Origin of the sequence: Kitasatospora sp. NPDC088861 (genome assembly GCF_044750105.1) — a bacterium.
Classification (GTDB): Bacteria; Actinomycetota; Actinomycetes; order Streptomycetales; family Streptomycetaceae; genus Kitasatospora.
The window spans coordinates 1-115,343 of the sequence record NZ_JBIVJF010000003.1 but is presented as its reverse complement, the minus strand read 5'-3'; the positions used below and the strand labels follow the sequence as shown (position 1 = coordinate 115,343).

Here is a 115,343-nt window from a genome sequence, read left to right as displayed (position 1 = left end):
AGCCAGTCCATGCAGCAGACCATGGGACAGGTCGTCAACTCGCTGCTCACCGTGATCGGCGTGCTGGCGATGATGTTCTGGATCTCCCCGCTGCTGGCGACGATCGCCCTGATCTCGGTGCCGCTGTCGGTGGCCGTCGCCGCCAAGGTCGGCAAGCGGGCGCAGCCCCAGTTCGTCCAGCAGTGGAAGTCCACCGGCCAACTCAACGCGCACATCGAGGAGATGTACACCGGCCACACCCTGGTCAAGGTGTTCGGCCGCCAGCGCGAGTCCGCCGAGACCTTCCGCGAGCACAACGAGGCGCTGTACACCTCCAGCTTCCGGGCGCAGTTCATCTCCGGGATCATCCAGCCCGCGATGATGCTGATCGGCAACCTGCAGTACGTGCTGGTCGCGGTCGTCGGCGGCCTGCGGGTGGCCAGCGGCGCGCTGTCCATCGGCGACGTGCAGGCGTTCATCCAGTACTCGCGGCAGTTCAGCCAGCCGCTCACCCAGGTCGCCAGCATGGCCAACCTGGTGCAGTCCGGGGTCGCCTCCGCCGAGCGCGTCTTCGAGCTGCTGGACGCCCCCGAGCAGACCCCCGAACCGGCCGTGTCCGAGCGGCCCGACACCATCCACGGCCGGGTCGCCTTCCAGGACGTGTCCTTCCGCTACGACCCCGAGAAGCCGCTCATCGAGGACCTCTCGCTCAAGGTCGAACCCGGCCAGACCGTCGCCATCGTCGGCCCCACCGGCGCCGGCAAGACCACCCTGGTCAACCTCCTGATGCGGTTCTACGAGGTCAGCTCCGGGCGGATCACCCTCGACGGGGTCGACGTCTCCGCGATGTCCCGCGAGGAACTGCGCTCCGGCATCGGCATGGTGCTCCAGGACACCTGGCTGTTCGGCGGCACCATCGCCGACAACATCGCCTACGGCGCCCAGGGAGCCACCCGCGAGCAGGTCGTCGAGGCCGCCAAGGCCGCCCACGTCGACCGCTTCGTGCGCACCCTGCCGGACGGCTACGACACCGTCATCGACGACGACGGCGCCGGGGTCAGCGCGGGCGAGAAGCAGCTGATCACCATCGCCCGGGCGTTCCTCGCCCAGCCGTCGATCCTCGTCCTGGACGAGGCGACCAGCTCCGTCGACACCCGCACCGAGGTGCTGATCCAGCGGGCCATGGCCCGGCTGCGCACCGGCCGCACCAGCTTCGTGATCGCGCACCGGCTCTCCACCATCCGGGACGCCGACGTGATCCTGGTGATGGAGAACGGCTCAATCGTCGAACAGGGCTCGCACGACGAGCTGATCGCCGCGCACGGCGCCTACGCGCGGCTGTACCAGGCGCAGTTCGCGGAGGCCGTGGCCGAGGTGGACTGACCGTCGCACACCGCCGGTGCCGAGCCGGGGCGGGCCCGAACCGCCCCGGCTCCTCGTCCGTGGTGCGCTGCGGTGGCCCGCTCCGGCGGAGAGAACGAGGGTGGGGAGAACGAGGAGGGGCCCGGGCGGTTGTCCGCCCGGGCCCCTCTCACGCGCCTGTGGTTACTTCTTTTCCTTCGGCGCCTCGGCGTCGGTGGACAGCGCGGCGATGAAGGCCTCCTGCGGGACCTCCACGCGGCCGACCATCTTCATCCGCTTCTTGCCCTCCTTCTGCTTCTCCAGCAGCTTGCGCTTGCGCGAGATGTCACCGCCGTAGCACTTGGCGAGGACGTCCTTGCGGATCGCGCGGACCGTCTCACGGGCGATCACCCGGGAGCCGATGGCCGCCTGGATCGGCACCTCGAACTGCTGGCGCGGGATCAGCTTCTGCAGCTTGCCCGCCATCATCACGCCGTAGCCGTAGGCCTTGTCCTTGTGCACGATCGCGGAGAAGGCGTCCACCGCGTCGCCGTGCAGCAGGATGTCGACCTTCACCAGCTGGGCGGACTGCTCGCCGATGGGCTCGTAGTCGAGCGAGGCGTAGCCGCGGGTCTTGGACTTCAGCTGGTCGAAGAAGTCGAAGACGATCTCGGCGAGCGGCAGGGTGTAGCGCAGCTCGACCCGGTCCTCGGACAGGTAGTCCATGCCCTGGAGGTTGCCGCGGCGGGACTGGCAGAGCTCCATGATCGCGCCGACGAACTCGTTGGGCGCCAGGATGGTGCCGCGCACGACCGGCTCGTACACCTCGGCGATCTTGCCGGTCGGGAACTCGCTCGGGTTGGTGACGATGTGCTCGGTACCGTCCTCCATGATCACCCGGTAGACCACGTTCGGGGCGGTGGAGATCAGGTCGAGGTTGAACTCGCGCTCCAGGCGCTCCCGGATGATCTCCAGGTGCAGCAGGCCGAGGAAGCCGCAGCGGTAGCCGAAGCCGAGCGCGACCGAGGTCTCCGGCTCGTACACCAGCGCGGCGTCGTTCAGCCGCAGCTTGTCCAGGGCGTCGCGCAGCAGCGGGTAGTCCGAGCCGTCCAGCGGGTACAGGCCGGAGAACACCATCGGGCGCGGGTCCTTGTAGCCGCCCAGCGCCTCGGTCGCACCCTTGTGCATCGAGGTGATGGTGTCACCGACCTTGGACTGCCGGACGTCCTTCACGCCGGTGATGATGTAACCCACCTCGCCGACGCCCAGGCCGTCGGCGACCTTCGGCTCGGGCGAGATGACGCCGATCTCCAGCAGCTCGTGGGTGGCGCCGGTGGACATCATCGCGATCCGCTCGCGCTTGGTGAGCTGTCCGTCCACGACACGCACGTAGGTGACCACGCCGCGGTAGGAGTCGTACACCGAGTCGAAGATCATCGCGCGGGCCGGGGCGTCCTTGACGCCGACCGGGGCCGGGACGGTGTTGACGATGTGGTCCAGCAGGTCCTCGACGCCGAGGCCGGTCTTGGCGCTGACCTGCAGCACGTCCGAGGGGTCGCAGCCGATGATGTGCGCGATCTCCGCCGCGTACTTCTCCGGCTGGGCGGCCGGCAGGTCGATCTTGTTCAGCACCGGGACGATCGTGAGGTCGTTCTCCAGCGCCAGGTACAGGTTGGCGAGGGTCTGCGCCTCGATGCCCTGGGCCGCGTCGACCACCAGGATGGTGCCCTCGCAGGCCGCGAGGGAGCGGGACACCTCGTACGTGAAGTCCACGTGGCCGGGGGTGTCGATCATGTTGAGGATGTGCGTCGTCCCGGCATTCGGACCGGTCCTCGGCGCCCACGGGAGGCGGACCGCCTGCGACTTGATGGTGATGCCGCGCTCGCGCTCGATGTCCATGCGGTCGAGGTACTGGGCGCGCATCTGCCGCGGGTCGACGACGCCCGTGATCTGCAGCATCCGGTCTGCGAGCGTCGACTTGCCGTGGTCGATGTGGGCGATGATGCAGAAGTTGCGGATCAGCGCCGGGTCGGTACGGCTGGGCTCTGGCACATTGCTGGGGGTCGCGGGCACCTTGGTCCGATTCTCCGTTGGTCCGGGGCCGGGGGTGTCCTGGTCATCGCTGACCGGTTTTCCCGGGGACCGGACAGTCTCGTCCGATCGAAATAGTTCCTCCCATCCTCCCACGACCACGGCGCGGGCCGCCGTTCGGTCCGCCCAGACCTTCTCCGGGCCCGCGCCAGACGGCAGGATGGCACCCCGTGATCCTCGAAAGCGCCCTGCTCGACGTCCTGCCCGGCCAGGAGGACGAGTTCCTCGCCGCCTTCGCCGAGGCCCGGCCCCTGATCGCCGTCCAGCAGGGCTTCCGCTCCCTGCAACTGCGCCGCTGCCTCGACGAAGGACGCGGCTCGCGATTCCTCCTCCAGGTGGAATGGGAGACGCTCGCGGACCACACCGAGGGCTTCCGCGGCTCAGCCGAGTACCGGCGGTGGCGGGAGCTCCTGCACCGCTTCTACCGGCCGTTCCCGGAGGTCGAGCACTACGGGGAGCCGGTGCTCAGTGCGTAGACGGCCCACTACCGCGCAGGCGACCCGGCCACGGGGCCGGGCTCCCGGTTTGGGGCGGGTGGCGGGCCCCTGGTAGCGTGGGCTGCTGCACCTGGCCCCGGCATGCCCTCTCAGCTGCCCGGCGGCCGCGCGGTGCAGCCCGTTCAATCCTTTTAGACAAGACTGAGGCTCCTTCGTGGCGAACATCAAGTCCCAGATCAAGCGCAACAAGACCAACGAGAAGGCGCGCCTGCGCAACAAGGCCGTCAAGTCCTCGCTGAAGACCGCCCTGCGCAAGGCCCGCGAGGCCGCTGCCGCCGGCGAGACCGAGAAGGCCACCGTGCTGGCCCGCGCCGCCTCCAAGGCGCTGGACAAGGCCGTGAGCAAGGGCGTCATCCACGCCAACCAGGCCGCCAACAAGAAGTCGGCCATCACCAAGCGCGTCAACGCGGCCGCCCAGGCCTGACGCCCCGGGGGTCTCGGCCCCCACCGCCTCGGGACGGACCCGGCCCTCTACCCGGACCCCTGAGGCGCGAGAGACTCGCACCGCACGCGGCCTGCGTTCGCCACGCGGGTGCGGTGTACGAAGCAGTACGACAGGCGCCGTAGTCGGCCTCTCCCCAGAGGCCCGCTACGGCGCCTGTCGCGTTCCGTGGCCCGGTCGCTGTCGTCTGCCGGTCACGCGCGAGCAGGGCTCCGGACGGCGCTGCGGGCCGATGCCTGGGAAGCCGTCCGCTCGATGGGCGCGCAGACGGGTCGGCGGGTGAGCAGGTGGTGGCAGGCGGGTCGGCGGGTGGCCGGGCAGGCGGGGGCCGGGTCCGGTCCGGTGGCCGCGCCGTCAGTACGCCGGGCGGGACCCGGCCCGGGCCGCCCGGGCGACGGCCACCACCGCGCGCTCCAGCGCGAAGGCCGGATCGTCCGAACCGCCCTTGACGGCGGCGTCGGCCTGGGCGATCGCGGTCAGCGCGGTGGCCACCCCGTCGCCCGTCCAGCCGCGCATCTGCTGGCGCACCCGATCGACCTTCCACGGCGGCATGCCCAACTCGCGGGCCAGGTCCGCCGGACGCATGTTCCGCCCGGTGGTTGCCAACCGCCCGATGCTGCGCACGCCGGAGGCCAGCGCGTAGGTGATACCGGTCGGCGGCTGGCCCACCGCCAGGGCCCAGCGCAGCCGCTCCAGCGCCTCCGCGGCCCGGCCGGTGACCGCCAGATCGGCCACCTCGAAGCCCGTCGCCTCGGCCCGGCCGCTGTAGTAGCGGGCCACCACCGTCTCGTCGATCGCACCCTCGACGTCCGAGGTCAACTGGCTGCACGCGGCCGCCAGCTCGCGCAGGTCGCTGCCGAGCGAGTCCAGCAGGGACTGGCAGGCCTCCGGCGTCGCCGAGCGGCCCAGCGTACGGAACTCACCCCGGACGAAGGCCAGCCGCTCGCTCGCCTTGGTCAGCTTCGCGCACGCCACCTCGCGACCGCCCGCCTTGCGCCCGGCGTCCAGCAGGCCCTTGCCCTTCGCCCCGCCCGCGTGCGCCAACACCATGATCACTTCTTCGGCCGGCGTCTCGATGTACGCCTTGACCTCCTTCACCGAGTCGGCGGAGAGGTCCTGCGCGGCCCGCACCACGATCACCTTGCGCTCGGCGAACAGCGACGGCGTGGTCAGCTCGGCCAGGCTGCCCGGCTGCAGGCCGCCGGGCGGCAGATCCCGCACGTCGGTGTCCGGGTCCGCCGCCTTCGCCGCCGCCACCACCTGGGCGACCGCGCGGTCCAGCAGCAGCTCCTCCTGGCCGACCGCGAGGGTCAGCGGGGCGAGCAGGTCGTCGGGTGCACTCTTCCTGGCCATCGCCTACCAGCATCCCACGGGGCGCGGACACTCCCGCCCGGGGCGACCCCGGCCCCTGGCCCCGCCCGGTCCCGCCTCTCCGGCCCGACCTACCCGACCCGACCCGCCTGACCCGACCTGCCCAACCGTGCCGATCACCCGACCTGGAGAATGGTCCGGTGACCGAGAACCACACCACCGACCTGCCGGACGTCAACGACCCGCACGCCCGGCAACTGCTCGTCCTGCCCGACCGCGACGCCGCCGAGGACGCCGCCGAGGAGCTCAGCGCCGCCCACCCCGACCTCGGCGAGCTCGACCTCGTCCGGGACGCCCTGGCCGGCGAGGACGACGCCGAGGACGCCCAGTGGCTGGTCGTCGTCGAGCCCCCGGAGGACGGCTGGACCCCGGCCCTGCTGCACGCCCTGGACGCCATCGCCGTCGAGCACGAGGGCTGGCGCGAGGAAGGCTGACACCGACGGCCGGACCCCGGCCCGGCCCGGAACCTTCGAGGGGAACGGACCCGGACGCGGCGCTGCGCCCGTTCCGGGCCGAGGAGCACGAGGCCACCTCCACCCCGCGCCGCCGGGTCCGACCACCTCGGCGTCAACCCTCGACGAGCCACACCCCCGTCGAGTGATTCACCGTCAATTCCGTGCCTCCTCACACCAAGTGCGTGTCATTCTGCGCACGTTGCTTCGGCCACGAATCCTTGAGCGTCCGAGCCGGCTGCCCGCAGGGGCTCAGCGGCTCGGTCCACGCCACCGAAGGAGTGCAGATGTCCGTATCCCGCGCCCTGTCCCGGACCCGGTCCCGCGTTCTGGCCGTGCTGAGCGCCGCCGCAGTCGCGAGCGGGCTGGCGGTCGCCGTTCCGGCGACGCCCGCCTCCGCCGACGGGTTCGTGGTCAGCGAGGCCCAGTTCAACCAGATGTTCCCGAACCGGAACTCCTTCTACACGTACGACGGCCTGGTCAATGCGCTGAGCGCCTACCCCGGGTTCGCCACCACCGGGGACGACGCGACGCGCAGGCGGGAGGCGGCCGCCTTCCTCGCCAACGTCAGCCACGAGACCGGCGGCCTGCGGTACGTCGTCGAGCAGAACACCGCCAACTACAGCCACTACTGCGACGCCTCGCAGCCCTACGGCTGTCCGGCCGGCCAGAGCGCCTACTACGGGCGCGGCCCGCTCCAGATCAGCTGGAACTTCAACTACAAGGCGGCGGGCGACGCCCTGAACATCGACCTGCTGGACAACCCCTACCAGGTGGAGCAGGACCCCGCCGTCTCCTGGAAGACCGGCCTCTGGTTCTGGGACACCCAGAACGGCGCCGGGACGATGACCCCGCACGACGCCATCGTCAACGGCAGGGGCTTCGGCGAGACCATCCGCAGCATCAACGGCGCCCTGGAATGCAACGGCCAGAACCCGGACGAGCGCAACGACCGCATCAACCTCTTCCAGAACTTCGTCGGCATCCTCGGCACCGACGTCGGCGGCGGCAACATCTCCTGCTGACCCGGCCTGCCCTGCCAACAGCTCACGCTCGACGGTCGAGCGCGACGCACCACCGTAGGTGCCCGTACTTCGGCGCGCTCCGGGCAGGGCCCGGAGCGCGCCGCGATCGTTCTCCGGGCCCCGCCCCGCCCCCCTCCCTCCTCCCCACCCCCACCCCTTTCCCTTCCCCCACCTGATGGCTGGGAGGAGAGGAGGGCGGGGTCAGCCGGGCGGGGCTCGCGGGGTGTGCGAGCCCTGCCCGGTACGGGAGTCGGGCGCTCCGTCCGCAGCGCGCGAGCGGGGCTTGCGCGCCTCGTGCGCCGTCTGCGGGTGCACGGACACCCCGAGGACGGCCGGCGAGCCGCCCGTCACCGCGATGTCGCCCACCCGATCGGTGCGCAGCACGCTCGCGCCCAGCGCGCGCAGCCGGTCCACCGTCCGCACGGACGGATGCCCGTACGCGTTTCCCTCGCCGCACGAGATCAATGCCAGCCGGGGACGCAACGCACCGGTCAAGGCCCAGTCCTGATGCGCGGATCCGTGGTGCGCCACCTTCAGGACGTCCACCCGCCCCAACCGGCCCAGCAGCGCCGACTGGGCGGGCGGTTCGAGGTCCCCGAGCAACGCCATCCGCAGTCCGCCCGCCACCGACACCACCAGCGCGACGCTCGCATTGTTCGCCCCCGGTGCCTCGGCAGCCGCCCCGGCGTCGGGCCAGACCACCTCCCAGGACAGCCCCGGCCCCACCGAGCGCCGTTCACCGCGCCCCGCGCGCAGCAGCGGGACTCCGGCACCAGCCGCCCAGCCCGCCACCCGGGCCGCCTCACCCGGTGGATCGTCCAGGGTCGTGCCCTCGATCGCTCCGACCCGGCGGCCCCGGAACACCCCCGGCACACCCTCGACGTGATCGGCGTGGAAGTGCGTCACCACCAACAACGGCACTTCCGTGACACCCAGATCCCGTAGGCACCTGTCGGCGGCGTTCGGATCCGGCCCCGCATCGACCACCACCGCACTGTCCTGTGCACCGGCCGCGAGCACCAGCATGTCCCCTTGGCCCACGTCGCACATCACCATCCGCCACCCCGGCGGCGGCCAGCCGGTCGCGATCCGGGTGAGCTGCGGTGGCCGCAGCAGCACGGCCAGCAGGACCACGAGCAGGACCCCCGCCACCAGCGCCCGCACCCACCGCCGCCGGGCGCGGACGGGCTTGCCGGACGGCGCCCGCCGTGGCAGCAGGAGCGGCATCACCCAGCAGACCGCCAGGGTGGCCAGCGCGACCGTCGCCGTCCCGAACCACCCGCCCGGCCAGGAAAGTTGGCTGCCCGGAAGTTCGGCACCGCGCCGCGCCACCAGGGCGAGCCAGCCGACCGGCACGCCGGCCGGCTCCGCGAGCAGCCGGGCCAGGTCCGGGAGGAGCGGCTGCAGCACGAGCACCCCGAAGCCGAGCAGGGTCGCCGGGGCCACCGCCAGTTCGGCCAGCAGGTTGCACGGGATCGCGACCAGGCTGATGTGCCCGGACAGCACCACCGTCACCGGCGCGCACAGGGCCTGGGCGGCGGCCGTCGCCGCCAGGGCACCCGCCAGGTGGTGCGGCCAGCGCCGGGACCGCAGCGCCTCGGCCCAGTGCGGCCCGAGGACGAGCAGCCCGGCCGTGGCGAGCACCGAGAGCAGGAATCCGAAGGAACGCGCCAGGAACGGGTCGAGCAGGACGAGCACCAGGACCGCCCCGGCGAGCGCGGGCACCGCCTGCCGGGGCCGGCCGGTGGCCAGCGCGAGCATGCCGATCAGCCCCGTCCCGGCCGCGCGCAGCACGCTGGGCTCCGGCCGGCAGACGGCGACGAAGGCCAGCGTCAGCGCCGTCCCGAGCAGCGCGCTGGTGCGCAGCGAGAGCCCCAGCAACGCGGCCAGCCCGCGCCGTTCCGGGGTGCCGGCCTGCCCCGGGGCGCCCAGCAGCGCGCCGAGGACGATCGCCAGGTTGGCCCCGCTCACCGCCACCAGGTGCACCAGGTCGGTGGCCCGGAAGGCGTCCTCAAGGTCATCGGGCAGTCGCGAGGTGTCGCCCACGACCAGGCCCGGGAGCAGTCCGCGCGCGTCCGGCGGGAGCCCGTCGCTGGCCGTGCGCAGACCGGCACGCAGCCGCCCGGCGATCCGCTGCGGCAGGCTCGGCGGCGCGAGGTGCCGGGGCGGGCCGTGGACGACCAGCAGCGCCGCGCGCGAGGTGTCGTAGCCGTCTCCCGCGGGCCGCACCTCGGCCTCCACCGCCAGCCGCTCCGACGGGAGCAGCCCCTGCCAGGGCCCGGATTCCGCGCCCCGGACCATGACGGTCACCGGGGTCCGCGTCCGGGTGCTCCGCCCGTCCGGCAGGAGCGTGACCCGGTCGGCCACCGCGTCGACGGTGAGGAGGGTCTGCCCGCCGGTGGTCCCGCCCCGGGCCGTGTGGGCCTTCGGGTCCCCGGCGACGGTCAGCTCCGCCTCCACCACCCGAGCGGGCTCGCCCGGGGACCGCGGCGGGGCGTGCTCGGCCGCTCGGACGAGCTCCGGCAGCGGCCCCCGGTGCAGATCGGCGGTGTGCAGAGGGGTGGCCACCGCCGCGGCGGCTCCGGTGAGCAGGACGGCGGCCAAGGTCACCGCCGCTGCGCGTCGGCGCAGGAGCGCGGGCCTGACGAGCAGCAGGACGGCCGCCGGCGCGGCGGCACCCGCCAGGCCGAAGGCGAGGACGTCGTACCCCGGCTCCAGGCCGAGGAGCGCGGCCGTCACCGCCCAGGCCGAGACGGCGGGAAGCAGCAGCCGGAAGTCGGCACCGGTGGAGCGGTTCGGCAGGTTCGGTTCGGTGGCGGCGGGCACGGCGGTACCTCCCTTCGGCGGGTGGCGGCGACGGACGAACGGACGACGACGGACGGACGGGAGAACAGGCGGGCAAGGGGACGGACGGGGAGGTCAGAGGGTCAGCAGCGGACGGAGTTCCGCGAACGTGCGCGCCCCGATGCCGCTGACCTGCCGGAGCTGGTCGAGCGTGCGGAACGAGCCGTGCGATGTGCGGTAGGCGAGGATGCGCTGGGCGAGGGTCGGGCCGACGCCGGGGAGGGCGTCGAGCTGTTCGAGGCCGGCGCGGTTGAGGCTGACGGGCGGTCTGGGCGTGCCGACCGCCGGCGGTCCGTTGCCGGCTCCGGCGCCCGGGGCGGAGGCCTGAGCCGGCTCGCCGACCAGGATCTGTTCACCGTCCGTCAGTACCCGGGCCAGGTTGAGGCTCCGGGTGTCCGTCTCCGGCAGCGGACCGCCCGCCGCCCGCAGGGCGTCGGCCACCCGCGAGCCGCCGGGCAGGGTGTGCAGGCCTGCGAGGTGCACCCGCCCGCCGATGTCGACCACGACGACCGCCCCGGGCCCGGCGCCGACGGGATCGGCCGCCGGGCCCGGGCCCGAGGCCGTAGCCGGCACGGACGCGGATGTCGCCCCCGGTGAATCCGGTGAGACCGGTGAGACCGGGGCGGAGGCCAACGTCGGCACGGCCACCGCCTGCGGTCTGGCCAGCCAGAAGTGCTGCACGGCGTAGCCGACCGCGAACAGCAGCAGGACGGCCAACCCAGCCACCGCCCGCCGGTCGAGTGCCATCGCCGAGCCGAATCGAAGACCCGACCCGGCCCCCGGCTCCGGCGGATCCACGTCACCGCCCGCCCTGACCGAATCCAACGGCACAGGTGGCACAGGCGGCGCAGGCCCCGCCGGCGGAGGCCGTTCCCCCGCCCCGGACGGAACCGCGCCCGAAGGCTGCCCGGTCGACGCGAGCGCGCCCACCGCGGCACCGAAGCCCACCGGCCCGCCAGCCCCGACCCCTGCCCCACCGCCCACGGCGCTGCTGCCGCCGGTCGGCAGCAGCGCCGCCATCCGCAGCCGGACGGTCTCGTTGATCTCGTGGCGCTTCGCCGCGCCCAGGCCCATGGTCGTCATGCCGAGGACGGTAGGAGTCCTCGGCAGAGTGCGCAGAAATTACCGAACCCCTGTGGATAACTCGGGGGTTGTGGACAAAACAGATCACTCACACGAGTGATCGGTGCCGCGAAAAGTTGACCAGAGCCCGCGACGCGGCGCGACCGGCCCGCTCAGCGCGGCGCGACGACCACCGCGAGCAGCCCCGGCCCGACGTGCGCGCCGATCACCGCCCCCACCTCGCCCACGTACAGCTCCCGCAGCCCCGGCACCCGGGCCCGCAGCCGCTCCGCGAGCGGCTCCGCCCGTTCCTCGGCCGCCAGGTGGTGCACGGTGATGTCGACCTCCCCGCCCCCCGACCGCTCGACCGCGATCTCCTCCAAGCGCGCGATCGCCCGCGACGCGGTGCGCACCTTCTCCAGCGGTTCGATCCGCCCCCCGTCCAGGTGCAGCAGCGGCTTGACCGCCAGCGCCGACCCGAGCAGCGCCCGCGCCGCCCCGATCCGGCCGCCCCTGCGCAGGTGCTCCAGGGTGTCGACGTAGAAGAACCCGCTGGTCACGGCCGCCCGCCGGGTGGCGGCCTCGGCCGCCTCCGCCAGGTCCCGCCCGTCCGCGATCGCCTCGGCCGCCGCCAGCACCGCGTATCCGAGGGCCATGCCGACCAGCCGGCTGTCCACCACCCGCACGGGTACCGGCACCTCGGAGGCCGCCAGCCGGGCGGCCTCCACCGTGCCGGACAGCTCGCCGGAGATGTGCACCGAGACGATGCCCTTCGCCCCGGCCTCGGCGGCGGCCCGATAGGCGGCGGCGAAGGCCTCGGGGTTCGGTCGGGAGGTCGTCACCCGCTGCTTGTCGCGCAGCGCCTCGGCGACGTCCTTGGGGGAGATCTCAACGCCTTCGCACAGGACCGCGTCACCGACCGCGACGCTCAGCGGGACCACCGTGATCCCGTACCGGTCGAGGGTCTCCTGCGGCAGGTAGGCCGTGGAGTCGGTGACAAGTGCGAGGTCAGAGGGCATGAGGCGGAGATTACTCCCCGTTCGTCCGGGAGGACAGCGCCCGGGTGCGAACCCCGAATGGCCCCGAGGGCGCCGCCGGGACAAGCACGCGGCACCCGCCGAAACACGGCCGCAGCACCCGACGCGGGGTGCTCAGCCCGCCGTGGGCCCCGCCGACGGCTTCCGCAGCCGCTGGGCCAGTTTGGCCAGCGGGTCGGCGAGCCCGAGCAGTTCCTCCGCGCTCGGGCGCCCCTTCCCGTCCGTCAGCCCGGCCCGCGCAGCACCGCCGGAGGCCGCCCCTGAACGCGTACCCGCAGACGCGGACACGGAGCCAGAGGGGCCAGCGGAACCAGTGGCAGCAGCGGAACCAGCGCCAGCAGCGGAGCCAGCGGCGGCAGCAGAGCCTGCGGAACCAGCGCCGGCAGCGGAGCCACCGGAGGAGGACGCGGACGACGACTCCCCCGAGGTGTCCCAGTGCCGCAGCGCCCCCGCCTCGCTCTCGCACTCCTGACTGAGCCGGCTCAGCTCGTCGTCCGCGAACCGGTGCATCCGGTCCTGCGCGGCCCAGCGCATGGTCTCCGCAGAGTGGGTGATCCGTTCGGCGCGCTCGCGCAGCTCCGGCAGCTTGGCCGCGATCCGCGCGGTGTCCGGCTCCCGCTCCAGCATCCGCAGTTCGCCGTCGAGTTCGGCGGCGTGCGTGTCGAGCCTGCCGAGCAGGGCGAGGGACTCGCCGAGCTGGCCGTCCTGGGGGAGGCCGCTCTCCAACACCTGCCGGGTGCCGTCGAGCGAGGTACGCAGGCCGAGCCGGACGGCGGCGATCTGGCCGGGCGGTCCGACCTTGGTGAAGGTCTTCGCCTTGAGGGTCGCGTTCTCCACCGCGCGCCGGGCGTTGGCCTCGTGCCGCCCGATCTTCGTGGCTACGGCCTTCGCCGCCTTGACCGTGCCGACCACGGCCAGGACGAACGCCGCGATCCCGAAGAGCAGGACCAGGCCGATCATCACGCCGAACGCGTCCATCGCGAGCCACCTTCCGCCACCGTTTCGGCCCCCACCGGACCCAACGCGGGCCGTACTGCCGAGGGTTCCACGGTAGCCGCCGGATCGGGCCCGGAGCGGACGGAACGGGCCCGGGCGGCGGAGATCAGGGACAGATCGGGGATCTCCCCGAGGGTTCGCGGGTCCTCCCGGGGCTCTGGGCACGAGCAAGGGCGGGCGTCCCGAAGGACACCCGCCCCAGCAGCCTCAGCCGACCGACTACCAGTCGACCGACCTGAGCCTCGGCCTCTCAGCCTCAGCCTCAGCCTCAGCCTCAGCCTCAGCCTCAGCCTCAGCCTCAGCCGGTAACGATGTTCACCAGCTTCGGCGCCCGCGCGATCACCTTGCGCACCGGCGCCTCGCCGATCGCCGCGACGACGGCCGGGTCGGCCAGCGCCAGCGCCTCCAGCTCGGCGTCCGAGATCGTCGGCGCGACCTCCAGCCGGGCCTTCACCTTGCCCTTGAGCTGCACCACGCAGGTCACCGTCTCGTCCACCACGTACGCCGGGTCGGCGACCGGGTAGTCGGCGTGCGCCAGCGACTCGCCGTGGCCCAGCCGGCGCCACAGCTCCTCGGCGATGTGCGGGGCCAGCGGTGCGACGACCAGGACCAGCTGCTCGGCCACGGCGCGCGGCGTGGAGCCGCGCTTGACCAGGTAGTTGTTCAGCTCGATCGCCTTGGCGACGGCCGTGTTGAACCGCAGCCCGGCCATGTCGCCGCGGATGCCGTCGATCGCCTTGTGCAGGGCACGCAGCGTCGCCTCGTCCGGCTCCTCCTCGGTGACGACCAGGTCACCGGTGGCCTCCGAGACGACGTTGCGCCACAGCCGCTGCAGGAAGCGGTACGAGCCGACGACGGCGCGGGTGTCCCAGGGGCGGGAGACGTCCAGCGGGCCCATGGACATCTCGTACAGGCGCAGCGTGTCGGCGCCGTACTCGTCGGCGATGTCGTCGGGCGCGACGGCGTTCTTCAGGGACTTGCCCATCTTGCCGGCCTCGCGCTTGACGGCCTCGCCCTGCCAGAAGTACTGGCCGTCGCGCTCCTCGACCTCGGCGGCGGGCACCGGGAAGCCGCGCTCGTCGCGGTAGACGTCGGCGGTGATCATGCCCTGGTTGAACAGCTTGTGGAACGGCTCGACGGACGAGACGTGGCCCAGGTCGTGCAGCACCTTGTGCCAGAAGCGCGCGTACAGCAGGTGCAGCACGGCGTGCTCGGCACCGCCGACGTACAGGTCGGCGCCGCCGGCCGGCTTGGTGGCCGTGGGGCCCAGCCAGTACTTCTCGTTGGCCGGGTCGACGACCGCCGAGGAGTTCGACGGGTCGACGTAGCGCAGCTCGTACCAGCACGAACCCGCCCAGTTGGGCATGGTGTTGGTCTCGCGCCGGTACGTGCGAACGCCGTCGCCCAGGTCCAGTTCGACGTTGACCCAGGCCTCGTTGCGCGACAGCGGGGTCTTCGGCGAGGAGGTGGCGTCGTACGGGTCGTAGGTGTGCGGCGAGTAGTCCTCGACCTCGGGGACCTCGACCGGCAGCATCGACTCGGGCAGGGCGTGCATGACGCCGTCCTCGTCGTAGACGATCGGGAAGGGCTCGCCCCAGTACCGCTGGCGGCTGAACAGCCAGTCCCGCAGGCGGTAGTTGACGGTGCCCTCGCCGATGCCGCGCTCGGCCAGCCAGGCGGTGACGGCGGCCTTGGCGTCGACGACGCTCAGCCCGTCCAGCGTCAGCCCGTCCCGGGAGGAGTTGACGATGACGGAGTCGTAGGTGTCGAAGGCGTCGTCCCAGGCGGCCGGGTCCTCGCCGCGCCCGTCGGTGGGCTGGACGACGCAGCGCATCGGCAGCGCGAAGGCGCGGGCGAAGGCGAAGTCGCGGTGGTCGTGGGCGGGGACGGCCATGATGGCGCCGGTGCCGTAGCCCATCAGCACGTAGTCGGCGATGAACACCGGGACGGACGCGCCGCTGACCGGGTTCACGGCGTAGGCGCCGGTGAAGACGCCGGTCTTGACCTTGGCCTCGACCTGCCGCTCGACGTCCGACTTGGCGGCGGCGGTGGCCCGGTAGGCGGCGACGGCCTCGGCGGGGGTGGCGGCGCCGCCGGTCCACTCGGCGGGCACGTCCACGGGCCAGGCGGCCGGGACGATCGAGTCGACCAGGCCGTGCTCGGGGGCCAGCACCATGTAGGTGGCGCCGAACAGGGTGTCGGGCCGGGTGGTGAAGACGGTGATCTTCTCATCGGAGCCGACGGCGAAGTCGACCCGGGCGCCCTCGGAGCGACCGATCCAGTTGCGCTGCTGCAGCTTGATGGCCTCGGGCCAGTCCAGCAGGTCCAGGTCGGAGATCAGGCGGTCGGAGTACGCGGTGATGCGCATCATCCACTGGCGCAGGTTGGACTTGAACACCGGGAAGTTGCCGCGCTCGGAGCGGCCGTCCGCGGTGACCTCCTCGTTGGCCAGGACGGTGCCCAGGCCGGGGCACCAGTTGACCGGCACCTCCTTGGAGTACGCCAGCCGGTACTCGCCCAGCAGTTCGTCGCGCTCGGCGGCGGACAGGTCGGCCCACGGGCGCCCGTCCGGGGTCGGCTTCGCGCCGGACTCGAACCGGGCGATCAGCTCGGCGATCGGCCGGGCCCCGCCGGCCTGCTCGTCGTACCAGGAGTTGAAGATCTGCAGGAAGATCCACTGGGTCCAGCGGTAGTACTCCGGGTCGATCGTGGAGATCGAGCGGCGCGGGTCGTGGCCCAGGCCCAGCCGGCGCAGCTGCTGGCGCATGTTGGCGATGTTGGCCTCGGTGGAGACCCGCGGGTGGGTGCCGGTCTGCACCGCGTACTGCTCGGCGGGCAGGCCGAACGCGTCGTAGCCCAGCGTGTGCAGCACATTGTGGCCGGTCATCCGCTGGTAGCGGGCGTAGACGTCGGTGGCGATGTAGCCCAGCGGGTGGCCGACGTGCAGGCCCGCGCCCGAGGGGTACGGGAACATGTCCATGATGAAGCTGTGCGGCTTCGCGGCGACGTCACCGGCCTCCGGGTCGGCCAGCGCACCGGCGGGGTTGGGGGCGTTGAAGGTGCCCTCCTTCTCCCAGAGGTCCTGCCAGCGGGACTCGATCTCCGCCGCCAGCGCGGCGCTGTACCGGAACGGCTCGGTCGCGGTCTCGGCCGTGCCGGACGCAGGGGTCGTCTCGCTCATGGTCCTTCAAGCTCCATCGATGTCAGTTGGCGAACCGCGCACACGGCCGGCCCGTGAACGGGGGCGGAAAACAAAAAATCCCCTCGCAGGAGGGGACGCCACGCCGACTCCGGCACCGCCCGAGGGCGTAACCGGTCCTGGTCAGCGCGGCCGGCTAAGGAGCAGGCGCACGGTTCGCATGGGCTCAGGGTACCGCAAGCAGATCAGCGCGCTCCCGGGTATCCGCCGGGGCCCGACGGCCCCGGGCCCGCCCCCGCACGGGCCTCACCGCCCCGCCGACGCCGCCGCCCGCGTCGCCGCGTCGAAGTCGCGCAGCGCCCGCGCCAGCCGCTCGGACTGCATGCCCGCCGCGAGCGCCCGGGCGAGCGACGCGGTGCGGGCGGCCTCCCGCTGGTCGCCGAGGCGCCGGTGGGTCTCGGCGAGGCGGACCATCAGCAGCGCCTTGGACCGCCCGCGGCCGGCCCCCAGCCCGGCGACGGCCTCGGCGAGCAGCGCCTTGGCCATCCGGTGCTGGCCAAGTGCCAGCCGCCCCTCCCCCACCATCCCGGCGAGTTCGGCGCGGGCCGCCTCCGTGCCGGGCACGCCGTCGAGTTCGGCGAAGGCCCGGGCGGCGGCGGCCTCGGCCTGCTCGGCCTCGCCCCGGCGGCCGTGCGCGCGGGCGATCCGGCCGAGTTGCCGGGCCCGGCCGGCGGGGCTCAGTACGGAGCCGTGCCGGGCCAGGGCCGTGTTGAGCGCGGCGACGGCGTCCAGGCCGCGTCCGCCGGCGCCCTGGGTGGCGAGCACCACCAGGCCGCCGAGCACGGCGACGCCGAGCCGGGCGTCGCCGCTGACGTGGGCGGCCCGCAGGGCGGCGACGAAGGCGCGCTGGGCGGCCGCGTCGTGGCCGAGGTCGTACGCGGCCCAGCCGGCCAGCCGGGCGAGCCGGCTGGCCGTGCCGTACAGCTCGCGGCCGACCCGTTCGTCGTAGGCGCCGAGTTCCAGCAGCTTGGCCAGCATGGCGAGTTCGGCCCTGGTGGGGCCGAGGACGAGTCCGCCGCCGCAGGAGCGTTCGAGCCGCTGCTTGCTGCGGTAGGACAGGCCGAGGTCGCCGACGAGGCCGGGGTCGATGCGCAGCGCCCCTTCGCCGCCCCCGACGGGCGGGGGCGGGGAGGCTAGCCGTTCGGCGGCCTGGTCGAGGTCGGCGCCGCGGAAGAGGTCGGTGAGGCGGACGGGCCCGGCGTCGGTGGCGGCCTCGCGCAGCGCGGTCTGGGCGGTGTCGGCGGTCCACGGGTCGGTGAGCAGCCGGGGCGAGAGGATCTTGGCGCCGCGGTGGCCGCCCATCCGGCCCCAGAGCTGTTCGTAGGTGACGGCGATGCCGAGGGTGCGGCTGAGCACTTCGCAGACGGTCTGGTCGTGCGGGCTGCGAGGCACCATGCCGCGGTCGCGCCACTTGTAGGGGGCGGTGGAGCTGATGGCCAGGCCTGGCGGCAGGGCGAGGCTCACCTCGCGGGCGAGCCGTTCCGGACTCCAGCCGAGCTGGTGCAGTATCCGGGCCAGTTCCTCGTTCCGCCTTCTCTCCAGATCGGCCATGGAACGACGGTAGCGGTCTTTCCCGCCGTTCCGCCGGTGGCATGCGCAGAACGCCGAAGGGCCGCCTCCCATTTCGGGAGGCGGCCCTCGACTGCTGTGGAGCTACGGGGAATTGAACCCCGGACCTCTTGCATGCCATGCAAGCGCTCTACCAACTGAGCTACAGCCCCTTGACCTGCGATGTCACCGGGGGCTTTCGACCGTTTCCGTCCGGTTTCCCTCGGCGACATCGACTACTTTACACGGTCCCGGGGGTGCTCCACGAATCCGCTCCCGGGGGCCCGCGTTCCCACTCCCTCGGACCCGCGCTCGCCCTCCCCGGAGCCCGCGCTCCCCCACCCCGGGCCCCGCACTGCCGCCCGCGCCCCGCCCCGGAGGCGGCCCGGCAACGCGAGAGGCCGCCACCCGGTGGGTGACGGCCCCTCAACTGCTGTGGAGCTACGGGGAATTGAACCCCGGACCTCTTGCATGCCATGCAAGCGCTCTACCAACTGAGCTACAGCCCCGCGACACGGGCGCTCCTGATCGAACAGGAGCGCTGGTGCGGAGTGGAGCTATGGGGAATTGAACCCCAGACCTCTTGCATGCCATGCAAGCGCTCTACCAACTGAGCTATAGCCCCGCAGTCGTCGGATCTCCCGCTTCCCTTCCGGGCCGCGTTCCTTCCCTGCGAACGAGGAAAACTCTAGCTGGTCAGGCCCGGAACTGCGAAATCCGCCCCCGCGGAGCCCCTGCAAGCCCCCTGCGAAGCCCCTGCACGCCCCTGGCGAGCCCCCGGCAAGCCCCTGCGAGCCCGCAACCCAGCCCCGCCCCACCCCACCCCGCGACGCGCCCGTCGCTCAGGTGTCGTCGCCGATGACCGGCTGCGGGAGCGTGCCCGCGTTGTGCTCCAGCAGGCGCCAGCCGCGCGCGCCCTGCCCGAGCACCGACCAGCAGCAGTTGGACAGCCCGCCGAAGCACTCCCACTGGACCGGATCCAGGTCCAGCAGCCGCCCGAGCATGGTGCGGATGGTGCCGCCGTGGCTGACCACCACCAGCGTCCCGTCCTCCGGCAGCTTGTCGACGGCCTCCAGCACGACCGGCACCGAGCGGTCGGCGACCTCGGTGGCCAGTTCGCCGCCGCCGCGCCGCACCGGCTCGCCGGCCGCCCAGGCCGCGTACTCCTCCGGGAAGCGGTCGCGGATCTCGGCGTTGGTCAGGCCCTGCCAGGAGCCCGCGTAGGTCTCCCGCAGGCCCTCGTGGTGCTGCACGTCGAGGCCGGTGACCTTGGCCAGTTCCTCGGCCGTGCGCTTGGCCCGGGTGAGGTCGGAGGAGATCAGCAGGTCGGGGCGCAGGCCGGAGAGCAGCCGGGCCGCCCGCTGGGCCTGGAGGACGCCCTGACCGGTCAGTTCGATGTCCGTGGTGCCCTGGAAGCGGGACTCCAGGTTCCACGAGGTCTGGCCGTGGCGCCAGAAGACGACGCGCGGCCCCCGCCCGTCCCGGCTCAGTGCAGGTCCTCGGGCTTGCCGAAGTCGTCGGCCGGGGCGACGACGTTGCCGGCCTCGTCGGTGTGGGCGTCGGGCCGGTTGCGCGTGGCCAGGGCGTCCTCGGGCAGCGGCAGCTCGGGGCAGTCCTTCCAGAGGCGGTCCAGCGAGTAGAAGGAGCGCTCCTCGGAGTGCTGGACGTGCACGACGATGTCCAGGTAGTCGAGCAGGATCCAGCGGCCGTCGCGCTCGCCCTCGCGGCGCACCGGCTTGATGTCCAGCTGCTCGCGCAGCTGGTCCTCGATCTCCTCGGCGATCGACCGGACCTGGCGGTCGTTGTTGGCGGAGGCGATCAGGAAGGCGTCGGTGATCGACAGCACCTCGCTGACGTCGAAGGCGATGATGTTGTGCGCGAGCTTGTCGGCCGCCGCCTGCGCGGCGACGGTGATGAGCTGCTGGCTGTGGTCGGTGACGGTCACGGTGTTCTTCCGGCTCGGCGGCTTGGGGGCGACCCCCGGCTCCTGGCCGGGGGTCGCCTTCCAGGATCTCACGCCGCCCGGGCGGCCCCGGAACGCTTTTCCGGGGCCGCCCGGGCCGGAGGCCGCGGCCTACTGGCTCTTCGGCGGCTGGTAGTCCTTGCCGAGCACGACCACCAGGTCCGCGTTCTGGGCGTCGCCGACCTTCTTCACCGCCGTGTCCGGCAGTCCGAGGCTGATCGCCAGCGACTTCGCCGCGGCCTGCCGGGCGTCGTCGGTGTAGCGGATCTCACTGGCGGCCTGCACGGCGGTCTTGGAGCCGCCGGGCAGGAAGGTCAGGCCGGAGTTCACGATCTGGACCTGTGCGGCGGCCGCCGCCTGGTCGTTGCCGGTGGCGTCCTGGAGCGAGACCCGGGCGGGGGCGTCGGCGGAGGCCGCGGACTTCACGGTGCCGCCGAGCACGTCCTTGACCTGCTTGCCGGCGGTGGCGTCGTCCAGGCCGCCGTCCGGTTTGACGGTCAGCGCGGTGGTGCCGAGGTGGCCGTCCTTCGCCTGCTGGGCGAGCTGGGCGAGCACCCCGGCGAGGGCGTCCTCGGGCAGCGAGGGGTCGAGCACCGCGTTCATCCGGTGCACGTCGTCCTTGGCGTCCTTGAACTCGGTGGGCATGGCGCGCACCACCGCGTCCATCACCTGTCCGAACCGGGCCAGTTGGGCGTCCCGGTTCTCGCCGGACGCCTGGAGGGTGGCGTAGGCGACCGCGGCCTTCCCGTTCAGCAGGGTGTTCTTGCCGGCCGCGGACAGCAGCTTGCCGTCCGGCTTTCCGCCCTCGTGGGTCTCCGCGTTGGTGTCCACCCGGACGCCGCCGAGCTGGGAGACCAGCATCTCCAGGTAGGGGGTGTCCAGCCGCCAGGTGCCCGCGACCGGGGCGCCGAGCACGGTGGACAGGCCGTCGCGGGTCGCGGAGGCGCCGATGCTGTCCATGGCCTGGCCGACGGTGGTGACCGGCGGGTCGCCGGGGCCGGGCAGCCGCAGGGTGTCGGGCAGCAGGAGCACGGTGCCCTTCTTCCCGGTGGAGTCGTTGACCAGCAGCGCGCTGGAGACCTTGCCCTGGAGGTCGCGCAGGTGGACCACGTTGACCTGGCGCGGACCGGCCGCGTTCGCCGCGGTCTGCTTGTCGCCGGTGAACCAGAGGTAGCCGCCGGTGCCGGCCGCCGCGAGCGCCACCACCACGCCGAGGCCGATCAGCCGGTTGCGCAGCCGGCGGCGGCGCTCGGCGCGCACCTCGCTGCGGGACTCGGCGAACTTCAGCCAGTCGATGACGTCCTCGGACTCCTCCCCCTCCTCGTCGACGAAGGTGAACTCGTCCGTGGGGTAGTCGTCCTTGGCGGCCTTGCCGCCGGACTTCCCGGCCCGGGCCCCGCCGACCAGTTCGGACGGCGGCTCGGGCTTGGCGCCCGCCGCCTCGGCGGCGGGCCGGGGCACGCGCGGGCGCGGCGGCGCGGGGGCGACGGGCGCGGGCGCGACGACGGCCTCGGGCTCGACCGCCGCCTGTGCACCCGCCGCAGGCGCGGCCGGGTAGGCCTGCTGCTGGTAGCCGCCCCCGGCCTCCGGCCCGGACGACCCCCATCCGCCGTACGCCGGGTCCTGGTAGCCGTAGCCCCCCTGCTGCTGGTACGCCTGCACGGGCTGCCCGTACTGGTCGTACTGCTGGTCGTACTGCTGCGGGGGCTGCTGGTGCGCCTGGTAGGGCTGCTGCTCCTGGTAGCCGCCGTACGGGTCCGCCGCGTACACCGGCTGCCCGTACTGGTCGTACTGCTGCTGGTCGTACTGCTGCTGCGGAGGTTGTTCAGGCTGCTGCTGGTAACCCTGGTACTGCTGGTACTGCCCGGTCGACCAGTCCTCCGGCTGCTGCTGGTGCCGCTGGCCTCCGCCGCTTCGCTCGGTCACGCCCGCTCCTGGTCAGGTCCGGTGCGGCGCGTAGAGCGCCCGCTTGTCGATGTAGCGGACCACGCCGTCCGGGACGAGGTACCAGACCGGTTCGCCCTTGGCGACCCGGTTGCGGCAGTCCGTGGAGGAGATGGCCAGCGCGGGGACCTCGACCAGGGAGACCCCGCCCACCGGGAGCCCGGCGTCCGACAGGGTGTGTCCCGGGCGGGTGCACCCGATGAAGTGCGCGAGCGAGAAGAGCTCGTCGGAGTCGCGCCAGGAGAGGATCTGGGCGAGCGCGTCGGCGCCGGTGATGAAGAAGAGGTCGGCGTCCGGGTGCTGGGAGCGCAGGTCGCGCAGGGTGTCGACGGTGTACGTCGGCCCCTCGCGGTCGATGTCGATCCGGCTGACCGAGAACTGCGGGTTCTCGGCGGTGGCGATGACCGTCATCAGGTAGCGGTCCTCGGCCGGGGTGACGTGGCGATCGCTCTTCTGCCACGGCTGCCCGGTCGGCACGAAGATCACCTCGTCCAGGTGGAACGCGCTCGCCACCTCGCTGGCGGCGACCAGGTGGCCGTGGTGGATCGGGTCGAAGGTGCCGCCCATCACCCCGAGGCGCTTCTTCACCGGTTCCGGTCCGCCGGGATTCCCGGCCTGCTCTCCCATGCCGCCACACCTTACGCGACGCCCGTTACGGTGCGGGAACGCCCGGGTGGGGGTTGTCCGAAGACGCGTGAGGGAGCGGCCGGCCGGTACGCCGGACGCTCCCCGAGCGGCCCCGGGAGGCGGCTCAGCGGTCCCGGTTGAAGCGGGTGGTCACGAAGAGCAGGAGCGCCAGGATGAACAGTGCGGCGCCACCCGTCAGGTACGGGTTCAGGCTCTCGTGGTTGCCCCCCTCGCTCTCGGCGAGCAGGTTCAGGACGGGGAGTGCGGCGGCAGTGTTCATGGTCGGCGGGACCTTCTCGGCTCGGGTGAACGGACCAGGGGTTCTTCCGGGCCGGTGAAGGCCCACCTGTCATCGTACGGGGGCTTACCCGACAACCGCTCGGCGGCCCACCGCCGCTGACCGGGCGTGAGCCTGAACCGGGGCGGCGGTGCTCAGTTGCCGCGGAAGGCCCGCGCCATGATCCAGACCAGCAGGCCGACGCCGACGAACGACGCCACCACGATGATCCGCAGGAACAGGCCCGGGCCGGCCTCGTTGGAGATGGGCGCGGCCAGGCTGACAAGCGCGTCGGTGGACATCTGCGGGGCTCCTCGAACTGCTCGGTACCGGGGCCGGGGCCGGTCTCGGTTCTCCAGGGCATTCAGGGTAGACCGGCCTCACACCGGCGGCGCCCACCGGCCCCTGCGGCGTGGCCCGGCCCGCGCGTACGCTGGCCGCGGGGACGAGTACGCAACCGCGGACGTTGCAAGGACAGTCGTTGCAGGCGTAGACCAGCGGGGGCCGGCCGCCGGGCCGGGGCCGCCGTCGACCAGGAGGTACTCAGACCATGACCGACCCGACCGCGAAGACCCCGAGCCGGCGCCGTCAGCGCTTCCCCGACATCTCCACCCGCGCCTGGGAGCACCCCGCGGACCGTTCCGCCCTGGTCGCCCTGCGCAAGCTCACCGGCTTCGACGACGTCCTGAGGAAGCTCGCCGGGCTGGTGTCCGAGCGCTCGATCCGGCTGATGTTCCTGGCCACCGCCGTGAAGACCTCCGAGCGCCAGTTCCCCGAGCTGTACGACATGGTGCGCGACGCCGCCTACGTGCTCGACCTGGAGCAGGTCCCGGACCTGTACGTCACCCAGGACCCGACGGTCAACGCGTACTGCATCGGCATCGACACCCCGATCATCGTGATCACCAGCGGCCTGATCGAGCTGCTCGACGAGGAGGAGCTGCGCTCGGTCATCGGCCACGAGGTCGGCCACGCGATGTCCGGCCACGCGGTCTACCGGACGATGCTGATGATCCTCACCAACATCGCCACCCGGGTCGCCTGGGTGCCGCTCGGCAACCTGGCGATCATGGCGATCGTCACCGCGCTCAAGGAGTGGTTCCGCAAGGCGGAGCTGTCCAGCGACCGGGCCGGCCTGCTCGCCGGGCAGGACGTCCAGGCGTCCATGCGCGCCCTGATGAAACTGGCCGGCGGGCACAACCTGGCCGAACTGAACGTCGACGCCTTCCTGGAGCAGGCCGAGGAGTACGACAAGGCCGGCGACCTGCGCGACGGCGTGCTCAAGCTGCTCCAACTGCTGCCGCAGAGCCACCCGTTCGCGGTGGTACGGGTCGCCCAGCTGAAGAAGTGGGCGGAGAGCGACGAGTACCGCTCGATCCTGGCCGGCGCCTACCCGCGTCGCACGGACGACCCGGACACCTCGGTCGGCGAGCAGTGGAAGGCCGCCGCCGACCACTACACGACCTCGGTGAAGGAGAGCAAGGACCCGCTGATGGGCCTGATCCGCGACGTGGCCGGCGGCGCCGCGACCGTCGGCGGCAAGCTCCGCGACACCTTCGCCGACACGTTCACCGGCGGCTCCCGCGGCGGCTCCGCCACCCGCGAGGACGGCCGCACCGACCGGGGCGAGCGCACCGACGGCTGACCCGCCGCACCCGCGCCGACGGCCGGTGCGCCCCGCCCGGGGTCACCGGCCGTCGGCCTGCCGGGGCCTACCCCGGCTGCCAGTGGTACACCGCCACCCCCGCCCCGTCCGCCACCCGCCGGTACCCGCCGCCGTCGACCAGGCCGGCCAGGAACCGCCGCTGCTCCGCCACCGGCACCGGGAAGGCGTCCGGCTCCTCCAGCACCGCCACCCACTCCGCCACCGGCCGCCCCCAGCCGCCCGGCCCGCCCACCCCGCCCGGCGGCGTCAGGTACGGGAACAGCGACACCGCGCAGCGCCCGGTCAGCTGCGGCGCCAGGCGGTTGGCGGCGGCCACCCGGGCGCCGTCCGGGACGACCGCCAGCACCCGGCGCACCTGCGCCGCCCGCCCGTCGCCCCGCCGGGCCTCCCCCGACAGCACGCCCGCCACCGGGCCGGTCGCGGTCAGCGCCACCGTGACGGCGAGCATCCCCGCCGCCACCGGCAGCCCCCGGCCCAGCCGGCCCAGCCGGGGCAGCCGGGGCAACAGCAGGCCCACCCCGTGCAGCCCCGCCGTGCACAGCAGCGGCACCAGCACCGCGTCGTAGTGCTGCCCGGTGCGCCAGAACGCCGGATTGACCACCCAGAACCGGGCCGCCAGCAGCACGCCCGCCAGCAGCACCAGCGGCGAGCGCAGCGCCAGCAGCAGCGTCGGCGCCAGCAGCAGCAGGACGGTCAGCGCCTTGACCTCCGGGAACAGCAGCCGGACCACCGGGTTCCCGCCGTCGAACTCCCCCATGTGCGCGTACGTGTACTCGCCGCCCGGGTTCACCGCCGGGATCACCACCAGGGTGACCAGCAGCCCGGCCGCCACCGCCACCAGCACGGTGACCGCCCCCAGCCGGCGCCGCCCGCGCCACCACACGTAGCCGCCGACCGCCGCGACCAGCAGCGCCTGGTCCTCCTTGACCAGCAGCAGCGGCAGCGCCCACGCCACCGCCGGGCCGTACCGCTCCCGGGCCAGCGCCACCACCGCGGCCGCCGCGAGCGGCACCGCGAAGGCCACCTCGTGGAAGTCGAACGCCACCGCACTCTGCAACCCCGCCGACAGCCCGTACGCGACCCCGGCGACCGCCCCGCCCGCCGGCCCCAGCACCCGCACCGCGTACGCCGTCACCGGCACCGCGGACAGCGCCACCAGCACCGCCTGCGCCACCAGCAGCGTGCCGGGGCCCGGCCAGAGCCGGTAGAACGGCGCCAGCACCGCCAGCACCGGGCTGAAGTGGTCGCCCAGGAGGTTGAAGCCCGTACCCTTCAGCGCGACCACCGGTGCTTCGAGCCGGGAGTAGGCGCGCACCGCCTCCTCGAAGATGCCCAAGTCGAAACCCGAACTCTCCAACCGGGCGTGCCGGGTGAGCGAGACCGCCGCGTACAGCGGGGCGAACAGGGCGGCCACCGACCACGGCAGCACACGTCGGAAATCCATGGTCCGGACGCTAGGAATTCCGCACTGAAGGGAAACTGAGGAAAGCTGAGGAAAACTTCAGTTCGGATATCCCGGGCAAGCCGGTCATGGCCGTTGCGGGAAAACTGAATTCCACCAAGGATGGGCGTCATGCGGCTACTGATCGTCGAGGACGAGGAGCGGCTCGCGCAGTCCCTGAGACAGGGACTGGCGGCCGAGGGATACGCGGTCGACCTGGCGGCCGACGGCGTCCAGGGGCTCGAACTCGCCCTCGTCGAGCCATATTCGGTGATCGTGCTCGATCTGATGCTGCCCGGCCTCAACGGCTTCAAGGTCTGCCGCGAACTGCGCGGCGCCGGGAATTCCGTACCGATTCTGATGCTCACCGCGAAGAACGGCGAGTACGACGAGGCCGAGGCGCTGGACTGCGGCGCCGACGACTTCCTCAGCAAACCGTTCTCCTACGTCGTGCTCACCGCCCGGCTGCGCGCCCTGCTGCGCCGCGGCGCCGTCGCCCGCCCACCGGTGCTCGCGGTCGGCGCGCTGCGGATCGACCCGGCGGCCCGCCGCTGCACCGCCGCCGACCGACAGGTCCGGCTCACCACCAAGGAGTTCGCCGTGCTGGAGTGCCTGGCCCACCGACCCGGCGAGGTGATCCCCAAGGGCGGCATCCTGGACACCGTCTGGGACGCCGCCTTCCGGGGCGACGTGAACATCGTCGAGGTCTACATCGCCGCCCTGCGGCGGAAACTGGACGTGCCCGGCATCGGCTGCCGGATCGAGACGGTGCGCGGCGCCGGATACCGGCTGGTGCCCGATGCGCGCTGACCGCCTCCACCCGCTGCTGCGCCCCTGGCACCGCTCCTCGCTCCGCATCCGCGCCGCCCTCGGCGCGGCCCTCGCCTCGGTGCTGGCCTTCTCGGTGGCCAGCCTCTGGGTCGGCGGCGCGGTCCACGACCAGTGGACGGCCGTCACCGAGAAGCAGGCCGAGCGCAGCATCCAACTCGTCACCCACGACATACCCGGCGGTTCACAGACCTGGGTCGAATCCCTGCAGGAGTCCTTCGTCCTGGTCCTGGCGGACGGACGGCTGGCGTTCCCGGTCCGCCCCTGGGACGCCGGCCGCGTCTGGAACGACACCCGCACGAACGCCTCCTGGGTCCAGGCCAGCACCCTGCTGGAGGAGTACGCCGGTCTGCCGGTCGAACCCTTCGCCAAGATGCCGTCCTACCCCCAGAACGCCACACCGGGCCGCACCGACCGGATCCGGATCCACCTGCCCGTCCACACCCGGCTGTGGCACCCGCCGCGGAGCGGCCCCGACCTCACCGACCGGGACGTCACCCTGCTCAAGCGGATCACCGACCAGGCGTCCTCGGAGGCGCTGGAGAAGTACACCGGCATCGCGGGCCTGCCGGCCCAGCGCGTCACCGTCTACCTGCTGGTCAACCCCACCGCCGCCGACCAGGCCGAGGACCGGACCACCGGCATCCTGCTGCGCTACGTACTGCCCGCCGCGACCCTGTTCACCGCCCTGATCGCCTGGCTGGTCACCGGCCTGGCGCTGCGCCCGGTGGAGTCGATCCGCCGGGGCATGGCCCGGATCGGCGCCGGCGCCTTCCACGAGCGCGTCCCGGTGCCGCCCTCGCGGGACGCCATCGCGCGGCTGGCCGAGACCACCAACACCACGCTCGGCCGCCTGGAACACGCGATCGACGAGCAGCGCCGGCTGGTCTCGGACGCCTCGCACGAGCTGCGCAGCCCACTGGCCGCACTGCGCAACTCGCTGGAGGTGCCGCTGGCCCACCCGGCGGGCGTGGAGTGGCCGCAGGTGGTGCGCGACGCGCTCACCGACACCGAGCGGCTGCAACTGCTCACCGACGACCTGCTGCTGCTCGCCGCCGTCGAGGAGCCCACCGGGCCGCTCGGCGGCGAGCCGGTGGACCTCGCCGACCTGGTCGGCGAGCAGCTCGGCGAACGCACCCACCTGCCCTCCGGCGGGCCCGCCTTCCTGGCCGTCTCCCTGGAGCCCGCACCCGTCCCGGGCAGCGAACTGCGGCTGGGCCGGCTGGTGCGCAACCTGCTCGACAACGCCGCCCGGCACGCCCGCACCGCCGTAGCCGTCTCGGTGACCGTCGAGGACGGGCACGCCGTGCTGACCGTCACGGACGACGGCCCGGGCATCCCGCCGGAGGACCGGGAGCGGGTCTTCGACCGGTTCGTCCGGCTGGACGACGCCCGATCCCGCGACGCCGGCGGCGCCGGCCTGGGCCTCGCCCTGGTCCGCTCGATCGCCCGCGGCGTCCACGGCACCGCCGCCTTCACCGACCCGCCGTCGCCCGGCCCGGGCGCCCGCGCGGTGGTCCGCCTCCCGCTCGCCGCCGGCGCCCCGGACAGGACCTGACTAAGGCGCGAGCACCCCGCACACCTGCCAGGCCGGCTGCGCGTGGTTGCCCGGGTCGATCGGCGCCGGCGGCGGGACCCGGGTGCCCTGCGGGGTGGCCAGCACCGGCTGGAGGAAGCCGGCCATCGAGGTGGTGCAGGGCTCCGGCCCGGCCTGGACCACCGAGTCCACCAGCCGCAGCTGGGCCGAGGCCAGGTCGACCCGGTCGAACTGGAAGGTCAGCTGCCGCCGGACGGTCTCCAGGGTCACCGGCGCACCGGCCGCGGCTCCGGCCGGCTTCAGCGCGTAGACGAAGGTGTGGTCGGTGGTGATCTGCAGCGTGCCGCCGTCGGCCTCGTCGATCCGCATCGCGCCGGTCACCTTCACGGTGTCGGCGGCCAGCGCGACCTGCGCCGGGTCGAAGCGCACCAGCCAGCCGGTCAGCGCGTGGTGCCGGTCGTCGACCGGCTGGGTCACGCTGGTGTCGAACTGGGCCTGCTCCCCGGGGGTGACGAAGGCCCGCACGTCGGCGGTCGCGCCCTGGACGAGGGTGGCCGGGGCCAGCGAGGAGGCCACCAGGTAGCGCTGGACGGTGTCGAGCGCCTTGGTCACCTCGACCCGGCTGAAGTGCTCGGTGGCGGCCCCGGTCGGGGTGCCCAGTCCGATCGCCCCGTCGCTGTACCCGACCGGCAGCGCGGCGAACGGGTTGGCCGGGTCGGCGACCGGCCGGACCACCGAGGCCGGGGTCAACGCGACCAGGCTGACGGTCAGTTGGCTGCCCTCGGGCCGGGCCGAGATCCGGTTCGGCGAGCTGACCCCGAAGTACACCGCGGCCCCGAAGGCCAGCAGCACGAGCAGCAGCAGCGCGAGCGCCTGCCGCGGCACGCTGCCCAGCGGGCCGAACCGCACCCGCGGGCGGGTGGCCCGGCCGAAGGACCCGGCCAGCCGCTCCCGGGCGGACAGCTCCTGGATCCGGGCAGCCCGGACGAAGGATTCGTCGAAGACGACGGACCGGTACTCGTCCTCATTGCCGGAACCACCGTCGGGCGCACCCTCAGGAGGCTCTCGCGGGTCACCCATGACACCAGGGTAAGGCGCGCCGTCGCCCCTCCACGAGGGTGCGACCGCAGATTCCCGGGAACGCCCCGCAACCGCCCGCCCCGGCGCGCACCACCCCTGCGCCACGCCCTACGACGTCACCCCGCAGGTGCCGTGACCACGAGCGACGGCTCGGCGGGCGCGGGCCTCGGGTCGGTCCCGGGGCTGCTGCTGCCGGACTCCGGGCGCCGGGGCGCGCCGGAGGAGCCGCCCACGCCCTGGTAGATCGCCGCGACCGCGACGGCCACCAGGCTCACGCCCATGATCACGGCGAGCACCCAGGCCACCGGCCGGTGCCAACGCTGCTGGGCCACGTACCGCCCGCGCCCGCGCGCCGGGTCGTAGCCGCGTCGGCGGCGGCCCGGGCGGCCGGGCGCCCGGCCGGGGCCCGACCAGGGATCGGAGTACAGGTGGTCGTCGTCGAGTCCGCTCGGGTGCGGGCGCAGCTCCAGCGGCAGCCCGTCCCCGGCGGTGACGTCATAGCCCCAGACCGGGCCCGCGGTGTCCGGCTCGAACCGGGCCTCGGCGGCGGCGAGCTGCCGCTCCTTGGCCGTCGGCTCGTGCACGGCGGCGGACCGGACGAAGGCCTCATCGAAGACCACGGTGGCGAACTCGTCGTCCGCACCACCGTGGTCGGCGCCGTCGGGGTACGGCGAGCCCCCCACATCGTCAGCCACGGCTTCAGCGTATTACCGGGCGGCCGATTTGTCTGTGGCTCATCGCAGTTGGTCCGTCACACGTGTGACGCGGGCCGCCGCGGACCGCCCCGGGGCCCGGCCGGCCCGCCGCGCGGGCCGCGCTCAGCGCACGTCCGCGTCCCCGCCCACGGTCTGCGTCGCCTCGCCGCGCACGTGCCCGTCACCAGTGACGATGTACTTGGTGCTGGTCAGCTCGGGCAGGCCCATCGGGCCGCGGGCGTGCAGCTTCTGGGTGGAGATGCCGATCTCCGCGCCGAAGCCGAACTCGGCGCCGTCGGTGAAGCGGGTGGAGGCGTTGACGGCCACCGTGGTCGAGTCGACCAGCCGGGTGAAGCGCCGGGCGGCGGCCTGCGAGGTGGTGACGATCGCCTCGGTGTGGCCGGAGGACCAGCGGCGGATGTGCTCGACGGCGGCGTCCAGCGAGGGCACCACGGCCGCGGCCAGGTCGTAGGACAGGTACTCGGCGCCCCAGTCCTCGTCGGTGGCGGGCACCACGGTGGCGGCGCCGCCCTCGGCGGCCTTGCGCACCGCGTCGTCGCCGTGCACGGTCACCCCGGCCTCGGCGAGGGCGGCCAGCGCGAGCGGCAGGAAGGCGTCCGCGACGTCCTGGTGGACGAGCAGCGTCTCGGCCGCGTTGCAGACGCTGACCCGCTGCGCCTTGGAGTTCAGCAGGATGCCGACGGCCATCGCCAGGTCGGTCTGCGCGTCCACGTAGACGTGGCAGTTGCCGGTGCCGGTCTCGATCACGGGCACGGTCGAGCCCTCGACCACCGTGCGGATCAGCGAGGCCCCGCCGCGCGGGATCAGCACGTCGACCAGGCCGCGGGCCCTCATCAGCTCCTGGACGGAGTCCCGGCTCTCGCCCGGGACGAGCTGGACGGCGTCGGCGGGCAGCCCGGCCGCGGCGACCGCGTCCCGCAGGACGGCGACCAGCGCGGTGTTGGAGCGGTAGGCGGAGGCCGAGCCGCGCAGCAGCACGGCGTTGCCGGACTTGAGGCAGAGCGCGGCGGCGTCCACCGTGACGTTCGGCCGGGCCTCGTAGATGATGCCGACCACGCCGAGCGGCACCCGCACCTGGCGCACGTCCAGGCCGTTGGGCAGGGTGTAGCCGCGCAGCACCTCTCCGACCGGGTCGGGCAGGCCGACGACGTCGCGCACGTCGGAGGCGATCGCGGCGATCCGCTCGTGGTCGAGGCTCAGCCGGTCGATCACCGACTCGGCGGTGCCGGCCGCGCGGGCGCGGGCCACGTCCTCGGCGTTGGCGGCGGTGATCTCGGCGCTGCGGGCCACCAGGGCGTCCGCGATCGCCAGCAGCGCGGCGTCCTTCGCCCTGCGCGGCAGCGGGGCGAGCGCGGCGGCGGCCTCCCGGGCTCGGCGCGCTACGGCGAGGACGGGGCTGTCGGCGGTGGCGAGGTCGCTGCTCATGCGCCAAGGGTAGCGACTGCGCAGGGCCCGCCGAGCGGCCATTTCGCCCGGTGAGACGGCCTGGCGGGACGGTTCTCCCCTGTGGCTCACCCGTCTCCGGGCCTCATTCCGGGGACCGCGCCCGGGGGCGTCCCCCTCATTCCGGGGACCGTGCCCGGGGGCGTCCCCCTCAGTACGGGTGCACCCCGCCCAGGTGCGGCGGCGGATCGCCGAAGCCCTCCGCCACCCGCTTGTGGTACGTCGCCCGGTCGACCACCTCCAGGCCGACGATCTCCCACGGCGGCAGGTTCGCGGTGACCTTGTGCTCGCCCCACAGCCGCAGCGCTATCGCCGCCGCGTCGTGCAGGTCCCGGGCCTGCTCCCAGTACCGGATCTCGGCGTGGTCGGCGGCGTAGCGGGCGGTGAGGAAGAACGAGTGGTCGTGCGCCAGCCGCTCCAGCGAGGCCCGCAGCGAGGACAGCGGGGTGACCTGCCCGGACACGCTCAGCACCACGTGCCAGAGCCGGGCCTGCTCGGGCACGGTGGGCGGCTCCCCCGGGTCCGCGTGCTGCGACCGCGGCCTGCGCATCCCGCCGGGCCCCTGCGGCGGCGGACCGGCCGGCTCGGCGGGTCCGTCCCCGCGTCCGCCGTCGATGCTGGTCAGCCGCCGGCCCGCCGTCCCTGCGGTCAGCGTTGCCTCGCTTCTGCGTTCCACCGGCGGCCTCCTGTTCGGCGATGTCGTGTCGTCCCCCGCACCGGACCCGCCGGCCCGCGGCCGACCGGTACGGCTGCACCGCTCCTCGCCCGCGGCCGGGCCGCTCCCCGTGCGGAGCGGCCCGCCCACCGCGCTCTGCCGATCGGCCGGTACCGGCACACCGGCCGGTCAGCCGCGCAGAACGACCAGGTCGTCGCGGTGGACGACCTCACGCTCGTACGCGGCGCCGAACTCCTGGGCCAGGTCACGGGTGGACCGGCCGAGCAGGCGGGGCAACTCCCTCGCATCAAAGTTGACCAGTCCGCGAGCCACGATGTGGCCGTTTTCGGCAAGAAGGTCCACCGGATCACCCGCCGTGAACTCCCCGTCCACCTTGGTGACCCCGGCGGGCAGCAGCGAGGCGCCGCCGGAGACGACGGCCGTGACGGCGCCCGCGTCGAGGTGCAGGGCGCCGCGCGGGCTGCTCGCGTGGGCCAGCCAGAGCATCCGGTCGGAGGTGCGGCTGCCGGTGCGCAGGAACAGGGTGCCGGTGCGCCGTCCGGCCAGCGCGTCGGCGGCCTGGCTGGCGGCGGTGAGCACCACCGGGATGCCCGCGCCGGTGGCGATCCGGGCCGCCTCGACCTTGGTGACCATGCCGCCGGTGCCGACGCCGGCCTTGCCCGCGCTGCCGATCTCGACGCCGTCGAGGTCGTGCGGGCCGCTCACCTCGTCGATCCGGCTGGTGCCGGGCCGGGCCGGGTCGCCGTCGTAGAGGCCGTCCACGTCGGAGAGCAGCACGAGCAGGTCGGCCCGGACCAGGTGGGCGACCAGCGCGGCCAACCGGTCGTTGTCCCCGAACTTGATTTCGGCGGTGGCGACGGTGTCGTTCTCGTTGACGATCGGCATCGCGCCCATCGCCAGCAGCTGGTCGAGGGTGCGGTAGGCGTTGCGGTAGTGGGCGCGCCGGCTGGCGTCCTCGGCGGTGAGCAGCACCTGGCCGACCCGGATGCCGTACCGGGCGAAGGAGGCGGTGTAGCGGGCGACCAGCAGGCCCTGGCCGACGCTGGCGGCGGCCTGCTGACGGGCCAGGTCCTTGGGCCGCTTGTCCAGGCCGAGCGGGGCCAGGCCGGCGGCGATGGCGCCGGAGGAGACGAGGACGACCTCGGGCGCGTCCGGGCGGCTGCGCACCTTGGCGAGCGCGTCGACCAGGGCGTCGACCCGGTCGGCGTCCAGGCCGCCGGCCGCCGTGGTGAGGGAGGAGGAGCCGACCTTGACGACGATCCGCCGGGCGGTCAGCACCTCCTCGCGCAGTGAGTCCTCGCTCATCTCGCTGTACGCCCTTCCGGTGTGGTGCGGGTGCGGCGGGCCGGGCCCGGCCGTCACCCCCGAAATCTACGCGATCCGCGCAGGTCGCCCGCAGGGTGTTTCACCGTCCGGACCCGCCCCGGCCACGGCGCCGCCACGGCCGGATCGCCGGTCCGGACGGCCGGCGGGCCGGGGCCGGTACGGTCCCTGACCGCGGGCCCGACGAAAGTGACGCCCCGTCGGTTCCGAACGGGGGCCGGACACGCGAACGGCCCCCACCGCCCCGGAGGGTGGTGGGGGCCGTTCGCCCAGGCCGGCTCGGGACGCGTCCCGCCGGCCGGGTCACTCCTCGTCGTCGCCCTCGTCGATGGCGGCCGGGCGGGTGCTGGAGAGCGCCTCGAAGGCGAGGAACTCGGCCTCGGCCGCGTCCCGGCCCTTCTGCTTCTCGCGGCGGCGGTCGACCGCCGGGCGCGGGCTCTCCAGGCGGTGGTCCTCACCGCGGCGGCCGAGCATCTCGGCGCCGGCGGCCATGGTCGGCTCCCAGTCGAAGACGACGGCGTTCTCGTCCGGGCCGATGATGACGGTGTCGCCCTCGTGCGCCCCGACCTTCCACAGCTTGTCCTCGACGCCGAGGCGGGCCAGCCGGTCGGCGAGGTAGCCGACGGCCTCGTCGTTGGAGAAGTCGGTCTGGCGGACCCAGCGCTCCGGCTTGGTGCCGCGGATGCGGTAGGCGCCGTCCTCCTCCGTGATGGTGAAGCCCTCGTCGTCAACGGCCTTGGGCCGCAGCACGATCCGGGTCGACTCCTCGACCGGCTTGGCGGCGCGCGCCTCGGCGACGATCTGCGCCAGCGCGAAGTTCAGCTCGCGAAGGCCCTTGCGGGAGGCGGCGGAGACCTCGAACACCCGGTAGCCGCGCTCCTCCAGGGACTCCCGGGTGAGGTCGGCGATGTCCTGGCCGTCCGGCACGTCCACCTTGTTGAGCGCGACCAGGCGCGGGCGCTCCTCCAGACCGCCGTACTCGGCCAGCTCGGCCTCGATGGTCTCCAGGTCGGTCAGCGGGTCGCGGCCGGGCTCCAGGGTGGCGCAGTCCAGCACGTGCACCAGCACCGAGCAGCGCTCGACGTGCCGCAGGAACTCCAGGCCCAGGCCGCGGCCCTGGCTGGCGCCGGGGATCAGGCCGGGCACGTCGGCGATGGTGTAGACGGTGTCGCCGGCGGTGACCACGCCGAGGTTGGGGATCAGGGTGGTGAACGGGTAGTCCGCGATCTTCGGCTTGGCCGCCGAGAGCACCGAGATCAGCGAGGACTTGCCGGCGCTCGGGTAGCCGACCAGGGCCACGTCGGCGACGGACTTGAGCTCCATCACGATGTCGCGGGCCTCGCCGGGCTCGCCGAGCAGCGCGAAGCCGGGCGCCTTGCGGCGGGCCGAGGACAGCGCGGCGTTGCCGAGGCCGCCACGGCCGCCCTGGGCGGCGACGAAGCTGGTGCCGTGCCCGACCAGGTCGGCCAGCACCTCGCCGTTGCGGTCCAGCACCACGGTGCCGTCCGGCACCAGCAGGACGAGGTCGCCGCCGTCCGCGCCGGTGCGGTGGCCGCCCGCGCCGGGCTTGCCGTTGGTGGCCTTGCGCTTGGGCGAGTGGTGGTACTCCAGCAGGGTGGTGATCTGCGCGTCGACGGTGAGGATGACGCTGCCGCCCTCGCCGCCGTTGCCGCCGTCGGGGCCGCCGAGCGGCTTGAACTTCTCCCGGTGCACGGAGGCGCAGCCGTGGCCCCCGTTACCCGCGGCGACGTGAAGTTCGACGCGGTCCACGAAGGTGGTCATGGTGTGCCTCCAGTGTGCGAAAGTCTGCTGCTACCTGCGTAAAGCATGAAGGGTGGACCGGAACATTCCGGCCCACCCTTCACTGTGAGTCTGGTGTGACTCAGGCCTCGGAGGCCACGATGTTGACGACCTTGCGGCCGCGGCGGGTGCCGAACTGCACGGCACCGGCGGTCAGCGCGAACAGGGTGTCGTCGCCACCGCGACCGACGCCCGCACCCGGGTGGAAGTGGGTGCCGCGCTGGCGCACGAGGATCTCGCCGGCGGAGACGACCTGGCCGCCGAAGCGCTTCACGCCGAGGCGCTGGGCGTTCGAGTCACGGCCGTTGCGGGTAGAGCTTGCGCCCTTCTTGTGTGCCATATCTCGCTATCCCCTTACTTGCTGACCGAGTCGATGCTGGTGATGCGCACCGCGGTGTGCTTCTGACGGTGACCCTGGCGACGGCGGTAGCCGGTCTTGTTCTTGTAGCGCAGGATGACGATCTTGTCGCCCTTGGTCTGGTCGACGACCTCGGCGTGGGCCTTCACACCGGCCAGGACCCACGGGTCGGACGTGACGGCTTCGCCGTCGACGATCAGGATGGTCGAGAGCTCGACCGAGTCACCCGGCTTGGCCTCGATACGGTCGATCTCCAGCACGTCGCCGACGGCGACCTTGTGCTGGCGGCCGCCTGCGCGAACGATCGCGTACATGCGGTACCTGCTTTCCTTACTCGGTCGGAACTCCCGACGCCAGCCACCTGGGTACGGACACAGGGGCCTCTCCCCGCCCGCTGCCGCGCGAACGCGGCGCTTCGGGAAGGTGATGTGCTCGGGAGCGTGTGGCGTAGACACGCCGAGGGTCAAGAATACGGACCGGCCGCCCGGGGGGCAAACCGGCCCGTACGGCCCGGGGCGGGAAGGGTCCCGCCCCGGGCGCGTGGGCACTACTCGGCCGCCGTATCACCTTCGGCGGCCGCCGCCTTCTTGGCCGCCGCGCTCGTCCGCTTGGTCGCGGTCTTGCGGGCGGTGGTCTTCTTGGCCGCCGTGGTCGTCTTCTTGGCGGCGGTCTTCTTCGCGGCGGTCTTGCGGGCGGCCCGCTTCTTGGGCGCCGGAGCCTCCTCCGCGGGCGGCTCCTCGGCCTCGGCCTCGGTGGCCGGGGCCTCCGCCGCCGGAGCCTCGACGACGGCCTCCGCGGTCTCGACGGCCGGGGCCTCCGCCGCGGGCGCCTCGACGACGGCCTCCACGGCCTCGACGGCCTCGGGCGTCGCCACGGCCGGGGCGACCGGGTTGGCGGCCTCCAGGGCCGCCTCCAGCGCCGCGTCGGCCCGCGCCTGGAGCACCACGATCTCGGCCTCGCCCGGCGCCCCGGCCGGAGCCGTCGCCTTGCGGACCGCGCGGCGGCGGGTGCGGCCGGCCGGAGCCGCCGGGGCGGCGGGGATCTCGACCAGGTCCGGCTGGGCGGCCGGGGCCTCCTCGACGGCCTCCGCCTCGACGCCCGGGACCTCCAGGGCCAGCTGGCCCTCGATCTCCTCGCGCACCGGCTCGCCCTCGACGACCACCTCGGCCACCGCGGCCTCGACGGCCTGCGGCTCCTCGACGGCCGCCCCGCCCTTGCCCCGGCGACGGCGCTTGCTGCTGCCCGCGGCCGCCTCGGCCGACACGGCCGGGGTGTGGACGTGGGCGCTCGGCTGCTCCATGTGAACGATCACGCCGCGGCCGTTGCAGTGCACGCACGGCTCGGAGAAGGACTCCAACAGGCCCTGGCCGACCCGCTTGCGGGTCATCTGGACCAGGCCCAGCGAGGTGACCTCGGCCACCTGGTGCTTGGTCCGGTCCCGGCCCAGGCACTCCAGCAGTCGGCGCAGCACCAGGTCCCGGTTGGACTCCAGCACCATGTCGATGAAGTCGATCACGATGATGCCGCCGAGGTCGCGCAGCCGCAGCTGGCGCACGATCTCCTCGGCCGCCTCGATGTTGTTGCGGGTGACCGTCTCCTCCAGGTTGCCGCCCTGACCGACGAACTTCCCGGTGTTGACGTCGATGACGACCATCGCCTCGGTGCGGTCGATCACCAGCGAACCGCCGCTGGGCAGCCAGACCTTGCGGTCCAGCGCCTTCATCAGCTGCTCGTCGATCCGGTAGGTGGCGAACACGTCCACCTCGGAGGTCCACCGCTGGAGCCGCTCGGCGAGGTCCGGGGCCACGTTGGAGACGTAGTCGTGGATGGTGCTCCACGCCTCGTCGCCGGAGACGATGACCTTGGTGAAGTCCTCGTTGAAGATGTCGCGGACGACCCGGACGGTCATGTCCGGCTCGCCGTACAGCAGCGCGGGGGCGTTGCCGGTCGCGGCCTTCTTCTGGATGTCCTCCCACTGCTGCTGCAGCCGCTGGACGTCGCGGGTCAGCTCGTCCTCGGAGGCGCCCTCGGCGGCGGTGCGCACGATGACGCCCGCGTCGTCCGGGACGATCTTCTTGAGGATCTGCTTCAGCCGGGCGCGCTCGTTCTCGGGGAGCTTGCGCGAGATGCCGGTCATCGAGCCCTCGGGCACGTAGACCAGGTAACGGCCGGGCAGCGAGATCTGGCTGGTCAGGCGGGCGCCCTTGTGGCCGATCGGGTCCTTGGAGACCTGCACCAGCACGGACTGGCCGGACTTCAGCACCGACTCGATCCGGCGCGGGCCACCGTGGCCCAGCGCACCGAAGTTGACCTCGCCGGCGTACAGCACGGCGTTGCGGCCCTTGCCGATGTCGACGAAGGCGGCCTCCATCGACGGCAGCACGTTCTGGACCTTGCCCAGGTAGACGTTGCCGACGTACGAGGTGGCCTGCTCCTTGTTGACGTAGTGCTCGACCAGCACGCCGTCCTCGAGGACGCCGATCTGGGTCCGCTGGCCGTTCTGGCGCACCACCATGACGCGCTCGACCGACTCGCGGCGGGCCAGGAACTCGGCCTCGGTGATGATCGGCACCCGGCGGCGGCCCAGCTCGCGGCCCTCGCGGCGGCGCTGCTTCTTCGCCTCCAGACGGGTCGAGCCCTTGATGGACTGCACCTCGTCCGGGTCGAAGGACGGCTCGGTGGAACGGCGGCGCGGCTCGCGCACCTTCACCACCGTGCGGACCCCGTCCTCGGTGGTCTCGGCGGTCTCGACGGCACCGGCCTCACCGCTGCGGCGGCGACGACGGCGACGACGGCGGGACGAGGACAGGCCGGCGGCCAGGTCGTCGTCGTCCTCGACGTCCTCCTCGACGTCCGCGGCCGGCTCCTCGACGACGGACTGCCCGGTCTCGACGGCCTCGGCCTCGAACTCCTCGGCCTCGCCACGGCGACGACGGCGGCCGCCCCGACGGCGACGGCGCGACGGACGGTCGTCCTCCCACTCGCCCTCGGTCTCCGGACCGGCGACGGGGGCCTCGACGACGGGCGCCTCGACCGGCACCTCGACGACCCGCTCGACCGGCTTCGCCTTCTCGGCGGCCTTCGCCCGCTCGATGACCTTGGCCTTCTCAGCCTTCTCGGCCTTCTCGGCGGCCTTCCTCTCGGCGGCCTTCGAACGGCTCGGCGGCTGCACCCGCACCGAAGTGCGCACCCGGCGGCGGCGGCCGACGCCGCTGTACTCGAACTCGTCCTCCTCGCGCTGCGCGGCGACCGGAGCCTCCACCGGCGCCGGAGCGGCGGCGGGCTGCTGCGGCGCCTGCGGCTGCGCGGCGGGGGCCGGGCCGGCGGCGGGCTCCTGGAACACCGGAGCCTGGAAGATCGCGGTGGACGGGCGGACCGCACGGCGGCGCACCCGGTGGGTCGGCTCGGCGACCGGCGCGGGCTGGACGGCCACGGGCTCCTCGACCGGCTCCTCCTCGACGGGCTCCTCCGCGACGGCGGGCTCCTCGACGGAGGTCTCGACGACCGGCGCGGCCTCGACCACGCGGCGGCGACGGGCCCGGCGGGCCGGAGCGGCGGGGGCCTCCTCGACAGCCTCCTCGGCGGCGGGGGCCTCGGCCACCGGGGCGGCGGCAGCGGGCTCCTCGGCCGGGGTCTCGGCGGCGGCCGGCGCCCCGGCGGGCGCCTCGGCGCGCTTGCGGGTGCGGCGGGCCCGGACCGGCTTCTCGGCCACCGGCTCGGCGGCCGGCTCAGCGGCGTTCTCGACCGGCTTCGCGGTCGCCTTCGCGCTCGCCTTCGCGGTCGTCTTCTCGGCGGCGGCCGGCTCGGTGGCCACGACCGGGGTCGTCTCCGGCGTCCCGGCCGGAGCCTCGGCGCGCTTGCGGGTCCGGCGGGCCCGGACCGGCTTCTCGGCCACCGGCTCGGCGGCCGGTGCGGCCTGCGCCTCGGCGACGGGCGCCTCGGCCGGAATGACCGTCTCGGCCGTCTCGGCGGCCGCACCCTGCGGGGTGCCCGCCGGGCGGGACACCGCACGGCGACGGCGGCGCGGCGGCGCCGCGGAGGTGCCCTCGCCGCCGGTCGCGGCGGTCTCGTTCTGTTCCGTCGCCGCGTTCTGCTGCGGATCGGTGTTATCGAGCATGCGGGTGGATCTCCCGTCAGGCCCCCGGGCTCCACATCCGGGCACGGCACGGCACCCGTGGCCGGCCGGCATCGTGACGATGCTCGGGCCGGACCCTTTCACGGTGCCGCCGCGCGGACGCGAGGCCGCACAGGGGCTCGTAGTCTCGCTCGGCGCCCCGCCGCTCGGCGGGGTGTCGAAAGTCTTCTGGTCTGACCAGTCTTCTGAGGTTTTCCCAAGCTGCGCCGTTCCCCAACCCCGGGTGGCTCCCGGACGGGGTTCCCGGGCCCACCGACCTTCCTGGTCGGCGGGCCTCAGGTGGCCGGCCTGTGCTGCGACGACGCTCGCTCCCCTGGGGAGCCGCGGGAACCTGGAGGACCGTCGGGCCCAGTGAGGCACTGGGCCCGGCCTCCGCCCGTCAGGCGGACGCGGCCCCGCGAACCCCGGCGGCTGTCAGCCGGCCGGAGCCGCGGCGCGGTCGAGCGCCAGCGGGTCGGTCACCGTGCCGGACTCCTCGTCGAGCGGCCCCTGCGCCAGCCTGGTCACCTCTGCGGGGACCGGCGGCGCCAGGTCGGCCGTCACACGGAGACCGGACAATACGTCGTCGGGTCGTACGGCGGGTGTGGCGTGTCGTACTACCAGGCGCAGTATCGCACAGGCACGGCCGGTCCGAACATTGCGGTCCGCTTCGGCCGCCGTGTCCGCACCGTCGACGACCTGCGGCGCGGCGATCTCGAGCACCGCCACCGGACCGCGCGCGTCGAAGACCCGCACGCCGTTCTTGGTCACGCGTTCGACCTCGACCCGCTCCGCGGCGAGGAACACCGCGACCGCGCGGGCGGCCTCCTGCGACTCGACGCCGTCCAGCCGGAGCAGCCACTCGGAGGCCTCCAGGCGCTCCACGAAGTTCGGCGTCCGGACCTCGACCGCGTCGATCACGTCCAGTCCGGTCGGCAGCGACTCGTCCAGCTGTGCCCGCAGTTCCTCCGGGTCACGGAGGGCGGCCAGGCCGATCTCCAGGTACTCCGCCTCGCTCGCCACCCCGGTCGGGGCCGCGTTGGCGTAGGACACCTTCGGGTGCGGGGTGAAGCCGGCCGAATAGGCCATCGGCACGGCGGACCGGCGCAGGGCGCGCTCGAAAGCGCGCTGGAAGTCGCGGTGGCTGGTGAAGCGGAGCCGGCCGCGCTTGGTGTAGCGGAGACGGATCCGCTGCACCGTCGGCGCGGGCGGAGGACCGTCGGGCGTACGGCGTGCCAGGGTCGCTCAGTCCTTAGTCAGTTGTCCCCGTCCGGCGCGACGGCTGCCGCCGCTGTCCGGACTCTGTCACCTCAAAGGGTACGCGCCCCGCCACCCCCCTCGTCCCTCCCCTGGTCAGCCGCACCCCGACGCCCCCGGCCGGGACGCTCCGACCGAGGGGGCGGCGCCCGCAACCCCCCGGCCACCCACGGCGAGCACGTCCCCGCAGGTGGCGGGCCGTTCTGAGGCCCTCGTCCGGCGGCGGGAAAATTCCCGGAACATCCCTGATGCCGTTCCTCCGTGTTGGGACGCCCGCCCGCTAGGCAGGATTCGAGCCGTCCGAGTGCGACTCACCCGGACCCACCGACCGCACACCGGGGGTGTGCGGCATGAGGAAGGGAACCTCCATGCGCAAGATCCTCGCCGGCCTCGCAGTGACCGGCCTCCTGTTCGCGGGCGGCGTCGCCACGGCGGGCAGCGCGTCCGCGGCGCAGGCCGGCAGCTACTGCGGGACCACCTACACGACCTGGGAGCCGCTGCTGCGCGGCGGCGAGCACAACGACGCCGTCAAGGCCCTGCAGTGCGAGCTCAACTCCTCCCTGAACACCACCCCCCTGAACGTCGACGGCGCGTTCGGACAGGACACCCTGAGCAGGGTGCTGCGGTTCCAGGCCTGTACCGGCCTCTCCCAGGACGGTCAGGTCGGCGCGCAGACCTGGGCCAAGCTGGACTCCATCAGCACCTCGACCAACTGGGCCTGCTGATCCCGCATCCGGGCCCCGCCCGACGACCGGAGGACGCGGCGGCGACACCCGCCGGCCGGCGCCTCACGCACCGGCCGTCGTCCGCTCGGCGAACGCATGGAGCCCTCCCCGATTCCCGGGGAGGGCTCCATCCGTCACTTCGAGCACGTCACGCGGCCCGGACCCACTCGATCCGCGCCACCCGCGCCATCAACTAGCCCTGCGGGTCAGCCCCGTTGACCACGGCCAGCGGCAGCAGCTTCTTCCCGGTGGGACCGATCTGGATCTTGAGGTCCATCTGCGGGCACACGCCGCAATCGAAGCACGGGGTCCAACGGCAGTCGTCGACCTCGACCTCCTCCAGGGCGTCCTGCCAGTCCTCCCAGAGCCAGTCCTTGTCGAGGCCGCTGTCCAGGTGGTCCCAGGGCAGCACCTCCTCGTAGGTGCGCTCGCGGGTGGTGTACCAGTCGACGTCGACGCCGGTGCCGGCCAGGCCCTTCTCGGCGGAGGCCATCCAGCGGTCGTAGGAGAAGTGCTCGCGCCAGCCGTCGAAGCGGCCGCCGTCCTCGTAGACGGCGCGGATGACGGCGCCGATGCGGCGGTCACCGCGGGACAGCAGGCCCTCGACGATGCCGGGCTTGCCGTCGTGGTAGCGGTAGCCGATGTTCTTGCCGTACTTGCGGTCGCCGCGGATCGAGTCGCGCAGCTTGGCCAGCCGGGCATCGGTGGCCTCGGCGGACAGCTGCGGGGCCCACTGGAACGGGGTGTGCGGCTTGGGCACGAACCCGCCGATGGAGACGGTGCAGCGGATGTCGTTCTGGCCGGTGACCTCGCGGCCCTTCTGGATGACGTTCTTCGCCATCGCGCCGATCTGGAGCACGTCCTCGTCGGTCTCGGTGGGCAGGCCGCACATGAAGTACAGCTTCACCTGGCGCCAGCCGTTGCCGTAGGCGGTGGCGACGGTGCGGATCAGGTCCTCCTCCGACACCATCTTGTTGATCACCTTGCGCATGCGCTCGCTGCCGCCCTCGGGGGCGAAGGTGAGGCCCGAGCGGCGGCCGTTGCGGGACAGCTCGTTGGCGAGGTCGATGTTGAAGGCGTCGACGCGGGTGGACGGCAGCGACAGGCCGATCTTGTCGTCGCTGTAGCGGTCGGCCAGGCCCTTGGCGATGTCCCCGATCTCGGTGTGGTCGGCGCTGGACAGCGACAGCAGGCCCACTTCCTCGAAACCGGTCGCCTTCAGCCCGCGCTCCACCATCTCGCCGATGCCGGTGATGCTTCGCTCCCGCACGGGGCGCGTGATCATGCCGGCCTGGCAGAAGCGGCAGCCGCGGGTGCAGCCGCGGAAGATCTCCACGGACATCCGCTCGTGCACGGTCTCCGCGAGCGGGACGAGCGGCTGCTTCGGGTAGGGCCACTCGTCGAGGTCCATCACGGTGTGCTTGGACACCCGCCACGGCACGCCCGGGGCGTTCGGCACGACGCGCCCGATCCGGCCGTCGGCCAGGTACTCCACGTCGTAGAACTTCGGCACGTACACCCCGCCGGTACGGGCGAGGCGCAGCAGCAGCTCGTCGCGTCCACCCGGGCGGCCCTCGGCCTTCCAGCCGCGGACGAGCTCGGTGATGTCGAGCACGGCCTGCTCGCCGTCGCCGACCACCGCGCAGTCGATGAAGTCCGCGATCGGCTCGGGGTTGAACGCGGCGTGGCCGCCGGCCAGGACGATCGGGTCCTCGTCGGTGCGGTCCTTGGCCTCCAGCGGGATGCCGGCCAGGTCGAGCGCGGTCAGCATGTTGGTGTAGCCGAGCTCGGTGGAGAACGACAGGCCGAACACGTCGAAGGCCTTCACCGGGCGGTGCGCGTCCACGGTGAACTGCGGGACGTCGTGCTCGCGCATCAGCGCTTCGAGGTCCGGCCAGACGCTGTAGGTGCGCTCGGCGAGCACGCCCTCGCGCTCGTTGAGCACCTCGTAGAGGATCATGACGCCCTGGTTGGGCAGGCCGACCTCGTAGGCGTCGGGGTACATCAGCGCCCAGCGGACGTCGCAGGCGTCCCAGTCCTTGACGGTCGAGTTGAGCTCGCCGCCGACGTACTGGATCGGCTTCTGGACGTGCGGGAGGAGGGCCTCCAGGCGTGGGAAGACCGATTCGACAGTCATGTACTAGGAACCCTTACGACGTGATTCGGTGCCGCGCGCATCGGCAGGCGACGGCGGGGAGGGGTGACCCTCAAGGGTAGCCCAATCCGGGGAAAGGCCCGCTGGCTCACCCCCGGGCTCACCGACGCCCGGCCCGGGCACCCGCCCGCGCTCCGGCGCGGCCGCCCCTCCCCGGCCCGCCCCGGCACACGCAGTGCGCGCCCGCCGCCCGGCGCCGTCCGCCGTTGACATGCCCGGACCACCCATGCGGTACTGACAGGGCCCCGCCAGAGACCTCTGCACCCCTTCCGGACAAGGGAGTTGGGCCGTACGCTCAACCCTCGCCGACTCCCCCGGCGACCCGTCCCCGGCGCGCAGGGCCCCGCCCCCCGGCCCCGCAGGTCGCGTCCGTCGGCGCCCCCGCGCGCCCCGGCGGCCCGACAAGCCAGGCGGCCGCGCGGCCACGCGGCCACGCCCTAGGAGAGCCATGACCGACACCGACCGGCGGGTTCGCCCGCCCCGGCCCCTCGGCAGCCGGGCCGCCCGCTACCCCGCGCCGGCCCAGGCCGAGGCCGCGGCCCGGCGGCTCGCGCTGCGCCACCCGGAGCGGTGCCGGCTGCGCGAGGTGGGCCGCTCGCGGGCCGGGCGCCCGCTGCTGCTGCTGTCCGTCGACCGGGGCCCGCGCGCGGTGCTGGTCGTCGGCGGCCCGCACCCCAACGAGCCGATCGGCACAGCCGGCGCCCTGCGGCTGGCCGAGGTGCTGCTGGCGCGCCCCACCCGGCCCGGCCTGTCCTGGCACCTGCTGCTCTGCCTGGACCCGGACGGCGCCGCGCTCAACGCGGGCTGGCTGGACGGGCCGCTCACCGTGCGCCGGCACTACGAGCACTTCTTCCGCCCCTCGTTCGAGGAGCAGCCCGAACTGCTGCCGGCCGCCGACGCGGGCCGGCCCCCGATGCCGGAGAGCCTGGCGCTGACCGGCCTGATCGACGAGCTGCGCCCGTTCCTGCAGTGCTCGATGCACGGGGTGGACTTCGGCGGCGCCTTCATCCAGCTGACCGCTCCGGTGCCCGGGCTGCCCGAGCTCTTCGCCGCCTCGGTGCGCAGGGCCGGCATCCCGCTGGACGTCGACCCCTTCGACGCGGTCGGCTGGGCCAGCCCCTTCCCCGGCACCTATCTGATGCCCTCGGCGGACGGCGCGGGCCGGTCACGGGCGCTGCCGGACGAGCCGGAGCTGTCCACCTGGTCGTACGCCGGCCGTCACGGCGGGGTGACGGCCGTGCTGGAGGTGCCGATGTGGGCCGTGGACGCGGTCGGCGACGGCCGTCCGCACCCGGCGGCGGACCGGGCGGTCGGCGCCGCGGCCCGGACGCTGCGCGAGCGCGCCGAGGAGCTCTCCGGGCTGCTGGCCCACGTGCCCGCGCACACCCGGGCGGCGCACGGCGCGCTGATGCGCGCGGCCGGGTTCACCCTGGAGTTCTGCCCGTCGGTGGCGGAGGAGTGGCTGGCCCGCTGGTGCGCCGAGCCGCTCACGGTGTCCCGGGTGACCACCGCCGAGATCGTAGCGGCCCGGATCCCGCTGCGGGTGGCGTCGACGGTGCTGCGGCTGCTGGCGGACACCGGCGGTCCGACCGTGGAGGCGGCCCGGGGCCGGGCCCGCGACATCGTCACCGAGGGCCTGGGCCTGCTTCACCACCGCTTCGGCGCCCGCTGGGTGCCGGTCCAGGAGCAGCTGGCCCACCAGGTCCGCGCGGCACTCACCGCCGCCGACCGCCTGCTCTGACCGGGGCCGAGGTCCGCCACAACCGGGCAGCAACCACCCACCCACAGAGCCCAGTTGAAAACCACCGAGGGCCGACCCGAGAGATTCCCGGGCCGACCCTCGACGGACGGACGCGCAGACGGACGCGCGGACGGACAGTCGGCTCAGGCCGCTATCGGCCGCTGGCTGCGGACCGCCTGGAGCAGCCCGATCGCGATCCAGACCGCGAACATCGACGACCCCCCGTAGGAGACGAACGGCAGCGGGATGCCCGCCACCGGCATGATGCCCAGGCACATCCCGATGTTCTCGAAGGCCTGGAAGGAGAACCAGGCGATGATCCCCGCGGCCACGATCGTCCCGTACAGGTCGGTCGCCTGCCGGGCGATCCGGCAGGCCCGCCACAGCACCACGCCGACCAGCAGGATGATCGCCAGCGCCCCGACGAAGCCCAGCTCCTCACCGGCCACCGTGAACACGAAGTCGGTCTGCTGCTCCGGCACGAACTGCCCGGTGGTCTGCGTCCCGTGGAACAGCCCCTTGCCGGTCAGCCCGCCCGAGCCGATCGCGATCCGGGCCTGCGCGGTGTTGTAGCCGACGCCGGAGGGGTCCAGCTGCGGGTTGGCGAAGGCCGCGAAGCGGTCGATCTGGTACTTGCTCAGCACCCCGAGCTTCCAGATCGCCACGCACCCGCCGGTGCCCGCCACCAGCAGCCCGAGCACCCAGCGGTTGGCCGCCCCCGAGCCGAGCAGGATGCCCAGCACGATCGCGGCCATCACCATCACCGAGCCGGCGTCCGGCATCAGCAGCACGACGCACATCGGCAGGAAGGCCCAGACCAGGCCGCGGAACACCGCCCGGTGCGAGGGGTACTCCCGCTCCCCCGCGTCCACCTGGTCGGACAGCACGACCGCCATCGCCAGCACGATCGCCAGCTTCGCGAACTCGGCGGGCTGGATGGAGAAGCCGCCGCCCAGCTGGATCCAGGAGTGCGCGCCGTTGATGGTCGAGCCCAGCGGGCTGAGCGTGGCGAGCAGCATCAGGATCACGCCGATGTACAGGAACGGCACGAGGGTGCGGAAGCGCCGGCTCCCTATCCCTATCACCACCGAGCACAGCACCAGCCCGACGACCAGGTTGGTCAGGTGCCGGTACAGGAAGTACTGCGGGTCGCCGTGGGTGAGCGAGTCCCGGCCGCGGGTGGCCGACCAGACCAGCAGGGAGCTGCCGAGCGACAGGGCCAGCGCGGCGAGCAGCAGTATCCAGTCCAGCCGCCACAGCGGCGAGTCCTTGGCCAGGGCCTTGGAGACCCCGCTGCGCTGCGGGCTCAGCCGCAGCTGCCGGTAGGAGCCGTAGGAGGTCATGCCCGCCCCCTTCCCGGGCCGCGGTTCGGTTCGAGTGCGGCCTCGGCCGCGGTGCCCGGGGCGGGCCGGTCGTTCGGCTGCGCCGGGTCCAGGAAGGCCGAGGCCGGGGCGGGCTCGCCCGGCACCTGTTCCAGGAAGGCCGGCGCCGGTCCGGGCACACCCTGCGCCTGGTCCGGCGCCGCCAGGAGGCCCGGGCCCGCGACGGCCTGCGCCGGGTCGACGGTGTTGGCGGTGTCGCCGGTGTAGGCCGCCGGCTTGACGATCGCGGTGCCGTCCGGGTTGAACTTCGGCAGTTCGGCCTGCGGCGCGGGCAGCAGCGCCTTGCCGTTGTCGATGTTGCCCTTGTCGTCGACGCCGTACAGCGCCTGGTAGATCCGACGGACGGCGTCGCCGGAGCCGCCGGAGCCGGTGCCGCCCTGGCTTATCGTCATGACGACCGCGTAGTCCTTGCTGTACGTGGTCAGCCAGGAGGTGGTCTGCTTGCCCTCGACCTCGGCGGTGCCGGTCTTGGCGTGCAGCTCGATCTTGTTCTGCGGCCAGCCGGCGCCGGAGAACTTCCAGGCGGCGGTACCGCCGGTGATGACGCCCGCGGTGGCCTGGTCGATGTAGCTCAGCAGCTTCTGGGAGCCGGGGAACTTGCCGTCCTCGTGCGGGGCGATCTCGCGGACGAGGTCCCCGCTCGGGCTTATCACCGCCTTGGCGACGGTCGGCCGGTAGAAGGTGCCGCCGTTGGCCAGCGCCGAGTAGATCCGGGCCATCTGGACCGGGGTGACGAGCGTGTCGCCCTGGCCGATCGCGAAGTTGACGGCGTCACCGGCGCGCATCTGGTAGCCGTCGACGCAGTTCTCCTTGGCGATCTGGTCGGAGAAGCTGGTGCCGCCCTTCTGCGCCTGCGCGCACCAGGCGTCCTTGTTGTTGTCGTAGAAGGACTGCTTCCACTGCCGGTCCGGCACCCGGCCGGTGACCTCGCTGGGCAGGTCGATGCCGGTCTTGGCGCCGAGGCCGAACTGGTGGGCGGTCTTGAAGAACCAGTCGCCCGGCTCCTTCTTCGGCTTGATGCCGCCGTCCTTCATCCACTGGTCGTACGCCAGGCCGTAGAAGACGGTGTCGCAGGAGACCTCCAGCGCCTTCTCCAGGGAGATGGAGCCGAAGTTCTCGCTCTCGAAGTTCTTGAACTCGCGGCCGCCGATGGTCATGCTCTTCGGGCACGCGTACGTCCCGTCCAGCGAGTAGCCGGCCTCCACGGCGGCGGTGGTGGAGACGACCTTGAAGGTCGAGCCGGGGGCGGACTGACCCTGTATGGCCCGGTTCAGCAGCGGGAAGTTGGAGTCCTTGCTGGTCAGCGACTGGTAGTCCTTGCCGGTGATGCCGCCCACCCAGAGGTTGGGGTCGTAGGTCGGCGCGCTGGCCATCGCGACGATCCGACCGGTGTGGACGTCCATCACCACGGCGGCGCCGGAGTCGGCCTCGTAGTTGCGGTTGGTGACCTTGTCGAAGGTCTTCCGGGCGTCGGCCATGGCCTGCGCCAGGTTGTCCTCGACCACCTTCTGCACCCGGGCGTCGATGCTGGTGACCAGGTTGTTGCCGGTCTGCGGGGCGGCGGTGCCGGCGGTGCCGATCACCCGGCCGAGGTTGTCCACCTCCAGTTGGGTGATGCCGGCGGTGCCGCGCAGGTCGCGGTCGTACACCGACTCCAGGCCGGCCCGGCCGATCTGGTCGGCCGGCAGGTAGCGGTCCAGGCCGGACTTGGAGGCGGTCTTGCCGACCTCCTCGTCGGTGACCGGCGAGAGGTAGCCGAGCACCTGGGCCATGTTGGCGCCCTCGGCGCCGGTGTAGCGGCGCACGGCGGTGGGCTGCGCGGTGACCCCGGGGAAGTCCTCGCGGCGTTCCATTATCTGCATCGCCTGCTGGGTGGTCGCCTCCTTGGTGACCGGGATCGGCTGGTAGGGCGAGCCGTTCCAGCAGGGCTGCGGGGTCTTGGCGTCGCAGAGCCGGGTCTTCTCCTGCACGTCCTTGGCGGGCATCCCCAGCACCTCGGCCAGCCGGCCGAGCACCGCCTTGCCGCCGTCCTTCTGCTGCAACAGCGAGGTGCGGCTGACCGAGACCACCAGCCGGGCCTCGTTGCCGGCCAGGATCCGCCCGGAGGCGTCCAGGATCTCGCCGCGGACGGCCGGTTCGACCACCTCACGGATGTGGTTGCCGGTCGCCTTGGCGGTGTAGACGCTGGCGTTGCGGATCTGCAGGTACCACAGCCGCCCGCCGAGAGTGGCGAGCAGCGACAGGACCAGGATCTGCAGCACCACCAGACGGATCGTCACCCGCCGGGTACGGCCGGTCTCGGGGATGTTGCTCACGTCTCGTGCGCTCCAGGATGCGGGAAGTCGGGAGGTCGGGGGCCGGGCCGGTTACGGGCGCCGGGCGAAGCCGGGCATGCGCCGCTTCTTGTAGGACGGGCCGGCCGAGGCCTCGCGCGTGGTGCGGTAGCGGGCCAGCGTGCCCAGACCGGAGCCGCCCTCGTCGTCATCGGTGGCCGCGGTCACCGGGTCGCGCCCGAAGCGGCGGCCGACCAGCATCACCAGCGGCACCACGAACGGCGCCAGCAGCACGTCGTACAGCAGGGCGCTGACCACCAGGCCGCCGAGGCCGACGTGCCGGGCCGCGGTGTCGCCGACCAGGGCGCCGACCATCGCGTACAGCAGGGTGGAGGCGACCGCCGCGGCGGCCACCACCATCAGCGCGCTGGACACCGACCGCTGGCGGCCGTGGTCCGGGCGCAGCAGCCCGGCGGCGTAGCCCATCAGGCACAGCACCAGCGCGTAGCGGCCGATCGCGTGGTCGGAGGGCGGCGCGAGGTCGGCGAGCAGGCCGGCCGAGAAGCCGACCACGCAGCCGCCGGACGGCCCGTAGACCAGGGCCAGGCCGACCACGACGAGCAGCAGTATGTCCGGGGTGGCCCCCGGGAGCTGGAGCCGGCCGAAGACGCTGACCTGGAGGATCAGGCCGAGCAGGATCAGGCCGGCGGAGACGGGGATGCGGGCGAGGCGCATGGCTCAGTTCCCCCCAGTGGGCTTGGCGGGCGGGGCGGCGGGCGCGGCCGGGGCGGCCTGTCCCTGGGCGGGGGCCGGCGGCAGGACGGCGTCGCGCGGGTCGGCGCGCGGCGGCACGACCACCACGCCGACCAGGTCCAGCCGGGTGAACTGGACGAAGGGCTCGACCAGGATGGTCTTGGTCAGCTGGCCCGGGGTGGCCTCGACCTCGACGACCTTGCCGACCGGCACGCCGGGCACGAACGGGCGGCCGCTCTGCGAGCCGAAGGTGACCAGCCGGTCGCCGGCCTTGACCTGGGCCTTGCCGTTGAGCAGCGAGACCTTCATCGGGCTGGTGCCGCCGCCGGAGGCGAAGCCGATCTCGCCGCTGGCCTCCAGCCGGGTGCCGGCCGAGAAGCCGGGGTCGGAGGCGAGCAGCACGGTGGCGGTGGTCGGGGCGACGGTGGTGATCCGGCCGACCAGGCCCTGACCGTTGATCACCGTCATGTCGCGGGTGAGGCCGTCGTCGCTGCCGGCGTCGATGGTGATGGTCCAGGAGAAGCCCTGGGCCGGGCCGATCGCGATGACCTGGGCGGCCTTGACGGTGTAGCCGCCGGCGCCGGCGGTGCGCAGCAGGTCGTCGAGCTGCTTGGTGCGCCCGGTGGCCATGTCGGAGGAGGCGAGCTTCTGCCGCAGTTCGGTGTTCTCGCGGGCGAGCTGGTCGGTGCGGCCGTTGTTGGACGCGGCGTCGCGGAAGGCCCGGACGGTGTCGGCGACCGGGTCGACGACGGTGGCGGCGCCGCGCTCGACCGGACCGAGGACGCTGGCGGCGGCGTGTCGGGCACCGCCGAGGGGGGAGCTCTCACCGCCCTTGATGTCCACGGTGACGAGTGCGAAGGCGACGGCCACCAGCAGGATGAGCAGCAGCCGGCTCTCTCGTGTGTCCCTCACGGTGCTGGTACTGCCCCTTCGTACCTGGTCGGCCGCCCGGGCTGTGGGGCCCGGGCGGCAGCCCGTTCAGTTGAGTGTCGGATGTCTCGGTGGTGCTAACGGCGCGGGGAGGCGTCCAGTACCTGCTGGAGCGCCTCGAACTCCTCGACGCACTTGCCGGAGCCGAGCGCGACCGAGTCGAGCGGGTTCTCGGCGATGTGGATCGGCATGCCGGTCTCGCGGCGCAGCCGCTCGTCGAGGCCGCGCAGCAGGGCGCCGCCGCCGGTGAGCACGATGCCGCGGTCCATCACGTCGCCGGCCAGCTCGGGCGGGCACTGGTCGAGGGTGGTCTTCACGGCGTCGATGATCGAGTTGACCGGCTCGTCGATGGCCTCGCGGACCTCGGCGGCGGAGATGACCACGGTCTTGGGCAGGCCGCTGACCAGGTCGCGGCCGCGGATCTCGGCGTGCTCGTCCTTCTCGCCCTCCAGGCCGAAGGCGCTGCCGATGCTCATCTTGATCTGCTCGGCGCTGCGCTCGCCGAGGAGCAGCGAGTACTCCTTCTTGATGTGCTGGACGATCGCGTTGTCCAGCTCGTCGCCGGCGACCCGGATGGACTGGGCGGTGACGATGCCGCCGAGGGAGATGACCGCGACCTCGGTGGTGCCGCCGCCGATGTCGACGACCATGTTGCCGGTGGCCTCGTGGACGGGCAGCCCGGCGCCGATGGCGGCGGCCATCGGCTCCTCGATGATGTGCACCTGGCGGGCGCCGGCCTGCGAGGAGGCCTCGATCACGGCGCGGCGCTCGACCCCGGTGATGCCGGAGGGCACGCAGACCACGACCCGGGGACGGGCGAGGTAGCGGCGGCGGTGGATCTTGAGGATGAAGTAGCGGAGCATCCGCTCGGTGATCTCGAAGTCGGCGATCACGCCGTCCTTGAGCGGGCGGATGGCGACGATGTTGCCCGGCGTCCGGCCGATCATCTTCTTCGCCTCGGCACCGACCGCCAGGATGCCGCCGGTGTTGGTGTTCACCGCGACGACGGACGGCTCGTTGAGGACGATCCCCTTGCCCCTGACGTACACCAGCGTGTTGGCAGTTCCAAGGTCGATCGCCAAGTCGCGGCCGATGAACGACAGGTTGCTCGCCATGGGGTGTGGTTGCCTTCCCGGGCTCGGAGTTCATGGGGGTGGGACGAGAGCGCGCCCACGCTCGGGCGGAGCCAGCTGAGCTGCCTTACCGGGCCCTTGAGTCGCGTCCATCGTAGTCACGCGGCGCGGTACGGACGTCGATGCGGGGCATACCGTCCATTGTCCGGAGCGTGTTCGCTTCTCCGGGCATTGGGACGCCGTGTCGGCGCCACTGGTTGCTTATTTCACGATAAAAGTGCCCCGGCCGGGCCAATGGTCCCGACCGGGGCAGTGCCAAGGTCCCTCGGGCGTGTCGCCCGGCTGGACTCAGGCGTGCGCCGGGAAGAAGATCTTGATCTCGCGCTCGGCCGACTCCGGGGAGTCCGAGGCGTGGATCAGGTTCTCGCGGGTGATCGTCGCGTAGTCGCCGCGGATGGTGCCGGCCCCGGCCTCCAGCGGGTTGGTCGCACCGGCCAGCATCCGGATGCCGCGGACGACCTCCTCGCCCTCGACGATCAGCGCGATCGACGGGCCGGAGGTCATGAACTCCAGCAGCGGCTCGTAGAACGGGCGGCCGACGTGCTCCGCGTAGTGCTGCTCCAGCGTCGCCCGGTCGAAGGTGCGCAGCTCGACGGCGGTGAGCCGCCAGCCGGCCTTGCGCTCGATGCGGCTGATGATCTCGCCGGCCAGGCCACGCTGGACGGCGTCGGGCTTGAGCAGGACGAGAGTGCGCTGGGACACGGTGCGTCTCCTGGGGATTCGGTACGGCAAGGCAGTCGGGCCGACGGGCGGGAGCCGACACGGCAGAGATTACCTTGCGTGTGCGGCGTGTCGGCCCGCCGGTCCGGGCCCTAGACCGGTACGGCGGCCGCCTCGGCGGCGGCCCGGGCGGCCTTGAACTCGTCCACCTTGCGGCCGTAGTGCACCGAGCACCACCACAGGCCGGCGAAGACCACACCGAGGCCGAACATGGTCGGCAGGATGAAGCCGCTGGCGATCAGTCCGATCTGCAGCGCCCAGCCGACGGCCACCGCACCAGGGCGGTTGATCATGCCGCAGAGCGCGATGCAGAGCGCCATGACGATCCCGGTGACGATCCAGATCGTGGCCGTGGAGACGCTGGACAGCTGCATCGCGACCAGCGCGGCGAACATGGCCAGGAGCGCCTCGCCGATCAGGGTCGAGGAGCAGAGGGTCCTCATGTCACTTCCTCCCGAGCAGCAGGCGGGCCTCGCCCACCGTGATGACCGAACCGGTGACCAGCACCCCGGCGCCGCCGAGGTCGCCCTCCTCCTCGGCGAGGGTGACGGCGGCCGCGATGGCGTCGTCGAGCCGGGGCTCGACCTGGACGCGGTCCTCGCCGAAGATGTCGACGGCCAGCGCCGCCAACTCGTCGACGTCCATCGCGCGGTGGGTGGAGTTCTGGGTGATGACGACCTCGGCGAGGATCGGCTCGAAGGCCTCCAGCACGCCGGCCACGTCCTTGTCCCCGGAGGTGCCGATCACGCCGACGAGCCGGGTGAAGCCGAAGGACTCGCCCAGGGCGGCGACGGTGGCGCGGGCGCCGTGCGGGTTGTGCGCGGCGTCCAGGACGATCGTGGGGCTGCGGCGGACGACCTCCAGGCGGCCGGGCGAGGAGACGCCGGAGAAGGCCTGGCGGACCTTGTCCACGTCGAGCTGCCCGCCTCGGGCGCCGCCGACGCCGAAGAAGGCCTCGACCGCGGCCAGCGCCAGCACCGCGTTGTGCGCCTGGTGCTCGCCGTGCAGCGGGATGAAGACGTCCTCGTACTCCTCGCCGCCGAGCCCGCGCAGCGTCACCAGCTGGCCGCCGACGCCGAGCTCACGGCGGATCACGCCGAACTCCATGCCCTCGCGGGCCACCGTGGCGTCGACCTCGACGGCGCGACGCAGGATGTTCTGGGCGGCGTCCAGCTGCTGCTGGGCGACGACGGCGACGGCTCCGGACTTGACGATCCCGGACTTCTCGACCGCGATCTCGCCGGTGGTCTCGCCGAGCTTGTCGGTGTGGTCCAGCCCGATCGGGGTGATCACGGCGACGGCGGCGTCGATGACGTTGGTGGCGTCCCAGGAACCGCCCATGCCGACCTCGACCACGGCGACGTCCACCGGGGCATCGGCGAAGGCGGCGTAGGCCATGCCGGTCAGCACCTCGAAGAAGGACATCGGCACCGGCTGCGCCGCGTCGACCATCTGCACGTAGGGCTCGACGTCGCGGTAGACCTCGACGAAGCGCTCGGGGGTGATCGGGGCGCCGTCCAGGGTGATCCGCTCGGTGACGCTCTCCACGTGCGGGCTGGTGTAGCGGCCCGTGCGCAGTTCGAAGGTGTTGAGCAGCTGCTCGATCATCCGGGCGGTGGAGGTCTTGCCGTTGGTCCCGGTGATGTGGATGGAGGGGAAGGACCGCTGGGGCTGGCCCAGGATGTCCATCAGCGCCTCGATCCGGTCGAGCGAGGGCTCCAGCTTGTTCTCCGGCCAGCGCTTGGAGAGCTCCACCTCGACATCGCGCAGGGTGTCGTCGGTGTCGCCGTCGGCGGGACGGAGGGTGTACGGGTTCGGGTCGGCCTTGTCACTCACGACCACAGTCTACGGAGGGTTGGCGGGCCGTCCTCACGGGGTGAGAACGACCACTTTGGTCGGGGTTTCCAATTTGCCCCCTTTACTATCTCTTTGGCGAGTTTGAACCGCAATGAAGCATCGATTCGCACCCCCTGGAGCCGCACCGCCTTTGATCATGAGGAGTACCACGCCATGCCCGACGCCCTGCACGACTGGATCGTGCTCCGCCAGGACGCCGTCGTCTGGTTCGCCGGACTGGTCTCACTGGCGCTCGTCGGCTACATGGCCTTCGTCTTCGGACGCTTCCTCCTGTACTGGGCCGGCTCCCGGCACGCCTTCCGGCACAACCGGCCCGCCGAGCCCGGCGACCCGGCCGCCTTCCAGTGGCACCTGGTGATCCCCTGCCGCGACGAGGAGGCCGTGGTCACCCAGACCCTGGCCGGCCTACGCGAGAACGCACCCGAGGCCCACCTGTGGGTGATCGACGACGACAGCGAGGACGCCACCCGCGACCTCGTCCTCGCCGCCGCGGCCCACGACGACCGCGTCCACCTCGTCCAGCGCCGCCGCCCGCACGCCCGGATCGGCAAGGGCGCCGCCCTCAACGCCGCCTACCGCGAGATCACCGCCTGGCTGCCCGAGGGCACCGACCGCTCCCGCGTGGTGATCGGCGTCGTCGACGCCGACGGACGGCTCGACCCCGGCACCCTCCCCCAGGTCTGCAACGACAAGGCACTCGGCCGCCCCGACACCGGCGCCGTCCAGATCGGCGTGCGGATGCGCAACGCCGACGACGAACTCCCGCTGCCCGGCCGAGGCCGCGCCGCCAACGCGTTCGCCCGCGCCCTGGTCCGGATGCAGGACGTCGAGTTCCAGGCCAACAACGCCGGCATGCAGCTGCTGCGCCGCCGCACCGGCAGCGTCGGCCTCGGCGGGAACGGCCAGTTCGTCCGCCTCACCGCCCTCGACTCGCTCACCGCCGAGGAGGGCCGGGCCGGCCGCCCCTGGCCCGAGCGCGCCCTGCTGGAGGACTACGAGTCCGGCCTCGACCTGCGCCTGGCCGGCTGGCGCCTCACCCACGTCACCGAGACCCAGGTCTCCCAGGAGGGCCTGATCTCGCTGCGCCGCTTCCTCACCCAGCGCACCCGCTGGGCCCAGGGCAACATGCAGTGCCTGCGCTACACCGGCCGGGTGCTGCGCTCCCCCTTCTACACCTGGTCCGGCAAGGCCGAGGTGCTGTACACCTTCCTCCAGCCCGTCGTCTGCGTCCTGCTGGTCCTGCTGTTCCCGCTCTCGCTCGGGATCACCGCGGCCGGGCTGGTGCTCTTCCCCGCCGAAACCGCCGACTTCCACGTCAGGTTCGGCCCGTGGATGCTGCTCGCCTTCGCGGTCGCCACCCTGCCGATGATGCTCTGGGGCTTCGCCTACCGCCGGCTCGTCCACCCCGACCGCGGCCGGCTCACCGGGCTGCTCTGGGGCGTCCTGATCTGGCTCTACGCCTACCACCTCTTCGTGGTCGCCACCCGGGCCGCCGCCCGGATGCTGCTCGGCCGCAACGGCTGGGCCAAGACCCGGCGCAACGCCGAGAAGGTCGCCCTCGGCGCCCCCACCGCCCTCGAGTCCTGAGCCTCGGTCCCGAGCCCCGCGCCCGAGCCCCGCGCCCGAGCCCCGCGCCCGAGCCCTGAGCAGCCCCACCCCCTCGGAGCCTCCCCATGAGCATGTGCCTTCCCCCCGCCAGCGTCGCCGTCGTCCTCGGCACCCGCCCCGAACTGGTCAAGCTCGCCCCGCTGATCCACGAACTCGGCGACGCCACCCGCCTGGTGCACACCGGCCAGCACTGGGACGAGGCGATGTCCGGCCGCTTCCTGCGCGACCTCGACCTGCCCCGCCCCGAACTGCTCACCGGCGTCGGCGGGCGCCCCCGGGCCGGCCAGATCGCCCAGTCCCTCGGCCAGTTGGACGCCGCCTTCGCCGAGGACCGCCCCGCCGCCGTGGTCGTCCAGGGCGACACCAACGCCACCCTCGCCGGGGCGCTGGCCGCCAACGCCCGGGAGATCCCGCTGGTGCACGTCGAGGCCGGGCTGCGCAGCTTCGACCGGGCGATGCCCGAGGAGCACAACCGGGTGATGGTCGACCACGTCTCCGACCTGCTCTGCGCCGCCACCGGGGACAACGTCGCCAACCTGCGGGCCGAGGCCCTCGCCGAGGAGCGGATCGCGCTCACCGGCAACACCGTCGTCGAGGTGGTCCGCCGCCAGCTGCCGGCCGCGGCCGACCGCGCCGCGCTGCTCGCCGCGCACGGGCTGCGCCCGGACGGCTACGTGCTGGCCACCGTGCACCGCCCGGAGAACACCGACACCGCCGAGGCACTGGGCGCCGTGCTGGCCGAACTGGACCGGATCGCCCGGGCGGGCACCCCGGTGCTGTTCCCGATGCATCCGCGTACCCGGGCCGCCGTCGAGCGCTTCGCGCTGGACGCCCTGCTGGAGCACCTGGCCGTCACCGGGCCGGTCGGGTACGCCGACTTCCTGGGCCTGGCGAGCCACGCCGCGCTACTGGTCTCCGACTCCGGCGGCGTGCAGGAGGAGTGCACCGTGCTCGGCCGCCCGCTGCTGGTGGTGCGCCGCTCCACCGAGCGTCCGGAGGCGGTGGCGGCGGGCTTCGCCGCGCTGGTGGGCCCCGACGAGGACCTGGGCGCGCTGGCCCGGACCTGGCTGGCCGACACCCCCGAGCGGCTCGCCCGGCTCGCGGCCACCCCGAGCCCGTACGGCGACGGCCTGGCCTCGGCGCGGATCGCCGCGCTCACCGCCGCGGTCGCCGAGCCGGCCGAGCCCGGAGCAGCCGACTCCAGGGCACGGCCGTCGGCCGCCTAGCGCCCTCTTGACAGCCGGATTGGTCTACTCCACCTTGTGAGTCAAGTCTCCTCCCCCGACAGGGACTTGAGTTGTCGGTAGCTCCCGCACGCGCACCATCGACACCCCGGACGGCGCTCCACCCCCACCACCCAGGCGCGCCGCCGGGCCTCCCCCACAGGAGATGGAGTCATGCCACCTGCCCGACACCGGCGCCCACGCGCCGTCCACGCCCTGCTCGCCGGGGCCTGCGCCATCGCCCTCGGCCTGAGCGGGCTCGCCCTCGCCACCGGCACCGGCGCCCAGGCCGCCGACCCCGACCTGATCACCAACGGCGGCTTCGAGACCGGCACCCTGTCCGGCTGGTCCTGCGGCAACGGCGCCGTCCAGAGCGCGACCGTGCACTCCGGCCGCTACGCCCTGCAGTCCACCCCGGGCTCGGGCGACACCGGCGAGTGCACCCAGACCGTCGCCGTGCAGCCCTCCTCGACGTACACGCTGAGCTCCTGGGTCCAGGGCTCGTACGTCTACCTGGGCGCCCGCGGCACCGGCGGCACCGACCCCGGCACCTGGACGAACTCCACCGGCTGGGCCCAGCTGAGCACCGGCTTCACCACCGGCCCGCGCACCACCAGCGTCACCGTCTACCTGCACGGCTGGTACGGGCAGCCCGCCTTCCTCGCCGACGACGTCTCGCTGATCGGCCCGGGCGGACCGCAGCCCTCCCAGAGCCCGACCGCCACCACGTCCCCGAGCCCCACCGGCACCGGCAGCCCCTCCCCCACGGACACCGGCACCGCAAGCCCGACCGCCACCTCGACCGGCAAGCCTCCCGGCCTGCCCAAGCACATCCTGACCGGCTACTGGCAGAACTTCGACAACGGCGCCACCGTCCAGCGGATCAGCGACGTCCCGGCCGCCTACGACATCATCGCGGTCTCCTTCGCCGACGCCACCACCACACCGGGCGGGCTGGGCTTCACCCTGGACCCCGCCCTCTCCTCCCGCCTCGGCGGCTACACCGACGCCCAGTTCAAGGCCGACATCGCGGCCAAGCGGGCGGCCGGCAAGAAGGTGGTGCTCTCGGTCGGCGGGCAGAACGGCACGGTGTCGGTGAGCGACCCGACCTCGGCGGCCAACTTCGCGAGCACCGCGTGGGCGCTGATGCAGGGCTACGGCTTCGACGGGGTCGACATCGACCTGGAGAACGGCGTCAACGCCGCCTACCTGGGCCAGGCGCTGCACTCGCTGGCGGCGAAGAGCGGCAGCGGGTTCGTCCTCACCATGGCGCCGCAGACCATCGACATGCAGTCGACCGGCATGGAGTACTTCAAGCTGGCGCTGAACGTGAAGGACATCCTCACCATCGTCAACATGCAGTACTACAACTCCGGTGCGATGAACGGCTGCGACGGCAACGTCTACTCGCAGGGCACCGAGGACTTCCTCACCGGGCTGGCCTGCATCCAGCTCAAGGGCGGGCTGCGGCCCGACCAGGTGGGGCTCGGCGTGCCGGCCTCCACCAGCGCGGCGGGCGGCGGGTACGTCAGCCCGAGCGTGGTCGACAACGCGCTGGACTGCCTGGCCGCCGGCACCAACTGCGGCAGCTACAAGCCCGACACCACCTGGCCGGGCATCGGCGGGGCGATGACCTGGTCGACCAACTGGGACGCCAAGGCGGGCAACCCGGTCGCGGGCACCATCGGCGCGCACCTGCACGCCATGCCGTGACGCCCCCTGCCCGGACCGGGGTTCAGACCCCGGCCCGGGCCTCCGGGACGTGTGCCGCGGGCCCGCCGTGCCGGCGGCGCAACTCGGCCGTGATCTCGGCCAGTTCGCCCTCGGGCAGCAGCGGCAGCATCATCGCGACGCCCTGGAGCAGACCGCCGAGCAGGAAGGTGGTGTCGGCGGTCGAGGCGACCAGGCCGCGCACCTCGGCCACCTCACCGGCGGCCACCGCCTCGATCAGCCGGGCGGCGTCCGCGCTCTCCTCGTCCACCGCGACCGCGCCGTTGTCGGCCGGGGCGCGCCGGGCCATCGCCCGCAGTACCCGGTCGCCGACCTCGGGCGCGTACGCCTTGCGGACGGCCTCGGCGGCGATCCAGGCGAGCAGGGTGGTCACCTCGCGCTCGGCGCGCTCGGCGAGGAGCAGGTCCAGCTCGTGGTCGAAGGCGAGCTGGTTGCCGTGGCGGAACGCCAGCAGCAGGGTCGCCGCCCTGGCCTTGGCCTCCTCCACCGCCTCGGCAGGAAGTTCTTCGGCCAATTCCTCGGTCACCACCACGCCATGCCCTCCCGTCCGTCGGCTCAGCAGGAACGCTCAGCAGAAACACCCGTCAGAAACTCCGTGCACACCGTACACATCCGACCTGCAAACTTCCGCGAACCCGCGCGGGCAAGACCGGAATGAATTCGGAAGGAATAGGACCTCACCCGGTCCAGGATGAATATTCGCCGGAAGGGAGCAATGTTGCTGGGCTATTAGGCGTAGCAAAAAGAACACCGCCGCCGTGCCCGGCCGAGCCGCCCGGAAACGCCGGAGGGGCCGCACCCCGCGCGTCGCGGAGTGCGGCCCCTCACGGACCGGTACGGGCTCAGCCCTGCGGCAGCGCCGCGAGCTGGGCGGTGATCCGGGCGATGTCGGCCTCGGCGGCCTCCTGACGGCCCCGGATCTTGGCGACCACCTCGTCCGGCGCCTTCGCGAGGAACGCCTCGTTGCCGAGCTTGGCCGTGGTCTGCGCCTTCTCCTTCTCGGCGGCCGCGAGGTCCTTGGCGAGGCGCTTGCGCTCCGCCGCGACGTCGATGGTGCCGGAGAGGTCGAGCGCGACGGTGGCGCCGGCGACCGGGAGCGAGGCGGTGGCCGCGAAGCCCTCCTCGGGGACGGTCAGCCGCAGCAGCGAGCGGATCGCGTCCTCGTGGACGGCCAGCACGGTGCCGTCCAGCTCCAGCTTCGCCGGGACGCGCTGCGCGGGCTGCAGGCCCTGGTCCGAACGGAACCGGCGGACCTCGGTGACGACCTGCTGCAGCGTGGCGATCTCGGCCTCGGCGGCGGTGTCACGGAACCCGCCGTCCGTCGGCCAGTCGGCGACCACCAGCGACTCGGCGCCGGTCAGCGCCGTCCACAGGGCCTCGGTGACGAACGGGACCACCGGGTGCAGCAGCCGCAGCGTGGTGTCCAGGACCTCGCCGAGCACCCGGCGCGCGGCGTCGGCCTGCGGGCCGCCCTTGGCCAGGGTGGTCTTGGAGAGCTCGACGTACCAGTCGAAGACCTCGTCCCACGCGAAGTGGTAGAGCGCGTCCGAGGCCTTGGCGAACTCGTAGCCGTCGTAGAGCGCGTCCACCTCGGCGATGGTGGCGTTCAGTCGCGACAGGATCCAGCGGTCCACCGCGGTGAGCTGCTCCGGCGCGGGCAGCGGGCCCTCGACGGTGGCACCGTTCATCAGCGCGAAGCGGGTCGCGTTCCAGATCTTGTTGCAGAAGTTGCGCGAGCCCTTGACCCAGTCCTCGCCGATCGGCACGTCGGCGCCCGGGTTGGCGCCGCGGGCCAGGGTGAAGCGGACGGCGTCGGCGCCGTAGGCGTCCATCCAGTCCAGCGGGTCCACGGCGGTGCCCGAGGACTTCGACATCTTCTTGCCGAACTCGTCGCGGACCAGACCGGTCAGGGCGACGGTCTTGAACGGCGCCTCGCCGTCCATCGCGTACAGGCCGAACATCATCATCCGGGCGACCCAGAAGAAGATGATGTCGTGGCCGGTGACCAGGACGTCGGTCGGGTAGAACTTCTCGAGCTCCGGGGTCCGCTCCGGCCAGCCGAGCGTTGAGAACGGCCACAGGCCGGAGGAGAACCAGGTGTCCAGGACGTCCGGGTCCTGGTGCCAGCCCTCGCCGGTGGGCGGCTGCTCGTCCGGGCCGACGCAGACGACCTCGCCGTCCGGGCCGTACCAGACCGGGATCCGGTGGCCCCACCACAGCTGGCGCGAGATGCACCAGTCGTACATGTTGTCGACCCAGTCGAAGTAGCGGCGCTCCAGCTCCTTCGGGTGGATCTCCACCTTGCCGTCGCGCACGGCGTCGCCGGCGGCCTTCGCCAGCGGCTCGACCTTGACCCACCACTGGAGCGACAGCCGCGGCTCGACCACGGTGTGGCAGCGCGAGCAGTGGCCGACCGAGTGCATGTACGGGCGCTTCTCGGCGACGATCCGGCCCTGCTCGCGCAGCGCGCCGACCACGGCCGAGCGGGCCTCCAGCCGGTCCAGGCCGAGGAAGGGGCCGTGCACGGTGATCGCACCGCGCTCGTCCATGATGCTCAGGTTGGGCAGGTTGTGGCGCTGTCCGATCGCGAAGTCGTTGGGGTCGTGCGCGGGCGTCACCTTGACGGCGCCGGTGCCGAACTCCGGGTCGACGTGCTCGTCCGCGACGACCGGGATCTCACGGTCGGTCAGCGGCAGCTTGATGGTCCGGCCGACCAGGTGCCGGTACCGCTCGTCGTCCGGGTGGACGGCCACGGCGGTGTCGCCCAGCATCGTCTCGGCCCGGGTCGTGGCGACGACGATCGAGTCCTCGCCCTCGCCGTAGCGGATCGAGACCAGCTCGCCGGGGACCTCCTCGTGCTCCACCTCGATGTCGGACAGGGCGGTGAGGCAGCGCGGGCACCAGTTGATGATGCGCTCGGCCCGGTAGATCAGGCCGTCGTCGAAGAGGCGCTTGAAGATGGTCTGAACGGCCTGCGAGAGCCCCTCGTCCATGGTGAAGCGCTCGCGCGACCAGTCCACGCCGTCGCCCAGGCGGCGCATCTGGCCGAGGATCCGGCCGCCGTAGTTCTCCTTCCACTCCCAGACCTTCTCGACGAAGGCCTCGCGGCCCAGGTCGTGGCGGGACAGGCCCGACTCGGCGAGCTGCTGCTCCACCTTGTTCTGGGTGGCGATGCCCGCGTGGTCCATGCCCGGCAGCCAGAGCGTCTCGAAGCCCTGCATCCGCTTGCGGCGGGTCAGGGCGTCCATCAGCGTGTGCTGGAAGGCGTGGCCCAGGTGCAGGGCCCCGGTCACGTTCGGCGGGGGGATGACGATGGTGAACGGGGGCTTGTCGCTCTTGGCGTCCGCGGTGAAGTAGCCACGCTCTACCCAGCGCTCGTACAGCTCGCCCTCTACGTCCGCGGGGGTGTAGGTCGTCGGGAGAGTTGCTGCTTCGTCCCCGGCAAAGGTGCTCACGGGGTGCTGGTTCGTCGTGTCGGTCACGACGCACAGTTTACGTAACCGCGGGCACGTGTTACGAACCGCTTTCGCCGCGCGGACGCGACCCGCCCGATCGGCTCGGTGGCGGACACCGTACGGTACCGTTCCCGGGCACTCGTCCGGTGTCCGCACGGACCCCGGGACGACACGACGACAGGCCGCGGGTGCGGCGGGGGAGCACGGACGCAGATGTACGGCCAGGGCCAGCAGTATCCGCAGGGACAACCGCAGGGACAGCCTCAGCCGTACGGGGGCCAGCCCCCGTACGGCCCGCCGCAGCCACCGCCGCCCTACGGCGCCCCGCAGCAGCCGCCCCAGTACGGCTACCCGCCGCAGGACGGCCAGCCCTACGGCGCTCCCCAGCCGCCCTACGGTGCCCCGCAGCAGCCGTACGGCGCCCCGCAGCCCCCGTACGGCTACCCGCCGCAGGCCCCGTACGGCCAGCCGGGCTACCCGCCGCCGCCGAAGACGGGCCGGACCGGCCTGGTGGTCGGCCTGGTCGTGGGCGCGCTGGTGCTGGGCGGCGGCGGCTTCGCCGCGTGGAAGTTCCTCGGCGACGACCAGGGCGGCCAGTACAAGATCTCCGCGCCGCAGTCGCTGCCGGACGGCTACACCCAGAAGTCGGCCAAGGAGGAGGCCGTCGACCCGGCCAAGCCCGAGGCGGCGAAGTTCGGCAAGAACCTCACCGTGCTGGCGGCCAGCTACAGCAAGGGCTCCGACGCGCTCGACACGCTCTCCGTGGTCGGCGTCTACGGGGAGCTCAACGACCCCGGCCAGATCATCGACGACTCGAAGAAGGACACCGGCGGGCTGACCTGGACCACGCCGCTGACGGACTTCCCGGCGCAGGACGGCCACAGCTCCTCGGCAAAGCTCGCCTGCGGCGTGGCCGGCGTCATCGCGGGCAAGGCCGGGCCCACCGTCTGCGTGTGGGCGGACAAGTCCACCACCGGCCGGATCACCTTCAGCAAGATCAGCCTGACCGGCGGCGGCCAGGGCCTCACCCCGGCCCAGGCCGCGGACAGGACCCGGGCGATCCGCGACGCCATGGTCGTCGCCAAGTAACCGGGCACCGCCCCGCCGCGTCACCACACGTCAGCACCACGTCCCCGCCGCCACCGGCCGCGCCGGGCGGCACCCGGGCATCGCCATCAGAGAGGCCTCGCGTGACCGAGCAGAACCCCTACGGCCCCCCGCCGCAGCCGGGACACGACGCACCGCCGCCCCCGCCGGCCCCGCCGGGCTACGGCGGCATCCCGCCGCAGAGCCCGCCGCCCGGCTACCCGCCGGTCGGCGAGCCGGGTGCCTACCCGGGGTACGGCGCCTACCCGCCGGTGCCGCCGCGCAAGTCCCGCAAGACGCTCTGGACCGTGCTCGGCGTCGTCGGCGCCTTCGTCCTGCTGGGCGGCGGCACGCTCGCCTACTTCGTCTACGACGTCGCCAGCAACGCGGGCACCCAGAAGATCGTCCTGCCGGCCACGTTCAAGGACCTGCGCCAGAGCGACGACCCCCAGGTCGCCGACACCCTGGAGAAGGGGCTCACCTCCAGCTTCGGCAAGGGCGACGGCAACTGGAACCCCACCGGGGTGGGCGCCCTCTACCAGAACGCGCAGTCGGAGCCTCAGCTGGTCGTGTTCGGGGGCTACGGCAAGGTCCTGGCGCCGAAGCAGGAACTGGACCAGGCGTTCCAGGGCATGGCGTCCACCGGTCGCAAGCTCAGCGACCGGCACGTGGTGGACGCCGGCCCCAAGGGCGGCGCGATGGAGTGCGCCGCGGTCGTCGGCGGCGAGAGCGAGGCCGGGACCACGATGGGCATCTGCTCCTGGGCCGACAGCAGCGGCCTGGTGATGGTCATGACGGTGGCCGACCCGAGCACCAAGCCGGACCTGGACAAGCTCGCCGCCGACACCCGCGACCTGCGCGCGGTCGCCGAGGTCCCCAAGTAGTCCGCCGGGAACCGCCGGTGACCCTCCGGGCACCGGGAAACGCCGAAAGGGCCCCGCACCGGTCGGTGCGGGGCCCTTTCGGACATGGCGGGCGCGGGTCAGGCGCTCTTCTCGCGCCGCTCGCGCTTGATCATGTCGCGCGGGACGAGGGTGGGGATGGCGTGCTTGGAGACCACGTCCCCGGTGACCACCACGCGGGCGACGTCCTGACGCGAGGGCACCTCGTACATCACGGACATCAGCACCTCCTCCATGATGGCCCGCAGGCCGCGCGCGCCGGTGCCGCGCAGGATCGCCTGGTCGGCGATCGCCTCCAGCGCGTCCCGGGAGAACTCCAGCTCCACGCCGTCCAGTTCGAAGAGCTTGCGGTACTGCTTGACCAGCGCGTTCTTCGGCTCGGTGAGGATCTGCAGGAGCGCCTCGCGGTCCAGGTTGTGCACGCTGGTGATCACCGGCAGCCGGCCGATGAACTCGGGGATCATGCCGAACTTCACCAGGTCCTCGGGCATCACCTGGCGGAAGTGGTCGCTGGCGTCCGACTCCCGCTTGGAGCGGATGTTGGCGCCGAAGCCGATGCCCTTGGCGCCGGCCCGGCCCTCGATGATCCGCTCCAGGCCGGCGAACGCGCCGCCGACGATGAACAGCACGTTGGTGGTGTCGATCTGGATGAACTCCTGGTGCGGGTGCTTGCGCCCGCCCTGCGGCGGCACCGAGGCGGTGGTGCCCTCCAGGATCTTCAGCAGCGCCTGCTGCACGCCCTCGCCGGAGACGTCCCGGGTGATCGACGGGTTCTCGCTCTTGCGCGCGACCTTGTCGATCTCGTCGATGTAGATGATCCCGGTCTCGGCCTTCTTGACGTCGTAGTCGGCCGCCTGGATCAGCTTGAGCAGGATGTTCTCGACGTCCTCGCCGACGTACCCGGCCTCGGTCAGCGCGGTGGCGTCCGCGATCGCGAACGGCACGTTGAGCATCCGGGCCAGGGTCTGCGCCAGCAGCGTCTTGCCGGAGCCGGTGGGGCCCAGCAGCAGGATGTTGGACTTGGCCAGCTCGATGGCGTCCTCGCGGCCGTTGCCGCCGCTGCGGCCCGCCTCGCCGGCCTGGACGCGCTTGTAGTGGTTGTAGACCGCCACCGACAGCGCCTTCTTGGCGAGGTCCTGGCCGACCACGTACTGGTCCAGGAACTCGTAGATCTCCCGCGGCTTCGGCAGCTCCTCGAAGCGCACCTCGGAGGTCTCGGCGAGTTCCTCCTCGATGATCTCGTTGCACAGGTCGATGCACTCGTCGCAGATGTACACGCCTGGGCCGGCGATCAGCTTCTTCACCTGCTTCTGCGACTTGCCGCAGAACGAGCACTTGAGCAGGTCGCCACCGTCTCCGATGCGTGCCACGAGGTGCTTCCCCTTCGCCAGGGGCCCCGCAGAAGTTCCGGGGCCTGGTGCTGTGGACCGTCAACGCCGACGGCGATCGGTCTCGCTATCCGACGGTACTCTGCCGGGCCCCTGATTCCGTCCTCTTCGCCGGGTCTGCCCTACGCCCTGGGCGAATTGATACCGAACAGATGCCGTTGCGGAGGCCGCCGACGACCCGGAGCGGAGCGCGCACGCAGGATGCGCGCCCCGCCTCGGACGGTGCCGGCCTCAGGAGGTCAGCGAGGTCTTGCGGGTGGAGATGATCTGGTCGACGAGGCCGTACTCCAGGGCCTCCTCGGCGGTGAGGATCTTGTCGCGCTCGATGTCCTCGCGCACCTGCTCCACCGGCTTGTTGGAGTGCTTGGAGAGCATCTGCTCCAGCTGCTCGCGCATCCGGAAGATCTCCTTGGCCTGGATCTCCAGGTCGGACACCTGGCCGCGGCCGGTCTCGGTGTACGGCTGGTGGATCAGGATGCGGGCGTTCGGCAGCGCCATCCGCTTGCCGGGGGTGCCGGCGGCGAGCAGCACGGCCGCGGCGGAGGCCGCCTGGCCCATGCAGACCGTGGTGATGTCCGGCTTCACGTACTGCATGGTGTCGTAGATGGCCGTCAGGGCCGTGAACGAGCCGCCGGGCGAGTTGATGTACATCTGGATCTCGCGGTCCGGGTCCATCGACTCCAGGCACAGCAGCTGCGCCATGATGTCGTTCGCCGAGACGTCGTCGACCTGCGAGCCGAGGAAGATGATGCGCTCCTCGAACAGCTTGGCGTACGGGTCGTACTCGCGGATGCCCTGCGTGGTGCGCTCGACGAAGCGCGGGACGATGTAGCGACCCTCGGCGCGCATGTCCTCGACGCGGGCCTGGGCGGCCGACAGGCTGGGGATGATCATGGGGGTTCTTGTCCTCCGGGGCGTTGTGGCTGTGGTCTCGTGGGCCGGGCCGAGGCTCAGGCGCCCGTGCCGCCGCCGCCGGGAACGTCCGCGGCGCTGTGCATGATCGCGTCGATCAGGCCGTACTCCAGGGCCTCCTCCGGCGCGAACCAGCGGTCGCGGTCGGAGTCCCTGGTGATCTGCTCGAAGGACTGGCCGCTGTGGAAGGCGATCAGCTCGGACATCCGCTTCTTGGTGCGCAGCAGCTGCTCGGCCTGGATGCGGATGTCGGTGGCGGAGCCGCCGAGGCCGGCGGACGGCTGGTGCATGAGGATGTTGGCGTTCGGCAGCGAGAAGCGCTTGCCCTTGGCGCCGGCGGTCAGCAGGAACTGGCCCATCGAGGCCGCCATGCCCATCGCGATGGTGACGACGTCGTTCTTGATGTACTGCATGGTGTCGTAGATCGCCATGCCCGCCGAGATCGAACCGCCCGGGGAGTTGATGTAAAGGAAGATGTCCTTTTCCGGGTCCGCGGCCAGCAGCAGCAGCTGGGCGGTGATCTTGTTGGCGATGTCGTCGTCGACCTGCTGGCCGAGGAAGATGATCCGCTCGTTGAGCAGCCGGTTGTACACCTGGTCGCCCAGGCCGCCGAGCACGTCACCAGAGGCGGCGTGCGGCGCCATCGGGCCAGGCATCTGCATCTGCGGGAACGTCACTTAGCCACCTGCTCAGTCGATTTGGACGGTCGCTCCACGGCCGTCACGATGTCGCACAGCTTCCGGGTATCACGGTGTGATTGGTGCTGTCCAAGGACCCTAACGCGCAGGCCGGGCCGCAGAATCCCTCACGCAGAACTGTTCGCTGTGAGCGCAGGGTCGGGCCCGCCCCGGGGGACGACGACGGGCCCGGACACCGTACGGCGTCCGGGCCCGTCGCAGACCTCAGGGGTTACCGGGGCACTCAGGCCTCGGTCTTCTCCTCGGCGGCGGTCTCCTCGGCGGCGGGGGCCTCGACGGTCTCGGCCGTCTCGTCCTCGTCGTCGAAGTTGACCTCGTTGCCCTCGGTGTCGACGACCTTGGCGGCCTCGACCACGGTGGCCAGCGCCTTGCCGCGGGCGACCTCGCCGACCAGCAGCGGCACCTGGCCACCCTGGACGACCTGCTGCGCGAACTGGTCCGGGGTGAGACCCGAGCCGGCGGCGCGGCGGATGAGGTGCTCGGTCAGCTCCTCCTGGTTAACACCCAGCTCTTCGTCGGCGACGATCTGGTCCAGGACGAACTGGGTCTTGATGCCCTTCTTCGCCTGCTCCTCGATCTCGGCGTCCCACTCCTCGCGGGACTTGCCCTGGGTCTCCAGGTAGCTGTCGATGTCGAGGCCCATCGGCTGGAGCTGGTGGTGCTCCAGGTTGTGCTTGCGGGTCTCGACCTCGTCCTTGAGGAGCTTCTCCGGGAACTCGATCTCGACCAGGCCGAGCAGGGCGTCCAGCACCTTCTCCTGGGCCTGGGTCGCCTGGTCGTACTCCTTCATGCGCTCCAGGCGCTTGCGGGAGTCGTCGCGCAGGGCCTCCAGGGTGTCGAACTCGCTGGCCAGCTGGGCGAACTCGTCGTCCAGCTCGGGCAGCTCCTTCTCCTGGACGGCGGTGACGGTGACGGTGACCTCGGAGGTCTGGCCCGCCTGGGTGCCACCCTTGAGCTCGGTGGAGAAGGTGGCGGTGCCACCGGCCTCCAGGCCGGTCACGGCGTCGTCGATGCCGTCGATCAGGCGGCCCGAGCCGATCTCGTAGCTGACGCCGTTGGCGGTGCCGTCCTCCGGCACCTCGCCGTCGACCTTGGCGATCAGGTCCACGACCACGATGTCGCCGGCGGCCGCGGCACGCTCGACGTCCTTGACCGAGGAGAAGCGCTCGCGCAGCTGCTCCAGGGACTTCTCGATGTCCTCGTCGGAGACGACGATCGGGTCGACGGTCACCTCGATGGAGGCGAAGTCCGGGAGGGTGATCTCCGGACGGATGTCCACCTCGGCGGTGAACTTCAGGTCGCCGCCATCGGCGAGCTTCTCGACACCCTCGATGTTGGTGATGTCGGGCTGTCCGAGGACCTCGATCTTGCCCTCGTCGACGGCCTGCGTGTAGAAGCGCGGGAGGGCGTCGTTGACGGCCTCCTCCAGCACGGCGCCACGGCCGAAGCGCTGGTCGATGACCCGGTTCGGGATCTTGCCCTTGCGGAAGCCCGGGACCGAGACCTGCTGGTTGATCTTCTTGTACGCCGCGTCGAGGCTGGGCTTGAGCTCCTCGAAGGGCACCTCGACGGTGAGTCGAACCCGGGTCGGGTTCAGAGTCTCGACGGCGCTCTTCACGGTTAGGTCTCCTATGGGCTTGCGGTCAGGTTGCCTCCGCCGTTCCCGGCCGCCGGCCGAGGCCGTACGAATGGGTCGGGCGAGACGGGCGATGAAGGGTTGGAGCTGCATCTCCCGTGGGGGGGTGGACGGTGAGAGTGACTCCTCGCCCTCGTGCGGTTGACCTGGGTTGACACCGCAGGGACTACCGCCAGCGCCCCATCCTACCGGTACCACGAAAGGCGGACGCCAGGCGCCACCGTCGGGCCCGAACAGAACAGGGCCCCGCCACGGTGGACGAGACCCTGCCGCACTGTCGGGGTGACCGGATTCGAACCGACGGCCTTCCGCTCCCAAAGCGGACGCGCTACCAAACTGCGCCACACCCCGTGGTGCCGAGAGGAAGCGTACACGTCGGGCCCTGGCGGCTCGCCGACATATTCGGGGGCGGTCCGAGGGAGCGCGCGCAGAATCCGGTGTGCGCGGAAGCGACCGGACCAGGTACGCTGTCCCCCGAACTTCCGGCCGGCAACGACCGGGGGATCGCGCGGGCGTAGCTCAATGGTAGAGCCCTAGTCTTCCAAACTAGTCACGCGAGTTCGATTCTCGTCGCCCGCTCATCGGCCCGGCCCCGGTGCGTCTCCACGCACCGGGGCCGTTGGCGTTTCCGGGCGGTCCGCCCGGCCCCGCGAGGCCGGACGGGCCGGTTCAGAGTCCGAGCCGGGCGGCCCGGGCGGCCGCCCGGTCGAGCAGCCGGTGGACGTCGGCTTCCCGGGTGGCGGGGCGGTCGTTGTACTCGTCCGGGGAGTGCGCCGGGCGGCCGGTCGCGTGCAGCACCTCCATCAGCTGGACCCGGGCGGTGCGCACGGTGGCCGGGGTGCCGTAGCCGTGCGCGAGGACGGCGGCCTGGGCGCCGAGCAGGCAGACCCGGCCGCGTGCGTCCCACATCGCGCCCTGCAGCCAGCCGTGGGCGCCGATGTAGCGGGAGGCGAGCCGCAGGTGGTCGGCGGCGCTGACCGGCACCGGGCGGGCCGGGCGGCGCAGCGCCCGGTCGAGCAGGGTGACCCGGGGCGCCGGGTGGCCGGCGCACCACGGCCGCACGGCGGTGCCGTGGGGGCAGACGTACGGCACCGGGCGGCGCGCGGGGGCGGGCAGCGAGGCGAGGTAGGCCTCGATCTCGGCGGCCAGGCCGGAGCCGTCCGGACCCGCCAGGAGGGGCGGAAGGGGCGCCGGAGGGGCCGTCAGGAGCGACGGAGGGGGTGTCGGGGTGGTGCGGGTCATGCGGGCTCTCCAGGCGGGCGGCAGGGCCCCGGCCGGCGGCCACAGGGCGGTTCCGCTTCCCAAAGTGGTGCATTCCAGACATTTCCGCGACTGGAGAACCGGGGAGGCCGGACGGTTTCCCGCCTGGCTGCCGGGCCGATAGCCTCGGCGGCGTTCGAGCGCAGTTCGAGCGGGAGCTCACCCGCCGCGCTCCGAGGTGGAGGAGTCCCGGTGCGTCCCCAGGAGCGGCTGGCCGTCATACAGCGCTGTGTCGTCCGGGAGATGGCACGCCTCGGACAGGAGTTCAGCGCCGACGGCGAGGTGGTGCGCGGCCCGGGGACGACGGCGGTGGCGGTGCGCGAGCACCCCGGGAACGACGGCGCCGGCCACGTCGACCTCGGCTACGTGCTGCACCTGGGCCGGGCGGACGCGCCGGTGGTGTGGGACTGCGCGGCCGGCCTCGGCAAGACCGAGGAGGAGAAGCTCGCCAACGCGGTGAAGATGTGGGCGACCACCACCGCCTCGGTGCTGGTCGAGCTGACGGACGGGCGCGGAGTGCACGCCGACCACGCGGACCACGCCGAACTCCCGGGCTGGCACGCCGTCCAGGGGCCGGCGGCGGTGTTCGGCTTCGGCAACGAGCACCTGGCGGGCTGGCTCGCCGAGCACCGGGTGCTGCCGGCGCTCGCGCCCGCGCTGCGGCCGCAGCTGGCCGGGCCGGGTCCGGTCGGGGTGAAGCTCTTCCTGGGCGGGAAGGCGGGCGACGACGTCGCCGAGGTCCGGGTCGACGGCGAGGTGTCGGAGGCCGCGTCAGCGGCGCTGCGCGCGATGGACTGGCCGCGGGGCGAACGACTGTGCTGGGCGCGGCTGTTCGTGCTGTTGACGGCCGATTCGGCGGCGCCGGGGCAGGCCGCCGCGGCGGGTGCCGCGGCACCCGCGCCGATGCGCGCCCCCGCCCAGGCGGCGGCCCGCCCCCGGGGACTGTTCGCTCGCTGGCGGGAGGCCAGACGGGCCGGCCGGTGATCCCCTCGCGGGGGTCGCGGACGGCCCGGCCGGGTCAGCCGCCGGTGATGCCCGAGATGCTGTGGGCGAGGTTCGCCAGCAGGGAGTTGATCGAGCCCGCGACCGTGGTCTCGTGCAGCATGAAGCCGAACAGGGCGGCGATGATGCCGTGCGCGATCTTCAGCTGCTTGTTGCGGATGAAGATGATGCACAGGATTGCGAACAGGACCAGCGCGGAGACGGAGAGTGCCACCCGGACTCACTTCCTCGTTTCATAGCGTGGTGCCGCCGCCCGGCGGCACCTGCGAAGCCGGACCCCGGCCTGTCCGACGGTCCCGAGGCGGAATCGCGGATCGACCGGCACACCACCGGCGAGGGAGCCCGGCGCGGTCGAACGTTGTCTGCCGTGCCGCACGTGACGCCCCCCATCCCCCGAATCCTGAACAGTCCCGCCCGGACTCAGTGTGGTCGACCGTGCCGATTGCGTAAAGGTCTGACAGTCAGCCCAACGCCGATATCCTGCGATGCGAGACGAGTTTCCGCCGACCGGGACGATAGCGGAGCCGTTCTGACGAATCGTCGGCGGGGCGGCGCTGAGCGGCCGGAAGGCGGCCGGGGGCGGGTAACGGAAGCCGCAGGTCCGGTCAGCCGAAGGGGCGGCCGATTTGGCCGAAGATCGGCTGCCCGGCTTGACAGCACGTGCCCGCGGCATGTGCCGGTCCGTCCGGTGACGGACGGCCGGGCCGAGGGGGCGTCAGTCGCGCCAGAGCAGCAGGACCGCGCGGTCGTCGTTGATGTCCCGGGCCACCGTCTCGATCAGCGCGGCCGCCGCACCGGCCCCCGCGCCCGGACCGCTGCCGGGCACCAGCCGGTCCGCCTCTCCCATCAGCCGGTCCATCCCCTCGGAGAGGTCCCGGCCCGGCTCCTCGACCATGCCGTCGGTGCACAGCATCAGCACGTCGCCGCGGTTCAGCCGGCCGCGCACGCCGTCGAACTTCGCGCCGTCGTAGATCCCGAGCAGCGGGCCCTCGGCCTCCTTGACCTCCCAGTGCCCGGCGCCCGCCAGCCGCTGCATCCCCGGCAGGTGCCCGGCCGACAGCAGCTCGTACTCGCCGGTGTCCAGGTCCAGCACCAGGTGGACGGCGGTCGCGAAGCCCTCCTCCCAGGACTGGCGCAGCAGGTAGCCGTTGGCGGCGGGCAGGAAGTCGTGCGCGGGCAGCGAGCCCACCAGGCCGCCGAAGGCGCCGGAGAGCAGCAGCGCGCGGGAGCCGGCGTCCATGCCCTTGCCGGAGACGTCCGCGAGGACCACCTCCAGCAGCCGCTGGCCCGGGCCGGTGCGGGCGGCGACCACGAAGTCCCCGGAGAAGGACTGCCCGCCGGCCGGGCGCAGCGCCATGTCGGCGTGCCAGCCGTCCGGCAGCTCCGGCACCCGGCTCTGCACCCGCAGCCGCTCGCGCAGGTCGAACAGCATGGTCGAGCCGCCCCACCAGGGCACGCCGACCCGGGCCCGGAACTGGGCCAGCAGCAGGCCGCCCACCCCGGCGGCGCCGACCACCAGGGCCGCGCCCGGGGTGACGCCGTAGATGTAGGCCTCGGGGTTCTCGCTGGCCACCCGCTGGCCGGTGTGGATCACCGACTCGGCGGACAGGCCGAGCGCCGCCAGCGCGTACAGCACCACCAGGCTGCCGGGGCGCAGCAGCAGCGCGCCGGCCAGGATCGGCAGGACCAGCGCGGTGGGCGGGGCCCAGGCGGGGATCCAGATGTTGAGCAGGATCAGCAGCGGGACGAGCAGGGCGAGCGCGCAGAGCACCGGCCAGTCGGCGGCGCCGCCGCGGAAGTAGTCCACACCGGCCGTGCGCAGCCTTCGGCGGACCCGGCGGAGCCTCCTGCGCAACCGGGCCGTCACGGGTCCGGACGCCGTGGCGGCGCCGGGCCTCGTCGCAGTCGTCTGGGGCGGTGCGCCCGGCGGTCTGCCAGCCATGGGGCCCGACCCTATCCACGGGCACCGCCCGGCGTCGACGGGCCGGACGCGAGCGGGTGTGCCGTGGCGCGGGTCCGTCAGCCGGTTTCGGCCGATCGCCGCGACGGCGGGCGCGGCGTCAGGAGGCGTGCGCCGGTTGGGCGTACGAACCACGCGGGCGGCGCACGCGCCCCACGCGTACCGGCGTCGGCGCGCCCGGCCCTGTGGCCGATGACACAGCCGTACGGGCCCGGGAACGGCGGCGGCCGGCCGCGTGGAGCACGCGGCCGACCGACGGAGGGTGGACGGGGGGAGGGATCAGCCCTGCGGGTGGTGGGCCGGGATCGGCGGGAGCTCGCCGGTGGTCTCGTACTCGCTCAGCATCTCGATCCGGCGGGTGTGCCGCGGCTCGCCGCTGTAGGGGGTGTTGAGGAAGACCTCGACGAACTTGGTGGCCTCCTCCAGCGTGTGCATGCGGCCGCCGACGGAGACCACGTTGGCGTTGTTGTGCTCGCGGCCGAGCCCGGCGGTCTGCTCGCTCCAGGCCAGCGCCGCCCGCACGCCCTTGACCTTGTTGGCGGCGATCGCCTCACCGTTGCCCGAGCCGCCGATGACGACGCCCAGCGCCTCCGGGTCGGCGGCGGTGCGCTCGGCGGCGCGCAGGCAGAACGGCGGGTAGTCGTCCTCGGCGTCGTAGATGTGCGGCCCACAGTCGACCGGCTCGTGGCCGGCCTCCTTGAGCCACTCCACGAGGTGGTTCTTCAGTTCGTATCCGGCATGGTCTGAGCCCAGGTACACGCGCATGCCATGAGTGTGGCATGCGCGTGCGCCCGGGCCCGGCAGGGGGCTCACCGCTTCGCGGCGAGCTTCCAGACCAGCGGCAAGGCCCCTGCGGCGAGGACGGCCTTCAGCGCGTCGCCGACCAGGTACGGGTAGAGGCCGAGCTCGGCCGCCCGGGCGAGCGGGACGTGCAGCGACAGGGCCAGGTACGGGACGCCGACCGCGTAGATGGCGAGGCTGCCGAGGACCATGGTGCCGGCGGTGTTCACCGGGGTCCGGTCGGCGCCGCGGCGGGCCAGCTCGCCGGTCAGGCCGGCCGCCAGGACGAAGCCGAGCACGTAGCCGAGCGAGGGCATCGTCCAGCCGGAGGTGCCCTCGGCGAACCAGGGCATCCCCGCCAGGCCGGCCAGCAGGTAGAGGGCGAGCGAGGCGACGCCGCGGCGGGCGCCGAGCGCGGTGCCGACCAGCAGGGCGGCGAAGGTCTGGCCGGTGACGGGCACCGGCGAGCCGGGGATGTTCACCGACAGCTGGGCGGCCACGCCGGTCAGGGCGGCGCCGCCGGCCACCAGGGCCAGGTCGCGGGCCTGGGCGCCGAGGCGGGTGGTGGCGGCGGGCAGCAGGTCGGCGAGGACGGCGCGGCGCGGTATCGGGGTGGTGGCAGTGGCCATCGGGGGTCTCCTGTGGGGTGCTCAGGTGAGTGAACACCTGTGAACCTACGTGGTGATCCACTACGCCACCGCCACGGTTTCGGACAAAGCCCCGCCCTCGACCGTTGTCGGAACCGGCCCATTCCGGCCCGTACCGACGCCGTGTCACCGGTCGGACCCGTTCCGTCACCGCGTGGTCCGCATGGTGGGCCCGGGGTCCCCGTTCTTGGCATGAACAGAGGTGTCACCGGATATTGGACAGCTCATGCCGCATTCCGCACAGTCTGGATCCAGCCCTATGGCCCCCACCTCCGCGCCCAAGGCGTCCGGGACCACCGACGCCGACGGTGCCCCGGCCACCGGCCAGCAGCTCGCGCACGGCCTCAAGCAGCGCCACCTGTCGATGATCGCGCTGGGCGGGGTGATCGGCGCGGGCCTGTTCGTCGGCTCCGGCGCCGGTATCGCCGCCGCCGGTCCGGCGATCATCCTGGCGTTCACCCTCTCCGGCCTGCTGGTCATGCTGATCATGCGGATGCTCGGCGAGATGTCGGCCGCCCGCCCCGCCTCCGGGTCGTTCTCGGTGCACGCCGAGAAGGAGATCGGCCCCTGGGCCGGGATCACGGCCGGCTGGATGTACTGGGTGATGCTGTGCTGCGGCGTCGCCGCCGAGGCCACCGCCGCCGGGAAGATCGTCAACGGCTGGGTGCCGGGCGTCTCCTCCTGGGTCTGGGTCGGCCTGTTCATGGTCTTCTTCTGCGCCAGCAACCTGACCGCGGTGAAGAACTTCGGCGAGTTCGAGTTCTGGTTCGCCACCATCAAGGTCGCCGCGATCGTCGCCTTCCTGGTCCTCGGCGGGCTCGGCATCGCCGGGGTGATCGGCCCCGGCGCCCCCGGCGCGACCAACCTGACCGGCCAGGGCGGCTTCCTGCCCACCGGGGTCAGCGGGCTGATCGTCGGCCTGCTCGCCTCGGTCTTCGCCTACGGCGGGCTGGAGACCGTCACCATCGCCGCCGCCGAGTCCGACGACCCCCGCAAGAACGTCGCCAACGCGGTGCGCACGGCGGTGTGGCGGATCGCGATCTTCTACATCGGCTCGATGGCCCTGGTCGTCACCCTGGTCTCCTGGAAGGACCCGGCGGTGGTCACCGACGGCCCGTACGTCACCGTGCTGCGGCACCTCGGGGTGACCGGCGCCGGGACGATCATGGAGGTGGTGGTGCTGATCGCGCTGCTCTCCGCGATGAACGCCAACATCTACGGCGCCTCCCGGATGGCGTACTCGCTGGTCGGCCGCGGCCAGGGCCCCCGGGCGCTGGCCAAGATCTCCGGCGGGGTGCCGCGCCGGGCCGTGCTGGCCTCCTGCCTGTTCGGCTTCGGCGCCGTGCTGGCCGCCAAGTTCTGGCCGGAGACCGTCTTCACCTGGCTGATGAACACCACCGGCGTGGCCATCCTGGTCGTCTGGCTGTTCATCTGCCTGGTCCAGCTGCGGATGCGCCGCCGGCTGGAGCGCGAGGCGCCCGAACTGCTCACCGTGAAGATGTGGGGCTACCCGTACCTGACCTGGATCGCGATGGCCGCCGTCACCGGCATCCTCGCCCTGATGACCACCACCGAGGGCAACCGGCAGCAGCTGTACGCGGCCGGGGTACTGGTCGCGCTGCTGAGCGCCGCCGGCCTGGTCAAGCAGCGGCGGGACGCGGCCGCCGCCCGCTGACCCCGGCACGCACGAGGGCCCGGTACCGCCTGCTGCGGTACCGGGCCCTTCGCGCGCCCCGCGCTACTCGAAGGACGGGCCCGCCGTACGGGTCCGCTTGATCTCGTAGAAGCCCGGGGTGGAGGCCACCAGCAGGGTGCCGTCCCAGAGCCGGGCCGCGGCCTCGCCCTTCGGGGCCGGGGTGACCACCGGGCCGAAGAAGGCGACCCGCTCGCCGTCCACGCCCTCCACCGCGATCACCGGGGTGCCGACGTCCTCGCCGACCAGGGTGATGCCCTCCTTGTGCGAGGCGCGCAGGGCCTCGTCGTACGCGTCCGTGCCGGCCGCGTCCGCCAGCTCCACGGGAAGCCCGGCGGCCACCAGCGCCGCCTCGACCGTCTCCCGGTTCTGCGGCAGGCCCTGGTTGTGGAAGCGCAGGCCCAGCTCGGTGTAAAGCCGGCCCAGCACCTCGTCGCCGTGCTCCCGGGCGGCCGCGATGCACACCCGCACCGCGCCCCAGGCGTTGTCCAGCAGCTCGCGGTAGTTCTCCGGGAGGTCGCGGTCCTCGTTCAGCACCGACAGGCTCATCACGTGCCAGTTCACGTCCACCGGACGCAACTGCTGCACCTCGATCAGCCAGCGGGACGTCATCCACGCCCACGGGCAGGCCGGGTCGAACCAGAAGTCGGCGGTCTTGCGCTCAGCGGCAGTCGTCACGGCTGTCGTCCTTCGTGAGGTGATGACGAGGCAGGCAGGCGTGCCACCCCCACGCGTCAACACCCGCCCGCCGCCGCTGATTCCGGCCCCGCCGGGACGGCCTGTGCAATGGTACCGGCGAGGGAGGGCGTGAAAGGATGCCCCTGCGGGGCGCGGCACACCGCGCGCCGAGACCGCACCACCCACAGACGCACCACCGTGCGAGCCGGACAAAGGAGTACCGCCGTGCCGGGCAAGAACCTGAGCCGCGACGAAGCGCAGCAGCGGGCCAGCATCCTGGCCGTGGAGGGCTACCAGGTCCGGCTGGACGTGACCTCCGCCCCCGATCCGGAGGCCGCCACCTTCCGCTCCACCACCACCGTCACGTTCCGCTGCTCCCGGCCCGGCGCCGACACCTTCCTCGACCTGCTCGCCCCCGCCGTCCACGCCGTCACCCTCAACGGCCGCGCGATCGACCCGGCCACCGCCTACGACGGCGCCCGGGTGCACGTCGACGGCCTCGCCGCCGAGAACGTCCTCACCGTCGAGGCGGACTGCGCCTACAGCCGCACCGGCGAGGGCCTGCACCGCTTCACCGACCCGGTGGACGGCGAGACGTACCTCTACACCCACTACGAGCCGGCCGACGCCCGCCGGGTCTTCGCGACCTTCGAACAGCCCGACCTGAAGGCCCCGTTCGGCTTCACCGTCACCGCCCCCGCCGCCTGGGACGTCTGGTCCAACGCCGTCCACGACAAGGTCACCGAGGAAGGCGCCGCCCGCACCTGGGAGTTCGCGCCGACCCAGCCGATCTCCAGCTACCTCACCGCCGTCGTGGCCGGCCCCTACCACGTCGCCCGCGACCACTACAGCCGCGAACTCGCCGACGGCACCACCCTGGAGATCCCGCTCTCCGCGATGTGCCGCAAGTCCCTCGCCCAGTACTTCGACGCGGACGAGATCCTCGGCGTCACCAAGCTCGGACTCGACTTCTTCCACGAGGAGTTCGACTACCCGTACCCCTTCGGCAAGTACGACCAGGCGTTCGTCCCCGAGTACAACATCGGCGCCATGGAGAACCCCGGCTGCGTCACCTTCCGCGAGGAGTTCGTCTTCCGCTCAAAGGTCACCGACGCCGCCTACGAGGGCCGCGCCAACGTCATCCTGCACGAGATGGCGCACATGTGGTTCGGCGACCTGGTCACCATGCGCTGGTGGGACGACCTGTGGCTGAAGGAGTCCTTCGCCGACTTCATGGGCTCCTACGGCCTGATCGGCGCCCGCACCCGGTACTCCTCCGCCTGGGTCACCTTCGCCAACCAGCGCAAGGCCTGGGCCTACCGGCAGGACCAGCTCCCCACCACCCACCCGATCACCGCCGACATCCGCGACCTCGAGGACGCCAAGCTCAACTTCGACGGCATCACCTACGCCAAGGGCGCCGCCGTCCTCAAGCAGCTGGTCGCGTACGTCGGCTCCGAGGCCTTCTTCGAGGGCGCCCGCCGCTACTTCAAGCGCCACGCCTTCGGCAACACCGAACTCGGCGACCTGCTGGGCGTCCTGGAGGAGACCAGCGGCCGCGACCTCAAGGCCTGGGCCGCCGCCTGGCTGCAGACCGCCGGGGTCGACTCGCTCACCCCGCAGGTGACCACCGACGCCGAGGGCCGGATCACCGAACTCGCCGTCCTCCAGGACGGGGCGGTGCTGCGCCCGCACCGGATCGCGATCGGCCTCTACGACCGGGACGCCGACGGCTCCCTGGTGCGCACCGAGCGGTTCGAGCTCGACGTCACCGGCAACCGCACCGTCGTCGCCGAGGCCGCCGGCCGCCCCCGCCCCGCGCTGGTGCTGCTCAACGACGACGACCTCACCTACTGCAAGATCCGCTTCGACTCCGAGTCCCTGGAGACCCTGCGCACCGGCCTCGGCGACATCCACGACGAGCTGGCCCGGGCACTCGCCTGGTCCGCCGTCTGGAACCTCACCCGGGACGGCCTGATGCCGGCCCGCGACTACGTCGCCCTGGTGCTGCGCTTCGCCGGCCAGGAGGGCAACATCGGCGTGCTGCAGTCGCTGCACGCCCAGGCCAAGACCGCCGTCGACCTGTACGCCGACCCGGCCTGGCGCGGCGAGGGCGGCCGGCAGCTGGCCGACGGCGCCCTGCGCGAACTGCGCGAGGCCGTCCCCGGCAGCGACCACCAGCTGGCCTGGGCCCGCTTCCTCGCCCAGACCGCGGGCGGCGCCGAGCACCTCGGCCTGGTCCGCGGCCTGCTGGCCGGCAGCGCCCGGATCGACGGCCTGGAGGTCGACCAGGAGCTGCGATGGTCGCTGTGGCTGGCACTGGCCGCCGCCGGCCAGGCCGGCGACGAGGAACTGGCCGGAGAGCTGGCCGCCGACAACACCGCCAGCGGCAAGCGCCAGTACACCCAGTGCCTGGCCGCCCGGCCCACCGCGGAGGCCAAGGCCGCCGCCTGGTCGGCCGTGGTCGACTCCGACGAACTGCCGAACGCCCTGGTCGAGGCCGAGATCGCGGGCTTCGCGCTGCCCGCCCACCGCGACCTGACCGCGCTCTACGCGGCGCCCTACTTCAAGCTGCTGGAACGGGTCTGGGCCGAGCGGACCATCGAGATCGCGATGCGGATCGTCAGCGGGTTCTTCCCGCGCGCGCAGACCAGCGAGCAGACCCTGGCCGAGGCCGACGCCTGGTTGGACGGCCACCCGCAGGCCGCGCCGGCGCTGCGCCGCCTGGTCCTGGAGTGCCGCGACGACCTGGCCCGCGCGCTGCGGGCGCAGGCCTGCGACCGGGCCTGACCCAGGCGTGAAGGGGCCCGCCGTGCGGACACGGCGGGCCCCTTCACGTCGGGGCGTCAGTCGCGGCGCAGGCCGCGGTCCAGGGCGGCGATCGCGCTGCCCTGGGCGTCGTCGCCGTCCAGCGACCAGACCATCACGCCGCCCAGGTCGTTCCAGCGCGCGTACCGCGCCTTCTGGGTGAGCACCTCGGCGGTGTCGTAGCTGTAGAAGGTGGTGCCGTCGTACTTCCAGGACGCGCCGTGGTCGCGGTCCACGTACACCTTGCCGGGCAGCGCGTTGACCTCCCGGTAGGAGAGGTCGGGGGCGGCGGCGGTGGCGCTCTGGTAGAGGCCGCCGCGCTTGCCGGGCGCGACGCCCGTCCAGCCGTGGCCGTACAGCGGGGCACCGAGCACGATCTGCTCGGCGGGCAGGCCGCGCTCCTGGTAGTGGTCGACGGCCGTGTCGGCGCTGCGCCGGCGGGCGTCGGGGTCGGCCGGGTCGGAGTAGAGGTTGGCCTGGTGGTTGGCCGGGCCCTTGCCCTCCCAGGGGCCGTGCAGGTCGTAGGTCATCAGGTTGAGCCAGTCCACCGACTCGCTCAGCTCGGGCAGTTCGAGCCGGTCGGCGACGGTCTCGTTGGCGGCGACGGCGGCGGTCAGCAGGTAGTGCCTGCCCTTGTCGCCCTTCTTGCCGCCATCCTTGCCGCCCTTCTTGCCGAAGTCGTCGAGCTGGCGGCGGAACTCCTGCATCAGCAGGGTGAAGTTGCGCCCGTCCTCGGGGCGGACCACGTTGCCCGGGTCCCCGCCGCCGCCCGGGTACTCCCAGTCGATGTCGATGCCGTCGAAGACGCCCGCGGCCGCGCCGGCGCCGCCCTCCGGGGAGCCGGGCAGGACCGGCACGTCGCCCTTGAGGTAGAGGTCGATGCAGGAGGAGACGAACTTCTTGCGCGCGGCGTCGGTGGCGGCCGCGTCGGAGAAGTACTTGGACCAGCTCCAGCCGCCGAGCGAGATGACCGTGCGCAGCTGCGGGTTCTTCGCCTTGAGCTTGCGCAGCTGGTTGAAGTGGCCCTTCAGCTTCTGGCCCGGGGCGTCGGCCACGCCGTCGACCGAGTCGGCGGCGGAGAAGGCGCGCTGGTAGTCGTTGTGGGCGTCGCCCTGGCCGGCGTCGTTGCTCTCGAAGCAGGTGCCGTCGGCGGAGACGTTGCCGAAGGCGTAGTTGACGACGGTGAGCTTCCCGGCCTGGCCGGAGTCCTGGACGCGCTTGGCGGAGCTGTCGGCGCCCCACTGGGTGAAGTAGCCGACCCGCTGGCCCTTCAGCTTCGGGCCGTGCCCGCCGTCGGCGGCGTTGGCGGTGGCGGGGGCGGCGAGCAGCGCGGCGACGGTGGCGGCGGCGAGCAGGGCTGAGGCGCGAGTGGGCATACCGGACCTGTTCTCTGAATGAGCGTCAATTGGTCTGGACCAGATGGGATAGAGGTTTAGTCCATCGCGGCACACCGCACAAGGGGCAGGGCTCAGGAGAGGCAGCATGCAAAAGAGGCCGGACCGCGCGATGCGGTCCGGCCTCTCAGCCACCGGGGCGCTCAGCCCCCGGAACTAGAACTCGGTTCAGCCGATGAGCGAGCGCAGCACGTACTGCAGGATGCCGCCGTTGCGGTAGTAGTCCGCCTCACCGGGGGTGTCGATGCGGACGACCGCGTCGAACTCCTTGTCACCGGCCTTGACCTTGACGGTCTTCGGGGTGCGGCCCTCGTTGAGCTCGGTCACGCCGGTGAAGGAGAAGGTCTCCTCGCCGGTCAGACCGAGGGACTCGGCGGTCTGGCCCTCCGGGAACTGCAGCGGCAGGACGCCCATGCCGATCAGGTTCGAGCGGTGGATGCGCTCGTACGACTCGGCGATGACGGCCTTGACGCCCAGCAGCGCGGTGCCCTTGGCGGCCCAGTCACGGGACGAGCCGGAACCGTACTCCTTGCCGGCCAGGACGACCAGCGGGGTGCCGGCGGCCTGGTAGTTCTGCGAGGCGTCGTAGATGAACGACACCGGGCCGTCGGCCTGGGTGAAGTCGCGGGTGTAGCCGCCCTCGGTGCCCGGCGCGATCTGGTTGCGCAGACGGATGTTGGCGAAGGTGCCGCGGATCATCACCTCGTGGTTGCCGCGGCGCGAGCCGTAGGAGTTGAAGTCGCGCTTCTCGACACCGTTGGCGGTCAGGTACTGCGCCGCCGGGGTGCCCGGCTTGATGTTGCCGGCCGGGGAGATGTGGTCGGTGGTGACCGAGTCGCCCAGCTTGGCCAGGACGCGGGCGCCGGCGATGTCGGTCACCGGGCTCGGGGTCTTGGCCATGCCCTCGAAGTACGGGGGCTTGCGCACGTAGGTGGACTCGGCGTCCCACTCGAAGGTGTTGCCGGTCGGGACCGGGAGCGACTGCCAGCGGTGGTCACCGGCGAAGACGTCCTGGTAGCCCTTGTCGAACATCGCCTCGTCGATGGAGCCGGCGACGGTGTCCGCCACCTCCCGCTCCGACGGCCAGATGTCGGCGAGGAAGACGTCGTTGCCGTCGGCGTCCTGGCCCAGGGCGTCGCGGGTGATGTCGATGTTCATGTTGCCGGCCAGGGCGTAGGCGACCACCAGCGGCGGGGAGGCCAGGTAGTTCATCTTCACGTCCGGGTTGATCCGGCCCTCGAAGTTGCGGTTGCCGGAGAGCACCGAGACGACCGCCAGGTCGGCCTCGTTGACGGCGGCCGAGACCTCCTCGGGCAGCGGGCCCGAGTTGCCGATGCAGGTGACGCAGCCGTAGCCGACCAGGTTGAAGCCCAGCTTCTCCATGTACGGGAGCAGGCCGGCCTTCTCGTAGTAGTCCATGACGACCTTGGACCCGGGGGCCAGGGTGGTCTTGACCCACGGCTTGACCGTGAGGCCCTTCTCCACGGCCTTCTTCGCCAGCAGGGCGGCGCCCAGCATGACGGAGGGGTTGGAGGTGTTGGTGCAGGAGGTGATCGAGGCGATCACGACCGCGCCGTTGTCGATCTCGTACTTCGACCCGTCGGGGGCGGTGACGAGGGTCGGCTTCGAGGCCTCGGCGGAGTAGGTCGGCAGCGCCTCGGCGAACCGGGTGGCGGCCTCGGCCAGGACGACGCGGTCCTGCGGACGCTTCGGGCCGGAGATCGACGGGACGACGGTGGAGACGTCCAGCTCCAGGTACTCGGAGAAGACCGGCTCGACCGACGGGTCGTGCCAGAGGCCCTGCTCCTTGGCGTACGCCTCGACCAGGGCGAGCTGCTGCTCGTCGCGGCCGGTGAGCTTGAGGTAGTTGATGGTCTCGGCGTCGATCGGGAAGATCGCGCAGGTCGAGCCGAACTCCGGCGACATGTTGCCGATGGTGGCGCGGTTGGCCAGCGGGATCGCGGAGACGCCCTCGCCGTAGAACTCGACGAACTTGCCGACCACACCGTGCTTGCGCAGCATCTCGGTGATGGTGAGCACCAGGTCGGTGGCGGTGGTGCCGGCCGGCAGCTGGCCGTTGAGCTTGAAGCCGACCACGCGCGGGATCAGCATGGAGACCGGCTGGCCCAGCATGGCGGCCTCGGCCTCGATGCCGCCGACGCCCCAGCCCAGCACGCCCAGGCCGTTGACCATGGTGGTGTGCGAGTCGGTGCCGACGCAGGTGTCCGGGTAGGCCTGGCCGCCGCGGACCATGATGGTGCGGGCCAGGTGCTCGATGTTCACCTGGTGGACGATGCCGGTGCCGGGCGGGACGACCTTGAACTCGTCGAAGGCGGTCTGGCCCCAGCGCAGGAACTGGTAGCGCTCCTTGTTGCGGCCGTACTCGATCTCGACGTTCTGGACGAAGGCGTCCGGGGTGCCGAACTTGTCGGCGATGACGGAGTGGTCGATGACCAGCTCGGCCGGGGCCAGCGGGTTGATCTTGGCCGGGTCGCCGCCCAGCTCCTTGACGGCCTCACGCATGGTGGCGAGGTCGACCACGCACGGCACGCCGGTGAAGTCCTGCATGATCACGCGGGCCGGCGTGAACTGGATCTCCTGGCTCGGCTGGGCGCTGGCGTCCCAGTTGCCGAGCGCGCGGATGTGGTCGGCGGTGATGTTCGCGCCGTCCTCCGTGCGGAGCAGGTTCTCCAGCAGCACCTTGAGGCTGTACGGCAGCCGCTCGGAACCCTCGACGGCGGAGAGCTTGAAGATCTCGTACGACTCGTCGCCCACCTGCAGCGAGCTGCGGGCGTCGAAGCTGTTCGCGGACACGACTGACTCCTTCTGGGTGCTTCGTGCGGTATCCGGCCGCCACGGTGGTAAGGTCAGCCTTACTTAGGCTTACCTTGCCCGCATCGCCGGCGAGCTCCGCTCGGCAAGTATCTTGATGTCGAGATATATCCTATGGGGCAGTTATCTCGATGTCGAGATAAACCATAGTGCATGCCGTCGCCTTCACCACCGCAGGCATGCCTGGGTCGATAGAAGCGCAGGTCAGCGGCCATTCCGGCGACAGAGGCCGACAACCGCACCGCTGCCGGCCCACCACCGGCTCGGCACCGGCTCAGTGTCGACTCAGCACCGACTCACACCAGCTCACCACCGGAACCGCCGGTCGGCGACGGGACGAGCGGGGGCGCGCCCGCGCGGCCCGCTCGCCTCCGAGCCCGTTCGAGGGTGTCCGCCGGCGCCCGGCGCCGTTGAGCACGGTGTCCGTCACCCCGCCCGTGGAAGGCCCGTTGATGTCCACTCCGCTCGCCGCCGCGCTGCTGCCGCTGGCCCTGCTCGCCCCCGCCGCCGCCTCGCCGGCCCCCGTCACCCCGCGGGCCCCCATCGCCTCGCCCGTCTCCGTCGTCGAGGCCGCCTTCGACCCCGCGACGGCCTTCGTCCCGCCGACCGCCGTCAGCTACGCGGACGACCTCGTGCCGTACGGCGCGCACACCCGGATCGTCACCGACCGCTCCACCGCGGGGCGGACGGTGCTCACCATGACCGTCACCGGGCTCGCCCCCGACCACGAGTTCCCGGTGCACCTGCACACCGGCTCCTGCGGGGCCGACCCGGCCTCGTCCGGACCGCACTACCAGGACGCCGTGGACCCGGTGCAGCCGTCCACCGACCCCGCGTACGCCAACGGGCGCAACGAACTGCGGCTGGCGCTGCGCACCGACGAGCACGGCGAGGGCACCGCGACGGCCTCGGTGCCCTGGCAGCCCCGGCCCGGCGAGGCGCGCTCGCTGGTGATGCACGCGGGCACCCCGGCCGGCCCGCACGCGGCGGGCGACCGGGCGGCCTGCGTCAAGCTGGAGAAGTGAGCTCCTGCTTCAGGAGCCGAGAGTGGCGACCAGGACCGCCTTGATGGTGTGCAGGCGGTTCTCGGCCTGGTCGAACACGACGGAGTGCGCCGACTCGAACAGCTCGTCGGTGCACTCCAGCTCGGTCATGCCGGTCGCCTCGTACATCTGCCGCCCGACCACCGTGCCGAGGTCGTGGAACGCGGGCAGGCAGTGCAGGAACTTCACGGCCGGGTTGCCGGTGGCCCGGACGGTGTCCATCGACACCTGGTAGGGCTTGAGCAACTCGATCCGCTCGGCCCAGACCTCCTTGGGCTCGCCCATCGAGACCCAGACGTCGGTGTAGAGGAAGTCCACGTCGGCCACGCCCTCGGCCACGTCCTCGGTGAGGGTGATCCGGGCGCCGGTCGCCTCGGCCAGCGTCTCGGCCGCCTTCCGGACATCCTCGGCCGGCCAGAGGGAGCGCGGGGCGACGATCCGGACGTCCATGCCGAGCAGGGCGCCGGTGACCAGCAGCGAGTTGCCCATGTTGGAGCGGGCGTCGCCGAGGTAGGCGAGGGCGGTCCCGGTCAGCGGCTTGGTGCCGTGCTCGGTCATGGTGAGCACGTCGGCCAGCATCTGGGTGGGGTGCCACTCGTCGGTGAGACCGTTCCAGACCGGGACGCCGGCATTCGCGGCCAGTTCCTCGACGATCTCCTGGCCGTGGCCGCGGTACTCGATGCCGTCGAACATCCGGCCGAGCACCCGGGCGGTGTCCCGGATGGACTCCTTGTGGCCGATCTGCGAACCGGACGAGTCCAGGTAGGTGGTGGTGGCGCCCTGGTCGTGGGCGGCGACCTCGAAGGCGCAGCGGGTTCGGGTGGAGGTCTTCTCGAAGATCAGCGCGATGTTCTTCCCGCGCAGCCGGGGCTGCTCGGTGCCCGCATACTTGGCCGCCTTGAGCCCGGCGGCGAGGTCCACCAGGAAGCGGAACTCCTGGGGCGTGAAGTCGAGCTCCTTGAGGAAGTGCCTGTTCCGGAGGTTGAAGGCCATACCGGGCTCCTGGGATGACGGGACGTACGGGAAAGTAGCAAGTCTATACGATGCTCGGAATTTCTATACACAGCGGGGGTGGGAGAGGGGGAGCCCCGCCGCGGACTCCCCCTCAACACCCGGTCGGCCCACAGCCGCGGGCACCCTCAACGCCCGGTCGGCCTACGGGCGCGGACCCCCTTCTGCGTCCGGTCGGCCTACAGGCGCGGATCGACCGGCTCGGACTCCAGCGCGAGCACCGCGAACACCGGCTCGTGCACCCGCCACAGCGGCTCGCCGGCCGCCAGCCGGTCCAGCGCCTCCAGGCCCAGCGCGTACTCGCGCAGCGCCAGCGAGCGCTTGTGGCCCAGCGACCGCTCGCGCAGCCGGTCCAGGTACTCGGTGTAGTCCGGGCCGTAGACGATCCGCAGGTACTCCCGGCCGCGCACCTTCACCCCCGGCTGCACCAGCCCGCCCGGACGGCCCCCGCCCCGCTTCGTGCGCACCACCGAGGCCAGCGGTTTGACCACCATGCCCTCGCCGCCCGCCGCCGTCAGCTCCTCCCACCAGGCCGTGGCGGCCGCCACCGAGGCCTCGTCCTCGGTGTCCACCAGGAGACGGCCGGTGCGGTGCAGGACCGGTGCCCGGTCGCCGTCCGTTTCGGACGCCGCCTCGGACGCCGTCACGGACGCCGCTGCGAGCGCGGCTTCGGCCCGCGCTTCGGCCGCCGCTTCGTCGGCCGCGACCAGGCGGTCGATCCAGGCCAGGTGCTCGTCGTGCGGGCGTACGGCGAGGTTCGCCCCCTCGGCGGCCAGCACCTGGAACGGCGCCAGCCGCACGCCCGACAGCCCCTCGGTCGGCCAGCAGTACCGCCGGTACGCCTCGGTGAACGCCTGCGCGTCGGCCGCGCGCCGCCGCTGCTTGGCGGTCAGCTCCGCCAGGTCCAGCCCGCGACCGGCCGCCCGCTCCAGGGCCGCCAGCGCCTCCGGCAGGGCGGCGCCCGCCGCCGCGCCGACCGCCGCGTACTGGCGGCGCAGCAGTTCCACGGCCTTCAGCGACCAGGGCATCAGCTCGGCATCCAGCAGCAGCCAGCCGGTGCCCAGCTCGTCGAACAGCCCCGAGCGCTCGGCGGCCACCCGCACCCGGCCCAGCACGGCCGCGGTCAGGCCGTCGTCGGCGAGGAACGCCCGGCCCGTCCTGGTCCAGATCGCGCCCGGACCGGCCACGCCGAAGCGCTGCTCCAGCGCCGCGTCGTCCCGGGCGACCAGCACCACCGCGCGGGACCCCATGTGCTTCTCCTCGCACACCAGGTGCCGCACGCCGTCCGCGCGGTAGGCGGCGAACGCCTCCTGCGGGTGCTCCAGGAAGCCGTCCCGGCGGGAGGCGGCGCTCGGCGCCATCGTCGGCGGCAGGTACGCCAGCAGCCGCGGGTCCAGCGCGAAGCGGCTCATCACCTCCAGCGCCGCCGCCGCGTTCTCCTCCCGGACGGCGACCCGCCCATGCAGCCCGGTCTCGACGATCCGGCGGCCCGCCACGTCGGCGAGATCCAGCGGACGGCCCTCGCGGGCGCCCGGCGCGTCCGTGGACAGCGGACGCACCGGCGCGTACCACTCCCGCTCGGCCGGCACGCTCACCAGCTCCCGCTCCGGGTAGCGCAGCGCCGTCAGGGTGCCGCCGAACACGCAACCGGTGTCCAGGCAGACGGTGTTGTTGACGAAGCTCGCCGACGGCACCGGTGTGTGGCCGTACACCACCAGCGCCTTGCCCCGGTACTCCTCCGCCCACGGGTAGCGCACCGGCAGGCCGTACTCGTCGGTCTCGCCGGTGGTCTCCCCGTACAGCGCGTGCGAGCGCACCCGGCCCGAGTTGCGGCCGTGGTACCGCTCCGGCAGACCGGCGTGGCAGACCACCAGCGCGCCGCCGTCCAGCAGGTAGTGGCTCACCAGGCCGCGCATGAACTCCCGCGCCTCGGCCCGGAACTCCTCGGACTCGCCGGCCAGCTGATCCAGCGACTCCTGCAGACCGTAGGCGACGTTGACCTTCTTGCCGTCCAGCGCCCGGCCCAGCTTGTTCTCGTGGTTGCCCGGCACGCACAGCGCGTGCCCGGCCGCGACCATGCCCATCACCAGGCGCAGCACGCCCGGTGTGTCCGGGCCGCGGTCGACCAGGTCCCCGACGAACACGGCGGTACGGCCCGCCGGCGGCACCGCGTCCACCGGCCGGCCCCCGGCGTCCCGGGTCAGCGTGTAGCCGAGGCGGATCAGCAGGGTCTCCAGCTCGGAGCGGCAGCCGTGGATGTCACCGACGATGTCGAACGGGCCGGTCAGGTGACGCAGGTCGTTGTAGCGCTTCTCCAGCTCCACCTCGGCCGCCGCCACCTCGGCCGCGCCGCGCAGCACGTGCACCTTGCGGAAGCCCTCGCGCTCCAGGCCGCGCAGGGAACGGCGCAGCTCGCGGTGCTGGCGCGGGACGACGTGGGCCGGCAGCCGGCGGTCCGGGCGGGAGCGGTTGCGCTCGGCGCACACGCCCGGCGGGACGTCCAGCACGATCGCGATCGGCAGCACGTCGTGCTCGCGGGCGATCCGCACCAGCTGGCGGCGTGCCTCGGGCTGGACGTTGGTGGCGTCCACGACGGTCAGCCGGCCGGCCGCGAGACGCTTGCCGACGATGTAGTGCAGGACGTCGAAGGCCTCGGCGGAGGCCGACTGGTCGTTCTCGTCGTCGGCGACCAGGCCGCGGCAGAAGTCGGAGGAGACGACCTGGGTGGGCAGGAAGTGGCGGCGGGCGAAGGTCGACTTGCCGGCGCCGCTGGTGCCGATCAGGACGACGAGGGAGACGTCGGTGACGGGGAGACGGCGGGGGGCGGGGTGGTCCTGGGGCTGACCCTGGTCGTGCTCCTGGTGCTGGTGCTGCTCGGGCGTCGGGGTCGCTTCGTCGGTCATCGGGATTCGCCTCCTTCGGGCGCCGGGTCGGTCGGGGTGTGCTCGGTCGCGGCCGGGTCGGTCCGGGTGGCGCCGGTCGGGGTCTGCTCGGTCGGGCTGGTGCCGAGGCGGAACAGGGCCAGCTGGGTCGGCGCGCCGACCTCCCCGTCCTCCGGCCCCACCGGGCGCAGCACCACCGTGTAACCGAACACCGCCGCGACCCGCTCGGCCCACGCGCGGAACTCGGCGCGCGACCACTCGAAGCGGTGGTCGGCGTGCCGGACAGCGCCCGCCGGCAGGCTCTCCCAGCGGACGTTGTACTCGGCGTTCGGCGTGGTGACGACCACCGCCCCCGGCCGGGCCGCGCCGAACACCGCGTACTCCAGGGCGGGCAGCCTGGGCAGGTCCAGGTGCTCGACCACCTCGCACAGCACCGCCGCGTCGAAGCCCTTCAACCGGGCGTCCGTGTACGTCAGCGCGCCCTGCGCCAGCGTCACCCGGGCCGCCTGCCGCTCCGGCATCCGGTCCAGGCGCAGTCCGCGGGCCGCCGCCTGCAAGGCCCGCGCCGACACGTCCACGCCGAGCACCTCGGTGAACCGGGCGTCCTTCAGCAGTTCGCCGATCAACTCGCCCCGGCCGCAGCCGAGATCGGCGACGCGGGCCGCGCCCACCTCCCGCAGGGCGGCGAGGATCGCGGCGCGGCGCTGCCCGGCGAGGGACGGCGGCCTGGGCTCCGATGTCGCCCCGGCGGCCTCCTCCGGCTCCTCCGGCCGCTCGTCGACCGCGTTGTCGACCTCCTCGGGCTCCCGGTCGTCCGCCTCCGCCAGCCGGGCCAGCTCCAGACGCTCCATCGCCACCCGGGTCAGCGCCCGGCTCCGGGACAGGTAGCGGCGGGTGATCAGGTCGCGCTCCGGGTGGGCGGCCAGCCAGCCCTCGCCGGCGGCGAGCAGCTTGTCCACCTCGTCCGGGGCGACCCAGTAGTGCTTGGCGCCGTCCAGCACCGGCAGCAGCACGTACAGCTGCTGGAGCGCGTCGGCGAGCCGCACAGCGTCCGAGACCAGCGTGAGCCGCACGTACCGGGACTCGCCCCACTCCGGGAACGCCTCGTCCAGCGGAAGCGCCACCGCCTCGACCCGCCAGCCCAGCGGCTCGAACAGCCGGACCGCCATCGCCGGGCCACCGCCCTCGCCCGCGCCGTTCGCGGGCACCGCGGGCAGCGTGATCCGCAGCGGGCGCGGCCGGTCCGCCAGCCCGGGCCGGGCCGGGCAGGCGCCCTTCATCGCGGACCGGAACACCGTCCGCAGCGCCACCGCGAGCAGCGAGGACGCCGCGTACGGGCGGTCGTTGACGTACTGGGCGAGCGCGAAGTCCGGCGAACCGCCGCGCCCCTTGCCCCGGCCCTTGCGGACCAGCGCGATCGGGTCGACGTCCAGCAGCAGCGCCGCCGTGCAGACGTCGTCGCCCGCCTCGGGGTAGAAGACGTGCGCCTCGCCGTGCGACGTCGCGAACCGCTGGACCTTGCCCGGGTGTTTGTGCAGCAGGAAGCCGAGATCGGTGGCCGGGCCCTCGACGCTGCCGGTGGTGGAGATCGACATGAACACCCGCCCGAGTATCGCCGAGCAAACCTCCGCTGAACACCGGGTTTTCCGGCTCGGCGGCCGTCCGCCGCAGCCCGTCGGTGGCCGTGTACGCACGGCGGGGGCGTGCCGACCGACGGCCGCGTCCGTACGACGGGCGTGTTCGGCAGCAGGGCCCCGCATTGGTTAACGTGCACGGTGTGACTGCTGAATCGACCTCCCTCCCGAACGGGGCCGTGGCCGCCGGCCTGGCCACCATCGCCGCCGACGGCACCGTCCTCGACACCTGGTTCCCCGCCCCCGCCCTGGCCGCCGAGCCCGGCCCGGCCGGCACCGTCCGCCTGACCGCCGAGCAGGCCGAGGCCGAACTCGGCGCCGGCGCCGCCGAGGCGCTGCGCGCCGACCCGCGCCGCGGCGTCGAGGTGGTCGCCGTGCGCACCACCATCGCCTCGCTCGACGAGAAGCCGCTCGACACCCACGACGTGTACCTGCGCCTGCACCTGCTCAGCCACCGCCTGGTCAAGCCGCACGGCCAGAACCTGGACGGCGTCTTCGGGCTGCTCGCCAATGTCGCGTGGACCAGCATCGGCCCCGTCCCGGTGGACGCGGTCGAGCAGGCCCGCCTCGCGGTCCGCGCCCAGGGCGGCCAGCTCGCCGTGTACGGCATCGACAAGTTCCCGCGGATGACCGACTACGTCGCCCCGTCCGGTGTGCGCATCGCCCACGCCGACCGCGTCCGCCTCGGCGCCCACCTGGCCGCCGGCACCACCGTGATGCACGAGGGCTTCGTCAACTTCAACGCCGGCACCCTCGGCACCTCCATGGTCGAGGGCCGGATCAGCGCGGGCGTCGTCGTCGGCGACCACAGCGACATCGGCGGCGGCGCCTCGATCATGGGCACCCTCTCCGGCGGCGGCAAGCAGGTCGTCTCGGTCGGCGAGCGCTGCCTGCTCGGCGCCAACGCCGGCATCGGCATCTCGCTCGGCAGCGACTGCGTCATCGAGGCCGGCCTCTACGTCACCGCCGGCACCCGGGTCACCACCCCGGACGGCACCGTGGCCAAGGCCGTCGAGCTGTCCGGCCAGGACAACCTGCTGTTCCGCCGCAACTCGCAGACCGGCGCCGTCGAGGTCATCGCCCGCTCCGGCTCCTGGGGCGGCCTCAACGCCGACCTGCACGCCCACAACTGACCTGCGGGACCACACCATCGGGGTTCGGAGCCGACTCGGGCTCCGGACCCCGAGTGCGTTCTGCGGCTTTCGGCGGGCGTGCGGGCCCCCTCCCCCCCTCCCCCCTCCCCCCTCCGCCCTCCCCTCCTTCCCCTCGCCCGAAGCCTTGGCCCTGTCCCGGCTTGGTCGGGCACCCGGCTTGGTCGGGCTCCCGGCTTGCTCGGCGCCGAGCAAGCCGGGAGTGTCTCGTCGCGCGCCTAGCCCAGGCCGCTTCGCGGCGGCAAGCCGGGATCACCCGGGAGGCTTACGGCGTAACGGAGTTGGACCACATCGGGTGGCGCGCGGTGACCGGCCGCCGGAGCGGTTCGTTGGTTGCTGCGGCGGGGGCGTGTGCCTCGGTGGCCAGGCATCAGGCACCCCCGCTGCGCGGGCCGAGCCACCGTCGGCCGCTTCACGCCGCACTACCGATCCGAAGAGGTCCCGTCATGACCGAACCAACTGCCACGCCGCAGCTCCCGAGCAGCCCGGCGGGCTCGGCCGCCGGCACCTCGTCCGGGCCCGCCGCGCAGAAGAGCCTGCTGGAACAGTTGCACGAACTGCTCGCCTCGGTGTCCGCGGATCTCGCCGAGTTACAGTCCCCCGGCATCCGGGAGGACGGCCCGGCCGCCTATCCCACCGGTACGGACACCTCCTCCTCCGACGCTCCGGCCACGCCAGGCACCCGATAGTCCGGCGCCTGCTCCTCCCCCGTCGGCCCGCCCTCGTCCGGCGGGTCGAGCCGGACCACGAGTAAGGGCGAGCCCCGCTCGGCCGGCGCCCCGCCGAGCACCGCGCCTTCCTCTCCCTCCAGCCTGCCCGCCACCTTCCGCAGCCGCCCGGCCAGGTCCTTGCACTCCGACACCGCGTCCACACCGTCGATGCACGTCCAGTAGAGGCTCTCGGTGTCGGCCCCGCAGGCCAGCACCACCAGCGTCTCCCCGACGTCCCGCAGCAGCCCGTCCAGCGCGCCCAAGGCCGGTGCCAGCTCGCCGAGTTCGGTGAGCCGCCCGGCCCGGCCGCCGCTCAGCACGGCGGCCCTGACGACCGAGCGTTCCAGGCAGACCGCCGCGTGCGCCGCGGCCTCGGCCAGTTGCTGCCCCAGCCCGGCGAGCTCGTCGTCGTCCAGCTCCGCCAGCCTGGCCCCCACCGCCTCGGTGAGCAGCGCGGCCTGCCGCGCCTCGGCCAGCACATCCGGTACGTGTCTGGCCTCGGCCAGGGCGTGCCGGGCCCTCTTGATCAGTCGCAGCGCCTCCATGGCCGCCACTCCTTTCGCTCGCTGTCGCCGTGGGACCACCGCCGCCGGTGGGGCGGTCAGGTGGTCACGGCGAAAGCGTGCGGCGAAGTCGGCGAGGCCGCATCCGTCATCGGGAAAGCTGTGGACAAGTCCGGGGCTGTGGATAACTCCCGTCCCTCACAAGGATTATTCGTCCACGTCCGGGTTGACACCCGCCCCGCCCTGGTCGGCGTCCGCCGGTCCGTCCGGCACCGGGAAGCGGAGCTCGTTCCGCTCGATCTTGGCCGCGAGGGCCTCCAGCGGATCCACCCCGACCACCGTGCAGAACTGCACCAGGTACGCGAGGACGTCCGCGACCTCGTCCCGCACCCGGTGGGCCCGCTCCGGATCGGACATCACCGCGGCCGCCTGCTCGGGCGTCGACCACTGGAAGATCTCCAGCAGTTCGCCGGCCTCCACGCTCAGCGCGGCCGCCAGGTTCTTCGGCGTGTGGAAGGGCTCCCAGCGCCGGGCCGCCGCGAAGTCCGCCAGCCGCTGCCGCAGGGCCTCCAAGGTCGGCCCGGTGGGCCCGGCCGGTTCCCCCGGCCTCGTCACTCGTTCGTTCACCCGTCCAGGTCTACCTCACCCGTCCACGTCGTCCGCCCCCGGGTCGGCGCCGTCCCCGCGCCCGCACTGGGCCGGCACCCTGGTCGTCTCGGGCCGCAGCACGGTGTGCCCCGAGTCCGGGTCGCGCCGGCACTCGACCAGCACGGCCGCGCCCGACCGCGGTTCGGCCGCGCCGAGCGCCTCCCGCGCCGCGGCGGGCTCCTGAAGCGCGGCGAGGACGCGCAGCTGGTTGCGCCCGGACATGTCCCGGGCCAGCCGTAGCAGTGAGGCGGTCTGTTCGGTGGCGAGCCCGGCGCCGAGGTCCTCGGCGAGCACGGTGAGCTGCCGGTGCGCCCACGGCACCTCGGCGGCCACGTCGAGGTCGAGCACCCCGGCCCCGGTGAGCAGCACCGCGGCGAACGCGAGGTGGCGCAGCATGCCGTCGGAGGCCTGGTCGGCCCCGGTGCGTCCGAGGACGCCTTCGTCGAAGACCGCGAGGACGCGCTGGTCGGGCCCGCTGCCGCGGTGGGCGAGGGAGAGTCCGAGCAGCGGGTGCGGGGCGGCGGACTGGACGGCGCGCAGGAGCTGCCCGTAGCGGCGCGGGCACTCGTTGCCGAGCCGGGCGAGGACGGCGGAGATGTTGGCGGCGTTGCTGCGCAGCCGGGCCTGCGGGTCGGGTCGGGCCCAGCCGCGCATGAGGGCGGGGACGGGGTGGACGGGGAAGACCTCGCGCAGGGCGGTGAGCAGGTCCTCGGTGGCGGCGAGGACCTGCCGTTCGCCCCGGGAGGAGCCGGCCACCCGGAGCGGCAGTTGCGCGGTGATCATGGTGCCGCTGGGGAAGGGCGCCCGGATGTCTCCCTGGCGGGTGTCGTTGTGCCAGCAGACGTTGACGCGCCGCTTGCGGACGTCCTGTTCGCCGGTGTCGACGAGGGTGCGGCCGTCCAGGGTGAGCGATTCGCGGGCGATCCGCACCGGGCCGTCGGTGCGGACGACGACGTCGAGCCGGATGCGGCCGTGCGGGGAGCGGACGGTGCAGCCGAGGATGACGGCGTCGCGCCCGTGCGGGACGCACCCGGTCAGGCCGCCGCGGACGGGTTTGGCCAGGGGGCCGGTGCGGTCGGGCAGCCCGTCGAAGGAGTCGGCGATCTCCTCTCCGAGGGCCAGCCGGGAGAGCACGGCCAGTGCGTCGAGGGCGTTGGACTTGCCGACGCCGGCGGGCCCGTGCAGGACGGTGAGGGGCGCGAGCGGCAGGACCGCGCGCCGGTAGGACTTGAACGAGGTGAGCCGGAGCTCCTCGACGGTGGGACGTGTTACGGATGACCGATCGGGCCCCGGGGCGCTCGGTCGGGGGTGGGCCGGCGCGGCGGGCCGGGTGGCGTCGCGGTTCACCCATCGGACGTTAGCCGCAGGCCGGTCGGCAGAAACGTGCCTGCTCAGCAGATTCATCCCAACGTGGCGGCCGCACCCCGCGCGCGCCCGACGTTCAGCGCCGGTAGGCGGCCACCGTCACGGAGGCGGTCACCTCGACCGGGTCCGGCAGGTCCGCGAGCGCGGCGGCCAGGCGGTCCGGGTCGGTGTGCCAGGCACTGGGGCCCATGCCGACGACGGTGCGCACGTCGTCCGGGCCGAGCCGCAGGGTGAACTCGACCTGCCGCCGGCCGGCGGAGGTCAGATAGGGTCCGAGCTTCTCGTCGATCCGCCGCTGCTTCTCCTCGTCGACCGACAACAGGCCCAGTGCGCCGACGAGTTCACGCAGGTGGCGGGCGGTGGGCGAGACCAGCAGCAGGGTGGCGCCGGGGCGCAGCACGCGGCGGATCTCGGGCCCGTTGCGCGGGGCGAAGACGTTGAGCATCAGCCCGGCAGAGGCGTCGCGCAGCGGCAGCGGCCGCCAGGCGTCGCAGACCACGGCACCGATCCGGGGGTGGGCCTTGGCGGCGCGGCGCAGCGCGAACTTGGAGATGTCGAGGGCGGCCCCGACGCGGCCGGGCAGGGCGTCGAGGACATGGGCCAGGTAGTGGCCGGTGCCGGCGCCGAGGTCGGCGACGAGGCCTTCGGGGTCGGCGTCCGCGGCGGCCTCGGCGAGGGCGTCGGCGATGGGCCGGTAGTGGCCGGCGGCGAGGAAGTCGGCACGGGCGGCGACCATCTCGGCGGTGTCGCCGGTGCCGGTGTGGGCGTCGCCGGCGAGGAGGCTGACGTAGCCCTGCTTGGCGAGGTCGAAGCTGTGGCCGGCGGGGCAGCGCAGGGCGCGCTCGTGCCGGGTGAGGGCCTGCGCGCAGTGGGGGCAGGCCAGGTAGCGCTCGATGTCCTGCAGCAACGTTCCGTCTTCTCTCGCCGTTCGGCCCGGGTGCCCGGTGGCCCTGAGTAACCAGCCTAACGACCCCGCTCGCCCCCGACGGCCCGCCGAACCCGCCCCGGGTCCGACGGCCCCGCCGCCCGGCCTACCGGCCCCGCCCCTGCGCGACGTGCCCGCGCCCGCGCTCCGCCGCGACGCGCAGGGCGAGGGCGGCGAGCGCCTCCGGCGCGCCCAGCCGTCCACGGATGCCGGGGAAGGCGTTGACGTCGACGATGACGGGTTCGGCGGGCCCGTCGAGCAGGTCGACGCCGTAGACGTCGAGCCCGAACACCTCGCCGACGCGCAGAGCCAGCGCAGCCCGTTCGGCAGGCGGCTCCCAGTCCTGCCCCTGCCCCGATTCCCCCTGGCCGTCGGCGAGTTCGGACCGCCGCCGGGCGGCGAACACCTGCCGGTCGATCACCCACAGCTTCTGGTCCCAGCCGGTCCCCGGGACGAACGACTGGGTGACGACGGGCTCGTCGGGCCAACGCGCGACGAGTTCGCGCAACCGGGCCGGGCCGTCGACCCGGGCGACCAGGTCGTGGCGCCGACTGTGCCGGCTCTTGACGACGAACGGGTAGTCGGGATCGGCGAGTTCGGCGATCCGCCCGGCGTCGCGGGTGGCCGCGAAGGGCAGGTCGGCCGCGCGCGCGAGTTCGGCCATCCGCACCCGGTCCTGACAGAGTTCGGTGGCCGCGGCCGAGTTGATGACAGGCGCCCCGCGCCGCTCCAACTCTCGTGCGAGTGAAAGGGGTCGACGGGTGTGGGCCTTGAGCAGATAGACGTCGGCGAGCGCCGGCCCCGCCGGGCCGACAGGGTCGACGATCGTCACCTCGTGCCGGTCCGCCAGCAGGGCGGCGGTCGCCGCGAGCACCGGGTGTCCGGGGTCGGCGGTGATCAGGCCGATCCTCATATCGCCCCGCCCAGGCCGGCCCCGTCAAGGCCGGCCCCACCCAAGCCGGCTCCGCCGAACTCTCCACGACCGAAGCCCAGTTGCCCGTACCCCGCGCCACCACCCGCCGACACCAGTGCGGGCGCGGGCGCCGACACGGCCGTCCCGCTGCGCGCGAGCCGCAGCACCGCCCGGGCGACCCTGGCGACCGCGTCCGGCACCTGGCGGAAGCTCGGGAAGTCGTTGATGTCGACGACCACCGGCCCGTCCGGCCCGAGCAGCACGTCGACGCCGTACAGGTCGAGCCCGAACACCTCACCGACCTGCGCCGCGATCCGCGCGACCTCCCCGGGCAACGGGACCTGCCGTTCGCGCACGCCCTGCCCGGGGTGGAGCGGGGAGGAACGTTCCGTCGCGAAGAGCTCGCCGTCGACGCAGTACACCTTGAGGTCGGTGCCGGAGTTGGGCACGTAGGGCTGGGCGATCAACAGCCCCTCGTCGGCGAGTTCGGCGCCGAGGTCGAGGAGGTGGTCGGGGCTGGGCACGAGCCGGACGGCACGTCCGGAGCTGCCGTCGGCGGGCTTGACGACGAGCGGGTACTCGGCGGCCGGGATCTCGGCGAGCCGTTCCCAGCGGGCGGTGGCGTAGGTGACGGGGACGGGCAGGCCGCGGGTGCTGGCGATGACGGAGGCGAGCGCCTTGTCGCGGACGCCACGGATGGAGCGGACGTCGTTGACGGTGGTGAGGCCGACGGCGGCGGCGGCGTCCAGCAGGGTGAGTCCGGGCCCGCCGGAGACGGTCTTGAGCACCCAGGCGTCGTGGCTGCCGGCCCGGATCGCCTCGGAGATCGCCATCAGCGAGTCCCCGGGGCGCAGCACGTCCACCCGGTGCCCCCACGCGGTGAGCTGGCGTGCCACGTCGAGCGGCATGCCGTCGTGCCGGTAGTGCTCCTCCACCAGAAAGCAGAGCCTCATGGGCCTGTCTTCCCCCCTTGCCGAGCCGAGTGCGGACGTCCGCCGTCCCCCTTCGGCAGAGCTGTCAAGGCATCAGCATGCCACGCGGTATACGCACAAGATCACTGCGAGCCGGTAAGCGTTCAGCAACAATCAGGCGCCCGCGCCCGCGCCGCGCCGCCCGTCACCGCCCCTGGCGCCCCCGGCGCGAAGCCCGGGAACAAAGCGGTGGCGGGCCGCCGGCGCCCCTGCTTGGATGCACGCCGTGACTTCTGTTGATCATGCTCCCGACCCTTCCCTCCTCGACGCGATCGAGCGCTACTACGACGCGGTGCCGCGCAGCGCCGCACGGGCCGAGGACTTCGGCCCGCTGACCCTGTTCGTCCGCGAGAGCGCGGGCTGGCCCTACTACGCCCGCCCCACGCTCGACCACGACGGCCCCGCCACCACCGCCGAGGACGTCCTGCGGGTGCTGGCCCGCCAGCGGGAGCTGGGCGAGCCGGAGGCCTTCGAGTGGGTGGCCGAGCGGAGTCCGGAGCTGCGGGCCGCGGTGGAGGCGGCCGGGCTCGCGGTGCACGAGCACCCGCTGCTGGTGCTGGGCCCGCAGGACGAGCCGGCCCCGGCGCCCGAGCTGCCGGAGGAGGTGCGGGTGGAGGTGCTGGGCGCGGACGCACCGGAGCTGGCGTCGGCGGTCGCCGTTCCGCACCTGGCGTTCGCCGAGCCCGGCACCGGCGTGGGCGCCGTGGGTGCGGCCGAACTGGCCGAGGCCGCAGGGCGGTTGGTGGCGGAGGGCGCGGTGGAGCGGATCGCACGGCGGATCACCGACGGCGCCACCGTGCTGGCCGCCGCGCTGGAGGACGGTTCCGCGCTGTGCGCGGGCCAGCACAATCCGGTGGGCGCGGTCACCGAGGTGGCCGGGGTCGGGACGCTGCCGGCCGCGCGGCGGCGCGGGCTGGGCCTGGCGGTCACCGCGGCCCTGGTCGCGCACGCGCGGGCGAACGGCGTGCGGACGGTGTTCCTGTCCGCCGCCGACGAGGAGGTCGCCCGGATCTACCGCCGGGCGGGCTTCCGTCCGTTCGCGACGGCCCTGATCGCCGAGCCGGCCCCGGAGCGGCCCGGCGACTGACCCGCCGGGCGCACCGACCAGAGCCCTGCTGAACGGATGACGAGGACGACGCGACCGGGCATGGGCCCGCCCGGTCAGTCGTCGTCCTCGTCCTCCGCCCCGCTGACGCCCTCCCCCTCGGCCTCGTCGACGACCCACCCCGCCAGCCGTTCGGCGACCCCGGACACGCCGAGCCGCCCCTCCCGGATGGCCCGGGCGAGGCTGCGCACCTCGCGGGCGGTGGTGGCGACGGTGCAGCCGCTGGCGACGAGGTAGGCATAGGCGACGGCGGTGGCGTAGAGCTCGTTGGTCTTCTCCAGGGCCGGCACCCGGATCAGCTGGTGCATCAGGGCGGCGGCGCGGTCCTGCGGTTCGGGGTAGACGTCGATGTCGAAGATCTCGGCCTGGTGCCGGGCGACGGCCGCGAGCAACGACCCGTAGTCGGTGACCTGCGGGTCACCGGGCGTGTACTGCTCGGCGGTCATGAGCAGCCACGAGAGGTCGACCTCCAGCTTCAACGGCGCACGTCCTTCAGGTCGCCCGGCTCCGCGAACTCGGCCAGGAAGGCCGTCTCGTACTCCTTCATGAACTGGGCGGCGGCGTCGACGAAGGCCCGCCCCGCCTCGCCCATGTCCTGCTGGACCAGGCGCTCGATGTACTGGTTCATGCTGATCCCCTGCTGCTCCGCCCGTTCCCGGGCCATCTCCGCGGTCGTGGCGTCCACCCGGACGTTCAGCTGTTTCTTACCCATGAATCTCAAGCTAGCGCTGAAGTGCTAGCACAACAAGGGCGCACGCACGCCGGGCGCGCGCACACCGGGCGGACGCCCCCACGGACGCCGGGCGGCCAGGCCCGCGGCAGGGTGCCGCGGGCCTGGCCGCCCGGGAGCGGACGCGGGACCGGATCAGAACTGGGTGCTGACCGTCACCCCGCTGAAGTCGGTGTTGGCGTAGAGGCTGATGTAGCGGTAGCCGGCCGTCGGGTTGGTGACGGTGATGCTCTGCGTGCTGCCGGCGTTGGTGGAGGAGGCGGTGAAGGCGTTCGGCGAGGCCCAGGTGTCCGCGTTGTAGTACAGGTACGCGGTGCCGGTGCCGCCGGAGGTGCTGATCTTCAGGGTGCTGACGCCGGCCGGCAGGTAGACGTACAGGTAGTCGAGGTTGCCGGCGGTGGCGGTGAGGTTGGACCGGGAGCAGTTCTGGCCGAGCGCGTCGGTGCGCGGGTCGGTGCAGGTCGGCAGGGTGGTGCCGCCGCCGGTGCCGGTGGTGACGGTGACCGAGGCCGGGGTGCTGGCGGTCCTGCCGGTGGCGTCGGTGACGGTCAGGGCGACGGTGTACGTGCCCGCGGCGGCGTAGCCGTGGCTCGGGTTCCGCTGGTCGGAGGAGGTCCCGTCGCCGAAGGTCCAGTGCCAGGCGGTGATCTGGCCGGGGCCGGTCTGGACGGACTTGTCGGTCAGCGTGACGGTGGCGCCGTTGACGGCCTGGGCGAACAGCGCGGTCGGGCCGGCCGCGTAGCAGGCGCCGCCGGCGCAGCCGTCGAGCCAGGCGTCGAAGTCGGCGTCGTAGCCGGTGCCGATGCCGTTGTAGACCGCGTAGCCGCCCTGGTAGTCACCGGTGCGGAAGTGGCCGAGCATGGCGTAGACGTCGGCCGGGTGCTTCTCGAACATGTACCGGACGGCGAGGTAGCCCCACGGGTAGGTGCGCACCGAGTCCGAGTTGCCGTACGTGTTCTGGAAGACGGTGCTGAGCTTGTAGGTGTGCTTGGCGGCCTCGGCCATCGCCTGGGTGTCGGTGGTGCCGCGGTAGGCGTAGGACTCGTACTCGGCGACGCCCTCGATCCACCAGATGTCGGGCACGGAGATCTCGGTGGAGAAGTTGCCCTTCATGTCGTAGATGCCGTCGAGGTAGTGCGTGTACTCGTGGTTGAGGTTCCACACGTTGGCGGTGAAGCCGTCGTTCCACGACTTCTGGTACATCACGCACACGGCGCGGTTGTTCGGGTCGGTCGGGTCCATGACGGTCTGGCCGCCGTTGTCGGTGGAGTTCCCGAAGATCGCCCAGGAGTAGTTCAGGTAGTCGGCCTGGTTGGCGAAGACCGCGAGGGTCATGTTCTTGTCGTACGGGTTGACCGGGCCGTTGTCCTTCACCAGGTTGTGGAAGAAGGTGTCCTCGCCGCGCAGGCTGGTGCAGACGGCGGCCAGGTCGGCGGGCGACAGCGACTCGGTCTGGATGGTGCGGTTGTCGCAGACCAGCTGGTTCGGCAGCACCGCCGCGGTCAGCTTCGCCGGCAGGTCGCAGGTGCCGTAGTACGAGCACTGGCCGGGGTCGAAGGCGTTGGCCTGGTAGGCGGTGTGGACGTACAACGGGCCGGTGACGCCGGTGATCTGGGCGCCGTCGAGCACCGCCTTGACCTTCCCCTTGACCGCGGCCTCGACGACGGGGCCGTCGCCGGCCATCCGGCCGAGGTCGTTGCCCGCGTTGACGTCGAGGTAGGCGTTGGCGGTGCCGAGCAGGTCCTTGTGGTTGAGCGCGAAGTCGCCCAGGACGGTGCCGATGCTCGGGTCGGCGCCGACCGCGCTGACGAAGTCGCTGTTCCAGTTGCCCCGCCACAGCGGCGCGGACAGCACGGCGTTGACCGCCTTGAGCATCTTCGGGAAGGCGTTGTACGAGTTGTTGTAGCTGGTCAGCACCTGCTTGTAGACGCCCAGGTAGCTGCCCTGCACGTTGGCGCTGTCGGTCAGGACCAGCACCTCGTTGAGCACGGTGCCGTTGTTGTCGGTGACGTCGGTCCAGTGCCGGCCGGCGAAGAAGGCGTCGAGCCCGGCCTTGGAGGCAGTGGTGAGCGCCGCGTCGTAGGGGCCGACCGCGTCCGCGTTGTTGGACTGGACGTAGTACCCGGCCCGCAGGAAGAGCACGAGCTGCAGGATGCCGGTGGAGTTGTCCCCGGTGTAGTTCGCCGCCAGGCCCTGGTAGGCGTTGGCGACGGTGAGCATCTGGGATTCCTTGAAGATCCTGCCCGCGTCGGTGCCGGTGACGTTGAACAGCGTGTTCACGCAGTCCGTGGTCGAGCCTTCGAGGAAGGAGACCAGGTCGGCGCCGCTGCGCCCGCCGAAGTCGGCGGGGGTGCAGCTCGGCGCGGCGGCACCGGCCGTACCAGCGGCGGCACCGGCCGCACCGGCGACGGCACGGGCCGAACTGCCCGGCTGGGCCGCGGAGTTGCCCGGCTTGGCCGCGGGCGCGTGCGGCTGGGCCGGGCGGGGCGCGGTCTGCACGACGGTGCCGGCCGGCTGGCCCATCACGACCTGGCCCAGCAGCGCCGGCGGCAGCGGCTTGGCGGCGGGGGCGGCGGCCTCGGAGGGATCGGCCGCGAGGAAGGCCCCCAGCGGCTTCGGGACGGCCGACGCGGCGTCGGCCGTCGCCGGGGCGGCGGCGGACGACCTGGCGCCGGTCGGCGGCTGGGCGGCCGGCCCGGACGCGGCGAGCGCGGGGACGGGCAGCAGGGTGGCGGCGGTGGCACAGCCGGCGACGACGCCGGCCATGAGCGTGGGGAGGGGTATGCGAAGGCGCACTGCGGGGTCCTTCTCCTGTGGGGGAGGTGACTGGACGACTGCCGAGGCTTGGGGGAAGTCGACGTGATCCTGCCATCGGGCGACCCGTCAGAACAATGTCACAGGTCATATGACATCGACTGTGGCGGGCATAACACCGCCCCACCGGGACCGGCCGCCCGCCCCGGCCCCGCGGCCGGACCCGGCCTCCCCACCTCCGGACCCGGCCTCCCTACGGCCGGACCGGCCGGTACGTCCGCGCCGCCCACGCCTGGAAGGTCGGCGAACTGGCGATCAGGTCCCGGTAGGCCGCGGCCGCCGCGCCGAACAGCGTCTCCACCACCTCGCCGCTCACCCCGGCGGCCTGCCAGGCCAGCAGGTGGCGGACCCAGATCGGCGTCCCGGCGAGCGGCTTGACCACCACTTCGGCCAGCGGCCTGGTGGTCGCCTGGACGACGGAGATCCCGAGCCCGGCGGAGATCATCTCCTGCAGCTCCAGCCGCCCGCCGAGGAACTCGTGGACGGTCGCCGGGGTGAAGCCCGCCGCGGCGCAGGCGCCGTAGAACACGCCGTGCCAGCCGGCCCCGTCGTCGGGGGTGAGGAACCAGTCCTCCTCGGCCAGGTCCACCAGGGCGATCTCGGTGCGGTGCCGGAGCCGGTGGCCCGCCGGGAGTGCGACGAAGGCGGGCTCGGTGACGATGCCGCGGTGCGCGACGGCCGGCGAGTGGCGCAGTTCCCGACCCGGGTAGTCGACGGCCACGGCGGCCTCCGCGTCACCCTGCTCCAGCAGGTCGACGATGTCCGACGAGCGGTAGACGGAGGTCACCGTGAAGCGCTGGTCGGGCCGCTGGTGCCGGGCCCTGGTGACCAGTCCCGGCAGGATCGGCGAGATGGTCGCGGCCAGGCGCAGCTCCTGGCGGGCCGGCTCGCCGGGGGCCGCCGGGCGGCGGCCGAGGCAGTCGGCGCGGGTGAGGAGGTCGCGCGCGGCGGCCACCACCTCGACACCGAAGCAGGTCGGCGCGACGCCCACGGCCGTGCGCTCGAACAGTGGCGCGCCCAGGTGGCGTTCGATCCGGCGCAGTTGCGTACTGGTCGCGGGCTGCGAGGCGCCGAGCAGGACGGCGGCCCTGCCGACGCTCCCCGTGTCGGCGATGGCGCACAGCACGCGAAGGTGCCGCAGTTCCAGCTCCATGACCCTCCCCCTCACGCAAGGGCCGCACCCTCCCGGCCGACCGCTCCGGGCTGGAGGGTGCGGCCCCGGCGGTGGCTGTGCAACAGCACACATGACATGTCGGCCGCTCACCTTCGCCCCGCGCGAATCACCTCGTCAAGCCCCCTCCGGGAGCCGAACGGCGGCGCCGGCAGCGGCCTTTACCGGCGCATTGCGTCCCCCTGACCACTCCCTGACCCCCACCCCGGCGACCGCCCGGCCCGGCACCCGCCACCCCGCCCGACGCCGGCCCCCCGCGAAGCCCCTCCGAAGATCCTCCGAAGCCCCCCGTGGCCCTCCGCGGCCACCCCGCCCGACGCCGCCCCGCCGGGGCGAGCGAGACTTGAAGAGTTCTTCACCTTCCGGGACTCTGAACTCTCCTGAGCGTTCCGCGGAGCGGCACCGACCGGTCTGGAGGCCGGCAATGACAGCCATGTTCGACCAGGAGCTGCGCGAGCAGCTCACCCAGGCCCGCCGGGACCTCGCAGCGGCCCGGGCCGAAGGGGACGCCGACGGCGTCCAGGCGTACGAGGGCCGGATCGCCGGACTGCTCCGGCTCGCCGCCCAGCACGGGATCGACCTTCCGCACAGCGCCGACGAAGAGGAGCACAACCGGCCCTGACCGTCCCGCACCGGAACGGCGAGGAGGCGGCACCCGCGTGAACGGGTGCCGCCTCCTCTGCCGTCTCCTCCGCCGAACTACCCGGAGCCCTCGGAGTCCCCGGAGCCCCCCCGGACCGCCTCGAACGCGATCAGCGCCCGTCGAAGCCGGCCGGCACCCCGGAGGGCCGCCGGGTCACTTCCCGATCGGCTCCAGGACCGCCACGCACTCGAAGTGGTGCGTCATCGGGAACAGGTCGAAGGCCCGCAGCGAGACCGGCCGGTAGCCGCCCTCGCGGAAGAACGCCAGGTCCCGGGCGAGCGCCGCCGGGTCGCAGGCGACGTACGCGATCCGGCGCGCCTCCAGGCCGACCAGGTGCGCGACGGTCTCGCGCCCGGCGCCCGAGCGCGGCGGGTCCAGGACGATCAGGTCGGTGGCGGTGATGCCGGTGCGCGGCAGCAGCGTCTCGACGCGGTCGCACTCGATCCGCACGTTGTCCAGCGCGGCCAGGTTGTGCCGGGCGTCGGCCACGGCCTGCTTGGAGGACTCGATGCCGAGCACCGCGCCCTCCTCGCCGACCCGGTCGGCCAGCGCGCCCGCGAACAGGCCGACGCCGCAGTACAGGTCGAGCGCGTTCTCGCCCCACTGCGGGTCCAGGCCGTCCAGGACGGCGTCGACCAGGGTGTCCGGCGCCTCGGGGTGGATCTGCCAGAAGCCGCCGTTGCTGACCCGCCAGGTCCGCCCGGTCGCCCGCTCGCGCACGAAGCTGCGACCGTGCACGCGGTGGATGTCGCCCTGGTCGTCCACCCGGGCGATCGACACCGGCTTGTCCAGCTCGACCAGCGGCAGCTGGGCGCCGGGGCGCGGGGTGAGCACCACCTGGCGGTCCGAGGATCCGCTCGCGGCGATCACCTCGACCGAGGCGATGCCCGGCCAGTCGCGGGCCTCGATGCCGAGTTCGGTGACGCCCTCGGCGGCGATCAGGCAGCGGTCCACCGGCTGCACCTCGTGCGAGCGGTGCTTGCGCAGGCCGACCTTCCCGGTCTCCTGGTCCACGGCGTACTGCACGCGGGTGCGCCAGGTCGGCACCTGCCCGGCCGGCAGCTTGCCGCCGACCGGCTCGACGCTGCCGTCCCAGCCCGCCTCGGCCGGGGTGAGACCGGCCAGCTTGGCCAGCTGCTCGGTCAGCACCTGCCCCTTGAGCTTGCGCTGCCCGCCCGGGGTGACGTGCTGCCAGTCGCAGCCGCCGCACTTGCCGGGCCCGGAGAACGGGCACGGCGGCGCGATCCGCTCCTTGGCGGGCTCCAGGATCTCGACCGCGTCGGCCCGCAGGAACCGGGAGGTGGAGGTGCCCTCGGTGACCAGTGCGACCACCTTCTCGCCGGGCAGCGCGTGCCGGACGAACAGCACCCGGCCCTCGTACCGGGCCACGCAGTGCCCGCCGCCGTGCGCGACCGGGCCGACCTCGACCTCGTAGCGCTGGCCGACCAGCGGATCGCCGGACGGCGTCTCGGGGCGCGCGGCCCGCGGCGCGGTGCGCAGCGCCTTCGGCGGCCGCACCGCCTGCTTGCGCGGCCGCTCCCCCGGCGTGCGGGACGCCTGCGCACGGGATCCCTGCGCACGGTCGCCCTTCGGCGCTCCGTCCTTGGAGCGCTCGGCCTTCTGCGTGCGCTCGGCCTTCTGCGCACCGTCGGTCTTCTGCGTACGGGCGGCCTTCGGCTTCCCCGTGTCGGCTTCCGCCGGACGCGCGGGAGCAGGCTCGCCCGGCGCGAGCGGCGCGGTCTGCGCGGTGAAGCCGTCGCGGTCGGTGGCGGCCGGGCGCACGGGCTTGCCCCAGCGCGGCCGGGCGACCTTGCCGGGCTTGGCGGCGCCCTTGCGGGCGCCCTTGCCCGAGGATCCGGAGGAGCGGGACGGGGTGTTGCGGGTCACTGGGCGGAGTCCTTGCTGCTGTCAGCGGTGGCGTCTGGCATAACGGGGACCTTCGACTTTACGGCCTTCGGCGCCCGAGGCTCGCCACGCCGGACGGCACCCGGCGCCGACCAGGCCTTCTGCGGCTTGCGCCGCTCGGAGGACTCCAGCTGCCACGGCACCGAGGTGACCATCACCCCGGGCTTGAACAGCAGCCGCCCCTTGAGCCGCAGCGCGCTCTGGTTGTGCAGCAGGTGCTCGTACCAGTGGCCGACCACGTACTCGGGGATGTAGACCGACACCACCTCGCGCGGGCTGCTGCGGCGCAGGTTCTTCACGTAGTCGAGGACGGGCCCGGTGATCTCGCGGAACGGCGAGTCCAGCACCTTGAGCGGCACCTCGATGCCGCGCTCGTCCCATTCCCGGCGCAGCGCCGCCGTGTCGGCCGGGTCGACGTTGACGGTCACGGCCTCCAGGGTGTGGGCGCGGGCGAGCCTGGCGTAGGCGAGGGCGCGCAGCGCGGGCTTGTGCAGCTTGGAGACCAGCACGATGGCGTGCACCCGGGTGGGCAGCACCACGTCGTCCGGCTCCTCGGCGGCGATGAGCTCCTCGGAGACCCGGTCGTAGTGGCGGCGGATGCCCTTCATCATCACGAAGAGCACGACCATCGCGGCGATCGCGATCCAGGCGTGGCTGATCTTGGTGACCAGGACGACGATCAGCACGGCCATGGTCATCACCAGGCCGAAGGTGTTGATCGCCCGGCTGCGCTGCATGTGGCGGCGCTTGGCCGGGTCGGTCTCGGTGCGCAGCAGCCGGGTCCAGTGCCGGATCATGCCGGACTGGCTCATGTTGAAGGAGACGAAGACGCCGACGATGTAGAGCTGGATCAGCCGGTTGGGGTCCGCGTCGAAGGCGATGACGAACAGGATCGCGGCGATCGCCAGCAGGATGATGCCGTTGGAGAAGGCCAGCCGGTCGCCGCGGGTGTGCAGCTGGCGCGGCAGGTAGCGGTCCTGGGCGAGGATCGAGCCGAGCACCGGGAAGCCGTTGAAGGCGGTGTTCGCGGCGAGCACCAGGATCAGGCCGGTGACGGCGGCGACGAAGTAGAAGCCGGGCGTGAAGTTGTTGAAGACGGCTTCGCTGATCTGGGCGAGCGCGGTCTTCTGGTGGTAGCCGGGCGAGGAGCCGACGAGCTGCTCGGCCGGGTTCTCGGCCATCTGCACGCCGGTGAGGCGGGCCAGCCAGATGATGCCCATGAACATCACCACGGCGATGCTGGCCATCATCAGCAGGGTGGTGGCGGCGTTCTTGCTCTTGGGCTTGCGGAAGGCCGGCACGCCGTTGGAGATGGCCTCCACGCCGGTGAGCGCGGCGCAGCCGGAGGAGAACGACTTGAGCAGCAGGAACACCATGGCGAACCCGGCCAGCGATTCGTTGCCGGGGGTGGCGGCGAGGTGGAATCCGGAGCTCTCGGCGGGCATGTCCTGGCCGAGCAGGAAGTGCCGGACGAAGCCGTAGCCGACCATGCCGATGACGCCGATCATGAAGGCGTACGTCGGGACGGCGAAGGCGGTGCCGGATTCGCGGACGCCGCGCAGGTTCATGCCCATCAGCACCACCACGACGATGACCGACAGGGTCAGTTCGTGGCCGCGCAGCGCGGGGACGGCGGAGACGACGTTGGCGACGCCCGAGGTCGTCGAGACGGCCACGGTGAGCACGTAGTCGACCATCAGGGCGCTGGCGACGACGAGCCCCGACTTGGGCCCGTGGTTGACGGTCGCGACCTCGTAGTCGCCGCCGCCGCTCGGGTAGGCGTGCACGTTCTGCCGGTAGGAGGCGACCACCGCGAGCATCACGATCGCGACGACGACGCCGATCTGCCAGGAGAAGTGGATCGCCGAGGCACCCGCCACGGAGAGCGTCAGCAGGATTTCCTCGGGGGCGTACGCGACCGAGGAGAGCGCGTCCGAGGCGAAGACGGGCAGCGCGATCCGCTTGGGCAGAAGTGTTTCGCCCAATTTGTCGCTGCGCAGGGCGCGCCCGATCAGGATGCGTTTCGGTAGGTCAGTCGGCATAGGCACGTTAAGGAATCGTAGGGGCTTCCCGGGCCGGGCTCCGCCGTTTGTCCCCCCCTTCGTCGCGACTGCGTTCTATGGACCGGCTAGCGTGTCGGATACGAGTCGGCGGGCAACACTCACGTTGTGAGTCGGCGCCCCACGAGAACGCTCGCCCAGGGAAGCCGGGCGGGAAAGGGAGATGAACGGTGTTTGCGCAGGTCAAGAACCCTACGGGACGGGTGAGGTAGCGCCGGTGCACATCGTCATCATGGGCTGCGGCCGCGTGGGCTCGGCCCTCGCCAGAGCCCTGGAGAAACAGGGCCACTCGGTGGCCGTGGTCGACCAGGACCCGACCGCGTTCCGTCGGCTGGGCGCCGGGTTCAACGGGCGCCGGGTGACCGGCGTCGGCTTCGACCAGGACACCCTGCGCGAGGCGGGCATCGAGGAGGCCGGCGCGTTCGCCGCGGTCTCCAGCGGCGACAACTCCAACATCATCGCCGCGCGGGTGGCCCGGGAGAACTTCGGCGTGGAGAACGTCGCGGCCCGGATCTACGACCCCCGCCGCGCCGAGGTCTACCAGCGCCTGGGCATCCCGACCGTGGCGACGGTCCGGTGGACCGCCGACCAGATGCTGCGCCGGCTGCTGCCGAGCGGCGCCGAGCCGCTGTGGCAGGACCCGAGCGGCGGCGTCCAGCTGGCCGAGGTCGCCTACGCCCCGGGCTGGGTCGGTCACCGCATCAGCGTGCTGGAGGAGTCCTCCGGCGCCCGGGTGGCGTTCGTCACCCGGCTCGGCGAGGGCGTGCTGCCCTCGCCCCAGATGGTGGTGCAGGAGGGCGACCTGGTGCACGTGATGCTGCGCCGGGGCGACCTGACGGCGGTCGAGGCCGCGTTCGCGCAGGGGCCGAAGGAGGAGGGTCACTGATGCGGGTCGCCATTGCCGGGGCTGGTGCCGTGGGTCGCTCGATCGCGGGCGAGCTACTGGAGAACGGGCACGAGGTCCTGCTGATAGACAAGAACCCCAACTCCATCTCGGTGGAGCGGGTACCCATGGCGGAGTGGCTGCTGGCCGACGCCTGCGAGATCACCTCGCTGGACGAGGCGGCCCTGCAGCGCTGCCACGTGGTGATCGCTGCGACCGGCGACGACAAGGTGAACCTGGTCGTCTCGCTGCTCGCCAAGACCGAGTACGCGGTGCCGCGGGTGGTCGCCCGGGTGAACAACCCGAAGAACGAGTGGCTCTTCAACGAGTCCTGGGGCGTGGACGTGGCCGTGTCCACCCCGCGTCTGATGTCCGCCCTGGTCGAGGAGGCGGTCAGCGTCGGCGACCTGGTCCGGCTGATGCGCTTCAGCCAGGGCAACGCCAACCTGGTCGAGCTGACCCTGGCCGCCGACACCGAGCTGGTCGGCACCCGGGTGGGCGACGTGGCCTGGCCGCAGGACACCGCGCTGGTGACGATCATCCGCGAGGGCCGGGTGCTGGTGCCGGGCAAGGACGACACCCTGGAGGGCGGCGACGAGCTGCTCTTCGTGGCCGCACAGGAGCGCGAGGAGGAACTGGAGGACCTGCTGTCGGCGTCCTCCGGCGCCCAGTAGGGCCGAAGGCGCGGACCGGACACGGGCGAGGGCCCGCACCCCTGGTGGGTGCGGGCCCTCGCCCGTCGCGTTCGGACCGGCCGGCCGGGGCTCCGGCTAGCGGGCCGGCTCCTCGTCGTCGTCGAACTGCGCCTTGATCGGCGGCGGCGCCTTGAGCAGGATCTGCCAGGTGACGTACATCGCCAGCAGCATCGGCGGGATGCCGAGGGCGACCTTGAGCCAGCCGAGCAGGTTGACGTTGTGGGTGAAGTACAGCGGGAAGAGGATCACCGGCTTGAGGCCCATGATCACCACCCAGGCCCAGGTCGCCTTGGTGTAGGCGGCGAACCGGCCCGGGTTCTCCTTGCGCCAGGTGAACATCTCGCCGGTGACCGGGCCGAGCATCACGCCGATCATCGGCCAGCGCACCAGGGCGGAGACCGCCAGAGCGATGCAGTAGCCGACGTTCCACAGCAGGCCGGGCAGGTAGAAGTCCTCGGCGCGACCGCTCTTCATCGAGATCCAGGCGCCGAGGGCGACGCCGAACACCCCGCTGAAGGCGTGCTGGACGGTCTCCCGCCGGGCCAGCCTGGTCACCACGAACACCGCGCACAGGCCCAGCGCGGCCCAGGCGGCGGAGCTGACCTGGTGGGTGATGTTGAAGGTGACGATGAAGACCAGGCCGGGCAGCGTCATGTCGATCATGCCGCGCACGCCGCCGAAGGCCTGCAGAATGGTGTCGGCCGCTTCCTTGGAGGCGGCGGCCTTGCGGGCGGCCTCCTCGGCCGCGCTGTCGGCGGCCTCCTTGGCGACGACGGCCTCGCGGACGGCCGCGTCGGCCGCGGCCCCGGGTCCGTGCGGGCCGGGCGGCGCGTGGTGGTTCGCGGCCAGGTCAAGCTGGGCGGCGGACTCGCCGCCGGGCTGGTTGCTCACGCTCATTCGCTCCCGTGTCCGACCGGACGCAGCTCATAGCGGGGGTTGAACAGCACGCGGCGCCCGCGTGCGTGGCTGATCCGGCCGCTGGCGACGAGCCGGCGGCCCGGCTCTATGCCCGCGATCGAGCGGCGGCCGAGCCAGACCACGTCCAGCGCCTCGGTGCCGTCGAAGAGTTCGGCCTCCAGAGCCGGCACCCCGGCCCGCGGGCGGAGCGTCACCGTGCGCAGCGTGCCCGCGACGGTGACCAGCTCGCGGTCCGCGCAGCCGGCGATCGGCGTGCAGCCCGACTCCGCCGCGCTCTCCTGGCGCAGCTCCTCGGCCTGCAGCTCCTCGGCCGAGGAGGTCAGCCGGCTGAGCATGCGGCGGAATCGCCCCTGCGGCTGGTCGCTGCTGTTGTCACCACTCATGCCGGAAGGGTACCGGTTTCCGTGCCCCCGGCGGCAGGCCGTACGGCCACCGGGGGCGCCCCGGGGGTCAGCTCTCGAAGCGGTAGCCCATGCCCGGTTCGGTGATGAAGTGGCGCGGGTGCGAGGGGTCGCGCTCCAGCTTGCGGCGCAGTTGGGCGAGGTAGACCCGCAGGTAGTTGGTCTCGGTGCGGTAGGCGGGGCCCCACACCTCCTGGAGCAACTGGGTCTGGCTGACCAGTCGGCCGGCGTTGCGGACCAGCACTTCCAGCAGGTGCCACTCGGTCGGGGTGAGGCGGACGTCGGTGCCGTCCCGGTTGACCTTCTTGGCGGCGAGGTCGACGGTGAAGCTCTCGGTGACGACCAGCGAGTCGTCCTCGCCCGCGACCGGCTCGGCGCGGCGTACGGCGGCGCGCATCCGGGCGAGCAGCTCGTCCATGCCGAACGGCTTGGTGACGTAGTCGTCGGCACCGGCGTCCAGGGCCTCGACCTTCTCGTCGGAGGCGTGCCGGGCCGACAGCACGATGATCGGCACCCTGGTCCAGCCGCGCAGGCCGCGGATCACCTCGACGCCGTCCATGTCGGGCAGGCCCAGGTCGAGGACGACGACGTCGGGATGGCGGGCGGCGGCCAGTTCCAGGGCGCTCGCGCCGTCATGGGCCGCGTCGACCTCGTACTTGCGGGCCTTGAGGTTGATCACCAGCGCGCGGACGATCTGCGGTTCGTCGTCCACGACGAGGACCCGGGTCATTTACGGGCTCCGCCTTTCAGGGCTGTCGGACTTACGGACTGTGGGACTTGCTGAACATACGACGTGCGGAAGCGAGGAACGACAGGCCGGAGCGGCAGGCCACCGGCTGTCACGTGATCAGCCGCGACAGCGGATCGTGCCCGTCACCGGCCGCCTCCCCCGGTTCCGGCGGCCGTTCGGCGGCGGGCAGGCTGACGACCATGGTGAGGCCGCCACCGGGGGTGTCCTCGGCCGTGACGGTACCGTCCATCGCCTCGACGAAGCCGCGCGCCACCGCGAGCCCGAGCCCCACCCCGGCGCCGCGCGGCGCGTCCCCGTAGCGCTGGAACGGCGCGAAGATCCGCTCCTTGGCGTCCTCGGGCACGCCCGGGCCGCGGTCCACGATCCGCAGCTCGACCCGCCCGGAACCGCCCGGCTGACGCAGCGCGTCGGCCTTGACCAGCACCTTGACGCCGTCCGGGCTGTACTTGACGGCGTTCTCGACCAGGTTGGCCAGCGAACGCTCCAGCAGGCCGCCGTCGGCCCGGATCATCGGCAGCGTCTCCGGGACGTCGAGGCGCACGGACTCGGGCGGCACCCCGCCGAGGGCGAACGGCACCACCTCGTCCAGGTCGGTCTCCTGGATCAGCGGGGTGACGGTACCGGTCTGCAACCGGCTCATGTCCAGCAGGTTGTTGATCAGGTGGTCGAGCCGGTCGGCCCCGGCCTCGATGCCGGCCAGCAGCTCCGCCTCGTCCTCCGGCGCCCACTCGACGTCGGCCGCCCGCAACGAGGTGACGGACGCCTTGATCCCCGCCAGCGGGGTGCGCAGGTCGTGCGAGACCGCCGCCAGCAGGGCGGTGCGGATCCGGTTGCCCTCCGCCTCCCGGCGGGCCGCCGCGGCCTCCCGGGCCAGCCGCCGGCGCTCCAGCACCACGGCCGCCTGCGCGGCGAACGCCCCGAGCAGGCGCCGGTCCGCCCCCGGCAGCACCCGGCCGCGCAGCACCAGCGCCAGGCTGTCGCCGACCGGGACGTCCACGTCGGCCTCCTCCGGCCGCTCCGGCGGGCGCGGCCCGGCGGTGGCGACCGGCACCCAGGCACCGAGCGGCTCCGGACGCTCCAGCAGCGCGGCGCTCTCCTGCCCGAAGGTCTCCCGGACCTGCTCCATCAGCGCGGTCAGCACCCCGTCCCCGTTCGGCGCGCCGCGCAGCACGGTACCGGCCAGCGCGCTGAGCGTCTGCGCCTCCGTCTGGCTGCGGGCCGCCTGGTGGGTGCGCCGGGCCGCCAGGTCGACCACGGAGGCGACCGAGATGCCGACCACGGTGAATATCGCCACCGCCATGATGTTCTGCGGCTCGTTGATCGTGAAGGTGTGGATCGGCGGCGTGAAGTAGTAGTTCAGCACCGACGAGGCGACCAGCGCCGACCCGATCGCCGGCAGCAGCCCGCCGACCAGCGCCGCGCACACCGTCAGCGACAGGAACAGCAGCATGTCGGTGGACAGGCCCAGCCCGCCGATCGCGGTCAGCACCAGCGCCAGCACCGGTGGACCAGCCATCCCGATCAGCCAGCCCGCGATGGTACGGGGGCGGCCCAGGTCGGTGATCCGGCGCACCGGCACCCGCCCGCGTCCGTGCCCGGCGTGCTCGTGGGTGACCATGTGGATGTCGATGTCGCCGGCCTCCCGGGTCACCGTGGTGCCGACGCCAGGCCCGTAGAGGTACTGCCAGGCCGGCCGTCGGCTGGTGCCCAGCACGATCTGGGTCGCGTTCACGCCCCGGGCGAAGTCCAGCAGCCCGGCGGCCGGGTCGTCGCCGAGGACGGCGTGGAAGGAGCCGCCGAGGCTCTCCACCAGGGCCCGCTGTTCGATCAGCGTCTGCGGGGAGCCGGTGCCCGAGAGCCCGTCCGAACGGGAGATGTGGACGGCGAGGAGCTCGCCGCCCGAGACACGGGCCGCGATCCGGGCCGCCCGCCGGATCAGCGTCGCCCCCTCGGGGCCGCCGGTCAGGCCCACCACGATCCGCTCCCGGGCCTGCCAGGTGCCCTCGATGCCCTGCTCGGCCCGGTACTTCTGCAGGTACTCGTCGACCCGGTCGGCGGTCCACAACAGCGCCAGCTCGCGCAGCGCGGTCAGGTTGCCCGGGCGGAAGTAGTTGGCCAGGGCCGCGTCTATCTTCTCCGGCGCGTACACGTTGCCGTGCGCCAGCCGCCGCCGCAGCGCCTGCGGCGACATGTCGACCAGCTCGATCTGGTCGGCCCGGCGCACCACCGCGTCCGGCACGGTCTCGCGCTGGCGCACCCCCGTGATGCCCTCGACGGCGTCGCCGAGCGACTCCAGGTGCTGGATGTTGACGGTGGAGATCACGTCGATCCCGGCCGCCAGCAGCTCCTCGACGTCCTGCCAGCGCTTGGCGTTGCGGCAGCCGGGGATGTTGGTGTGCGGCAGCTCGTCCACCAGCGCCACCTGCGGGCGGCGGGCGAGGACGGCGTCCACGTCCATCTCGGCGAACGTGGCCTCCCGGTGCACCAGCTGCCGGCGCGGCACGACCTCCAGCCCGTCGACGAGCTCCGCGGTGAGCCGCCGGCCGTGATCCTCCACGAACGCCACCACGACGTCCGTGCCACGCTGCTGTCGCCGGTGCGCCTCGGCGAGCATGGCGTACGTCTTGCCGACCCCGGGGGCCGCCCCAAGGTAGATGCGCAGCCTGCCTCGTCCCATGAGCACCATTCTTGATCCGGCTCTGCCCCGGGGCCACCCCCGGACACCTGTTCCCCTTCCCTTCGAGACTACGGCGTGAGCGGCGATTTTCCGCTGATCAGTGGACTGATCATGCGGTTTTAGCGACATATTGACGGCGCCCGCCCCCCTCGGCCGGGCCGGCGTGAAAGCCTTCTGCCCTGTCTCCGGGAAATGCAAAAAGACCCCCTCCCGGACGGGAGGGGGTCTTTTCGGAATAATTGTTCGGCGGCGTCCTACTCTCCCACAGGGTCCCCCCTGCAGTACCATCGGCGCTGTAAGGCTTAGCTTCCGGGTTCGGAATGTAACCGGGCGTTTCCCTCACGCTATGACCACCGAAACACTATGAAACTGTCAACCGCACCAACCCCGTGACCAAACGGGTTGGGGTCGTTGTTTCAGAACAACACAGTGGACGCGAGCAACTGAGGACAAGCCCTCGGCCTATTAGTACCGGTCAACTCCACCCCTCACAGGGCTTCCATATCCGGCCTATCAACCCAGTCGTCTACTGGGAGCC

92 protein-coding genes, 5 tRNA genes and 2 rRNA genes (1 of these 99 running past the window's edge) are annotated in these 115,343 nt (G+C 72.8%); 26 read left to right on the top strand and 73 right to left on the bottom strand.

What is annotated here, in order from left to right; genetic code table 11:
* On the top strand, positions 1 to 1,362 hold the 3' portion of the coding sequence (locus ACIP37_RS07295; protein ID WP_363588280.1) for an ABC transporter ATP-binding protein. It extends 537 nt beyond the left edge of the window; 1,362 of the gene's 1,899 nt are visible here — the last part of the coding sequence; the start codon falls outside the window, past its left edge; its stop codon occupies positions 1,360 to 1,362.
* A 162-nt stretch (positions 1,363 to 1,524) separates the two neighbouring features.
* Here the strand turns inward: ACIP37_RS07295 and lepA are convergent, their stop codons facing one another.
* Positions 1,525 to 3,393: a translation elongation factor 4 gene (gene lepA / locus ACIP37_RS07290; protein ID WP_363588268.1), complete on the bottom strand. Its 1,869-nt coding sequence runs from the start codon at positions 3,391 to 3,393 to the stop codon at positions 1,525 to 1,527.
* A 188-nt stretch (positions 3,394 to 3,581) separates the two neighbouring features.
* Between lepA and ACIP37_RS07285 the strand changes: the two genes are divergently transcribed.
* Both ACIP37_RS07285 and rpsT read left to right on the top strand, forming a co-directional pair.
* On the top strand, positions 3,582 to 3,887 hold the full coding sequence (locus ACIP37_RS07285; protein ID WP_363588270.1) for an antibiotic biosynthesis monooxygenase: 306 nt from the start codon (positions 3,582 to 3,584) through the stop codon (positions 3,885 to 3,887).
* A 175-nt stretch (positions 3,888 to 4,062) separates the two neighbouring features.
* The gene (rpsT, locus tag ACIP37_RS07280; RefSeq protein WP_270147017.1) at positions 4,063 to 4,332 is read left to right on the top strand and encodes a 30S ribosomal protein S20; all 270 of its coding nucleotides are present in this window, start codon (positions 4,063 to 4,065) and stop codon (positions 4,330 to 4,332) included.
* 372 nt (positions 4,333 to 4,704) lie between these two features.
* On the opposite strand, the gene holA is transcribed toward rpsT, so the two are convergent.
* Complete coding sequence (gene holA / locus ACIP37_RS07275; RefSeq protein WP_400805379.1) at positions 4,705 to 5,703, bottom strand: DNA polymerase III subunit delta; 999 nt, start codon at positions 5,701 to 5,703, stop codon at positions 4,705 to 4,707.
* A 158-nt stretch (positions 5,704 to 5,861) separates the two neighbouring features.
* Between holA and ACIP37_RS07270 the strand changes: the two genes are divergently transcribed.
* Complete coding sequence (locus ACIP37_RS07270) at positions 5,862 to 6,155, top strand: hypothetical protein (RefSeq protein ID WP_363588274.1); 294 nt, start codon at positions 5,862 to 5,864, stop codon at positions 6,153 to 6,155.
* 305 nt (positions 6,156 to 6,460) lie between these two features.
* Positions 6,461 to 7,198: a chitinase gene (locus ACIP37_RS07265; protein WP_363588276.1), complete on the top strand. Its 738-nt coding sequence runs from the start codon at positions 6,461 to 6,463 to the stop codon at positions 7,196 to 7,198.
* Positions 7,199 to 7,399: 201 nt separating this feature from the next.
* Here ACIP37_RS07265 and ACIP37_RS07260 read toward each other — a convergent pair whose 3' ends face one another.
* From ACIP37_RS07260 to ACIP37_RS07190, 15 genes are all read right to left on the bottom strand, one after another.
* Positions 7,400 to 10,024 (bottom strand): ComEC/Rec2 family competence protein, encoded by a 2,625-nt coding sequence (locus ACIP37_RS07260; protein ID WP_400805375.1) that lies wholly within the window; start codon positions 10,022 to 10,024, stop codon positions 7,400 to 7,402.
* Between the two features lie 93 nt (positions 10,025 to 10,117).
* Entirely contained in the window at positions 10,118 to 10,789 is a 672-nt protein-coding gene (locus ACIP37_RS07255; RefSeq protein WP_400805373.1) for a helix-hairpin-helix domain-containing protein, read from the bottom strand.
* Positions 10,790 to 11,277: 488 nt separating this feature from the next.
* A complete protein-coding gene (locus ACIP37_RS07250) occupies positions 11,278 to 12,123 on the bottom strand; it encodes a DegV family protein (RefSeq protein WP_400805371.1) in 846 nt (281 codons plus the stop codon).
* A gap of 132 nt (positions 12,124 to 12,255) precedes the next feature.
* Positions 12,256 to 13,119 carry a hypothetical protein gene (locus tag ACIP37_RS07245; RefSeq protein WP_400805369.1) on the bottom strand — a complete coding sequence of 288 codons (864 nt, stop codon included), beginning with the start codon at positions 13,117 to 13,119 and terminating at the stop codon, positions 12,256 to 12,258.
* A gap of 316 nt (positions 13,120 to 13,435) precedes the next feature.
* The gene (leuS, locus tag ACIP37_RS07240) at positions 13,436 to 16,318 is read right to left on the bottom strand and encodes a leucine--tRNA ligase (protein ID WP_363629200.1); all 2,883 of its coding nucleotides are present in this window, start codon (positions 16,316 to 16,318) and stop codon (positions 13,436 to 13,438) included.
* 264 nt (positions 16,319 to 16,582) lie between these two features.
* Complete coding sequence (locus tag ACIP37_RS07235; RefSeq protein WP_350878238.1) at positions 16,583 to 17,887, bottom strand: hypothetical protein; 1,305 nt, start codon at positions 17,885 to 17,887, stop codon at positions 16,583 to 16,585.
* Between the two features lie 97 nt (positions 17,888 to 17,984).
* A tRNA-Ala gene (locus tag ACIP37_RS07230) sits at positions 17,985 to 18,057 on the bottom strand.
* 263 nt (positions 18,058 to 18,320) lie between these two features.
* Positions 18,321 to 18,393, bottom strand: a tRNA-Ala gene (locus ACIP37_RS07225).
* A 43-nt stretch (positions 18,394 to 18,436) separates the two neighbouring features.
* Positions 18,437 to 18,509: transfer RNA gene (locus ACIP37_RS07220), tRNA-Ala, on the bottom strand.
* A 217-nt stretch (positions 18,510 to 18,726) separates the two neighbouring features.
* Positions 18,727 to 19,374, bottom strand: coding sequence for a histidine phosphatase family protein (locus tag ACIP37_RS07215; protein WP_350878282.1), 648 nt, complete (start codon positions 19,372 to 19,374; stop codon positions 18,727 to 18,729).
* Positions 19,371 to 19,829, bottom strand: a complete 459-nt coding sequence (gene rsfS / locus ACIP37_RS07210; protein WP_063347541.1) for a ribosome silencing factor — start codon at positions 19,827 to 19,829, stop codon at positions 19,371 to 19,373. Before rsfS ends, ACIP37_RS07215 begins: the two co-directional genes overlap by 4 nt.
* Positions 19,830 to 19,958: 129 nt before the next feature.
* A complete protein-coding gene (locus ACIP37_RS07205; protein ID WP_400805367.1) occupies positions 19,959 to 21,773 on the bottom strand; it encodes an LCP family protein in 1,815 nt (604 codons plus the stop codon).
* Between the two features lie 12 nt (positions 21,774 to 21,785).
* Complete coding sequence (nadD, locus tag ACIP37_RS07200) at positions 21,786 to 22,418, bottom strand: nicotinate-nucleotide adenylyltransferase (RefSeq protein WP_363586407.1); 633 nt, start codon at positions 22,416 to 22,418, stop codon at positions 21,786 to 21,788.
* A 124-nt stretch (positions 22,419 to 22,542) separates the two neighbouring features.
* A complete protein-coding gene (locus tag ACIP37_RS07195; RefSeq protein WP_167745857.1) occupies positions 22,543 to 22,698 on the bottom strand; it encodes a hypothetical protein in 156 nt (51 codons plus the stop codon).
* Between the two features lie 152 nt (positions 22,699 to 22,850).
* A complete protein-coding gene (locus tag ACIP37_RS07190) occupies positions 22,851 to 22,997 on the bottom strand; it encodes a hypothetical protein (protein ID WP_159398425.1) in 147 nt (48 codons plus the stop codon).
* 248 nt (positions 22,998 to 23,245) lie between these two features.
* Here ACIP37_RS07190 and ACIP37_RS07185 point away from each other — a divergent pair, with 248 nt between their 5' ends.
* Positions 23,246 to 24,340: a M48 family metallopeptidase gene (locus ACIP37_RS07185; protein WP_063347544.1), complete on the top strand. Its 1,095-nt coding sequence runs from the start codon at positions 23,246 to 23,248 to the stop codon at positions 24,338 to 24,340.
* A gap of 67 nt (positions 24,341 to 24,407) precedes the next feature.
* On the opposite strand, the gene ACIP37_RS07180 is transcribed toward ACIP37_RS07185, so the two are convergent.
* Positions 24,408 to 25,805 (bottom strand): DUF2079 domain-containing protein, encoded by a 1,398-nt coding sequence (locus ACIP37_RS07180; RefSeq protein ID WP_400805364.1) that lies wholly within the window; start codon positions 25,803 to 25,805, stop codon positions 24,408 to 24,410.
* A gap of 129 nt (positions 25,806 to 25,934) precedes the next feature.
* On the opposite strand from ACIP37_RS07180, the gene ACIP37_RS07175 reads away from it, so the two are divergent.
* A complete protein-coding gene (locus ACIP37_RS07175) occupies positions 25,935 to 26,612 on the top strand; it encodes a response regulator transcription factor (RefSeq protein ID WP_363586409.1) in 678 nt (225 codons plus the stop codon).
* Entirely contained in the window at positions 26,602 to 28,188 is a 1,587-nt protein-coding gene (locus ACIP37_RS07170) for a HAMP domain-containing sensor histidine kinase (RefSeq protein WP_363586410.1), read from the top strand. The genes ACIP37_RS07175 and ACIP37_RS07170 overlap by 11 nt, the downstream gene beginning before the upstream one ends.
* Here ACIP37_RS07170 and ACIP37_RS07165 read toward each other — a convergent pair whose 3' ends face one another.
* The 10 genes from ACIP37_RS07165 to ACIP37_RS07120 form a co-directional block, all read right to left on the bottom strand.
* Entirely contained in the window at positions 28,189 to 29,247 is a 1,059-nt protein-coding gene (locus tag ACIP37_RS07165; RefSeq protein WP_363586411.1) for a hypothetical protein, read from the bottom strand.
* A 116-nt stretch (positions 29,248 to 29,363) separates the two neighbouring features.
* A complete protein-coding gene (locus ACIP37_RS07160) occupies positions 29,364 to 29,942 on the bottom strand; it encodes a hypothetical protein (protein ID WP_363586412.1) in 579 nt (192 codons plus the stop codon).
* A 123-nt stretch (positions 29,943 to 30,065) separates the two neighbouring features.
* The gene (locus ACIP37_RS07155) at positions 30,066 to 31,388 is read right to left on the bottom strand and encodes a glutamate-5-semialdehyde dehydrogenase (protein WP_400805362.1); all 1,323 of its coding nucleotides are present in this window, start codon (positions 31,386 to 31,388) and stop codon (positions 30,066 to 30,068) included.
* A 169-nt stretch (positions 31,389 to 31,557) separates the two neighbouring features.
* The gene (locus tag ACIP37_RS07150; RefSeq protein WP_400332296.1) at positions 31,558 to 32,082 is read right to left on the bottom strand and encodes a hypothetical protein; all 525 of its coding nucleotides are present in this window, start codon (positions 32,080 to 32,082) and stop codon (positions 31,558 to 31,560) included.
* A 168-nt stretch (positions 32,083 to 32,250) separates the two neighbouring features.
* Entirely contained in the window at positions 32,251 to 33,387 is a 1,137-nt protein-coding gene (proB, locus tag ACIP37_RS07145; RefSeq protein WP_400805360.1) for a glutamate 5-kinase, read from the bottom strand.
* A gap of 321 nt (positions 33,388 to 33,708) precedes the next feature.
* Complete coding sequence (obgE, locus tag ACIP37_RS07140) at positions 33,709 to 35,187, bottom strand: GTPase ObgE (protein ID WP_363586415.1); 1,479 nt, start codon at positions 35,185 to 35,187, stop codon at positions 33,709 to 33,711.
* A gap of 100 nt (positions 35,188 to 35,287) precedes the next feature.
* Positions 35,288 to 35,545, bottom strand: a complete 258-nt coding sequence (rpmA, locus tag ACIP37_RS07135; protein WP_360211510.1) for a 50S ribosomal protein L27 — start codon at positions 35,543 to 35,545, stop codon at positions 35,288 to 35,290.
* Positions 35,546 to 35,559: 14 nt separating this feature from the next.
* Positions 35,560 to 35,877, bottom strand: coding sequence for a 50S ribosomal protein L21 (gene rplU / locus ACIP37_RS07130; RefSeq protein WP_280677087.1), 318 nt, complete (start codon positions 35,875 to 35,877; stop codon positions 35,560 to 35,562).
* A 233-nt stretch (positions 35,878 to 36,110) separates the two neighbouring features.
* On the bottom strand, positions 36,111 to 39,680 hold the full coding sequence (locus ACIP37_RS07125) for a ribonuclease E/G (RefSeq protein WP_400843507.1): 3,570 nt from the start codon (positions 39,678 to 39,680) through the stop codon (positions 36,111 to 36,113).
* Between the two features lie 432 nt (positions 39,681 to 40,112).
* Complete coding sequence (locus tag ACIP37_RS07120) at positions 40,113 to 40,874, bottom strand: TIGR03936 family radical SAM-associated protein (protein WP_363629191.1); 762 nt, start codon at positions 40,872 to 40,874, stop codon at positions 40,113 to 40,115.
* Positions 40,875 to 41,284: 410 nt separating this feature from the next.
* Here ACIP37_RS07120 and ACIP37_RS07115 point away from each other — a divergent pair, with 410 nt between their 5' ends.
* Entirely contained in the window at positions 41,285 to 41,659 is a 375-nt protein-coding gene (locus ACIP37_RS07115) for a peptidoglycan-binding domain-containing protein (RefSeq protein ID WP_363586418.1), read from the top strand.
* A 193-nt stretch (positions 41,660 to 41,852) separates the two neighbouring features.
* Here the strand turns inward: ACIP37_RS07115 and ACIP37_RS07110 are convergent, their stop codons facing one another.
* Positions 41,853 to 43,796, bottom strand: a complete 1,944-nt coding sequence (locus ACIP37_RS07110) for a TIGR03960 family B12-binding radical SAM protein (protein ID WP_363586419.1) — start codon at positions 43,794 to 43,796, stop codon at positions 41,853 to 41,855.
* A 466-nt stretch (positions 43,797 to 44,262) separates the two neighbouring features.
* Between ACIP37_RS07110 and ACIP37_RS07105 the strand changes: the two genes are divergently transcribed.
* Entirely contained in the window at positions 44,263 to 45,555 is a 1,293-nt protein-coding gene (locus ACIP37_RS07105) for a M14 family zinc carboxypeptidase (protein WP_400805354.1), read from the top strand.
* A 143-nt stretch (positions 45,556 to 45,698) separates the two neighbouring features.
* On the opposite strand, the gene rodA is transcribed toward ACIP37_RS07105, so the two are convergent.
* The 8 genes from rodA to ACIP37_RS07065 all read right to left on the bottom strand — a co-directional run bounded on the left by rodA (position 45,699) and on the right by ACIP37_RS07065 (position 54,582).
* Positions 45,699 to 46,898, bottom strand: coding sequence for a rod shape-determining protein RodA (rodA, locus tag ACIP37_RS07100; RefSeq protein ID WP_363586421.1), 1,200 nt, complete (start codon positions 46,896 to 46,898; stop codon positions 45,699 to 45,701).
* The gene (mrdA, locus tag ACIP37_RS07095) at positions 46,895 to 49,252 is read right to left on the bottom strand and encodes a penicillin-binding protein 2 (protein ID WP_400805352.1); all 2,358 of its coding nucleotides are present in this window, start codon (positions 49,250 to 49,252) and stop codon (positions 46,895 to 46,897) included. Before mrdA ends, rodA begins: the two co-directional genes overlap by 4 nt.
* A 51-nt stretch (positions 49,253 to 49,303) precedes the next feature.
* A complete protein-coding gene (gene mreD / locus ACIP37_RS07090; protein WP_363586423.1) occupies positions 49,304 to 49,945 on the bottom strand; it encodes a rod shape-determining protein MreD in 642 nt (213 codons plus the stop codon).
* Positions 49,946 to 49,948: 3 nt separating this feature from the next.
* Positions 49,949 to 50,875, bottom strand: a complete 927-nt coding sequence (gene mreC / locus ACIP37_RS07085) for a rod shape-determining protein MreC (RefSeq protein ID WP_363586424.1) — start codon at positions 50,873 to 50,875, stop codon at positions 49,949 to 49,951.
* A 95-nt stretch (positions 50,876 to 50,970) separates the two neighbouring features.
* Positions 50,971 to 51,996 carry a rod shape-determining protein gene (locus ACIP37_RS07080; RefSeq protein WP_031076009.1) on the bottom strand — a complete coding sequence of 342 codons (1,026 nt, stop codon included), beginning with the start codon at positions 51,994 to 51,996 and terminating at the stop codon, positions 50,971 to 50,973.
* A gap of 318 nt (positions 51,997 to 52,314) precedes the next feature.
* Entirely contained in the window at positions 52,315 to 52,728 is a 414-nt protein-coding gene (gene ndk, locus ACIP37_RS07075; RefSeq protein WP_063347562.1) for a nucleoside-diphosphate kinase, read from the bottom strand.
* Between the two features lie 110 nt (positions 52,729 to 52,838).
* A complete protein-coding gene (locus tag ACIP37_RS07070; RefSeq protein ID WP_063347563.1) occupies positions 52,839 to 53,189 on the bottom strand; it encodes a DUF4233 domain-containing protein in 351 nt (116 codons plus the stop codon).
* 1 nt (position 53,190) lies between these two features.
* Positions 53,191 to 54,582: a folylpolyglutamate synthase/dihydrofolate synthase family protein gene (locus ACIP37_RS07065; protein WP_363586425.1), complete on the bottom strand. Its 1,392-nt coding sequence runs from the start codon at positions 54,580 to 54,582 to the stop codon at positions 53,191 to 53,193.
* A 174-nt stretch (positions 54,583 to 54,756) separates the two neighbouring features.
* On the opposite strand from ACIP37_RS07065, the gene ACIP37_RS07060 reads away from it, so the two are divergent.
* The 3 genes from ACIP37_RS07060 (at position 54,757) to ACIP37_RS07050 (ending at position 59,147) form a co-directional block, all read left to right on the top strand.
* A complete protein-coding gene (locus ACIP37_RS07060) occupies positions 54,757 to 56,190 on the top strand; it encodes a glycosyltransferase (RefSeq protein WP_400805349.1) in 1,434 nt (477 codons plus the stop codon).
* An 86-nt stretch (positions 56,191 to 56,276) separates the two neighbouring features.
* The gene (gene wecB / locus ACIP37_RS07055; protein ID WP_400805347.1) at positions 56,277 to 57,437 is read left to right on the top strand and encodes a non-hydrolyzing UDP-N-acetylglucosamine 2-epimerase; all 1,161 of its coding nucleotides are present in this window, start codon (positions 56,277 to 56,279) and stop codon (positions 57,435 to 57,437) included.
* 171 nt (positions 57,438 to 57,608) lie between these two features.
* Entirely contained in the window at positions 57,609 to 59,147 is a 1,539-nt protein-coding gene (locus ACIP37_RS07050; RefSeq protein ID WP_400805345.1) for a chitinase, read from the top strand.
* Positions 59,148 to 59,169: 22 nt separating this feature from the next.
* Here ACIP37_RS07050 and ACIP37_RS07045 read toward each other — a convergent pair whose 3' ends face one another.
* Both ACIP37_RS07045 and ACIP37_RS07040 read right to left on the bottom strand, forming a co-directional pair.
* Entirely contained in the window at positions 59,170 to 59,691 is a 522-nt protein-coding gene (locus tag ACIP37_RS07045; protein WP_363586429.1) for a hypothetical protein, read from the bottom strand.
* A 316-nt stretch (positions 59,692 to 60,007) separates the two neighbouring features.
* Positions 60,008 to 62,647 (bottom strand): valine--tRNA ligase, encoded by a 2,640-nt coding sequence (locus tag ACIP37_RS07040; RefSeq protein WP_363369869.1) that lies wholly within the window; start codon positions 62,645 to 62,647, stop codon positions 60,008 to 60,010.
* A 186-nt stretch (positions 62,648 to 62,833) separates the two neighbouring features.
* Between ACIP37_RS07040 and ACIP37_RS07035 the strand changes: the two genes are divergently transcribed.
* Complete coding sequence (locus ACIP37_RS07035; RefSeq protein WP_400805343.1) at positions 62,834 to 63,709, top strand: hypothetical protein; 876 nt, start codon at positions 62,834 to 62,836, stop codon at positions 63,707 to 63,709.
* A 101-nt stretch (positions 63,710 to 63,810) separates the two neighbouring features.
* On the top strand, positions 63,811 to 64,590 hold the full coding sequence (locus ACIP37_RS07030) for a hypothetical protein (RefSeq protein WP_400805341.1): 780 nt from the start codon (positions 63,811 to 63,813) through the stop codon (positions 64,588 to 64,590).
* Positions 64,591 to 64,688: 98 nt separating this feature from the next.
* Here ACIP37_RS07030 and clpX read toward each other — a convergent pair whose 3' ends face one another.
* The 5 genes from clpX to ACIP37_RS07005 form a co-directional block, all read right to left on the bottom strand.
* Positions 64,689 to 65,978: an ATP-dependent Clp protease ATP-binding subunit ClpX gene (gene clpX, locus ACIP37_RS07025; RefSeq protein WP_063347569.1), complete on the bottom strand. Its 1,290-nt coding sequence runs from the start codon at positions 65,976 to 65,978 to the stop codon at positions 64,689 to 64,691.
* Between the two features lie 249 nt (positions 65,979 to 66,227).
* The gene (locus ACIP37_RS07020; protein WP_063347570.1) at positions 66,228 to 66,890 is read right to left on the bottom strand and encodes an ATP-dependent Clp protease proteolytic subunit; all 663 of its coding nucleotides are present in this window, start codon (positions 66,888 to 66,890) and stop codon (positions 66,228 to 66,230) included.
* A gap of 56 nt (positions 66,891 to 66,946) precedes the next feature.
* Positions 66,947 to 67,564 carry an ATP-dependent Clp protease proteolytic subunit gene (locus ACIP37_RS07015; protein ID WP_063351100.1) on the bottom strand — a complete coding sequence of 206 codons (618 nt, stop codon included), beginning with the start codon at positions 67,562 to 67,564 and terminating at the stop codon, positions 66,947 to 66,949.
* A 265-nt stretch (positions 67,565 to 67,829) separates the two neighbouring features.
* Positions 67,830 to 69,224 (bottom strand): trigger factor, encoded by a 1,395-nt coding sequence (gene tig / locus ACIP37_RS07010; RefSeq protein ID WP_063347571.1) that lies wholly within the window; start codon positions 69,222 to 69,224, stop codon positions 67,830 to 67,832.
* 295 nt (positions 69,225 to 69,519) lie between these two features.
* Positions 69,520 to 69,593 (bottom strand) — tRNA-Pro (locus ACIP37_RS07005).
* Positions 69,594 to 69,750: 157 nt separating this feature from the next.
* Between ACIP37_RS07005 and ACIP37_RS07000 the strand changes: the two genes are divergently transcribed.
* Positions 69,751 to 69,821: transfer RNA gene (locus tag ACIP37_RS07000), tRNA-Gly, on the top strand.
* Between the two features lie 90 nt (positions 69,822 to 69,911).
* Here ACIP37_RS07000 and ACIP37_RS06995 read toward each other — a convergent pair.
* Entirely contained in the window at positions 69,912 to 70,484 is a 573-nt protein-coding gene (locus tag ACIP37_RS06995; protein ID WP_400805339.1) for a hypothetical protein, read from the bottom strand.
* 210 nt (positions 70,485 to 70,694) lie between these two features.
* Between ACIP37_RS06995 and ACIP37_RS06990 the strand changes: the two genes are divergently transcribed.
* Positions 70,695 to 71,486 carry a DUF6348 family protein gene (locus tag ACIP37_RS06990; RefSeq protein ID WP_400805337.1) on the top strand — a complete coding sequence of 264 codons (792 nt, stop codon included), beginning with the start codon at positions 70,695 to 70,697 and terminating at the stop codon, positions 71,484 to 71,486.
* Between the two features lie 34 nt (positions 71,487 to 71,520).
* On the opposite strand, the gene ACIP37_RS06985 is transcribed toward ACIP37_RS06990, so the two are convergent.
* The 4 genes from ACIP37_RS06985 to ACIP37_RS06970 all read right to left on the bottom strand — a co-directional run bounded on the left by ACIP37_RS06985 (position 71,521) and on the right by ACIP37_RS06970 (position 74,873).
* Positions 71,521 to 71,718, bottom strand: a complete 198-nt coding sequence (locus ACIP37_RS06985) for a hypothetical protein (protein ID WP_063347574.1) — start codon at positions 71,716 to 71,718, stop codon at positions 71,521 to 71,523.
* Between the two features lie 501 nt (positions 71,719 to 72,219).
* Positions 72,220 to 73,311, bottom strand: a complete 1,092-nt coding sequence (locus tag ACIP37_RS06980; protein ID WP_400805335.1) for a PP2C family protein-serine/threonine phosphatase — start codon at positions 73,309 to 73,311, stop codon at positions 72,220 to 72,222.
* Between the two features lie 432 nt (positions 73,312 to 73,743).
* On the bottom strand, positions 73,744 to 74,229 hold the full coding sequence (locus ACIP37_RS06975) for a ribose-5-phosphate isomerase (protein ID WP_063347575.1): 486 nt from the start codon (positions 74,227 to 74,229) through the stop codon (positions 73,744 to 73,746).
* A 44-nt stretch (positions 74,230 to 74,273) separates the two neighbouring features.
* Positions 74,274 to 74,873, bottom strand: coding sequence for a biotin transporter BioY (locus ACIP37_RS06970; RefSeq protein ID WP_400805334.1), 600 nt, complete (start codon positions 74,871 to 74,873; stop codon positions 74,274 to 74,276).
* 277 nt (positions 74,874 to 75,150) lie between these two features.
* On the opposite strand from ACIP37_RS06970, the gene ACIP37_RS06965 reads away from it, so the two are divergent.
* On the top strand, positions 75,151 to 76,566 hold the full coding sequence (locus ACIP37_RS06965; RefSeq protein WP_400805332.1) for an amino acid permease: 1,416 nt from the start codon (positions 75,151 to 75,153) through the stop codon (positions 76,564 to 76,566).
* Between the two features lie 63 nt (positions 76,567 to 76,629).
* On the opposite strand, the gene ACIP37_RS06960 is transcribed toward ACIP37_RS06965, so the two are convergent.
* The gene (locus ACIP37_RS06960; protein WP_400805330.1) at positions 76,630 to 77,262 is read right to left on the bottom strand and encodes a disulfide bond formation protein DsbA; all 633 of its coding nucleotides are present in this window, start codon (positions 77,260 to 77,262) and stop codon (positions 76,630 to 76,632) included.
* Between the two features lie 225 nt (positions 77,263 to 77,487).
* On the opposite strand from ACIP37_RS06960, the gene pepN reads away from it, so the two are divergent.
* The gene (gene pepN, locus ACIP37_RS06955; RefSeq protein WP_363586435.1) at positions 77,488 to 80,052 is read left to right on the top strand and encodes an aminopeptidase N; all 2,565 of its coding nucleotides are present in this window, start codon (positions 77,488 to 77,490) and stop codon (positions 80,050 to 80,052) included.
* Between the two features lie 56 nt (positions 80,053 to 80,108).
* Here pepN and ACIP37_RS06950 read toward each other — a convergent pair whose 3' ends face one another.
* Together ACIP37_RS06950 and acnA are read right to left on the bottom strand one after the other, a co-directional pair.
* Positions 80,109 to 81,446, bottom strand: coding sequence for a glycoside hydrolase family 18 protein (locus ACIP37_RS06950; RefSeq protein ID WP_400805327.1), 1,338 nt, complete (start codon positions 81,444 to 81,446; stop codon positions 80,109 to 80,111).
* Between the two features lie 186 nt (positions 81,447 to 81,632).
* Positions 81,633 to 84,278, bottom strand: coding sequence for an aconitate hydratase AcnA (gene acnA / locus ACIP37_RS06945; protein ID WP_363588329.1), 2,646 nt, complete (start codon positions 84,276 to 84,278; stop codon positions 81,633 to 81,635).
* Positions 84,279 to 84,748: 470 nt separating this feature from the next.
* Between acnA and ACIP37_RS06940 the strand changes: the two genes are divergently transcribed.
* A complete protein-coding gene (locus ACIP37_RS06940) occupies positions 84,749 to 85,321 on the top strand; it encodes a superoxide dismutase family protein (protein ID WP_400805325.1) in 573 nt (190 codons plus the stop codon).
* Between the two features lie 9 nt (positions 85,322 to 85,330).
* Here the strand turns inward: ACIP37_RS06940 and argF are convergent, their stop codons facing one another.
* From argF to ACIP37_RS06925, 3 genes are all read right to left on the bottom strand, one after another.
* Positions 85,331 to 86,332, bottom strand: a complete 1,002-nt coding sequence (gene argF / locus ACIP37_RS06935; RefSeq protein WP_400805323.1) for an ornithine carbamoyltransferase — start codon at positions 86,330 to 86,332, stop codon at positions 85,331 to 85,333.
* 197 nt (positions 86,333 to 86,529) lie between these two features.
* Complete coding sequence (locus tag ACIP37_RS06930) at positions 86,530 to 89,253, bottom strand: polynucleotide kinase-phosphatase (RefSeq protein ID WP_400805321.1); 2,724 nt, start codon at positions 89,251 to 89,253, stop codon at positions 86,530 to 86,532.
* Positions 89,250 to 90,833 (bottom strand): 3' terminal RNA ribose 2'-O-methyltransferase Hen1, encoded by a 1,584-nt coding sequence (locus ACIP37_RS06925; protein ID WP_400805319.1) that lies wholly within the window; start codon positions 90,831 to 90,833, stop codon positions 89,250 to 89,252. Before ACIP37_RS06925 ends, ACIP37_RS06930 begins: the two co-directional genes overlap by 4 nt.
* A gap of 176 nt (positions 90,834 to 91,009) precedes the next feature.
* Between ACIP37_RS06925 and dapD the strand changes: the two genes are divergently transcribed.
* Entirely contained in the window at positions 91,010 to 91,999 is a 990-nt protein-coding gene (dapD, locus tag ACIP37_RS06920; protein WP_363588339.1) for a 2,3,4,5-tetrahydropyridine-2,6-dicarboxylate N-succinyltransferase, read from the top strand.
* 464 nt (positions 92,000 to 92,463) lie between these two features.
* The gene (locus ACIP37_RS06915; RefSeq protein ID WP_363588341.1) at positions 92,464 to 92,706 is read left to right on the top strand and encodes a hypothetical protein; all 243 of its coding nucleotides are present in this window, start codon (positions 92,464 to 92,466) and stop codon (positions 92,704 to 92,706) included.
* On the opposite strand, the gene ACIP37_RS06910 is transcribed toward ACIP37_RS06915, so the two are convergent.
* The 6 genes from ACIP37_RS06910 to ACIP37_RS06885 all read right to left on the bottom strand — a co-directional run bounded on the left by ACIP37_RS06910 (position 92,646) and on the right by ACIP37_RS06885 (position 98,034).
* On the bottom strand, positions 92,646 to 93,272 hold the full coding sequence (locus ACIP37_RS06910; RefSeq protein ID WP_363588343.1) for a DUF6099 family protein: 627 nt from the start codon (positions 93,270 to 93,272) through the stop codon (positions 92,646 to 92,648). The two genes, ACIP37_RS06915 and ACIP37_RS06910, sit on opposite strands and share 61 nt — an antisense overlap.
* Before the next feature lie 165 nt (positions 93,273 to 93,437).
* Positions 93,438 to 93,857, bottom strand: coding sequence for a nucleotide pyrophosphohydrolase (locus ACIP37_RS06905; protein WP_400332227.1), 420 nt, complete (start codon positions 93,855 to 93,857; stop codon positions 93,438 to 93,440).
* A 15-nt stretch (positions 93,858 to 93,872) separates the two neighbouring features.
* Complete coding sequence (locus tag ACIP37_RS06900; protein ID WP_400843502.1) at positions 93,873 to 95,225, bottom strand: AAA family ATPase; 1,353 nt, start codon at positions 95,223 to 95,225, stop codon at positions 93,873 to 93,875.
* A 94-nt stretch (positions 95,226 to 95,319) separates the two neighbouring features.
* Positions 95,320 to 96,150: a putative RNA methyltransferase gene (locus tag ACIP37_RS06895; protein WP_363629170.1), complete on the bottom strand. Its 831-nt coding sequence runs from the start codon at positions 96,148 to 96,150 to the stop codon at positions 95,320 to 95,322.
* Positions 96,151 to 96,274: 124 nt separating this feature from the next.
* Complete coding sequence (locus ACIP37_RS06890; protein WP_400843499.1) at positions 96,275 to 97,081, bottom strand: RimK family alpha-L-glutamate ligase; 807 nt, start codon at positions 97,079 to 97,081, stop codon at positions 96,275 to 96,277.
* Positions 97,078 to 98,034, bottom strand: a complete 957-nt coding sequence (locus ACIP37_RS06885; protein WP_363629165.1) for an ATP-grasp domain-containing protein — start codon at positions 98,032 to 98,034, stop codon at positions 97,078 to 97,080. The genes ACIP37_RS06890 and ACIP37_RS06885 overlap by 4 nt, the downstream gene beginning before the upstream one ends.
* A gap of 235 nt (positions 98,035 to 98,269) precedes the next feature.
* Between ACIP37_RS06885 and ACIP37_RS06880 the strand changes: the two genes are divergently transcribed.
* Positions 98,270 to 99,139, top strand: coding sequence for a GNAT family N-acetyltransferase (locus ACIP37_RS06880; RefSeq protein WP_400805315.1), 870 nt, complete (start codon positions 98,270 to 98,272; stop codon positions 99,137 to 99,139).
* Between the two features lie 74 nt (positions 99,140 to 99,213).
* Here ACIP37_RS06880 and ACIP37_RS06875 read toward each other — a convergent pair whose 3' ends face one another.
* The 4 genes from ACIP37_RS06875 to ACIP37_RS06860 all read right to left on the bottom strand — a co-directional run bounded on the left by ACIP37_RS06875 (position 99,214) and on the right by ACIP37_RS06860 (position 103,854).
* Positions 99,214 to 99,636 (bottom strand): fic family toxin-antitoxin system, toxin component, encoded by a 423-nt coding sequence (locus tag ACIP37_RS06875; protein ID WP_350886206.1) that lies wholly within the window; start codon positions 99,634 to 99,636, stop codon positions 99,214 to 99,216.
* On the bottom strand, positions 99,633 to 99,869 hold the full coding sequence (locus ACIP37_RS06870) for a toxin-antitoxin system HicB family antitoxin (protein ID WP_063347592.1): 237 nt from the start codon (positions 99,867 to 99,869) through the stop codon (positions 99,633 to 99,635). The genes ACIP37_RS06875 and ACIP37_RS06870 overlap by 4 nt, the downstream gene beginning before the upstream one ends.
* Before the next feature lie 153 nt (positions 99,870 to 100,022).
* Positions 100,023 to 102,683, bottom strand: a complete 2,661-nt coding sequence (locus ACIP37_RS06865; protein ID WP_363629163.1) for a collagenase — start codon at positions 102,681 to 102,683, stop codon at positions 100,023 to 100,025.
* Between the two features lie 211 nt (positions 102,684 to 102,894).
* The gene (locus tag ACIP37_RS06860) at positions 102,895 to 103,854 is read right to left on the bottom strand and encodes a LysR substrate-binding domain-containing protein (protein WP_400843496.1); all 960 of its coding nucleotides are present in this window, start codon (positions 103,852 to 103,854) and stop codon (positions 102,895 to 102,897) included.
* Between the two features lie 442 nt (positions 103,855 to 104,296).
* Between ACIP37_RS06860 and ACIP37_RS06855 the strand changes: the two genes are divergently transcribed.
* Complete coding sequence (locus ACIP37_RS06855; protein WP_363588357.1) at positions 104,297 to 104,494, top strand: hypothetical protein; 198 nt, start codon at positions 104,297 to 104,299, stop codon at positions 104,492 to 104,494.
* A gap of 174 nt (positions 104,495 to 104,668) precedes the next feature.
* Here ACIP37_RS06855 and ACIP37_RS06850 read toward each other — a convergent pair whose 3' ends face one another.
* A complete protein-coding gene (locus ACIP37_RS06850) occupies positions 104,669 to 106,015 on the bottom strand; it encodes a class I SAM-dependent RNA methyltransferase (RefSeq protein WP_363629276.1) in 1,347 nt (448 codons plus the stop codon).
* 383 nt (positions 106,016 to 106,398) lie between these two features.
* A complete protein-coding gene (locus ACIP37_RS06845; RefSeq protein WP_363588359.1) occupies positions 106,399 to 108,468 on the bottom strand; it encodes an APC family permease in 2,070 nt (689 codons plus the stop codon).
* Positions 108,469 to 108,697: 229 nt separating this feature from the next.
* Between ACIP37_RS06845 and ACIP37_RS06840 the strand changes: the two genes are divergently transcribed.
* Entirely contained in the window at positions 108,698 to 109,366 is a 669-nt protein-coding gene (locus tag ACIP37_RS06840) for a TrkA family potassium uptake protein (RefSeq protein WP_363369779.1), read from the top strand.
* Positions 109,366 to 110,037, top strand: coding sequence for a TrkA family potassium uptake protein (locus ACIP37_RS06835; RefSeq protein WP_063347598.1), 672 nt, complete (start codon positions 109,366 to 109,368; stop codon positions 110,035 to 110,037). Before ACIP37_RS06840 ends, ACIP37_RS06835 begins: the two co-directional genes overlap by 1 nt.
* A 96-nt stretch (positions 110,038 to 110,133) precedes the next feature.
* On the opposite strand, the gene ACIP37_RS06830 is transcribed toward ACIP37_RS06835, so the two are convergent.
* The 6 genes from ACIP37_RS06830 to ACIP37_RS06805 all read right to left on the bottom strand — a co-directional run.
* Entirely contained in the window at positions 110,134 to 110,949 is an 816-nt protein-coding gene (locus tag ACIP37_RS06830; RefSeq protein WP_363588361.1) for a DUF3159 domain-containing protein, read from the bottom strand.
* Positions 110,950 to 110,951: 2 nt separating this feature from the next.
* Entirely contained in the window at positions 110,952 to 111,359 is a 408-nt protein-coding gene (locus ACIP37_RS06825; protein ID WP_063347599.1) for an OB-fold nucleic acid binding domain-containing protein, read from the bottom strand.
* 67 nt (positions 111,360 to 111,426) lie between these two features.
* Positions 111,427 to 112,107 (bottom strand): response regulator, encoded by a 681-nt coding sequence (locus ACIP37_RS06820; protein WP_033351413.1) that lies wholly within the window; start codon positions 112,105 to 112,107, stop codon positions 111,427 to 111,429.
* Between the two features lie 109 nt (positions 112,108 to 112,216).
* A complete protein-coding gene (locus ACIP37_RS06815) occupies positions 112,217 to 114,805 on the bottom strand; it encodes a sensor histidine kinase KdpD (RefSeq protein ID WP_363588363.1) in 2,589 nt (862 codons plus the stop codon).
* Between the two features lie 241 nt (positions 114,806 to 115,046).
* Positions 115,047 to 115,163 (bottom strand): 5S ribosomal RNA (gene rrf / locus ACIP37_RS06810).
* A gap of 87 nt (positions 115,164 to 115,250) precedes the next feature.
* Positions 115,251 to 115,343: ribosomal RNA gene (locus ACIP37_RS06805) — 23S ribosomal RNA — on the bottom strand; the annotation flags it as partial.

What these genes read in the sequence shown, in the direction of transcription:
- ACIP37_RS07185 (WP_063347544.1), top strand. Translation starts at nt 23,246, where the DNA reads ATGACCGACCCGACCGCGAAGACCCCGAGCCGGCGCCGTCAGCGCTTC.
- ACIP37_RS07050 (WP_400805345.1), top strand. Translation starts at nt 57,609, where the DNA reads ATGCCACCTGCCCGACACCGGCGCCCACGCGCCGTCCACGCCCTGCTC.
- ACIP37_RS07195 (WP_167745857.1), bottom strand. Translation starts at nt 22,698, where the DNA reads ATGAACACTGCCGCCGCACTCCCCGTCCTGAACCTGCTCGCCGAGAGC.
- ACIP37_RS07060 (WP_400805349.1), top strand. Translation starts at nt 54,757, where the DNA reads ATGCCCGACGCCCTGCACGACTGGATCGTGCTCCGCCAGGACGCCGTC.
- ACIP37_RS07155 (WP_400805362.1), bottom strand. Translation starts at nt 31,388, where the DNA reads ATGAGCAGCGACCTCGCCACCGCCGACAGCCCCGTCCTCGCCGTAGCG.
- ACIP37_RS06890 (WP_400843499.1), bottom strand. Translation starts at nt 97,081, where the DNA reads ATGAGGATCGGCCTGATCACCGCCGACCCCGGACACCCGGTGCTCGCG.
- ACIP37_RS06855 (WP_363588357.1), top strand. Translation starts at nt 104,297, where the DNA reads ATGACAGCCATGTTCGACCAGGAGCTGCGCGAGCAGCTCACCCAGGCC.
- ACIP37_RS06975 (WP_063347575.1), bottom strand. Translation starts at nt 74,229, where the DNA reads ATGCGCGTGTACCTGGGCTCAGACCATGCCGGATACGAACTGAAGAAC.
- ACIP37_RS07165 (WP_363586411.1), bottom strand. Translation starts at nt 29,247, where the DNA reads ATGGGTGACCCGCGAGAGCCTCCTGAGGGTGCGCCCGACGGTGGTTCC.
- ACIP37_RS07125 (WP_400843507.1), bottom strand. Translation starts at nt 39,680, where the DNA reads ATGCTCGATAACACCGATCCGCAGCAGAACGCGGCGACGGAACAGAAC.
- ACIP37_RS07105 (WP_400805354.1), top strand. Translation starts at nt 44,263, where the DNA reads ATGACCGACACCGACCGGCGGGTTCGCCCGCCCCGGCCCCTCGGCAGC.
- ACIP37_RS06950 (WP_400805327.1), bottom strand. Translation starts at nt 81,446, where the DNA reads ATGCCCACTCGCGCCTCAGCCCTGCTCGCCGCCGCCACCGTCGCCGCG.
- ACIP37_RS07035 (WP_400805343.1), top strand. Translation starts at nt 62,834, where the DNA reads ATGTACGGCCAGGGCCAGCAGTATCCGCAGGGACAACCGCAGGGACAG.
- nadD (WP_363586407.1), bottom strand. Translation starts at nt 22,418, where the DNA reads ATGGGAGAGCAGGCCGGGAATCCCGGCGGACCGGAACCGGTGAAGAAG.
- ACIP37_RS07180 (WP_400805364.1), bottom strand. Translation starts at nt 25,805, where the DNA reads ATGGATTTCCGACGTGTGCTGCCGTGGTCGGTGGCCGCCCTGTTCGCC.
- argF (WP_400805323.1), bottom strand. Translation starts at nt 86,332, where the DNA reads ATGGCCTTCAACCTCCGGAACAGGCACTTCCTCAAGGAGCTCGACTTC.
- ACIP37_RS06885 (WP_363629165.1), bottom strand. Translation starts at nt 98,034, where the DNA reads ATGAGGCTCTGCTTTCTGGTGGAGGAGCACTACCGGCACGACGGCATG.
- ACIP37_RS07175 (WP_363586409.1), top strand. Translation starts at nt 25,935, where the DNA reads ATGCGGCTACTGATCGTCGAGGACGAGGAGCGGCTCGCGCAGTCCCTG.
- ACIP37_RS07110 (WP_363586419.1), bottom strand. Translation starts at nt 43,796, where the DNA reads ATGACTGTCGAATCGGTCTTCCCACGCCTGGAGGCCCTCCTCCCGCAC.
- ACIP37_RS07265 (WP_363588276.1), top strand. Translation starts at nt 6,461, where the DNA reads ATGTCCGTATCCCGCGCCCTGTCCCGGACCCGGTCCCGCGTTCTGGCC.
- ACIP37_RS07190 (WP_159398425.1), bottom strand. Translation starts at nt 22,997, where the DNA reads ATGTCCACCGACGCGCTTGTCAGCCTGGCCGCGCCCATCTCCAACGAG.
- mreD (WP_363586423.1), bottom strand. Translation starts at nt 49,945, where the DNA reads ATGCGCCTCGCCCGCATCCCCGTCTCCGCCGGCCTGATCCTGCTCGGC.
- rplU (WP_280677087.1), bottom strand. Translation starts at nt 35,877, where the DNA reads ATGTACGCGATCGTTCGCGCAGGCGGCCGCCAGCACAAGGTCGCCGTC.
- ACIP37_RS07235 (WP_350878238.1), bottom strand. Translation starts at nt 17,887, where the DNA reads ATGGCCGATCTGGAGAGAAGGCGGAACGAGGAACTGGCCCGGATACTG.
- ACIP37_RS06815 (WP_363588363.1), bottom strand. Translation starts at nt 114,805, where the DNA reads ATGGGACGAGGCAGGCTGCGCATCTACCTTGGGGCGGCCCCCGGGGTC.
- proB (WP_400805360.1), bottom strand. Translation starts at nt 33,387, where the DNA reads ATGAGCGAGGACTCACTGCGCGAGGAGGTGCTGACCGCCCGGCGGATC.
- ACIP37_RS06995 (WP_400805339.1), bottom strand. Translation starts at nt 70,484, where the DNA reads ATGACCCGCACCACCCCGACACCCCCTCCGTCGCTCCTGACGGCCCCT.
- ACIP37_RS06835 (WP_063347598.1), top strand. Translation starts at nt 109,366, where the DNA reads ATGCGGGTCGCCATTGCCGGGGCTGGTGCCGTGGGTCGCTCGATCGCG.
- rpmA (WP_360211510.1), bottom strand. Translation starts at nt 35,545, where the DNA reads ATGGCACACAAGAAGGGCGCAAGCTCTACCCGCAACGGCCGTGACTCG.
- holA (WP_400805379.1), bottom strand. Translation starts at nt 5,703, where the DNA reads ATGGCCAGGAAGAGTGCACCCGACGACCTGCTCGCCCCGCTGACCCTC.
- ACIP37_RS06930 (WP_400805321.1), bottom strand. Translation starts at nt 89,253, where the DNA reads ATGACCGACGAAGCGACCCCGACGCCCGAGCAGCACCAGCACCAGGAG.
- ACIP37_RS06860 (WP_400843496.1), bottom strand. Translation starts at nt 103,854, where the DNA reads ATGGAGCTGGAACTGCGGCACCTTCGCGTGCTGTGCGCCATCGCCGAC.
- rodA (WP_363586421.1), bottom strand. Translation starts at nt 46,898, where the DNA reads ATGACCTCCTACGGCTCCTACCGGCAGCTGCGGCTGAGCCCGCAGCGC.
- leuS (WP_363629200.1), bottom strand. Translation starts at nt 16,318, where the DNA reads ATGAGCGAGACGACCCCTGCGTCCGGCACGGCCGAGACCGCGACCGAG.
- ACIP37_RS06880 (WP_400805315.1), top strand. Translation starts at nt 98,270, where the DNA reads ATGCACGCCGTGACTTCTGTTGATCATGCTCCCGACCCTTCCCTCCTC.
- ACIP37_RS06910 (WP_363588343.1), bottom strand. Translation starts at nt 93,272, where the DNA reads ATGGAGGCGCTGCGACTGATCAAGAGGGCCCGGCACGCCCTGGCCGAG.
- ACIP37_RS06970 (WP_400805334.1), bottom strand. Translation starts at nt 74,873, where the DNA reads ATGGCCACTGCCACCACCCCGATACCGCGCCGCGCCGTCCTCGCCGAC.
- ACIP37_RS07020 (WP_063347570.1), bottom strand. Translation starts at nt 66,890, where the DNA reads ATGATCATCCCCAGCCTGTCGGCCGCCCAGGCCCGCGTCGAGGACATG.
- obgE (WP_363586415.1), bottom strand. Translation starts at nt 35,187, where the DNA reads ATGACCACCTTCGTGGACCGCGTCGAACTTCACGTCGCCGCGGGTAAC.
- ACIP37_RS07250 (WP_400805371.1), bottom strand. Translation starts at nt 12,123, where the DNA reads ATGCCCTCTGACCTCGCACTTGTCACCGACTCCACGGCCTACCTGCCG.
- ACIP37_RS07255 (WP_400805373.1), bottom strand. Translation starts at nt 10,789, where the DNA reads ATGGCACTCGACCGGCGGGCGGTGGCTGGGTTGGCCGTCCTGCTGCTG.
- ACIP37_RS06915 (WP_363588341.1), top strand. Translation starts at nt 92,464, where the DNA reads ATGACCGAACCAACTGCCACGCCGCAGCTCCCGAGCAGCCCGGCGGGC.
- wecB (WP_400805347.1), top strand. Translation starts at nt 56,277, where the DNA reads ATGAGCATGTGCCTTCCCCCCGCCAGCGTCGCCGTCGTCCTCGGCACC.
- ACIP37_RS06965 (WP_400805332.1), top strand. Translation starts at nt 75,151, where the DNA reads ATGGCCCCCACCTCCGCGCCCAAGGCGTCCGGGACCACCGACGCCGAC.
- ACIP37_RS06820 (WP_033351413.1), bottom strand. Translation starts at nt 112,107, where the DNA reads ATGACCCGGGTCCTCGTCGTGGACGACGAACCGCAGATCGTCCGCGCG.
- ACIP37_RS07070 (WP_063347563.1), bottom strand. Translation starts at nt 53,189, where the DNA reads ATGAGGACCCTCTGCTCCTCGACCCTGATCGGCGAGGCGCTCCTGGCC.
- ACIP37_RS06940 (WP_400805325.1), top strand. Translation starts at nt 84,749, where the DNA reads ATGTCCACTCCGCTCGCCGCCGCGCTGCTGCCGCTGGCCCTGCTCGCC.
- ACIP37_RS06870 (WP_063347592.1), bottom strand. Translation starts at nt 99,869, where the DNA reads ATGGGTAAGAAACAGCTGAACGTCCGGGTGGACGCCACGACCGCGGAG.
- ACIP37_RS06825 (WP_063347599.1), bottom strand. Translation starts at nt 111,359, where the DNA reads ATGAGTGGTGACAACAGCAGCGACCAGCCGCAGGGGCGATTCCGCCGC.
- ACIP37_RS07170 (WP_363586410.1), top strand. Translation starts at nt 26,602, where the DNA reads ATGCGCGCTGACCGCCTCCACCCGCTGCTGCGCCCCTGGCACCGCTCC.
- ACIP37_RS07015 (WP_063351100.1), bottom strand. Translation starts at nt 67,564, where the DNA reads ATGCCTGGCCCGATGGCGCCGCACGCCGCCTCTGGTGACGTGCTCGGC.
- ACIP37_RS07115 (WP_363586418.1), top strand. Translation starts at nt 41,285, where the DNA reads ATGAGGAAGGGAACCTCCATGCGCAAGATCCTCGCCGGCCTCGCAGTG.
- ACIP37_RS07245 (WP_400805369.1), bottom strand. Translation starts at nt 13,119, where the DNA reads ATGGACGCGTTCGGCGTGATGATCGGCCTGGTCCTGCTCTTCGGGATC.